Origin of the sequence: Rhodovulum sp. DZ06 (assembly GCF_050586345.1) — a bacterium.
In the GTDB taxonomy this organism is placed as follows: domain Bacteria; phylum Pseudomonadota; class Alphaproteobacteria; order Rhodobacterales; family Rhodobacteraceae; genus JBOCEF01.
On sequence record NZ_JBOCEF010000001.1, the window covers coordinates 169,543 to 253,935 of the forward strand.

At 71.2% G+C, this 84,393-nt stretch carries 80 protein-coding genes and 3 tRNA genes (1 of these 83 only partly in view); 51 read left to right on the top strand and 32 right to left on the bottom strand.

Annotated features, from left to right (window positions below; all coding sequences use genetic code 11):
• From ACQ5SO_RS00740 to ACQ5SO_RS00760, 5 genes are all read right to left on the bottom strand, one after another.
• Positions 1-328: the 5' portion of a hypothetical protein gene (locus ACQ5SO_RS00740; protein WP_430939642.1), read on the bottom strand. The gene continues 206 nt to the left of window position 1, outside the view; the window shows 328 of its 534 coding nt (coding positions 1-328); it begins with the start codon at positions 326-328; its stop codon lies off the left edge, out of view.
• A 148-nt stretch (positions 329-476) separates the two neighbouring features.
• Positions 477-947 carry a 23S rRNA (pseudouridine(1915)-N(3))-methyltransferase RlmH gene (gene rlmH, locus ACQ5SO_RS00745; protein ID WP_430939727.1) on the bottom strand — a complete coding sequence of 157 codons (471 nt, stop codon included), beginning with the start codon at positions 945-947 and terminating at the stop codon, positions 477-479.
• 23 nt (positions 948-970) lie between these two features.
• The gene (rsfS, locus tag ACQ5SO_RS00750) at positions 971-1,306 is read right to left on the bottom strand and encodes a ribosome silencing factor (RefSeq protein ID WP_430939643.1); all 336 of its coding nucleotides are present in this window, start codon (positions 1,304-1,306) and stop codon (positions 971-973) included.
• Positions 1,307-1,597: 291 nt separating this feature from the next.
• Positions 1,598-2,422, bottom strand: a complete 825-nt coding sequence (locus ACQ5SO_RS00755; RefSeq protein WP_430939644.1) for a DUF3108 domain-containing protein — start codon at positions 2,420-2,422, stop codon at positions 1,598-1,600.
• A 102-nt stretch (positions 2,423-2,524) separates the two neighbouring features.
• Entirely contained in the window at positions 2,525-3,436 is a 912-nt protein-coding gene (locus ACQ5SO_RS00760; protein ID WP_430939645.1) for a branched-chain amino acid aminotransferase, read from the bottom strand.
• A gap of 315 nt (positions 3,437-3,751) precedes the next feature.
• Here ACQ5SO_RS00760 and ACQ5SO_RS00765 point away from each other — a divergent pair, with 315 nt between their 5' ends.
• The 8 genes from ACQ5SO_RS00765 (at position 3,752) to ACQ5SO_RS00800 (ending at position 8,918) form a co-directional block, all read left to right on the top strand.
• Positions 3,752-4,183 carry a hypothetical protein gene (locus tag ACQ5SO_RS00765; RefSeq protein WP_430939646.1) on the top strand — a complete coding sequence of 144 codons (432 nt, stop codon included), beginning with the start codon at positions 3,752-3,754 and terminating at the stop codon, positions 4,181-4,183.
• Positions 4,183-4,755: a MarR family winged helix-turn-helix transcriptional regulator gene (locus ACQ5SO_RS00770; protein WP_430939647.1), complete on the top strand. Its 573-nt coding sequence runs from the start codon at positions 4,183-4,185 to the stop codon at positions 4,753-4,755. The genes ACQ5SO_RS00765 and ACQ5SO_RS00770 overlap by 1 nt, the downstream gene beginning before the upstream one ends.
• Positions 4,752-5,492 carry a response regulator gene (locus ACQ5SO_RS00775; protein ID WP_430939648.1) on the top strand — a complete coding sequence of 247 codons (741 nt, stop codon included), beginning with the start codon at positions 4,752-4,754 and terminating at the stop codon, positions 5,490-5,492. Before ACQ5SO_RS00770 ends, ACQ5SO_RS00775 begins: the two co-directional genes overlap by 4 nt.
• A gap of 5 nt (positions 5,493-5,497) precedes the next feature.
• Positions 5,498-5,932 (top strand): hypothetical protein, encoded by a 435-nt coding sequence (locus ACQ5SO_RS00780; protein ID WP_430939649.1) that lies wholly within the window; start codon positions 5,498-5,500, stop codon positions 5,930-5,932.
• Positions 5,933-6,143: 211 nt separating this feature from the next.
• The gene (locus tag ACQ5SO_RS00785; RefSeq protein ID WP_430939650.1) at positions 6,144-6,647 is read left to right on the top strand and encodes a YbjN domain-containing protein; all 504 of its coding nucleotides are present in this window, start codon (positions 6,144-6,146) and stop codon (positions 6,645-6,647) included.
• Positions 6,648-6,796: 149 nt separating this feature from the next.
• A complete protein-coding gene (gene proC, locus ACQ5SO_RS00790) occupies positions 6,797-7,624 on the top strand; it encodes a pyrroline-5-carboxylate reductase (protein WP_430939651.1) in 828 nt (275 codons plus the stop codon).
• 211 nt (positions 7,625-7,835) lie between these two features.
• The gene (locus tag ACQ5SO_RS00795; RefSeq protein WP_430939652.1) at positions 7,836-8,297 is read left to right on the top strand and encodes a phasin family protein; all 462 of its coding nucleotides are present in this window, start codon (positions 7,836-7,838) and stop codon (positions 8,295-8,297) included.
• A 264-nt stretch (positions 8,298-8,561) separates the two neighbouring features.
• Positions 8,562-8,918, top strand: coding sequence for a tRNA-binding protein (locus ACQ5SO_RS00800; protein WP_430939653.1), 357 nt, complete (start codon positions 8,562-8,564; stop codon positions 8,916-8,918).
• A gap of 4 nt (positions 8,919-8,922) precedes the next feature.
• Here the strand turns inward: ACQ5SO_RS00800 and ACQ5SO_RS00805 are convergent, their stop codons facing one another.
• Positions 8,923-9,399: a hypothetical protein gene (locus ACQ5SO_RS00805; protein ID WP_430939654.1), complete on the bottom strand. Its 477-nt coding sequence runs from the start codon at positions 9,397-9,399 to the stop codon at positions 8,923-8,925.
• 322 nt (positions 9,400-9,721) lie between these two features.
• Positions 9,722-9,805 (bottom strand) — tRNA-Tyr (locus tag ACQ5SO_RS00810).
• A 374-nt stretch (positions 9,806-10,179) separates the two neighbouring features.
• Here ACQ5SO_RS00810 and ACQ5SO_RS00815 point away from each other — a divergent pair.
• From ACQ5SO_RS00815 to ACQ5SO_RS00870, 12 genes are all read left to right on the top strand, one after another.
• Positions 10,180-11,037, top strand: coding sequence for a TrmH family RNA methyltransferase (locus tag ACQ5SO_RS00815; RefSeq protein WP_430939655.1), 858 nt, complete (start codon positions 10,180-10,182; stop codon positions 11,035-11,037).
• A gap of 154 nt (positions 11,038-11,191) precedes the next feature.
• Complete coding sequence (locus tag ACQ5SO_RS00820; protein ID WP_430939656.1) at positions 11,192-11,713, top strand: YHS domain-containing (seleno)protein; 522 nt, start codon at positions 11,192-11,194, stop codon at positions 11,711-11,713.
• A 317-nt stretch (positions 11,714-12,030) separates the two neighbouring features.
• Complete coding sequence (locus ACQ5SO_RS00825; protein ID WP_430939657.1) at positions 12,031-12,525, top strand: CoA-binding protein; 495 nt, start codon at positions 12,031-12,033, stop codon at positions 12,523-12,525.
• A 107-nt stretch (positions 12,526-12,632) separates the two neighbouring features.
• Positions 12,633-13,343 (top strand): HAD-IA family hydrolase, encoded by a 711-nt coding sequence (locus ACQ5SO_RS00830; RefSeq protein WP_430939658.1) that lies wholly within the window; start codon positions 12,633-12,635, stop codon positions 13,341-13,343.
• Complete coding sequence (locus ACQ5SO_RS00835) at positions 13,340-14,068, top strand: ATP12 family chaperone protein (RefSeq protein ID WP_430939659.1); 729 nt, start codon at positions 13,340-13,342, stop codon at positions 14,066-14,068. Before ACQ5SO_RS00830 ends, ACQ5SO_RS00835 begins: the two co-directional genes overlap by 4 nt.
• 15 nt (positions 14,069-14,083) lie before the next feature.
• Positions 14,084-14,563, top strand: coding sequence for a PaaI family thioesterase (locus ACQ5SO_RS00840; RefSeq protein ID WP_430939660.1), 480 nt, complete (start codon positions 14,084-14,086; stop codon positions 14,561-14,563).
• Between the two features lie 136 nt (positions 14,564-14,699).
• Complete coding sequence (locus ACQ5SO_RS00845; RefSeq protein WP_430939661.1) at positions 14,700-15,398, top strand: DUF1045 domain-containing protein; 699 nt, start codon at positions 14,700-14,702, stop codon at positions 15,396-15,398.
• Positions 15,399-15,460: 62 nt separating this feature from the next.
• Positions 15,461-15,739 (top strand): acylphosphatase, encoded by a 279-nt coding sequence (locus tag ACQ5SO_RS00850; protein ID WP_430939662.1) that lies wholly within the window; start codon positions 15,461-15,463, stop codon positions 15,737-15,739.
• Between the two features lie 375 nt (positions 15,740-16,114).
• Positions 16,115-17,131 (top strand): amino acid ABC transporter substrate-binding protein, encoded by a 1,017-nt coding sequence (locus ACQ5SO_RS00855; RefSeq protein WP_430939663.1) that lies wholly within the window; start codon positions 16,115-16,117, stop codon positions 17,129-17,131.
• 170 nt (positions 17,132-17,301) lie between these two features.
• Positions 17,302-19,041, top strand: coding sequence for an amino acid ABC transporter permease (locus ACQ5SO_RS00860; protein WP_430939664.1), 1,740 nt, complete (start codon positions 17,302-17,304; stop codon positions 19,039-19,041).
• Positions 19,042-19,044: 3 nt separating this feature from the next.
• A complete protein-coding gene (locus ACQ5SO_RS00865) occupies positions 19,045-20,343 on the top strand; it encodes an amino acid ABC transporter permease (protein WP_430939665.1) in 1,299 nt (432 codons plus the stop codon).
• Positions 20,344-20,355: 12 nt separating this feature from the next.
• Positions 20,356-21,144, top strand: a complete 789-nt coding sequence (locus tag ACQ5SO_RS00870; protein WP_430939666.1) for an amino acid ABC transporter ATP-binding protein — start codon at positions 20,356-20,358, stop codon at positions 21,142-21,144.
• A 189-nt stretch (positions 21,145-21,333) separates the two neighbouring features.
• Here ACQ5SO_RS00870 and ACQ5SO_RS00875 read toward each other — a convergent pair whose 3' ends face one another.
• Positions 21,334-21,921, bottom strand: a complete 588-nt coding sequence (locus tag ACQ5SO_RS00875; protein WP_430939667.1) for an alkylphosphonate utilization protein — start codon at positions 21,919-21,921, stop codon at positions 21,334-21,336.
• 278 nt (positions 21,922-22,199) lie between these two features.
• Between ACQ5SO_RS00875 and ACQ5SO_RS00880 the strand changes: the two genes are divergently transcribed.
• The 4 genes from ACQ5SO_RS00880 (at position 22,200) to opgC (ending at position 27,623) form a co-directional block, all read left to right on the top strand.
• Positions 22,200-23,447, top strand: coding sequence for an aspartate kinase (locus ACQ5SO_RS00880; protein WP_430939668.1), 1,248 nt, complete (start codon positions 22,200-22,202; stop codon positions 23,445-23,447).
• A gap of 190 nt (positions 23,448-23,637) precedes the next feature.
• Entirely contained in the window at positions 23,638-25,908 is a 2,271-nt protein-coding gene (gene ptsP, locus ACQ5SO_RS00885; RefSeq protein ID WP_430939669.1) for a phosphoenolpyruvate--protein phosphotransferase, read from the top strand.
• A gap of 103 nt (positions 25,909-26,011) precedes the next feature.
• Complete coding sequence (locus ACQ5SO_RS00890) at positions 26,012-26,365, top strand: DUF6614 family protein (RefSeq protein WP_430939670.1); 354 nt, start codon at positions 26,012-26,014, stop codon at positions 26,363-26,365.
• A 127-nt stretch (positions 26,366-26,492) separates the two neighbouring features.
• Positions 26,493-27,623, top strand: coding sequence for an OpgC domain-containing protein (gene opgC, locus ACQ5SO_RS00895; protein WP_430939671.1), 1,131 nt, complete (start codon positions 26,493-26,495; stop codon positions 27,621-27,623).
• Between the two features lie 24 nt (positions 27,624-27,647).
• On the opposite strand, the gene ACQ5SO_RS00900 is transcribed toward opgC, so the two are convergent.
• Positions 27,648-28,355: a DUF599 domain-containing protein gene (locus tag ACQ5SO_RS00900; RefSeq protein WP_430939672.1), complete on the bottom strand. Its 708-nt coding sequence runs from the start codon at positions 28,353-28,355 to the stop codon at positions 27,648-27,650.
• Between the two features lie 122 nt (positions 28,356-28,477).
• Between ACQ5SO_RS00900 and ACQ5SO_RS00905 the strand changes: the two genes are divergently transcribed.
• The 6 genes from ACQ5SO_RS00905 (at position 28,478) to ACQ5SO_RS00930 (ending at position 35,214) form a co-directional block, all read left to right on the top strand.
• Positions 28,478-29,932, top strand: a complete 1,455-nt coding sequence (locus ACQ5SO_RS00905) for an FAD-linked oxidase C-terminal domain-containing protein (RefSeq protein ID WP_430939673.1) — start codon at positions 28,478-28,480, stop codon at positions 29,930-29,932.
• Between the two features lie 78 nt (positions 29,933-30,010).
• The gene (locus tag ACQ5SO_RS00910; RefSeq protein ID WP_430939674.1) at positions 30,011-31,162 is read left to right on the top strand and encodes an FAD-binding protein; all 1,152 of its coding nucleotides are present in this window, start codon (positions 30,011-30,013) and stop codon (positions 31,160-31,162) included.
• Positions 31,162-32,460, top strand: coding sequence for a glycolate oxidase subunit GlcF (glcF, locus tag ACQ5SO_RS00915; protein WP_430939675.1), 1,299 nt, complete (start codon positions 31,162-31,164; stop codon positions 32,458-32,460). The genes ACQ5SO_RS00910 and glcF overlap by 1 nt, the downstream gene beginning before the upstream one ends.
• Before the next feature lie 168 nt (positions 32,461-32,628).
• Positions 32,629-33,588 (top strand): trypsin-like serine peptidase, encoded by a 960-nt coding sequence (locus ACQ5SO_RS00920; protein WP_430939676.1) that lies wholly within the window; start codon positions 32,629-32,631, stop codon positions 33,586-33,588.
• Positions 33,585-34,463 (top strand): trypsin-like serine peptidase, encoded by an 879-nt coding sequence (locus tag ACQ5SO_RS00925; RefSeq protein ID WP_430939677.1) that lies wholly within the window; start codon positions 33,585-33,587, stop codon positions 34,461-34,463. The genes ACQ5SO_RS00920 and ACQ5SO_RS00925 overlap by 4 nt, the downstream gene beginning before the upstream one ends.
• A 268-nt stretch (positions 34,464-34,731) precedes the next feature.
• The gene (locus ACQ5SO_RS00930; protein WP_430939678.1) at positions 34,732-35,214 is read left to right on the top strand and encodes an Hsp20 family protein; all 483 of its coding nucleotides are present in this window, start codon (positions 34,732-34,734) and stop codon (positions 35,212-35,214) included.
• Positions 35,215-35,298: 84 nt separating this feature from the next.
• Here ACQ5SO_RS00930 and ACQ5SO_RS00935 read toward each other — a convergent pair whose 3' ends face one another.
• The 3 genes from ACQ5SO_RS00935 to ACQ5SO_RS00945 are packed head-to-tail and all read right to left on the bottom strand — an operon-like array spanning position 35,299 to position 38,659.
• Positions 35,299-35,835 (bottom strand): helix-turn-helix domain-containing protein, encoded by a 537-nt coding sequence (locus ACQ5SO_RS00935; RefSeq protein ID WP_430939679.1) that lies wholly within the window; start codon positions 35,833-35,835, stop codon positions 35,299-35,301.
• Positions 35,836-35,843: 8 nt separating this feature from the next.
• On the bottom strand, positions 35,844-36,569 hold the full coding sequence (locus tag ACQ5SO_RS00940; protein ID WP_430939680.1) for a response regulator transcription factor: 726 nt from the start codon (positions 36,567-36,569) through the stop codon (positions 35,844-35,846).
• A complete protein-coding gene (locus ACQ5SO_RS00945) occupies positions 36,566-38,659 on the bottom strand; it encodes a PAS-domain containing protein (RefSeq protein ID WP_430939681.1) in 2,094 nt (697 codons plus the stop codon). Before ACQ5SO_RS00945 ends, ACQ5SO_RS00940 begins: the two co-directional genes overlap by 4 nt.
• 270 nt (positions 38,660-38,929) lie before the next feature.
• Between ACQ5SO_RS00945 and ACQ5SO_RS00950 the strand changes: the two genes are divergently transcribed.
• The 11 genes from ACQ5SO_RS00950 (at position 38,930) to ACQ5SO_RS01000 (ending at position 52,875) form a co-directional block, all read left to right on the top strand.
• The gene (locus tag ACQ5SO_RS00950) at positions 38,930-40,897 is read left to right on the top strand and encodes an AMP-binding protein (protein WP_430939682.1); all 1,968 of its coding nucleotides are present in this window, start codon (positions 38,930-38,932) and stop codon (positions 40,895-40,897) included.
• Between the two features lie 107 nt (positions 40,898-41,004).
• Positions 41,005-41,766 (top strand): ABC transporter ATP-binding protein, encoded by a 762-nt coding sequence (locus ACQ5SO_RS00955; RefSeq protein ID WP_430939728.1) that lies wholly within the window; start codon positions 41,005-41,007, stop codon positions 41,764-41,766.
• A 36-nt stretch (positions 41,767-41,802) separates the two neighbouring features.
• Positions 41,803-42,804 carry a branched-chain amino acid ABC transporter permease gene (locus ACQ5SO_RS00960; RefSeq protein WP_430939683.1) on the top strand — a complete coding sequence of 334 codons (1,002 nt, stop codon included), beginning with the start codon at positions 41,803-41,805 and terminating at the stop codon, positions 42,802-42,804.
• A gap of 16 nt (positions 42,805-42,820) precedes the next feature.
• On the top strand, positions 42,821-43,156 hold the full coding sequence (locus tag ACQ5SO_RS00965; protein ID WP_430939684.1) for a hypothetical protein: 336 nt from the start codon (positions 42,821-42,823) through the stop codon (positions 43,154-43,156).
• Positions 43,157-43,276: 120 nt separating this feature from the next.
• Positions 43,277-44,353 (top strand): branched-chain amino acid ABC transporter permease, encoded by a 1,077-nt coding sequence (locus tag ACQ5SO_RS00970; protein ID WP_430939685.1) that lies wholly within the window; start codon positions 43,277-43,279, stop codon positions 44,351-44,353.
• An 89-nt stretch (positions 44,354-44,442) separates the two neighbouring features.
• Positions 44,443-45,732: an ABC transporter substrate-binding protein gene (locus ACQ5SO_RS00975; protein ID WP_430939686.1), complete on the top strand. Its 1,290-nt coding sequence runs from the start codon at positions 44,443-44,445 to the stop codon at positions 45,730-45,732.
• 179 nt (positions 45,733-45,911) lie between these two features.
• Positions 45,912-46,757, top strand: coding sequence for an ABC transporter ATP-binding protein (locus ACQ5SO_RS00980; protein ID WP_430939687.1), 846 nt, complete (start codon positions 45,912-45,914; stop codon positions 46,755-46,757).
• Between the two features lie 55 nt (positions 46,758-46,812).
• The gene (locus ACQ5SO_RS00985; RefSeq protein WP_430939688.1) at positions 46,813-48,108 is read left to right on the top strand and encodes an ABC transporter substrate-binding protein; all 1,296 of its coding nucleotides are present in this window, start codon (positions 46,813-46,815) and stop codon (positions 48,106-48,108) included.
• 325 nt (positions 48,109-48,433) lie between these two features.
• Complete coding sequence (locus ACQ5SO_RS00990) at positions 48,434-49,678, top strand: phenylacetate--CoA ligase family protein (RefSeq protein WP_430939689.1); 1,245 nt, start codon at positions 48,434-48,436, stop codon at positions 49,676-49,678.
• Between the two features lie 234 nt (positions 49,679-49,912).
• Positions 49,913-51,211, top strand: a complete 1,299-nt coding sequence (locus ACQ5SO_RS00995; protein ID WP_430939690.1) for an ABC transporter substrate-binding protein — start codon at positions 49,913-49,915, stop codon at positions 51,209-51,211.
• A gap of 371 nt (positions 51,212-51,582) precedes the next feature.
• On the top strand, positions 51,583-52,875 hold the full coding sequence (locus tag ACQ5SO_RS01000) for an ABC transporter substrate-binding protein (protein ID WP_430939691.1): 1,293 nt from the start codon (positions 51,583-51,585) through the stop codon (positions 52,873-52,875).
• Positions 52,876-53,052: 177 nt separating this feature from the next.
• Here ACQ5SO_RS01000 and ykgO read toward each other — a convergent pair whose 3' ends face one another.
• From ykgO to ACQ5SO_RS01015, 3 genes are all read right to left on the bottom strand, one after another.
• Positions 53,053-53,178, bottom strand: a complete 126-nt coding sequence (gene ykgO, locus ACQ5SO_RS01005; RefSeq protein WP_430939692.1) for a type B 50S ribosomal protein L36 — start codon at positions 53,176-53,178, stop codon at positions 53,053-53,055.
• Positions 53,179-53,587: 409 nt separating this feature from the next.
• On the bottom strand, positions 53,588-54,937 hold the full coding sequence (locus ACQ5SO_RS01010; protein WP_430939693.1) for an ammonium transporter: 1,350 nt from the start codon (positions 54,935-54,937) through the stop codon (positions 53,588-53,590).
• A 31-nt stretch (positions 54,938-54,968) separates the two neighbouring features.
• Complete coding sequence (locus ACQ5SO_RS01015) at positions 54,969-55,307, bottom strand: P-II family nitrogen regulator (RefSeq protein WP_430939694.1); 339 nt, start codon at positions 55,305-55,307, stop codon at positions 54,969-54,971.
• A gap of 471 nt (positions 55,308-55,778) precedes the next feature.
• Here ACQ5SO_RS01015 and ACQ5SO_RS01020 point away from each other — a divergent pair, with 471 nt between their 5' ends.
• Positions 55,779-58,013: a transglycosylase domain-containing protein gene (locus ACQ5SO_RS01020; RefSeq protein ID WP_430939695.1), complete on the top strand. Its 2,235-nt coding sequence runs from the start codon at positions 55,779-55,781 to the stop codon at positions 58,011-58,013.
• A gap of 227 nt (positions 58,014-58,240) precedes the next feature.
• The gene (locus ACQ5SO_RS01025) at positions 58,241-58,675 is read left to right on the top strand and encodes a hypothetical protein (RefSeq protein WP_430939696.1); all 435 of its coding nucleotides are present in this window, start codon (positions 58,241-58,243) and stop codon (positions 58,673-58,675) included.
• Between the two features lie 72 nt (positions 58,676-58,747).
• On the opposite strand, the gene ACQ5SO_RS01030 is transcribed toward ACQ5SO_RS01025, so the two are convergent.
• Entirely contained in the window at positions 58,748-59,497 is a 750-nt protein-coding gene (locus ACQ5SO_RS01030; protein ID WP_430939697.1) for a M48 family metallopeptidase, read from the bottom strand.
• Positions 59,498-59,858: 361 nt separating this feature from the next.
• Positions 59,859-61,187, bottom strand: coding sequence for a polyhydroxyalkanoate depolymerase (locus ACQ5SO_RS01035; RefSeq protein WP_430939698.1), 1,329 nt, complete (start codon positions 61,185-61,187; stop codon positions 59,859-59,861).
• Positions 61,188-61,452: 265 nt separating this feature from the next.
• On the opposite strand from ACQ5SO_RS01035, the gene ACQ5SO_RS01040 reads away from it, so the two are divergent.
• The 4 genes from ACQ5SO_RS01040 (at position 61,453) to ACQ5SO_RS01055 (ending at position 63,638) form a co-directional block, all read left to right on the top strand.
• The gene (locus ACQ5SO_RS01040; protein WP_430939699.1) at positions 61,453-61,797 is read left to right on the top strand and encodes a TIGR02300 family protein; all 345 of its coding nucleotides are present in this window, start codon (positions 61,453-61,455) and stop codon (positions 61,795-61,797) included.
• A 173-nt stretch (positions 61,798-61,970) separates the two neighbouring features.
• Positions 61,971-62,046 (top strand) — tRNA-Ala (locus ACQ5SO_RS01045).
• 191 nt (positions 62,047-62,237) lie between these two features.
• Positions 62,238-62,313, top strand: a tRNA-Ala gene (locus tag ACQ5SO_RS01050).
• 203 nt (positions 62,314-62,516) lie between these two features.
• A complete protein-coding gene (locus ACQ5SO_RS01055) occupies positions 62,517-63,638 on the top strand; it encodes an alpha-hydroxy acid oxidase (protein ID WP_430939700.1) in 1,122 nt (373 codons plus the stop codon).
• 150 nt (positions 63,639-63,788) lie between these two features.
• On the opposite strand, the gene ACQ5SO_RS01060 is transcribed toward ACQ5SO_RS01055, so the two are convergent.
• From ACQ5SO_RS01060 to ACQ5SO_RS01090, 7 genes are all read right to left on the bottom strand, one after another.
• Positions 63,789-64,619, bottom strand: coding sequence for an energy transducer TonB (locus ACQ5SO_RS01060; protein ID WP_430939701.1), 831 nt, complete (start codon positions 64,617-64,619; stop codon positions 63,789-63,791).
• On the bottom strand, positions 64,616-65,041 hold the full coding sequence (gene exbD / locus ACQ5SO_RS01065; protein WP_430939702.1) for a TonB system transport protein ExbD: 426 nt from the start codon (positions 65,039-65,041) through the stop codon (positions 64,616-64,618). Before exbD ends, ACQ5SO_RS01060 begins: the two co-directional genes overlap by 4 nt.
• 1 nt (position 65,042) lies before the next feature.
• On the bottom strand, positions 65,043-66,371 hold the full coding sequence (gene exbB, locus ACQ5SO_RS01070; RefSeq protein ID WP_430939703.1) for a tonB-system energizer ExbB: 1,329 nt from the start codon (positions 66,369-66,371) through the stop codon (positions 65,043-65,045).
• 3 nt (positions 66,372-66,374) lie between these two features.
• On the bottom strand, positions 66,375-67,058 hold the full coding sequence (locus tag ACQ5SO_RS01075) for a Fe2+-dependent dioxygenase (protein ID WP_430939704.1): 684 nt from the start codon (positions 67,056-67,058) through the stop codon (positions 66,375-66,377).
• Positions 67,059-67,195: 137 nt separating this feature from the next.
• Positions 67,196-69,694 carry a TonB-dependent receptor gene (locus ACQ5SO_RS01080; RefSeq protein WP_430939705.1) on the bottom strand — a complete coding sequence of 833 codons (2,499 nt, stop codon included), beginning with the start codon at positions 69,692-69,694 and terminating at the stop codon, positions 67,196-67,198.
• Between the two features lie 392 nt (positions 69,695-70,086).
• The gene (locus ACQ5SO_RS01085; RefSeq protein ID WP_430939706.1) at positions 70,087-71,349 is read right to left on the bottom strand and encodes an MFS transporter; all 1,263 of its coding nucleotides are present in this window, start codon (positions 71,347-71,349) and stop codon (positions 70,087-70,089) included.
• 9 nt (positions 71,350-71,358) lie between these two features.
• Positions 71,359-71,907, bottom strand: coding sequence for a hypothetical protein (locus tag ACQ5SO_RS01090; protein ID WP_430939707.1), 549 nt, complete (start codon positions 71,905-71,907; stop codon positions 71,359-71,361).
• 163 nt (positions 71,908-72,070) lie between these two features.
• On the opposite strand from ACQ5SO_RS01090, the gene zapE reads away from it, so the two are divergent.
• From zapE to ACQ5SO_RS01105, 3 genes are all read left to right on the top strand, one after another.
• Positions 72,071-73,189, top strand: a complete 1,119-nt coding sequence (gene zapE, locus ACQ5SO_RS01095) for a cell division protein ZapE (protein ID WP_430939708.1) — start codon at positions 72,071-72,073, stop codon at positions 73,187-73,189.
• Positions 73,190-73,795: 606 nt separating this feature from the next.
• The gene (locus tag ACQ5SO_RS01100) at positions 73,796-74,092 is read left to right on the top strand and encodes a DUF6804 family protein (protein WP_430939709.1); all 297 of its coding nucleotides are present in this window, start codon (positions 73,796-73,798) and stop codon (positions 74,090-74,092) included.
• Positions 74,093-74,213: 121 nt separating this feature from the next.
• Complete coding sequence (locus tag ACQ5SO_RS01105; RefSeq protein ID WP_430939710.1) at positions 74,214-75,548, top strand: DUF2254 family protein; 1,335 nt, start codon at positions 74,214-74,216, stop codon at positions 75,546-75,548.
• Between the two features lie 225 nt (positions 75,549-75,773).
• On the opposite strand, the gene ACQ5SO_RS01110 is transcribed toward ACQ5SO_RS01105, so the two are convergent.
• The gene (locus tag ACQ5SO_RS01110) at positions 75,774-76,949 is read right to left on the bottom strand and encodes a dipeptidase (protein ID WP_430939711.1); all 1,176 of its coding nucleotides are present in this window, start codon (positions 76,947-76,949) and stop codon (positions 75,774-75,776) included.
• A 473-nt stretch (positions 76,950-77,422) separates the two neighbouring features.
• On the opposite strand from ACQ5SO_RS01110, the gene ACQ5SO_RS01115 reads away from it, so the two are divergent.
• Complete coding sequence (locus tag ACQ5SO_RS01115) at positions 77,423-78,019, top strand: histidine phosphatase family protein (RefSeq protein ID WP_430939712.1); 597 nt, start codon at positions 77,423-77,425, stop codon at positions 78,017-78,019.
• Between the two features lie 7 nt (positions 78,020-78,026).
• Here the strand turns inward: ACQ5SO_RS01115 and ACQ5SO_RS01120 are convergent, their stop codons facing one another.
• The 7 genes from ACQ5SO_RS01120 to ACQ5SO_RS01150 form a co-directional block, all read right to left on the bottom strand.
• A complete protein-coding gene (locus ACQ5SO_RS01120; RefSeq protein WP_430939713.1) occupies positions 78,027-78,353 on the bottom strand; it encodes a YnfA family protein in 327 nt (108 codons plus the stop codon).
• Between the two features lie 47 nt (positions 78,354-78,400).
• Positions 78,401-78,880, bottom strand: coding sequence for a hypothetical protein (locus tag ACQ5SO_RS01125; protein ID WP_430939714.1), 480 nt, complete (start codon positions 78,878-78,880; stop codon positions 78,401-78,403).
• 95 nt (positions 78,881-78,975) lie between these two features.
• Entirely contained in the window at positions 78,976-79,755 is a 780-nt protein-coding gene (locus ACQ5SO_RS01130; RefSeq protein ID WP_430939715.1) for a succinate dehydrogenase iron-sulfur subunit, read from the bottom strand.
• 92 nt (positions 79,756-79,847) lie between these two features.
• Positions 79,848-81,653: a succinate dehydrogenase flavoprotein subunit gene (gene sdhA, locus ACQ5SO_RS01135; RefSeq protein ID WP_430939716.1), complete on the bottom strand. Its 1,806-nt coding sequence runs from the start codon at positions 81,651-81,653 to the stop codon at positions 79,848-79,850.
• Between the two features lie 93 nt (positions 81,654-81,746).
• Positions 81,747-82,127 (bottom strand): succinate dehydrogenase, hydrophobic membrane anchor protein, encoded by a 381-nt coding sequence (sdhD, locus tag ACQ5SO_RS01140; RefSeq protein ID WP_430939717.1) that lies wholly within the window; start codon positions 82,125-82,127, stop codon positions 81,747-81,749.
• 14 nt (positions 82,128-82,141) lie between these two features.
• Entirely contained in the window at positions 82,142-82,528 is a 387-nt protein-coding gene (gene sdhC / locus ACQ5SO_RS01145) for a succinate dehydrogenase, cytochrome b556 subunit (RefSeq protein ID WP_430939718.1), read from the bottom strand.
• Between the two features lie 493 nt (positions 82,529-83,021).
• Positions 83,022-84,074, bottom strand: coding sequence for a MaoC family dehydratase (locus ACQ5SO_RS01150; RefSeq protein ID WP_430939719.1), 1,053 nt, complete (start codon positions 84,072-84,074; stop codon positions 83,022-83,024).
• Between the last annotated feature and the right edge of the window lie 319 nt (positions 84,075-84,393).

Sequence of the window (84,393 nt, forward strand, 5' to 3'; positions counted from 1 at the left end):
CCAGCTCCTGCAGCTCGGCGGCCTTGCGCTCGATCACCCGCTCGCGCCGCTCGAGGTCGGCATAGTCCTTGCGGATCGTCTCGTCGAGGTCGCCGCAGGGCCGCGGGTCGGACTTGGCCACCGCCACCGCCGCCGCGCCGCCCGCGCCCGCGCCGGAACTGCGGCCCAGCAGGCGGGCGAAGAAGCGCAGCGCCATGGCCAGCACGCCGGTCTTCTCGGCGGCCTCGCCCTCTTCTTCGGCGAGCAGCGGGCTCGCGGTCAGGATGGCCGCGCCCGCCCCAAGGCAGAAGGCGCGCCGGTTCATCGGCCTGTGCAGGAGATCGGACATGTGAGCCACGCGAGGGGGGGGGAGGGGAAGCTGCCCGAATACATACCGAATCCGGGCGGCGAAACCAAGGCGCCCGCACGCGATGGGCGCCCGTTGACTTGTCCCGGCCCCGCGAAGCCGCGGCCGCGCCGGGCGGATGCAAAGAAATTCAGACCCGGTGATAGGGCGTTCCGGCCAGGATCGAGGCGGCGCGGAACATCTGTTCGGCGATCATCGCCCGCGCCAGCATGTGCGGCCAGACCATCGGCCCGAAGGAGAGCTTGAGGTCGGCCCGCGCCAGCAGCGCCTTGCCATGCCCGTCCGCGCCGCCGATGGCGAAGCAGCAGGCGCGGCGGCCGTCATCGCGATACCGCGCCAGCGTGTCGGCCAGCTGGGGGGAGGAGAGGGTCTTGCCCCGTTCGTCCAGTGCGATCAGCGCCGCGTCTTTCGGCAGGGCGCCCAGCAGCAGCTCCGCCTCGGCGTCGCGGCCGCGGTTCTTCTTGTCCTCGACCTCGATCACCGCGCACGGCCCGATGGCATGGGCGCGCCCGGTCTTGCCGGCGCGGTCGAGGTAGTCGGAGATGAGCTCGGCCTCGGGGCCGCCGCGCAGGCGGCCCACGGCGAGGATGTGCAGGTCCACGTCGGAAAGGGTCGGCGGGCTGATCAGCCCGCCGAGGACGCGGCGCTGCGGGCGGCGTAGTCGGGCGCCGGCAGCCACATTTTCTCGAGCTGGTAGAACTCGCGCACTTCGGGGCGGAAGATGTGGACGATCACGTCGCCCGCGTCGATCAGCACCCAGTCGCCGGATTCCTTGCCCTCGGCCTTGGCGTAGATGCCCATCTGGGTCTTCACCCGGTCGAGCATCTTCTCGGCGATCGACTGCACCTGGCGCGACGAGCGGCCCGAGGCGATGACCATCGCGTCGGCCACGTCGGACTTGCCGCGAAGATCGATCTTCACGACGTCCTCGGCCTTGTCGTCATCGAGGGAAGAGAGCACGAGCGTGAGAAGCTGCGCGCTGGCGTCCGCGTTCTTCGGGCCCCGCCCGGCTTCGGTCGCCGCGGGCTCCGCCTGCGGGGAGCGGTCCCCGCCTTCAGCACGTTCCGTCAGAACGGTGTCCTCCTGTCAGCGCGCCGCACCCATCTCGCCCCGGCGCCGAACGTGGAAAAAGGCTACCGCGAATCGCGGTTTCTCACAAGGGAAGCGGCGGATTCGCAGGGTGAACCGGCCATTTGGGGCAACAGGGAGGGGGATGCAAGGGGCGATGCGAAGGGCGGGGGGCGCCGGGCCTCAGCGCAGGTCGATCCGCCCGACGGCGTATCCCAGCGGCCACTCGACCAGCATCCGCACCGGCGCGATCCCGCCGCCGAGCGCCTCGGGCAGGGGGCCGAACCAGATGTCCCGGGTCACGTCCTCTTCGTCCTGGTCCCAGCCGTCATCCTCGATCTTGAAGCCGCCGATGCGCTGGATCGCCATGCGGCAGCGGCGGGCGAGGCCGGACCAGGTCCAGGAGCGGTCGGCCTCCAGCGCCTCCTCGCCCATGTCCGAGAGGGTGACGTGGAAGGCGGTGCGGCCGGTGAAGACGGGGTGCGAGACGGCGCAGCCCTCGCCCCGTTCGACCTGGCGCATGGCGCGGAGGATCGGGAAGGTCGGGTCGACGGCGTCGTCGAGCGCGCCGGGGGGGATGGGCGTGCGCGGCTCGTCCTCGTCCTCGGGGGCGACCAGCGTCTCGGCCTGCGGGGGGCCGTCGCCGAAGCGCACCCGGCGGGCGCTGCGCTTGTCGTCCCATGTGGCGCGGGTGGTGAATTCCTCGGGGCCCGCGGGGCCGTGCAGGGCGGTCTGCTCGGCCTCGAAATCGGCGAAGAGCGACAGGAGCCCGGTGCTGCGGGCCTCGGCGGCCAGGGTGGTGCGCCCGGCGCGTTCGGTGATGCGGAACTCGATCTCGGCCAGCGCGGCGGGGCCCCAGTCGACGGCGTAGCGCAGGGCGCGGCTGCGGGTCTCGGCGTCTTCAGCCCCGGCGGCGGCCCCGGCGGCGGGGCGGGGCGCCGGGACGGCCGTCTGGGCCGCCGCGGGGGCGGGGACGGCGAGGAGGAGGGAGAGGGCAAGCGCGCGCATGGCCAAGTAGATCGCCCATTCGCGCCAAAAGGAAAGGGCGCGCCGCCCGGCGCGCCCTTCGATTTTACGTGATCGGCGCGACGAGGCGCGATCCGGAGGGGCTCAGGCCACCGCCTCTTCCATCGGCGTCGGCGTCTCTTCCAGGCGGCCGCGGACCAGTTTCTCATAGTCCGAGGCGATGGCGAGGGTCAGCGCGCCCACGGTGAAGGTATGCGGGCCGATCTGCCCCACCGGGGTGATCTCGGCCGCGCTGCCGGTCAGCCAGCACTGCTCGAACCCGTCCAGCTCCTCGGGCATGATGTGCCGCTCATGCACCTTGATGCCGCGGCGGGCCAGCAGCTCCAGCGTGGTGCGGCGGGTCAGGCCGCTCAGGAAGCAGTCGGCCAGCGGGGTGTGCACCTCGCCGTCCTTCACGAAGAAGATGTTGGCGCCGGTCGCCTCGGCGACATAGCCGCGGTAATCCATCATCAGCGCGTCCGAGCAGCCCTTCGCCTCGGCGGCGTGCTTGGACATGGTGCAGATCATGTAGAGGCCCGAGGCCTTCGCCTTGGACGGGATCGTCGCCGGGTCGGGGCGCTTCCACTTCGAGATGTCGAGCTTGGCGCCCTTGGTCTTGGCGTCGCCGTAATAGGCGCCCCATTCCCACACGGCGATCGCCAGGTGGACGGGGTTCTTCGACGACGCGACGCCCATGTCCTCGCCCGAGCCGCGCCACATGAAGGCGCGGACATAGGCGTCCTTGAAGCCCGAGGCGGCGAGGGTCGCCTCCTTGGCGGCCTCGATCTCGTCCACCGTCCAGCGCGACGGGATGTCGAGCAGCCGGGCGGAGTTCAGCAGGCGTTCGGAATGGTCGCGGGACAGGAAGATCTTGCCCTCGTAGGCGCGCTCGCCCTCGAAGACGCAGGACGCGTAGTGCAGCGCGTGGGTCAGTACGTGCACCTTGGCCTCGCGCCAGGGGATCATCTCGCCATCCATCCAGATGACGCCGTCGCGATCGTCGTAGGAGCCGGCCATGGCTTGGTCCTTCCCAATTCGCGCCCGCCTCTCGTCCGGGCGGGCTGTCTCGGTGTCTGATTTTCGGGAAATGTCCCGAATTGCTGCGCTGCGGAAAGAATCTTTCTTCCGCCGCGGGACCCGGGATACGCTCGGCGGGATATAATGTCAACAAGGCTGACGTAATCGCCGGCGCCGCTTGGTGGAAAGCCCGCCTGCGCCCTGCGCGCGGGGCTGCGGCCGCGGAAGGCTTGGAACGTCAGCGTTCCTTCCCTACACTGCGCGCGCGGGATCCGGCGAGGGGGTCGTCCGCGAAAACACGGAAGGAACAGGGGCTTGGCCGGACCGGAAGACATGCCGCTCGACGATGCGCTGGAGGCGCTCTCGGGGGCCGGGCTGCTTGCGCTGCGCTATGACGCGATGGGCGCGGCGCTGGAGATCGACCTCTTGCCTGACGCAGCGGCAAGCGGCAATGCGCAGGGCGCATGGCGGCTGCGGCTGACCGGCGTCACGGCGCTGCACGTGTCGGGAGAGAATCGGGGCGGCGCGCGGCCGGTGATCTACGGCGCGGCGGTGTTCGAGAAGGGCGGCAAGCCGAAGGGCTGGCGGGCCGAGGCGCTGGAGGACGCGATGGACCTGCTGGGCTGCGACGCGCCCGGGGCGGCCTTCGCGGGGGGCGCGCGGCTCTTCGTGCTCGACCCCGAGGACGGCGCGCCGCTGGTGGCGGTGCAGTTCGCCGGGCTGTCGCTGACGGCGGAGGGGGCCTGATGGGCGGCGCGGGCGAGGGCAAGGACGGCGCGGCCCGGCGCCTGCACGCGGCGCTGCTGAACCGCGGCGAGGACCGGCTGTTCCTGACCGACGACCAGCTGCGCCAGGGCGTGGAGCTGATGTTCTTCGCCTACAAGGAGATGGTCGGCGACGCGGACCGGATCCTGGACGAGCGCGCCTATGGCCGCGCCCACCACCGCTGCCTGCACTTCATCTCCCGCCGCCAGGGCCTGTCGGTGGCGGAATTGCTGGAGATCCTCGGCGTCACCAAGCAGTCGCTGAACCGCGTGCTGCGCCAGCTGGTCGAGGACGGGCTGGTGTCCTCCTCGGTCGGCGCAGTGGACCGCCGCCAGCGCCTGCTGCGCCTGACGGCCGAGGGCGAGGCGCTTGTCCGGCGCCTCTCGGACGCGCAGAATGCCCGCATGAGACGGGTTTACCTCGAATCCGGCCCCGAGGCGGTGCGCGGCTTCCGCACCGTGCTGGCCGGGATGATCGATGAAGAGCGGCGCGAGGCCGTGCTCGACCTGGTGCTGTCGGGCGCGGCGCCCGAGGCCGGGCGGGGCGAGGGATGAGCGTGGTGGAGGAGGCCGGTTCGGGCGCGCCCGAGCTGCTGGCGGCCGAGGAGGCGGCTTGCCACCTTCTCGTCGTGGACGACGATGACGGCATCCGCAAGCTGCTGGCGCGGTATCTCGCGCGCGAGGGGTTCCTGGTGACCTCGGCCCGCGACGCGGCCCATGCGCGGCGGCTGCTGGAGGGGCTGTCCTTCGACCTGTTGATCGTCGACGTGATGATGCCGGGCGAGGACGGGCTGAGCCTGGTATCCTCGCTGCGGCCCACGCTGGAGTCTCCGGTGCTGCTGCTGACGGCGCGGGGCGAGGCCGAGGACCGGATCGCGGGGCTCGAGGCCGGGGCGGATGATTACCTCGCCAAGCCCTTCGAGCCGCGCGAGCTCTTGCTGCGGATCAACGCCATCCTGCGCCGCGCCCGGCCCGCGCCCGCGCCCGAGGCCGCGCCGCCGCGCACGCTGATGCTGGGCGAGGTGCGCTATGACGTGAACCGCGGCGAGCTGTGGCGGGGGGATGAGCCGATCCGGCTGACCACCACCGAGGCGGCGCTGATGAAGGTCTTCGCCGCGCGCCCGCATGAGCCCGTCGACCGGGGCACCCTGCTGGGCGAGATGGACGACGCGCAGGAGCGCGCCGTGGACGTGCAGGTCACCCGCCTGCGCCGCAAGATCGAGGCGGACCCGAAGAACCCGCGCTACCTGCAGACGGTGCGCGGGGCGGGCTACATGCTGACGCCGGACTGAGGCCCATGTGTTTTGAGCGAGACATCTATGCGTTCTTCGTGAAGTTCGCCAAATTTGAGAGCGCGTTGAAATCTCAGGGATATTGCCGTGAATTGCCCCGTGGAAACGCCGCTCCTCACTGGAGAAGGTTCAAAACCCAGATCTCCGAAGTAGATTTTCCCAGGGGGTCGGCTTCGTTTGAGCTGCTGGCAGCGAAGCCGAAGCAGCAGATGTTTGTTGACGCGAAAGTTCCGCCCGTATTTGAGGAGTTCGACCCGGACGGTACGACCGCGGACAAGGTGGTCGATACTGTGAAGTTGGTCAGGAACAACCTTTTCCACGGTGGCAAGCATGACGGCGGTGAGTGGGATGACCCGGACCGTGTTCTCCTTTTGGCTAGGCTTGGAGCCGCCGTTCTCGATGAGTTGGCTCAAGCCGGAGGCCTTCAGCTCGAGGGCTGATCTTCTCGGACGCACTGCGCTACGGGCACCGCCACAGCCCTCGCTCCCTTCCGCGGCGCAGCAAAATTAATTAAAAAAAGCTTGGCAGGCGCCGGATTCGCCCCCACCATATTTAGTGAGGGAGCGGCAAGACTCCCCCGAACATAGGCATCCTCTCCGCCCGTTGCGGGGCCCGCTCCGCCGGGCCCGAGCATATGAGGAGCGTTGAGGCATGGCGGCTCTCGAAACCCATCTCTCCACGACCGACTTCCATCCCATCGACCTGGTCCAGCACCTGGCCGACTCCCGCGACTGGGAGTTCGACCGGATCGGCGACGACCGCATCGCGCTGGCGGTGGACGGGGCGTGGCGGACCTATGCGCTGTCCCTGTCCTGGTCGGGCGCGGACGACACGCTGCGGCTGCTGTGCTCGTTCGACATGGACCCGCCCGAGGCGGCGCGGGACGCGCTGCGCCACGTCATGGACCTGGCGAACGAGCGGGTCTGGACCGGCGCCTTCTGCCTCTGGCCCGAGGAAAAGCTGATGGTCTGGCGCTATGGTCTGACCCTGGCGGGCGGCGGCGCGGCCTGCGCCGGGCAGATCGACGCGATGATGCATGACGCGGTCACGGCCTGCGAGCGGTTCTACCCCGCCTTCCAGCTGACCGCCTTCGACGCGGCCGAGCCGGAAGCGGCGATGGAACTGGCGATCCTCGACGCGTTCGGGCGCGCCTGAGCGGCTTCGCGCGCGGCCGGGCGCGTCCCGGCTGCGCCCCGCGCCCGGGATCGTGCGTTTCCGCGCGCCCGCGCATCCCCGCGCGCCTTTCCATCCCCGACCCGCTCGCGTAGCTTCCCCCCGTAAAACAGGGCAAGGGAGCCGAGGCGATGCAGGACATCATGGCGAAACTGGCCGAGGGCGGCGTGGCGCTGCTCGGCTGCGGGAAGATGGGCGGCGCGATGCTCGACGGCTGGATCGAGGCCGGGCTGCCGCCCGCCTCGGTCACCGTGTTCGACACCCATCCCTCGCCGCGCGTGCAGGAGCTGGCGGCGCAGGGCCTGACCCTCAACCCCGAAGCCGCGCCGAGCCCGGCGGTCTGCATCCTCTCGGTCAAGCCGCAGTTCATGACCGAGGCGCTGGCGCAGGTCGCGCCCATGGCGGCCTCGGGCACGCTGTTCGTGTCCGTCGCCGCGGGGCTGACGCTGGACTACTTCGCCGCGCAGCTCGGGGCCGAGGCGAAGGTCATCCGCACCATGCCCAACACTCCCGCCGCCGTGGGCAAGGGAGTCACCGCCATCTACGCGCCCGCGGGCGTGGGCGAGGCGGGCGCAGAGATCGCCGAGGCGCTGCTGTCGGCCGTGGGCCAGACCGTGCGGCTGGAATCCGAGGACCAGATCGACGCGGTCACCGGCGTCTCCGGCTCCGGTCCCGCCTATGTGTTCCACATGATCGAGGCGCTGGCCGCGGCGGGCGAGGCCGAGGGGCTGGCCCCGGAGTTGGCCATGACCCTCGCGCGGGCGACCGTGATCGGCGCCGGCGCCCTGGCCGCCGGGTCGGACGAGAGCGCGGCGCAGCTGCGGATCAACGTGACCTCGCCCGGCGGGACCACCCAGGCCGGGTTGGCGCAGCTGATGGACCCCGAGTCGGGCCTGCCGCCGCTGATGAAGCGCACCGTGGCGGCCGCCGCGGGCCGCTCGCGCGAGCTTGCGGGCTGATCCATCCCTTCGGAATCTTCGTTATGAAACAGGGCGTTGGGCATCCGGCGCCCTGTTTTTTGTGCGGCGCACAATGAAATCCGTTGACATCCGTGTTGCGCTGCACAATATTGGACGCATCAGAGGACGCGGCCAGCGCGTCCGCCGGAGCGCCGCCCACGCGGCGATGACGCCCGGCCCCACGACGCGACGACCCGAAAGGATCAATCAGATGACCGAAGCCAACTTCTTCGCCTTCGACCCCGCCAAGTTCTCCGAGCTGTTCAAGTCCGCCGACATGACCAAGTTCTTCGAGGGCGCCAAGGTGCCGGGCTTCGACATGGAAGCCCTGTTCGCCGCCCAGCAGAAGAACATGGAAGCCCTGGTCGAGGCCAACAAGACCGCCGCCGCCGGCTACCAGGACCTGTTCAAGAAGCAGATGTCCATGATCGACGAGACCGTCGCCGCGGCCCAGGCGCAGATGTCCGAGCTGAAGATGGACAGCCTGACCGCCGACTCGGCCGCCAAGCAGGGCGAGCTGATGAAGGACGCCTATGAGAAGGCCGTCGCCAATCTGACCGAGCTGGCCGAGACCGCCAAGAAGGTCAACGAGGAGGCGCTCGAAATCATCCAGGCCCGCGTGCAGGCCGCCATGGCCGAGCTCAAAGAGCTGGGCGTGAAGGGCGCCGCCTGATCCAGACGCCCCCGTCCTTGCCGGGAAGCGCCCCCCCTCCTCCCTGGGGCGCGACCGGCGCGGCGGGCGGCCATGGGCGATCCTCCCACGCCCCGACGCCGCCCCTGACGGGGAGAGGGCCGTCCGCTGCGAAGCGGGCGGCCCTCGCCGTTTGCGCCCCCCGCCGCTTCCCCCCCGCGGCGCGCGGCGCCCCTTGCCAGCGCGGCGCGCGCCTGCTTGGCTCCTCCTTCCCCGCGATCCCCCGCAGGACAGGAGCCCCCGCGCATGACGACAGACGCCGCCGCCCCGCTGGCGACCATCGACGATTTCCTGAAGCTCGACATCCGGGTCGGCCGCGTCACCCGCGCCGAGCCCTATCCCGAGGCGCGCAAGCCCGCGATCAAGCTCTGGGTCGATTACGGCGGCGAGATCGGGGTGAAGCGCAGCTCGGCGCAGATCACCGAGCATTATTCCCCGGACGAGCTGGTCGGCCGCCAGGTGCTGGGCGTCGTCAACTTCCCGCCCCGCCAGATCGGCAAGTTCATGTCCGAGGCGCTGGTGCTCGGCGTCCCGGACGAGGACGGCGCGGTGGTGCTGATCCGCCCCGACCTCGGCGTTCCCGTCGGCGGGCGGCTGTTCTGAGGGCCTATTTCCCGCGCCCCGTCGCGGGTTTGAAGGCGAATCCCATGTCGAGGCGCTGAAGCTCCTCCACCACTTCGGGCAGCAGCTCATCCGCGCTGCGGCCCGAGAGGAGGACCGTGCGCATCAGCGTCTCCACCGCCGCCTGGCGCTTCTTGTAGTGGCTGTAGACGGCGAAGCAGAGGGCGGCGAGCGCGGTGACGCTGGTCTGCACCACGGTGGATTCGAGCAGCGTGACCCCCTCGGACCCCGCCGAGGCGGCGACCACGCTGAAGGCGGGCCAGGCCAGCACGCAGATTCCGGCGAGCAGCGAGAGCCAGAAGAACACCTTGTTGATGAGCGAGAAGCTGCGCGCCTTGATGTAGAGGTCGAACATCAGGATGCAGCGGTCATCGGCGGCGCCGCCCTCGGGGGCGGCGAATTTCTCGCGCGCGGCGCTCATCAGGAAAGCGGCGGAGATCTGGGCGGGGTGGTCGAAATCCATCTTGCGCCTCCGGGATGCGGGCGGGGCGTTCATGGTCCGCCGCGGCGGGGCGGCGCGCAAGGGGCAGGCGCAAGGCATGCGGCGGGCGGCGCGGCCGGGCTTGGGGAGGCGCAAGGTCCCCCGCGCGCACGCCCCGGCGACAAGGCCCCCCGCGCGCGCCCCGGCGGTCGGCGTCGCGGGGCGGCGGCGGACGGGACGGGCGCGCGGGCGCCGGGCCTCGGGGCCGGGCTGTCGGGGGGCGGTCGGAGGGCGCTGGAAAAGAGAAAGGACGCGGGGCGTTTCAGCGCCGCGTCCATCTCTGCCGATCCTCGGAAGAGGTCGGTGGTGGGCGGGGTGGGAATCGAACCCACTGTGCGTCTCCGCGACGGATTTACAGTCCGCTGCCCTACCTTAGAGCATCCCGCCCGCCGCGCTTCCTATAGATCGACCCCGGGGGCGTCAACCGCGGAATGCAGATTTTCTCGCCCCCGGTCGGAAGCTTTTTTCGAAGGCCCCCGACACGTCCCGGGAGGCTCCTTTTCGCGGGCCGCCGCGGGCCGCCGGACGGGGGAGGGGGGGGCGCGTGGGCGGGGGGGGCGGCCTACGGGATCGGCACGGTGGCTAGGCCCCGTGCATCGGCGGTGGAGATCGAGCGGGAGGATCGGCCCCCGCCCCCCTCGGGCCGCCGCCGCGGCGGGTGATGCGCGGCGCCCGCAGACCAGCGCCCATGGCGCCCTTGCCGTTGCATCCCGCCCCGCGGCATGCTTCACCCCGCCGGACACTCGCGCCAGGAGCCTTCCCATGTCAGACGACCGCCGCCCCGCCCGGCCCTCCAACCGCCGCCCCGGCGGTCCCGGCGGCCGTCCCGGCCAGCGCCACGCCCCCCGCGGCTTCCGCGGCGGCGAACGCTTCGGGCCGGAGACCGTCTGGCTGTTCGGCCTCCATGCCGTGCGCGACGCGCTCCTGAACCCCGAGCGGGACCGGCGCCGCCTGATCCTGACCCGCAACGCCGCCATGCGCCTCGGCGACGAGGCGATCCTGGCCGGGGGGATCGAGCCGGAGATCGTCGATCCGCGCAAGTTCACCGCGCCCATCGACCCGCAGTCGGTGCACCAGGGCGCCGCGCTCGAGGCCGCGCCGCTGGACTGGGGCCGGATCGAGGATCTCTGCGCCCCCGATCCCGATGCCGAGACCCGCGACATCGTCGTGCTGATGGACCGGGTGACCGACCCGCACAACGTGGGCGCCGTGCTGCGGTCCTCCGAGGTGTTCGGCGCCCGCGCGGTGATCGCCCCCGCCCGCCACGCGGCGCCCGAGACCGGCGCGCTGGCCAAGACCGCCTCTGGCGCGCTGGAGCGCCAGCCCTATTGCCGGGTCAAGAATCTCGGGACCGCGATGGAGACGCTGCGGGACATGGGCTACGCGATCCTCGGCCTCGACGGCGAGGGCGAGATGACCATCGCCGAGGCGCTGGCCGAGGTCCCCGGCGGCCGCGCGCGCCCCGTCGCGCTGGCGCTGGGCGCGGAAGGCCCGGGCCTGCGCGACAAGACCCGCGGGCTGTGCGACGCGCTGGTGCGGATCGACTCGGCGGCGGATTTCGCGTCGCTCAACGTCTCCAACGCCGCCGCGGTGGCGCTTTACGCGACCCGCAACGGCTGAGGGGCCGGCGGCGGGACAGGGCGGGGGCGGCGCTTCACGCGCCCCTTGCAGCCCATCACATGACGCGGAGGGGGGGCGCCGCGCGCGTCCCTTCGAAGGCATCTTTCGGCGCGAGGCCCGCATCGGGGCCGCCACCCCTGCCGAGGAGCCGCCCATGACCCGCCTTGCCGACGCCGCTAGCCGCCCCGCCCTTCGCACCGCCGCCGTGGCCGCCTTCGCCCCGTCCCGCCGCGCCGCGCTGGCGCTGATCGCCGGGGCGGGGGCCGCCGCCCTCTCGGCCCGGCCCGCCGCGGCGGGCGAGGACCCGGTCTACTCCGACTGGCGCGGCCGCGCGATCAAGGGCTACGACCCCGTCGCCTACTTCACCGAAGGGCGCCCCGTGGCGGGCGATTCGGACATCACCTACAGCTGGAACGGCGCCGAGTGGCGATTCGCCTCCGAAGCCAACCGCGCCCTCTTCATCGCCGACCCCGCGGCCTACGCCCCCCAGTATGGCGGCTACTGCGCCTGGGCCGTCAGCCATGGCCAGACCGCCTCGATCGACCCCGAGGCCTGGGACATCGTCGACGGCAAACTGTACCTGAACTACTCCAAAAGCGTCCAAAAACAGTGGAAGGAGGATCGTCCGGCCGCGATTTCGCGCGCCGACGCCAACTGGCCCGCGCTCCTGGACTGAGCCTCCGCGCCCCCGGAGGCGCCCCGGCGGGGCCTGTCGCAGCCCCGCGGACGGGCCTGCCTTGAAGCTGATTTCATGATGAAATTTCCGGTAATAAATCCGTGTAGATCTGGAATTCCGCGGCGGGCGAGCGCATATTGGTCAGTGAGCAGAGCGGCCTTGGATGGTCGTTCCACTCACTGTCCCTCGTTCCGAACTTCAGCGCCCGCCTCCGTGCGGGCGCCTTTTTTTCGTGCGCGGCCTTTCCCGCCTGGCGGGGGGCGCACGCCCGCGCATGGCGCTGGCGAGGGCCCGCGGGCGGCGATATGGTCCGGCCCATGACCGAACAGCTCCACTACTCCGACAAGGCCCTCAAGGGCATCCTGCGCCGCGCGAAATCCGTGGCCGTGGTCGGCGTGTCGCCGAACGAGACGCGGCCCTCCTACTTCGTGGCGCGATACCTCAAGCTGAAGGGATACCGGGTGATCCCGGTGAACCCCGGCCACGCGGGCAAGACGCTGCTGGGGATGACGGTGCGCGCCTCGCTCGCCGACATTCCGCCCGAGGACGGCGAGGTCCACATGGTCGACATCTTCCGCCGTTCGGACCAGGTCGAACCCATCGTGGACGAGGCGCTGGAGCATCTCTCGGGGCGCGGGCTGCAGACGGTCTGGATGCAGATCGGGGTGCAGAACGACGCGGCGGCGGCCAAGGCCGAGGCGGCGGGGCTGAAGGTGGTGATGAACCGCTGTCCGAAGATCGAGTACCAGCGCCTGTTCGGGGAACTGCGCTGGGGCGGGTTCAACACCGGGGTGATTTCCTCGAAGCTCTGAGCCGCGGGGCAGGGGGCCAGGGGCGCGCGGCGACGCGGCGCCCCCTCGACGCCGGGCGCGCAAGGCGCCACATGGCGGGGCGAGAGCCGACAACACGGGAACGCAACATGACCCAAGCCGACGCCGCCGGGGACGCGCCGCTGCGCCTCGCCGTGTTCGACATGGACGGCACGCTGATCGACAGCCAGCAGTTCATCAAGGCCGCCATGGCCCGCGGGTTCGAGATGACGGGCCTGACCCCGCCCTCCGAGGCCGACATCCTGTCCATCGTCGGGCTGTCGCTGCCCGAGGCGATGGCGGTGCTGGCCCCCGGATCGGACGCCGCGCGCATCGACGCGCTGACCGCCGCCTACAAGACCGCCTTCGTCGCCATCCGCGCCGAGACGGGGGGCGAGGCGAAGGCCCCGCTCTATCCCGGCGCCGAGGATGCGCTGGCCCGCCTCTCGGCCCGCCCGGAACTCCTGCTCGGCGTCGCCACCGGCAAGGCGAAGCGCGGGCTGGACCACACCTTCGCCAGCTTCGGCTGGGGCAAGCTGTTCCACACCGCCCATTGCGCCGACGGGCACCCGTCGAAGCCGCACCCGTCGATGCTGCATGCCTGCATGTCCGACACCGGGGTCGAGGCGCGGCACGCGGCGATGATCGGCGACACCAGTTTCGACATGCAGATGGCCAAGTCCGCCGGCATGGCCGCCATCGGCGTCGCCTGGGGCTATCACCCGGTCGCGGCGCTGCTGGAGGCCGGGGCGGACGTGATCATCGAGGACTTCCGGGCGCTCGACGACGCGCTCGACGCGATCTGGAGCGTACAGGCATGAAACTCTCGAAACGGTTCTGGAAATCCGCCGCCGTGGCCGAGACGGACGAGAAGATCGGGGACCTCGGCATCCCCGGCTTCGCGGTCGAACTGGACGGCCGCCGGGTGAAGACCCCCGTCGGGCGGACCTTCCTCGCCCCCACCCGCGCCATGGCCGAGGCCGCGGCGGCGGAGTGGGAGGCGCAGGAGGAGAACGTGAACCCCCTCTCCATGCCCGTCACCCGCGCCGTCAACGTCGCGCTCGACCGGGTGATCCCCGAGCGCGCGGCGGTGCAGGAGATCGTGGCGGCGTATGGCGAGACCGACCTTCTGTGCTATCGCGCCGAGTGGCCGGAGGAGCTTGCGGGCCGCCAGGCCGCCGGCTGGGACCCGCTGCTATCCTGGGCCGAGACGCGCCACGGCGCGCCGCTGGTGCGCGCGGCGGGGATCATGCATGCCGCGCAGCCCGGGGCCTCGGTCGCCGCGCTCACCGCCGCCGTCGCCGCGCTGGATCCGTTCGAGCTGACGGCGCTGCATGAATTCGTGGTGCTCTCCGGCTCGCTGGTCATCGGCCTCGCGATCCTCGACGGCGCCGTCGAGGCCGAGACCGCCTGGGGCCTGAGCCGCATCGACGAGGATTTCCAGGCCGAGCAATGGGGCGTCGACGAAGAGGCCGAGGCCCTCGCCGCCCGCAAGCGCAAGGATTTCCTGCAGGCCGAGCGCTTCCTGGCGCTGGTCCGCGGATAAAGGGGAGGAACAGCCATGAAATACGCGAACGGACCCGAGGACCTGCCGACGCCCGAGCAGATGTCGCAGATGTCGGGGCTGGAGTTCATGGAGGCGATCCGGCGCGGGGACTTCCCCGGCGCCCCCATCGCCCAGACCCTCGGCTTCGACATCCACGAGGTCTCGGACGGGCGCGTGGTGTTCCGCGGTACGCCCAGCTTCAAGGTCTACAACCCCATCGGCACCGTGCATGGCGGCTGGTTCGGCACGATCCTCGACAGCTGCATGGCCTGCGCGATCCAGACCACGCTGCCGAAGGGCAAGGCCTACACGACGCTGGAATACAAGGTCAGCATCATCCGGCCGCTGTTCGAACGCTCCGGCCCCGTGCTGGCGATCGGCGACGTGACCCATTCGGGCCGGCGCACCGGCCTCGCCACCGGGCAGATCGTGGGCGAGACCGACGGCAAGCTCTACGCCACCGGCTCCACCACCTGCATCGTGATGGATTTCTGACCCCTCCGCGCCCCGGCCCGTTCCGGGGTGCAACGGTTTCACGGGCCTGCGGCGCCGCATCCGTTGCGCGCGCCCGGGCGCCCGGCCGATCCTTGCGCCGCATCGCACCATGCCCGCGGCACGAGAGGACACGGCCATGCTCGACGGATACCAGCGCTACGCGGTCTACTGGGCGCCGGAGGCGGGCTCGGAGCTCGCCCGGTTCGGCGCCGCCTGGCTCGGGTGGGACGCGGAGGCGGGCGCCCCCGTGCCGCAGCCGGACCTGCCGGACCTGCCGCTCGACCTCGCCGCCGCCACCGAGGCGCCGCGGCGCTACGGGTTCCACGCCACGATCAAGCCGCCCATGGCGCTTGCGCCCGGGCGCACGGCCGCCGGGCTGCTGGAGGCGCTGACGGCCTTCGGCGCGAAGGAAAGCGCGTTCCGCGCGCCGCCGCTGGCGCTCTCGACCAGGCACGGCTTCCTGTCGCTGCGCCTGTCGTCGCCCGACGCCGCGATGGCGCGGCTCGCCGCCGACGCGGTGGCGGCGCTGGACGCCTTCCGCGCCCCGCACTCCGAGGCCGAGCTGATCCGCCGCCGCGCCGCGCCGCTGCCGCCCGAGGCCGAGGCGAACCTGGCCCGCTGGGGCTATCCCTGGGTCATGGGCCTGTTCGATTTCCACCTCACCCTCTCGGGCGCGCTGCCGCATGACCACCTCGCGGCCCTGGCGGCGGCGGCCGAGGCGCGGACCGGGGCGCTGCGCGTCGCCCCGCTCGAGGTGCGCGAGCTGTGCCTGTTCGGCGATCCCGGCGGCGGCGCGCCCTTCCGCCTGCTGGCCCGGGTTCCGCTGGCGGGCTGAGCCGCTTGATCGCCCGCCCGCCCCGGGCGAAGCTGGGGACAGGACGGCAGGGGAGAGATGCGATGACCGAGATCTGTCTGCGGGCCCAGGTGCTCGGCCGCGTGCAGGGCGTGGGCTTCCGCGCCTTCGTGGTCGACAACGCCGAGTTCCTCGGCCTCGAGGGCTGGGTGCGCAACATGCGGGACGGTGCGGTGGAAATGCTGCTGGCCGGCCCGGAGGAGCGGGTCTTCGCGCTGCTCGAACACTGCAAGGAAGGTCCGCCCCTGGCCGAGGTCACCGGCGTCGAGGCGGCGCCCGAACAGCGCCCCGCCGACCTGCACGGATTCCGCCGGGCGGTCTGAACTCCGTTTCAGCGGCATTGATTCTCACCACCTGCGCGCGAACGGGACGCTCTGTCGCATTCGTGAACGGAACGTGAGGGCGCGCCGGGCCCGGCGCGGCCGGTTTCGGCATGGGCCGAACGGGGGTCAAAACCGGCGTTTCAGCCCTCAATTCCGGCGAAACGTTTGATTTACGCTGCGTCCCGCAAGGGCTTTGGGGCGATTTTGCGGCGCAACCGGGACCGCCCTTGACCTCCCTTGATGGGCTTGTTCATTCTCCTTGATGGGTTCCATGGCGAACCCCAGAAAAAACGCGGGTCGGGACGGGCCCGCCCACAAACGCCCCGGACGCGTCCCAGCGCTCCGGGCGCCACCAGGCAGAGGTGTGACGAAAGTATGAAACTCAAAGCTCTCATGGGCGCGGCCGCCGCCCTTGCGCTGACCGCGGGCGGCGCCGCCGCCGGGACCCTGGACGACGTGAAGGCCAAGGGCTTCGTCGGCTGCGGCGTGTCCACCGGCGTGCCCGGCTTCGAATACACCAACGATGACGGCGAGTGGGAAGGCTTCGACGTCGCGGTCTGCCGCGCGGTCGCGGCGGCCGTGCTCGGCGATCCGATGGCGGTGAAATTCACCCCGACCACCGGCAAGACCCGCTTCACCACGCTGGCCTCGGGCGACATCGACATGCTGTCGCGCGTGACCACCTGGACCTACAGCCGCGACGTCGACCTGAAGTTCGAATTCGCGGGCGTCAACTACTATGACGGCCAGGGCTTCATGATCCGCAAGGACATGGGCGTGACCTCGGCGAAAGAGCTCGACGGCGCCACCGTCTGCATCCAGACCGGCACCACCACCGAGCTGAACCTGGCCGACTTCTTCCGCATCAACGGCATGACCTACGACCCGGTTCCGGTCGAGACCAACGCCGAGGCGCTGCAGAAGTACCAGGCCAACGCCTGCGACGTGTTCACCACCGACGCCTCGGCGCTCGCCGCCTCGCGCTCGACCTTCGAGACCCCGGCCGATCACATGATCCTGCCGGAGATCATCTCCAAGGAGCCGCTCGGGCCGCTCGTGCGCCATGGCGACAACGAGTGGGGCGACATCGTCCGCTGGTCGCTCAACGCGCTGATCATCGCCGAGGAGCTGGGCGTGACGTCCGAGAACGTCGACGAGATGGCCAAGGGCACCAACAACCCTGAGATCAACCGCCTGCTGGGCGCCGAGGGCGAGTACGGCGCGATGATGGGCCTCGAGGCCGACTGGGCCGTGAAGGTGATCAAGGCCGGCGGCAACTACGGCGAGCTGTTCGACAAGTATATCGGCGAAGAGACCCCGATCGGCCTGGCGCGCGGCCTGAACGCGCTCTGGACCCAGGGCGGCATCCTCTACGCTCCGCCGTTCCGTTGATCTGAACCGACGACCCGGGGGCGGGCGCGCAAGCGCCCGCCCTCTCGCCTTCCACGGGCGGAAAACAGGCATAACGCGCCGCGCTGCGCACGCCGGGCCAACCGGCGGCGCGTCTCCTCGGGGAAGGACCGCGCGGACGCATCCAACGACAGGCTGAGGGGTATTCGCGGATGACGACCAACGTCACCAATCCGCCGGCCCAGTCATTCCATCTCGGGATGCTCTGGACCGACACGCGCTACCGATCCATCACGATCCAGTTCATCGCGCTGTGCATCGTGTTCGCCGCTGGCTACTACGTCGTCGGCAACGTGATCGACAATCTCGCGGCATTGGGCAAGGAGTTCGGCTTCAACTTCATGACCCAGCCGGCGAGCTATGACATCAACCAGCAGCTCATCGAGTATGACAGCCGCGAAAGCCACGCGCGCGCGGCGGTGCTCGGGATGCTCAACACGCTGCTCGTCGCCGTCACCGGCTGCTTCCTGGCCACGGTGATCGGCGTGCTGGCGGGCGTCGGGCGGCTCTCGAAGAACTGGCTCGTCGCCAAGCTGATGACCGTCTACATCGAGACGATCCGCAACATCCCGGTGCTGATCCAGATCCTGCTGATCTCGGCCGTGATCAACGAGACGCTGCCGCAGCCGCGCGACTTCCGCGGCGCCGACGCCGAGGCGTCGATGTTCCTCGACGCCTTCGCCTTCACCGGCCGCGGCTTCTACGCCCCGGCGCCGGTCTGGAACGAGGGCTCCTACCTCGTGGTCTGGGCGCTGGTCGCGGGCGTGATCGCCGCCATCGTCTATGGCCGCTGGGCGGTGAAACGCCAGCAGGAGACGGGGCAGGAGCTGCCGATCTTCCCGGTCAAGGCCGGCCTGATCCTGGGCTTTCCGTTCATCATGTTCTTCATCGCGGGCATGCCCATCGGGCTGGAATACCCCGAGCTGAAGGGCTTCAATTTCCGCGGCGGCATCTTCGCGCGCGACAGCTACGTGGCGCTGACGCTGGCGCTGGCGATCTACACCGGCGCCTTCATCGCCGAGAACGTGCGCGCCGGCATCCAGGCGGTCAGCAAGGGCCAGTCCGAGGCCGCGGGCGCGCTGGGCCTGCGCCAGGGCAAGACCATGTCGCTGGTGATCCTGCCGCAGGCGCTGCGCATCATCATCCCGCCGATGATCTCGCAGTACCTCAACCTCACCAAGAACTCCTCGCTGGCGCTGCTGGTGGGCTACATGGACGTCACCGGCACGCTGGGGGGCATCTCGCTCAACCAGACGGGGCGCGAGTTCGAGTGCCTGTTCCTGCTGATGGCCTTCTACCTGGCGGTGTCGCTGTCGATCTCGGCGATCATGAACCTCTACAACCAGAACGCCCAGCTGGTGGAGCGGACCTCGGCCACCGGCCTCGGGATCTCGCTGCGCAGCTTCGTCGACGGCGCGGTGGGCAAGTGGGACAACCTCAAGAAGGGCGACGCCAAGATGCAGCCGGGCTACGGCATCCGGCTGGAGATGAACCTGATCTGGCTGTTCTACGGCTTCGCGCTGGTGGCGATGCTCAACTACATCTTCATCATGCACGCCTCCGAGGCGCGGCCGCCCTATTATGACTGGCCGACCTCGATGCAGGTCGGGGGGCTGCTGCTGACCCTGACCAGCTTCGGCGCGCTGATCACCTGCCTCTTCAAGAACGCGCGGTTCGTGGACCTCGCGGGGCTCGACCTGGTGGCCTTCCTCTTCGCCTTCGCGGTCGGCTTCGACCTCGACGGCGCGGCGGCGGCGCTGCTGGGCGACATGGCCCCGGCGGGCGTGACGCTGCTGGTCGGCGGCCTCGTCGCCCGGGTGGCCATCGTGCTCTACACCCTGTTCGGGGCGCGCCCGAACCTGACCTTCTTCCACCGCGTGCGGAGGGCCTGAGCCATGACGGACAACAACGTCGCCTGGGTGGCCGAGGGCTCGATCCCGCCCTCGCCGCCCCCCGCCGGGGAAACCGGCCCGATCCGCTGGGCGCGGGAGAACCTGTTCCTCGGGCCCGTCAACAGCGTCATCACCATCGTCGCGTCGATCTTCATCACCTGGGGGGTGCTCGCGCTCCTGCAGTGGGCGGTGTTCGACGCGGTGGTCAACGCCTCGTCCCTGGCCGAGTGCCGGGAGGTGAACCCGCACGGCGCCTGCTGGGCGGTGATCGTGGAGCGGTTCGACCAGTTCCTGTTCGGGTTCTACCCTGAAGAACTGCGCTGGCGGCCGAGCCTGGCGTTCGCGCTGCTGCTCGTGGCCCTCTACTTCGCGCTGACGGACAATGCGCCGTTCCGCGCGCAGGGGCTGATCTTCGCCGGGGTCTACCCGCTGATCGCCTTCTTCCTGATCTGGGGCGGGCCGATCCTGTCGGTTCTGGCCTTCGCGGCGGGCATCACCATCCTGTTCGCCGCGGTGATCTATGGCGGGCGCTTCATCCCCACGGCCTTCGCGCTGCCGATCGGCGCGGTGGCGGCGGTCGCGTGGCTGCTGTTCATCCCCGGCCTCTTCGCCTCTTCGCCGGGCGTCGACTTCGTCGGCCCGGGTCTCGAGGAAGTGGAATCCCGCCAGCTGGGCGGCTTCCTTCTGGCGCTGATCATCGGCGTCGCGGGCATCGTGCTGTCGCTGCCCATCGGCGTGCTGCTGGCGCTGGGCCGCCGCTCGGGGCTGTTCTTCATCCAGACGCTCTGCGTGGTGTTCATCGAGTTCATCCGCGGCGTGCCGCTGATCACGCTGCTGTTCGTGGCGAACTCGGTCCTGGCCTATTTCTTCCCGCCGGGCTCCTCGCTCGACCTGATCCTGCGCGTCGTGATCATGGTGACCATGTTCGCGTCGGCCTACATGGCCGAGGTGATCCGCGGCGGCCTCGCGGCGCTGCCCTCGGGCCAGCAGGAGGCGGCGGATTCGCTGGGCCTCGACTACTGGAAGTCGATCCGGCTGATCATCATGCCCCAGGCGCTGAAGATCTCGATCCCCAACATCGTGTCCACGTTCATCGGCCTCTTCAAGGACACCACGCTGGTGGTGGTCATCGGCCTTCTGGACCCGATCGGCCTCATCTCCGCCATCCGCGGCGACAGCAACTGGAACGGCATCGTGTGGGAGTTCTACGTCTTCGTCGGCGCGTTCTTCTTCGTGGTCTGTTTCGCCATGTCCCGCTACTCGCAATATCTCGAGCGCAAGCTCGCCACCGACCATCGCTGAGGAGAATTGATCATGACCATGGCGGAAGAACGCACCATCGACCGCGCCCGTATGGCCGTCTCCGACGAGGTGGCGATCCAGATCACCGGGATGAACAAGTGGTACGGGGAATTCCACGTGCTGCGGGACATCAACCTGACGGTGAACCGGGGCGAGCGGATCGTGATCTGCGGGCCCTCGGGGTCCGGCAAGTCCACGCTGATCCGCTGCATCAACCGGCTGGAGGAGCACCAGGCGGGCAGCATCGTGGTGGACGGGACCGAGCTGACCTCGGATCTGAAGAACATCGACACGATCCGGCGCGAGGTGGGGATGTGCTTCCAGCACTTCAACCTGTTCCCGCACCTGACCATCCTCGAGAACTGCACCCTCGCCCCGATCCACGTGCGCAAGATCCCCAAGCGCCAGGCCGAGGCGACGGCGATGGAGTATCTCGAGAAGGTCAAGATCCCCGACCAGGCCCACAAGTACCCGGGCCAGCTGTCGGGCGGCCAGCAGCAGCGCGTGGCGATCGCCCGTTCGCTGTGCATGAAGCCGCGGATCATGCTGTTCGACGAGCCGACCTCGGCGCTTGATCCGGAGATGATCAAGGAGGTGCTCGACACCATGATCGAGCTGGCCGAGGAGGGGATGACCATGCTGTGCGTGACGCACGAGATGGGCTTCGCCCGGCAGGTCGCGAACCGGGTGATCTTCATGGATGCAGGCCAGGTGGTGGAGCAGAACGAGCCGGAGGCCTTCTTCAACAACCCGCAGTCGGACCGCACCAAGCTGTTCCTGTCCCAGATCCTGGGCCACTGAGCGGCGCGCCCTTCAGCGGGGGGACGCCCCCCCGCACCCCCCGAATCCAAAACGCCCCGCGGCAGGCAAACCGCGGGGCGTTTTCCATTCTGCGCCCCCCGACCAAGGGGAGGTGGGGGAGCGCGAGGGGGAGGAGGGGGCTGGCCCCCTCCTCCCCCTCGCATCGCCGCGCCAGCGGCGAAGGAGCCGTCAGCCCGATTTCTTGACGTAAGCGCAGACGATATAGATCTGCTGCCCGTTCACCCGCCCCGAGAAATGGGTGGGGTCGTCGGGCACCAGCGAGATCCCGCGCACCGCCGTGCCGCGCTTGGCGGTGAAGCCGCCGCCCTTCACGGGCAGGTCCTTGATCAGGGTGACCGTATCCCCGTTCGACAGCAGCGCGCCGTTGGCGTCGCGATGCTCCACCCCCGCCTCGGGGGCCGCGATGCGCCCCGCCTCGGCCCAGGCCAGCGTCTCGTCATCGAGGTAGAGCATGTCGAGCGCCTCGGCCGCCCAGGCCTCGGCCTTCAGCCGGTCGAGCACCCGCCAGGCCGTGCCCTGCACCGCGGGGACCGGGGTCCACATCGCGTCGGTGACCGGCTTCCAGTGATCGGCCTCGAACGGGGCCTCGCCCGCCAGCTGCGCCGCGCAGGTCCCGCAGGCCGCCAGGGCGCCCTCGGCCCCCGCAGGGGCGCCGGCCACGTCGATCACCGAGAGGGGCGCCGCCTGCGTCTCGGGCGCCCCGCACAGCTCGCACGCGCCGTTCGCGCGGGCGCGCACATCATCTTCCATCGCCATGCCGTGTCTCCCTGGCCGCGTCTCCGCCCGGCGCCGGGCCGGGATCGGGGCGGGGTGTAGCAGCAAGCCGCCCGCCCGGCCACGCGCCCCGGACGCGCAGGGGGCGGAGCAGGCGATGCGCAGGGGCCGGGGCAGGGGGCGGGGCGCAAGCCGCTTGCGCCGCATTTCGGACGCCTTGCGCGTTTCCGCCCCCTCGTCTAAGAGCGGGGCGGTTTGAATCGGGGCCCCGCGCGCGCGGTGACGCGGCGTCGGCCCCGCCCGGAAGAAGGCGTCGCGCCATGCCCAGACTGGTGATGAAATTCGGCGGCACCTCGGTCGCCGACCTGGACAAGATCCGGAACGCGGCCGCCAAGGTGAAACGCGAGGTCGACGCGGGCTACGAAGTGGCCGTGATCGTCTCGGCCATGTCCGGCAAGACCAACGAGCTGGTCGGCTGGGTCAAGGACGCGTCCAACCCGCCCGGCGCCAACTCTCCCGGCTTCTACGACGCGCGCGAATACGACGCCGTGGTGGCGTCGGGCGAGCAGGTGACCTCCGGCCTCATGGCGCTGGTGCTGCAGGAAATGGGCGTCCCGGCCCGGTCCTGGCAGGGCTGGCAGGTGCCGCTGCGCACCACCGCCGCCCACGGCGCCGCGCGGATCGAGACGATCGAGACCGAGCTTCTGGACCAGAAATTCGAAGAGGGGCTGCACGCCGTGATCGCCGGCTTCCAGGGCATCGGTCCGGACGGGCGCATCACCACCCTCGGGCGCGGCGGCTCGGACACCACCGCGGTGGCCTTCGCGGCCGCCCTCGGGGCCGCGCGCTGCGACATCTACACCGACGTGGACGGGGTCTACACCACCGATCCGCGGATCGAGAAACGCGCCCGCAAGCTCGACCGCATCTCGTATGAAGAGATGCTGGAGCTCGCCAGCCTCGGCGCGAAAGTCCTGCAGACCCGCTCGGTGGAGCTGGCGCTGCGCTACAAGGTGCCGCTGATGGTGCGGTCGAGCTTCAACGACGAGCCCGGCACGCTGGTCTGCGACGAGGAGGACATCATGGAATCGAAAGTTGTCAGCGGCGTCGCCTACCAGCGCGACGAGGCGAAGATCACCCTGATGGAGGTGGAGGACCGCCCCGGCGTCGCCGCCGCCATCTTCGGCCCGCTGGCCGAGGCGGGGATCAACGTGGACATGATCGTCCAGAACATCTCCGAAGAAGGTCGCACCGACATGACCTTCTCCTGCCCCGAGGACCAGGTCGCCCTGGCCAAGAAGGCGCTGGACGGCGCCGCCGGGCGCGGCGAGATCGCCTGGCGCGACATGGTCACCGAGGACGACGTGGCCAAGGTGTCGGTCGTCGGCATCGGCATGCGCTCCCACGCCGGCGTCGCGCAGAAGATGTTCAAGGCGCTGGCCGCCGAGAACATCAACATCAAGGTCATCACCACCTCCGAGATCAAGGTCTCGGTGCTGGTCGAGCGCAAGTACATGGAGCTGGCCGTGCAGGCCCTCCACGACGCGTTCGAGCTCGAGAAAGCCTGAGCGCGCCCCGGGGGCCCCGCCCCCGGGCGGTCGCCCCCGCCGCCGGGCCGCCTTGCGCGGCCGTGAAGGCGGGGGCCGAGATTTTCCGCGCAGCGGACCCGTCGCCCATGCTATCCCTTGCCCGGAGAACCGCGGCCGGGGGGCCGGACGGACCCGGGACGCACCCCGGGAAGGATACGGAAACGACGACATGGCGGATGGAGAGACCACTCCGCCCGAGGGCGGGTCGCGGCGGCTGCTGAAGCGGCTGTCCGGCGTGATGGCGGAGCCTGGCGACGGCCAGACCCGGCTTGACCGCATCGTGCAGCTCATCTCCGACTCGCTGGGGGTCGAGGTGTGCTCGATCTACCTGCGCCGGGGCGAACGCACGCTCGAGCTGTGCGCCACCGAGGGCCTGAAGGCCGAGGCGGTGCACATGGCCCGCCTGCAGGTGGGCCAGGGCCTTGTCGGCCGCATCGCCGAGCGCGAGGAGCCCGTCGTCACCGCCGACGCGCAGAACGAGCGCGGCTTCCGCTACCTGCCCGAGACCGGCGAGGAGATCTACCACGCCTTCGCCGGCGTGCCGATCCAGCGCCTCGGCGCCGTGCTCGGCGTCCTCGTGATCCAGAACCGCGACAGCCGCGTCTATACCGAGGACGAGGTCCACGCGCTCGAAGTCATCGCCATGGTTCTGGCCGAGATGACCGAGCTCGGCGCCTTCCTCGGCGAGGGCGACGTGGACGTGGCGGGGGCGCACAAGCGCCCGTTCTACGCCGCGGGCGTGACGGGGCAGGAGGGGGCCGCCATGGGCGTCGCCTATCTCCACCAGCCGCGCGTCAACGTGCAGAACCCGGTGGCCGAGGATCCGGCGGTCGAGGCCGCGCGCCTCGAGGCGGCGATGGACGCGCTGCGCGGCGAAGTCGACGACATGCTCTCCAACGACCTCTTGGGCCATGCCGGGGAGCACCGCGCCGTGCTCGAGGCCTGGCGCCTCTTCGCCCATGACAAGGGCTGGCGGCGGCGGATGATGTCGTCCATCGAATCCGGCCTCGCCGCCGAGGTGGCGGTGGAGCGCGAGCAGACCTCGATCCGCGCGCGGATGGAGCGGATCCCCGACCCCTACCTGCGCGAGCGGATGCACGACCTGGACGACCTGTCCAACCGCCTGCTGCGCAAGCTGGCCGGGGACGACCCGGCGCGCGAGGTCCCCGAGGGCGCGGTCCTGGTGGCCCGCAACATCGGCCCGGGGGAGCTGCTGGACTATGGCAAGAACCTGGCCGGCGTGGTGCTCGAGGAAGGCTCCATCGGCTCCCACGCCGCCATCGTGGCGCGGGCGCTGGCGCTGCCGATGGTGATCCAGGCCGCGCGCATCACCACCGAGGCGCGCTCGGGCGACCGGATCCTGGTCGACGGCGACGCGGGGGCGGTGCACCTGCGCCCGGACGACCACGTGCTGAGCGCGTTCAAGGAGAAGATCTCCATGCGCGCCCAGGCGCAGGAGGTCTACGAGGGGCTGCGCGAGTTGCCCGCGATCTCGCTCGACCAGCAGCGGGTCGATTTGCTGATGAACGCGGGGCTGCTGACCGACCTGCCGTCGCTGGCGCCCTCGGGCGCCGACGGGGTGGGCCTCTACCGGACCGAGCTGCAGTTCCTGATCCGCGCCAAGGTCCCCAAGCGCAAGCAGCAGGCGGACCTTTACGCGCGGGTGCTGAACTCGGCCGGGGACAAGCCGGTGACGTTCCGCACGCTCGACATCGGCTCGGACAAGGTGCTGCCTTACATGAAGCGCGACGAGGAGCCGAACCCGGCCCTCGGCTGGCGCGCGGTGCGGGTGAGCCTGGATCGGCCCAACCTTCTGAAGATGCAGGTGCAGTCGCTGCTGCGCGGGGCGGATGGGCGCGGCTTCAACCTGATGTTCCCGATGATCGCCCAGGCCTCGGAGTTCGAGGAGGCGAAGGCCATCGTGCGCGGCGAGATCGAGCGCCACCGCGCCGCGGGCCGCCGGGCCCCGGCCTGGCTGAACATCGGCGCGATGCTGGAGACGCCGAGCCTCGCCTTCGCGCCGGACAACTTCTTCGAGTCGGCCGATTTCATCTCCATCGGCGGGAACGACCTGAAGCAGTTCTTCTTCGCCGCGGACCGCGAGAACGAGCGGGTGCGGCGGCGCTACGACACGCTCAACGCCTCGTACCTGAGCTTCATCAGCCTGATCGTGGAGCGCTGCGCGGCGGTGGGCACGCGCCTGTCCTATTGCGGCGAGGATGCGGGGCGGCCGCTGGAGGCCGCCGCGCTCTGCGCCATGGGGCTGCGCACGCTGTCGATGCGCCCCGCCTCGATCGGCCCGATCAAGCGCCTGGTGCGCGAGATCCGCTTCGACGAGCTGCGCGCCGAGATCGAGGCTGGCATCGAGGCGGGCGAGGTGAACCTGCGCGCGCGCCTCGTGGACTGGGCGAAGCGGACCGGGGCGCCGATCTCCTCCTGACCCCGCCGCGCGGCCCCGCCCCGGGGCGCGGTTAACCGCCTGTCAGCCATTTTTCGGCAGCCTTCCCTGCGGCGCTTCCCGCGGCGCCGCACGGGAGAGACGCATGAACATCTACCACTGCCTGATCGACCTGAAGGAGGAGGGGAAGGCCCTCGCCTTCGCCCAGGCCATGGAGGCCTGGATGACCCACCTGCACGAGGAGGGGACGATCCTGTCCTGGCGGCTGATGCGCCGGAAGCTGAACCTCGCCTCGGACCGGTTCACGGATTTCCTGCTGGTGGTGGAGTTCCAGGATTTCGCCCAGTTCGACCGCGCCTTCCGGCTGGTGGGCAGCACGAAGGACGAGCATGTCGGCAAGCTGCACCGCATGGTGCACGAGATGATCGCCCACAAGTATTGCGGCCTCTACCGCACCTTCCCGGACCCGGAACGGGTGGAGCGCCTCGGGTTGATCTGAGCCGCCCGCCGGGGCGCCTTCCGCGACGTTTTTCAGAAAAACCTCTCCGTCGTCTTGATGTTGCGGCGCAGCGAGAGCAGTATGGCTTCCGTAACGCGGCCAGAGGCGCCGCGTGGACGGGGGAATCATGCGGTATACGCTGGTCGACGGGATGCGTGGGCATCTTCTTCTTGGCATGATGTACGCTCACATGTCGTTCTCGACCGCCGTGCCCTTCGCATCGTACTTCCATCATGCCAAGTGGATTGGCCTGTATGATGCTGAATTCTTCATCCCGATCTCGGGCTTCTTGATCGGTTTGTTGTGTTTCGGGACGGATCGGCCCCGCTCTTTCGGTCGTTTTGCAGTCACCCGGCTGAGGGTGATCTATGGGTACATGCTCATTTGCCACGTCCCCTTCCTGCTCGACGGGCTGACCGGGGTGGACTGGGCGGAGTCGCCGGGCGCGGGGACGCGGCTGCTCGTCGAGTCCCTGCTGCTTCAGAAGGGCGGCTATTACGCCGACATCCTGATCATCTACATCTGCTGCTTCCTGGTCTGCGGCGGGCTGAGCGCGCTGTTCGGCGCGGACCTGCGCAAGTGGTGCGCGGGCTCGGCGCTGATCTACGCCGCATCCCAGGTCGAGGGCTCGGCCGGGCTGTTCGGCCTGGTCGGCGGGTTCCAGCCCTTCGACATCGCCGCCTGGCAGTTCCTGTTCGTGATCTTCGTCGCCCTCGGGGGCTGGTCGCCCGCGCTGCGCCGCCGGGCGCTGGCGGCGCCGGCCTGGGCCGCGCCGGTTCTCGCCATCGGCGGCCTGTGGCTGACGGCGAGCGCGGCGCACGGCCTGCCGCCCTTCAACCTGCATCCCGCGCTGAACGGCTTCGACGGCCGGATGGAGCTGACGCCCTTCTACCTGGTCCGGGTGCTGGCCGGGTGCCTCGCCATCACCGCGATCCTGGTCGGGCGCGACGCGCTGACGGCCCCGGCGCGGGCGGCGCTGCGCTGGTATTTCTCGCTCGGGCCGCTGCGGCGGGTGGGGCGCTGGTCGATCCAGGCCTTCACCCTGCACGTGCTGCTGATGGCGGCCGCGATCCAGGTCGACTGGACGGCCCTGTCCACGCCCCTGCGCGCCGCGGCGCTGGTCGGGGCGGTGGCGCTGTTCTTCGGGCTGATGCAGCTTTACGCCCTGTGGCGCGAGGCGCCGTCGGACGCCGCGTCCGGGGCCCCGTCCGGCGCCGAGGCGGCGTCGGGCGCGCGCAGTGCGGGCGGGCGCGGCTGATCCCGCGCATCCGCCCCGGCCCCCTCAGTCGTCGTCCAGCAGCGCCTTGCGGCTGTCCGAGCGGAATTCGCGCCGGTGCAGCACCGCCGCGGTGGCCAGGGTCGCGCAGCCGAACGCCTCGGGCCCCAGGAACCAGGCCAGCGCGGCGAGGCAGAAATAGAGCTGCCGCAGCCCGCGGTTGAAGCTCTTGCCCGCCGAGATGTTCAGAAGCCCCGCCTTGCGCGCGATGCGCTGGTTCTCCGCCTCGTCCGCGTCGCGCCCCACCGCGCCCATCAGGATCGCGCAATAGCCGAACAGCCGGTGCGCCCAGACGAAGCGCAGGAAGGCGCTGACCAGCAGCACCACCAGGAACAGGATCTTCGCCTCGGAGGTGGTGCGCGAAATCTCCAGCTGGTCCGCCGACAGGTCCTGCGCCAGGCTGACCACCTGCTCCGCCTGGCCCAGCAGCGCCGCGGCCCCGCCGATGGCGATCATGCAGCCCGAGGCGAAGAAGGCGGTCCCCGAGCGCAGCTGCGCCAGCAGCGCGCCGTCGAGGATCCGCGGCTCGCGCAGCAGCATCTGCTCCATCCACCGCATCCGGTAGCGGCCCATCACCTGCGCGGTCGAGGGGCGGCGCGCGGGCGCCCGCTCGATGGCCCAGGTCATGCCGAACCACAGCAGCAGGAACAGCCCCAGGGCGGCGGCGTCCCGCCAGCTGAAAAAGGCGGCGTCGATGAGCGAAAGCGGCGTCATGCCCCTGCTTCCCCCGTCCCGCGGCGCTTGGCAAGCCTCCGAATTGGTAAGATAATCGGACCAATTTCGCAGCGCGGGTCCGGGCCGCCGCCCGGCCGCGCCACGCAAGGGAGGGGACCGCCATGCAGATGCCCGAGCCGAACGCCGCCGTGATGGCCCGCAAATCCGCGGTGGTGGAGGCGCTGCGCGCCGCGCTGCCCGCCGACGCGGTGATCGACGACGACACCGAGACGCGGGCCTATGACTGCGACGCGCTGACGGCCTATGCCTGCCGCCCCCTCGCCGTCACCCTGCCGCGCACCACCGAGGAAGTCGCCGCGGTCCTGCGCATCTGCCACGCGGAAGGCGTTCCGGTGATCCCCCGCGGCTCGGGCACCGGGCTGGCGGGCGGCGCGCTGCCGACCGCCGATTCCGTGGTGCTCGGCGTCGCGCGGATGAACCAGGTGCTGGAGACGGACTATGCCGACCGGGTGATCCGGGTGCAGACCGGCCGCACCAACCTGTCCGTCACCGGCGCGGTGGAGGCGGACGGGTTCTTCTACGCCCCCGACCCGTCGAGCCAGCTCGCCTGCGCCATCGCGGGCAACATCGCGATGAACTCGGGCGGGGCGCATTGCCTGAAATACGGGGTGACCACCAACAACCTGCTCGGCGTCACCATCGTCACCATGGCGGGCGAGATCCTGGAGATCGGCGGGCCTTACGCCGACGCCGCGGGGCTGGACCTGCTCGGCGTCATCTGCGGCTCCGAGGGGCAGCTGGGGGTGGTGACGGAAGCCACGCTGCGGATCCTGCCCAAGCCCGAGGGCGCGCGGCCGATCCTGCTGGCCTTCGATTCCGCCGAAGTCGCCGGGGATTGCGTCTTCGACATCATCAAGTCGGGCGTCCTGCCGGTGGCGATCGAGTTCATGGACAAGCCGATCATCCACCTGACCGAGAATTTCGTCGGCGCGGGCTATCCGCTCGACGCCGAGGCGCTGCTGATCGTGGAGGTCGAGGGCTCGGACGCCGAGATCGACGAGGCGCTGGGCCGGGTCAAGGCGGTCGCCGCGCGCCACAACCCCATGGAGATGCGCGAAAGCACCGGCCCCGAGCAGTCGGCGGCGATCTGGAAGGGCCGCAAGGCCGCTTTCGGCGCCACGGGGCAGGTGGCCGACTACCTGTGCATGGACGGCACGGTGCCGATCTCGGCCCTGCCGAAGGTGCTGGTGGGCACGGCGGAGCTGGCGAAGGCGGCCGGTCTCGGCGTCGCCAACGTGTTCCATGCCGGCGACGGCAACATGCACCCGCTGATCCTGTTCAACGCCAACGACCCGGCGGAACTCGCCAAGGCCGAGAAGCTGGGGGCCGACATCCTGCTGCTCTGCGTCGAGGCGGGCGGCTGCCTGACCGGCGAGCACGGCGTGGGCGTCGAGAAGCGCGACCTGATGGACCGGCAATATGCGCCCGAGGATCTCGATGCGCAAATGTCGGTCAAGGACGTGTTCGACCCCGACTGGCTGCTGAACCCGGCCAAGGTGTTCCCGATCTACGCCAGCGCCTCCCGGCGCGAGGGACGGCGCGACGCGGCGGCCTGAGCCGCGCGGGGCAAGGACGAAGGCGGGGCGCAGACCCCCGGAACGAGTGGAGGCCCGGAACGAGTGGAGGTAGCTCACGTGAGACCGACGGACGAGGCTGAACTGGCCGAGGCGATCGCCTCGGCGACCGGGCCGCTGGAGATCATCGGCGGCGGATCGCGCGCGGGTTTCGGCCGCCCGGTCGAGGGCGTGCCGCTCGAGACGGGCGCGCTCTCGGGCGTGTCGGTCTATGAGCCGGGCGCGCTGTCGCTGGTCGCGGGCGCGGGCACGCCGCTGGCGGAGGTCGAGGCGCTGATCGCCGCCGAGAACCAGCGCTTCGCGTTCGAGCCGATGGACATGCGGCCCCTCCTCGGGACCTCCGGCGCGCCCACGGTGGGCGGGATGGCCGCCGCGGGGCTGGCCGGGCCGCGCCGGGTGCAGGCGGGCGCGGTGCGCGACGCCATGCTCGGCGTGCGCTTCGTCGACGGCGCCGGGCGCGTCATCAAGAATGGCGGGCGGGTGATGAAGAACGTCACCGGCTATGACCTGGTGAAGCTGCTCGCCGGGTCCCACGGCACGCTCGGGGTTCTGACCGAGATCAGCTTCAAGCTCTCCCCGATGCCCGAGGCCATGGCGACGCTGCGCATCGACGGGCTGGACGATTCCGGCGCCGTGGCGGCGATGTCGGCGGCGCTCGGCTCGCCCTATGACGTGACCGGCGCGGCGCACCTGCCGGGGCAGGGGACGTTTGTGCGGATCGAGGGGCTGGACGGCTCGGTCGCCTATCGCCGCGACCGGCTGCGCGAATTGCTGTGCGTGCACGGCGCGGTGGACGACGTGGACGGGGACGGCCCCTGGGCCGACATCCGCGACGTGTCCGCCTTCGCGGGGCGCGAGGGCGCGGTCTGGCGGCTGTCGATGCGGCCGTCCTCGGCCCCTGGCGTGGTCGCCCGCATCGCCGCCCGCCGCAGCGCCGAGGTGCAGTATGACTGGGGCGGGGGCCTCGTGTGGCTGTTGACGCCCGGGGCCGGCGACGCCGGCGCCGCCGTGATCCGCGAAGAGCTGGGCGCCGCGGGCCACGCCACGCTGGTCCGCGCCCCCGAGCCCGTGCGCGCCGCGACCCCGGTGTTCCAGCCCGAGCCCGCGCCGCTCGCCGCCCTCTCCGCCGGGCTGCGCGCGAAGTTCGACCCGCGCGGGATCCTCAACCCCGGGCGCATGACGCCCGCCGAACTCCATGCCGGGGCCGCCTGATGCAGACCAATTTCACCCCCGAACAGCTGCAGGACCCCGGGATCGCCCGGTCCAACAAGATCCTGCGCTCCTGCGTGCATTGCGGGTTCTGCACCGCCACCTGCCCGACCTACCAGGTGCTGGGCGACGAGCTGGATTCCCCCCGCGGCCGCATCTACCTGATCAAGGAGATGCTGGAGACGGGCCGCCCCGCCGACGCGAAGACGGTCAAGCACGTGGACCGCTGCCTCGGGTGCCTCGCCTGCATGTCGACCTGCCCGTCGGGGGTCGATTACATGCACCTTCTCGACCATGCCCGCGCGCATATCGAGAAGACCTGGAAGCGCCCGCTCTATGACCGCGTGCTGCGCGGGGTGCTGGCGGCGATCCTGCCCTATCCGACCCGCTTCCGCGTCGCCATCCTCGGGGCCTGGGCCGCGCGCCCGTTCCGCAAGGCGATGCCGAGGGAGCTGCGCGCGATGGTCGAGATGGCCCCGCGCGACCTGCCGCCCCCGAGCCTCTTCGACCAGCCGCAGGTGATCCCGGCGCAGGGAGAGCGCAAGCGCCGCGTGGCCCTGATGACCGGCTGCGCGCAAAAGGCCCTCGATACCGAGATCAACGAGGCGACGATCCGCCTGCTGACCCGCCATGGCTGCGAGGTGGTGATCGCCGAGGGCGCCGGCTGCTGCGGGGCGCTGACGCATCACATGGGCAAGGCGGACAGTTCCCACGCCTTCGCCAAGGCCAACATCAAGGCCTGGACGCGGGAGATCGACGGCGAGGGCCTCGACGCCGTGGTCATCAACGCCTCGGGCTGCGGCACCACGGTGAAGGATTACGGGGTGATGTTCGAAGACACCCCGTATGAACGCAAGGCGCAGAAGATCGCCGCCATGACGCGCGACATCACCGAGTTCATGGAGGAGATCGGCCTCGGCCCGGTCGCCGAAGACGCCGGGGCGAAGGGCCTGCGCGTCGGCTATCACGCGGCCTGCTCGCTCCAGCACGGGCAGAAGGTGACGGCGGCGCCCAAGCGGCTGCTGAAACAGGCGGGGTTCGAGGTGGCCGAGCCCGCCGATCCGCACCTGTGCTGCGGCTCGGCCGGGACCTACAACCTGCTCCAGCCCGAGATCGCGGGCCAGCTGCAGGACCGCAAGGTCGCGACGCTCGAGGCGGTGAACCCGGACGTGATCTCGGCGGGCAATATCGGCTGCATGGTGCAGATCGGCGCCAAGGCGGGCGCCCCGGTGGTGCACACCGCGCAGCTGCTCGACTGGGCCACCGGCGGGCCGGTCCCCCCGGCGCTGGCGGGGGGCTGAGCGGCGCGGCGCCGCCCCGGGACGGCCCGGCGCGCGGGTGAACATCGCCTTCAGGCTCTGTTGCGGTTCTTGCGTTCTACTTGCGGTAGCGCGCTTGTCCCGACGCTTCCTGTGCGCCATGTTCAGGGAAGGGGTGGGCCTGCGGATCTTGATGCAGGGGATGGCTGCATGAGCCAAGGCTTTTACATGCGCATGTTTGCGCGCGAACCGGACCGGGCGGCGCAGCGCATGCGCCGGGACGCGGTCATCCGCCCCATGCGCGCCGCCGCCGGCGCGCTTGTCGCCGCGCTGCTGGCCGCCGCCGCCGCCGCGCCGCCCGCCGCCGCCGACGACGCCGCGCCGGCCCGGCCGGGGGCCGAGACCGGGCCGCGCGCCCCCCTCGCCGCCGCCGTCTCGCGCCTTGGCGACGCCCCGCGCCGCTGGGCGCCCGAGACCGAGCGCCGCCTCGCCTCCCATGCCGAGCAGAAGCAGTGGGAGGCCGTGGGCCGCGTCAACGCGGGCGGCTCGGGCTTCTGCACCGGCACCCTCGTCTCGGACCGCCACGTCGTCACCGCCGCGCATTGCGTGATCAACGCGCGCACCGGGCGGGCCTGGCGGCCCGGCTCGATCCATTTCGTCGCCGGGTATCGCAAGGGGGGCTACGCCGCCCACCGCACCGCGCTGCGCATCGCGCTGGTCGATCCCGACCACCCGATGTCGCCCAAGGCGCGGGCCGAACTGGCCGACATCTCCCGCGATCTCGCGGTGCTCGAACTCTCGCGCCCGATCACGGCCGAGGAGGTCCGGCCGATCCCCCTCGCCCTTCCCGGCGTCACCCCGCACCATGTCGACGTCTATTCCTATGGCCGCGACCGGGCCGAGGCGCTGTCGGTGGAGCGCGGCTGCGCGGTGCTGGCCCGGCGCGGCGAGGTCCTGTTCACCCGCTGCGAGGCGACGCCCGGCGTTTCGGGCGCGCCGCTGGTCGCCGTCGGCCCCGAGGGCGGGCGCGCGGGCGCGCGGGTGCTCGGCGTGGTCTCGGTCATGGGCCGCTCCACCGCCGATTCGCGCGGCGCCCCCCGCGGCGCCGGCCCCGCGCTCGGCGTCGCCGCCGACCGCCTTGGCAAGGATCTGATCGAGTCGCTTCAATGATGCACACAGCTTTGCGCCGCGCGGCCGCGTATCTCGCCCTTTCGGCGACGGCCGCCTTCCTCGTCCCCTCCGCCGCCCCGGCGCAGGAGACCGCCGCCCGCCGGATGCTGCCCGATTACGAACAGCGCGAATGGCGCGGCGTGGGGCGGCTGAACATCACCGGCGGGGGCTATTGCACCGCCACGCTGCTGTCCGAGACGCTGGCCGTGACCGCGGCGCACTGCCTCTATGACGACCTGCGGCGGCGCTATGACACCGAGGTCTATTTCGCCGCCGGCTATCGCGACGGGACCTGGGAGGCGATCCGACAGGCCAGGCGCACCGCGGTGCATCCCGATTACGTGCCCACCCGCGGGCGCCGGATGAAGATCGACAACGTCTATTCCGACATCGCGCTGGTGGAGCTGGACGCGCCGGTGCTCGGCTCGCGCATCCCGCACTACCCGCCCGACGCGCTGCCGGCCAAGGACGGGGCGGTGGCGCTGCTCAGCTATGGCCGGGGCCGCAGCTTCGCGCTGTCCTTGCAGGAGCCGTGCCGGGTCCGCGGCCGCGACGGCGACATCGCCCGGCTGACCTGCGAGGTCGCGCCCGGATCCTCGGGCGCGCCGGTGTTCCGCCGGGCGGCGGACGGCGCCCCGCAGATGGTGGCGATCATCTCGGGCCATGACCGCAGCCAGACCTACGCGGCCGTGCTCGACGCCGCGCTGCCGACCCTCAAGGCGCGGCTGAAGACCCACGAGGTCGCGCGCAAGAGCGTCGCGGCCCCCGGCGCGGGCGCCGCGGCGGGCGGCGGCGGCGCGTTCAAGTCGGTGCGCCCGGGGGGCGGGCTGTCGGGCGGTTCGGCCTGGCAGGGGCGCAGGCCCCCGGGCGGCTGAGGGGGGCGGCCGAAGGGGCGGCCGCGGCGGGGGGCCGAGGGCCCCCGATCCCGACCGCAGGACCGGCGGCGCCGTCCCGAAAAGGGCGGCGCCGCCTGCATTTGCGGGGGCGCGGGCCGGGGTCTTGACGCCCCGCGGAACGCTTCCCATCTGGGTGTCATGCGCCGGTCGCCGCTCCAGGGGCCGGCGCGCGAATGACCAACCGCGGGGCCGGTCCGATGCCGGAGGGCCCCTGACACATGTCGCTCAGACCAGAGGATATGCAGCCATGCGCACGTTCGACTTCAGCCCGCTCTACCGCTCCACCGTCGGCTTCGACCGCCTCGCCTCGATGCTCGACAACGTGATGACCGCCGAGCAGAGCGGCGCCCCGGGCTATCCCCCCTACAACATCGAGAAGACGGGCGAGACCAGCTATCGCATCACCGTCGCCGCCGCCGGCTTCGCCGAGGACGAGCTGTCCGTGGAAAGCCGCGACGGCCAGCTGGTGATCTCGGGCCGCAAGCCCGAGGGCGAAGAGGGCGAGGCCCCCGTCTATCTCCACCGCGGCATCGCCGCCCGCGCCTTCGAGAAGCGCTTCCAGCTTGCCGACCACGTCCGCCCGGTCGCGGCGAAGACCGAGAACGGCCTTCTGCATGTCGACCTGGTGCGCGAGGTGCCCGAGGCCCTGCGTCCCCGCCGGATCGAGATCCAGTCCGCGAACGGGACCCGCAAGGCGATCGAGGGCGAGGCCGAGAAGACCGTCAACTGATCGCGCGCCCCGTCTCCGGGGCCTGAATGCAAGACGCCCCGCCCGGGACCTCCGGGCGGGGCGTTTTCGTGCGCGCCGGACGGCTCAGCGAGCGCCGCTTTTCAGGATGTGAAGCGCAGACGTGGGAAACCGTCCGTACAACAGCTCATGCATGTAGGGATCGTAGTGGGCGAGGCAGAGCTTGCCGAAATCTTCCGGATCCATCTGCAGGGCGCGGGCGTAGTCCTTGAGCTTGTCGGGCGGGATCCGTGTGCGCCCCAGTTCGATCTGGGAGATCATGGTGTAATAAGTGAACCCGACCTCCTGGGCCAGTTCGTGCTGGGTCATCCCGAGGTCCTTGCGGCGGTCCTGCAGGGTTTCGCCAAGCGTCTTGCGCAGTTCTGCAACCTGTTCCGGGTTAAAGCCGTGTTGAGGGTGAGTCAGAGTCATCGTTCGTTTAGAGGGTCTAGTCTTCGCGCGGCGTGCCGCGCATTGGTGTCGCAAGAGAGGAGCGGCTACGACGAAACCCAACGGCAAGGTTGAGCCCACCGTGCCGGACGCCGCGCTGGGCGGCGCCGCTTCCGGCTGGGACGTCAGCCCCTCACAAGAAGCGCCCCACAGATAGGGCGCTTCTTTAAGCATGCCAATATTCACGCCAGCCAGTTCACGTCGCCGACGAAGATGTAGCCCGCGCCATAGATCGTGCGGATCAGCGTCGGGTTCTTCGGATCGTCCCGCAGCTTGGTGCGCAGGCGGCTGACGCGCACGTCGATGGCCCGGTCGAAGCCATCGCCCGCCGCGCCGCCGATCCCGTCCTGGATCTGGGCGCGCGACAGCAGCCGGTTCGGGGTCTCGAGGAACAGGCGCAGCATCTCGCCCTCGGCCCGCGACAGGCGGATCGCCTCGCCGTCGGGGGCGCTCAGCTGGAAGGTGTCGAAATCCGCCTCCCACCCCGCGAAGCCCGCGCGGCGGCGGCGGCCGGCGGCGGCGCTGCGTTCCGAGCGGCGCAGCAGCACCCGGATCCGGGCCACCACCTCGGCCGGGTCGAACGGCTTGACGATGTAGTCGTCGGCCCCGAGCTCCAGCCCGGCGATCTTGTCCTGCACCCCGCCGCGCCCCGAGACGATCATGACGGCCGCCCCCTGCTCCTGCGCGACCTTGTAGACCAGCGCCAGCCCGTCGGTGTCGGGCAGCCCGAGGTCGATCAGGCAGACCGCGGGGGCGATGCGCTGGGCGGCGGTCTCGAACGCGCGGGCGGTGGCGAAGCCCTGGACGCGGAAGCCCACGGCCTCGAGCGCGGCGCGCAGCACCGCGATCACGTCCGGCTCGTCGTCGACGATGGCGATCAGGGGCGCGGCCTCGGCTTGCTGGGTCATGGCGCGGGCTCCGCATCGGCCGGGGCGGCGGCGGGGGCGCGCAGCTCGGCGAGGCGCGCCTCCAGCTCCTCGGCGGTGAAGGGTTTGGGGAGCACGGCGCGCCCTTCCTCGGCGGCCTGGCGGCGCTCGGGCGTGTCGGCGGGCAGGCCGGTGGTCAGCAGCACCCGCAGCTCGGGCCGCGCCGCGGCCAGCTTGCCGGCGACGTCGAGCCCGGTCAGCCCGGCGCCCATGTCGATGTCCGAGACCACGAGGCGGATGTCCTCGATCCGGGCGGCGAGGTCCAGCGCCTCCTCGCCGCTGGCCGCTTCCAGCACCGGCCAGCCCATGTCGGTCAGCGCCCCGCGCAGCACCGCGCGCAGGTCCGGCGAATCGTCGGCCACGAGGGCGATTCCCTCGGGCGCGGGGCCCTGGGCGGGGCGGGAGAGGTCGGGGCCGGGATCGGCCGCCCCCGCATCCTCGGGGCGGCCCACCGGCAGGCGCAGCGTCACGCAGGCGCCGCGCCCGGGCGCCGCGCCGATTTCCAGCGATCCGCCCGCCGCGGTGGCGAAGCCGTAGACCATCGACAGCCCCAGCCCCGAGCCGCCATGGCCCTTGGTGGAGAAGAACGGCTCCACCGCCCGCTCGCGCGCCTCGGCCTCGAAGCCCGGGCCGTCATCCGTGACGGCGACCACCAGCATCGGGTCGCCATCGGCCCCCGCCTCGGTCCGGGCCGAGAGGGTGATCTCGCCGTCCGTCCCCGCCATCTGCACCGCGTCGCGGGCGTTGAGCAGCAGGTTCAGCGCCGCGTCCTGGAGCTGGCCCGCGTCGATCCAGGCGGGGGGCAGCCCGGCCTGGATCTCGGTCACCAGCCGCACGCCGGGGGGCAGGGAGGGCGCCGTCAGCTCGGCCAGCCCGCGCAGCAGGCCGCCCGCGTCGGCGCGCGCCCGGGTCAGTTCGCGCCGGTCCGACACGTGCGAGAGCCGTTCGATCAGCGCGGCGCCGCGGCGGGCGGCGGCGCGGGTGGCCTCGGCCGCCTCGCGCGCGGCCGGGGGCAGGGCGGGATCGTCGAGGATCCGCCCCTGCATCCCGAGGATCACGGTCAGCAGGTTCGAGAAATCATGCGCCAGGCCGCGGGTCAGCTGCGCGGCGGCCTGCATCTTCTTGGTCTGCAGCACGGCCTCGGCGGCGCGGCGTTCCTCGGTGACGTCGAGCGAGAGCAGGTAGAAGCCGCGCACCCGCGGGGGGATCCCCTCGGGGCGGGGGCTGTCGTCGAAGATCGGGGTGAAGGCGACGCGGGTCGCGGCCTCGGCGCCGTCGCGGCGGCGGTGGCGGAACTCGCAGCGCGCGGGGCGGCCGGCCAGCGCGTCCTCGATGCTCGGGCCGATCTTGTCGAAGATCTCGGCCCCCAGCACCTCGTCCATGCGCCGCCCGATCACCTCCGAATCGCCGCTGCCCGTCACCTCGCCAAGGCGGCGGTTGGAGTAGCGGTAGACCAGGTCCCGGTCGACATAGGCGATATGGGCGGGGGTCGCCTCGGTCGCCAGCCGCGCCCGCGCCTCGGAGCGCACGAGGGCGCGCTGCGTCTCGGTCAGCGCGGCGTTGGCGGCGGCGAGCTCGCGGTTGGCGCGCGCGAGTTCGGCGGAGTGCTGGAGGAGCTGTTCCGACAGGTCGGCCGAGCGGGCGCGCAGCAAACGTTCCTGGCGCCTGTGCGCGGTGATGTCGGTATAGACCGCCACCCAGCCGCCCTGCGCCAGCGGGTGCCCCTCGATGCTGATGGTGGTCCCGTCGGGGCGGTCGCGCTCGATGTAATGGGCCTCGAAGGCGCGGGCGCGGTCCACCCGCTCGGCGATCATGCTCTCCGCCTCGCCGTCGCGCACCGGGCCGTATTCGCCCCGTTCCACCAGGAAGCGAATGATGTCCTCGAACCGGGCGCCTCGATAAACGAGCGTGCGGGGCAGGGCGAACATCTCGGTGAAGCGGGCGTTCCAGCCGACCAGCTGCAGGTCCGCGTCGAAGATCGTGAGCGCCTGCTGGATCAGGTTGAACCCGGCCTGGATCAGCGTTGGATCCACCGTTTCATAGCTTTCGGACCTGACGGGCGCGCGTGTCATGGGCAAAGCGATAGCCCCGGCCCGGCGCCCGGGCAAGCGCAGGATCCGGCCTGTTGCAATTCGTTAGGATTTCGAAAAATTGCCGAAACGCTGCGCTGTTTGAAAGGTGATGAAGGCCCGGGGGGGCTTTCGGTCTTGACCCTGCGGTTGCAGCGCCGATGATGCGAAGCGCCCGGGGACGCCGGTCCGGCGAAAGATCGGAAGGCCGCCACGGGCATCAAGGCGCGGCGCGCGTGGGAGTGCGCGCCGCCCGCATGGGAGGACATCGACGTGACGCAAGCCGCCGCGCCCTCGGGCGCGCTCGACACGTTTCCGAAGCTTCTCGAGGCGAATGCGAGCCGGTTCAAGGGCCGTCCCGCAAGCCGCGTGAAGGAATTCGGCATCTGGCAGAGCTGGACCTGGGACGAGGTGCGCGACGAGACGCGCGCCATCGCCATGGGCCTGATGGATCTCGGGCTTCAGCCCGCGGAGAAAGTCTGCATCGTGGGGTCGAACCGGCCCCGCCTTTACTGGTCCATGTGCGCCATCGGCTACTGCGCCGCGGTGCCGGTGCCGGTCTACCAGGACATGAACGCCGAGGAGATGGCCTATGTCCTCGACCACGCGGGCGCCGTCATGGTGATCTGCGAGGACCAGGAGCAGGTCGACAAGGTGCTGTCGATCAAGGACCGCCTGCCGGAGCTTCGGCACGTGGTCTATGACGACCGCCGCGGCCTGCGCAAATACGATCACACCACGCTGCACTGGCTCGACGACGTCGAGAAGGCCGGCGAGGCCCGCGCCGGAGAGCTGGGGCCGAAGATCGACGCGCTGATCGCGACCCAGACCCCCGACGACACCTGCGTGATGCTCTACACCTCGGGCACCACCGGCAAGTCCAAGGGCGTGGTCCTGTCGAACCGCAACATCATCGAGACCGCGAAGGGCTCGGTGGAATTCGACAAGCTGACCGCGACCGACAGCGTGCTCGCCTACCTGCCCATGGCCTGGGTCGGCGACTTCATCTTCTCGATGGGCCAGGCCTATGTCGCGGGCTTCTGCGTCTGCTGCCCCGAAAGCCCCGAGACGATGATGGCCGACCTCAAGGAAATCGGTCCGACCTATTTCTTCGCGCCGCCCCGGATCTTCGAGACGCTGCTGACCAACGTGTCCATCCGCATGGAGGACGCCTCGCCGCTGAAGCAGCGCATGTACAAGAAGTACATGGAGATCGCCCGCCGCGTCGGCCCCGCGCTGCTCGACGGCAAGGCGGTCTCGGCCAAGGACAAGCGCGACTACAAGATCGGCGAATGGCTGGTCTACGGGCCGCTCAAGAACGCCCTCGGGCTGTCGAACGTGCGCGTCGGCTACACCGCCGGCGAGGCGATCGGGCCGGAGATCTTCGAGTTCTACCGCTCGCTCGGCATCAACCTCAAGCAGCTCTACGGCCAGACGGAAGCCTCGGTGTTCATCACCGTGCAGCCCGACGGCGAGGTGCGCGCCGACACCGTGGGCGTCCCCGCCCCGGGCGTGGAGATCCGCATCGCCGACAACGGCGAGATCTTCTACCGCTCCCCCGGCACCTTCGTGGAATACTACAAGAACGAAGAGGCGACGCGGGACACCAAGGACCCCGAGGGCTGGGTCGCCACCGGCGACGCGGGCTTCTTCGAGGAAGGCTCGGGCCACCTGCGGATCATCGACCGCGCCAAGGATGTCGGCAAGATGGCCGACGGGTCGATGTTCGCGCCCAAGTATGTCGAGAACAAGCTGAAGTTCTACCCGGCCGTGCTCGAGGCCGTGGTGCTCGGCGGCGGGCGCGAGATGTGCACCGCGATGATCAACATCGACATGACCGCGGTCGGCAACTGGGCCGAGCGCAACAACATCGCCTACGCCTCCTACCAGGAGCTCGCGGCCCATCCCAAGGTCTACGCGATGGTCCAGGAAGCGGTCGAGGAGGTGAACCGCTCGGTCGCCGAGGACCCGATGCTGTCCGGCTGCCAGGTGCACCGCTTCGCGATCCTGCACAAGGAGCTGGACGCGGATGACGGCGAGATGACCCGCACCCGCAAGGTGCGCCGGAACATCGTGTCCGAGCGCTACGCGGCGCTGATCGACGCGTTCTACTCGGGCGCGCCCTCGGCCTTCGTCGACGCCCAGGTGACCTATGAGGACGGCCGCAAGGGCAGCCTCGCCGCGACGCTGGAGATCCGCGACGCCGCCGTGGTCGACGCGAAAAGGAAGCAGGTGGCATGAGCAGCAACGCCATTCACAACGCCGCCTCCGCGGCCGAGACCGACGCCGAGTATGCCCACCAGGAGATCGACCACGGCATCGCGCCGCGCGCGATCGGCGAGGTGGTGATGGAGGTGAAGAACATCACCCTGCGCTTCGGCGGCGTGGTCGCGATCAAGGACATCAGCTTCGACATCCGCGAGGGCGAGATCCGCGCGATCATCGGCCCGAACGGCGCCGGCAAGTCCTCGATGCTCAACGTCATCAACGGCTTCTATCACCCGCAGGAAGGCGAGCTGTGGTTCCACGGCAAGCAGCGCCAGGCGATGAAGCCCTACCAGATCGCCAAGCAGGGCATCGCCCGCACCTTCCAGAACATCGCGCTGTTCAAGGGCATGACCACGCTCGACAACATCATGACCGGGCGCATGACCCTGCAAAGCACCAACATGCTGCAGAACGCGATGTGGTGGTTCGGCGGGGCCGAGAAGGAAGACAACGCGCATCGCGAGAAGGTCGAGAAGATCATCGATTTCCTCGAGATCCAGGCGATCCGCAAGACGCCGGTCGGCCGGCTGCCCTACGGCCTGCAGAAGCGGGTCGAGCTCGGGCGCGCGCTGGCGGCCGAGCCGAAGCTGCTGCTGCTGGACGAGCCGATGGCGGGCATGAACGTCGAGGAGAAGGAGGACATGTGCCGCTTCATCCTCGACGTGAACGACGAGTTCGGGACCACCATCGTGCTGATCGAGCACGACATGGGCGTGGTCATGGACATCGCCGACCGGGTCGTGGTCCTCGATTACGGCAAGAAGATCGGCGACGGCACCCCCGACGAGGTGCGCAACAACCAGGCGGTCATCGACGCCTACCTGGGGGTGTCCCATGACTGATCCGCGCCTGACGACCCTGCTTTCCGGGAGCCTGTGATGCCCACCGAACTTCTCTATGCGCTGGAAACGACGCTGAACGGCCTGATGGCCGGCGTCATGTACGCGCTGGTCGCCCTCGGCTTCGTGCTGATCTTCAAGGCGTCCGGCATCTTCAACTACGCCCAGGGCGTGATGGCGCTGTTCGCGGCGCTGACGCTGGTGGGCATCCAGAACGGCCAGGTGCCGTTCGCCGAGCTGATCAACGCGATCTTCGGCACCGAGATCCACGGCTTCGGCTGGACCGTCCCGTCCATCCTGGCGATCATCCTGACGCTGTGCGTGATGCTGGTCTTCGCGATCCTGGTGGAACGCATCATCCTGCGCCGGCTGGTGAACCAGGAGCCGATCATCCTGTTCATGGCCACCATCGGCCTCGCCTACTTCATGGAAGGCGTGGGCGACATGATGTGGGGCTCGGACATCAAGACGCTCGACGTCGGCCTGCCCTCCGGCGGCTCCTTCTGGTTCGAGGACCTGACCGCGTCCTGGGGCTCGCGCGAGGACGGCTGGTACGGGATGTATATCGACGTGCTCGACGTCTGGGCCGCCGTGGTCGCGGTGATCCTGGTGACCACGCTGACCCTGTTCTCGCAGTACACCAAGACCGGCCGGGCGCTGCGCGCGGTGGCGGACGACCACCAGGCCGCCCTCTCGGTCGGCATCTCGCTGCGCTACATCTGGGTCGTCACCTGGGCGATCGCGGGCTTCGTGGCCCTCGTCGCGGGGATCATGTGGGGCTCCAAGTCCGGCGTCCAGTTCTCGCTCTCGCTCATCGCCCTCAAGGCGCTGCCGGTGCTGATGCTGGGCGGGTTCACCTCGATCCCCGGCGCCATCGTCGGCGGGCTGATCATCGGCGTGGGCGAGAAGCTGTTCGAACAGTTCGCCGGCCCGCTGCTGGGCGGCGCGACCGAGAACTGGTTCGCCTACGTGCTGGCGCTGGTCTTCCTCGTGTTCCGGCCGCAGGGCCTGTTCGGCGACAAGATCATCGAGAGGGTCTGACCCGATGGAGGCGATCATGGCTTTCGACGACGCCGCGCCGCGCGCGCCCTGGCAGCCCCGCGAGGGCGAGCCGACCCAGACCGGGGGCGCGCGCTCGCGCAAGCTGGTCGCCACGCTCTGCGTGCTCGGCTGGTCCGCCTTCTGGGTGTTCGGCTTCCTCGCGCTCAGCGGGGACATGGGGACGGGCGCGGTGTGGCTCGAGGGCCTGGCCGCCGCCGCGGGCTTCGGCCTCGGGATGTGGGCCTACCTGGACCTGTGCCGGGACACCCCGACCCGGGCCCGGGCCGCGGCGCCCGAGCATGACCCGCGCACGGCGCTGGACGAGGCGCGCGACGAGGAACACGGGGCCTGATCGGCGCGCCGCCCCCTGAGGAGGGGGGGCGGCGGCGACGACGGCCCGGGCGGCGCGCGGCCCCTTCCGCGATCGGAAGGCGGCGCGCCCGCGCAACAGACGACAGACGGGACCACAGACATGTTCTACCGTGAGGCAGGCGACTTCAAAACGTCCTACTCGGACGACGCCCAGACCTTCCCGATCAAGTTCGACCGCTACCGGTACTACTTCGTGCTGATCGTGGCGTTCGGGCTGATCCCCCTGCTGATCAACGACTACTGGGAAAAATCGGTGCTGGTGCCGTTCCTGGTGTTCTCGATCGCGGCGCTGGGGCTCAACATCCTGACCGGCTATTGCGGGCAGGTCTCGCTCGGCACCGGCGGCTTCATGGCGGTGGGGGCCTATGCCTGCTACAAGCTGATGACCGCCTTCCCGGACCTGAACATCTTCTTCGTCGTGCTGCTCTCGGGCGGGGTGACGGCGCTGGTGGGCGCGGCCTTCGGCCTGCCGTCGCTCAGGATCAAGGGGTTCTACCTCGCGGTCGCGACGCTGGCGGCGCAGTTCTTCCTGGTGTGGCTGTTCAACAAGGTGCCGTGGTTCTTCAACTACTCGGCCACCGGCCAGATCTCGGCGCCCGAGCGGACCGTGTTCGGCTTTGCGGTGACCGGCCCGAACGCGGCGCCCTGGGCGACCTACCTGTTCTGCCTGTCCTTCGTGTTCCTGCTGGCCTGGCTGGCGCGCAACCTGACGCGCGGGCGGACCGGGCGGCAGTGGATGGCGATTCGCGACATGGACATCGCGGCCGAGATCATCGGCGTGAACCCGCTGGTAGCCAAGCTGACCGCCTTCGCGACCTCGTCCTTCTACGTGGGCGTGGCCGGGGCGCTGTTCTTCTCGGTCTATCTCGGCGCGGTGGAGCCGACCGAGGCCTTCGGCATCAACCAGTCGTTCCTGGTGCTGTTCATGATCATCATCGGCGGGCTCGGCTCGGTCTTCGGGTCGTTCATCGGCGCCGGCTTCATGATCCTGCTGCCGGTGCTGCTCAAGAACCTCATGGTCGGCGGCATGGGCTGGTCCACCACCATCGCCACGCATACCGAATTCGTGGTCGTCGGCGGGCTGATCATCTTCTTCCTGATCGTGGAGCCGCACGGCCTCGCGCAGCTCTGGCGCCTGGGCAAGGAAAAGCTCCGGCTCTGGCCCTTCCCGCACTGAACCGCGTCGTCCCCGACCGGCCGGGAGGACGCCGGGCGGGGGCGCCGCACGCCTTCAAGAGACATGACGAAACCAGGGAGGTAAAAGTCATGAAAGCCATCAAACTCGCCGCCGTCGCGGCCGCGGCCATCGCCGCCGCGACCCCGGCCATGGCCGAGCTGGTGATCCCGGCCCTGAACTACCGCACCGGGCCCTACGCGCCCTCCGGCATTCCCTATGCCGACGGCTTCTCGGATTACATGACCCTGCTGAACGAGCGCGACGGCGGCGTCGGCGGCGAGCCGATCCGGGTGCTGGAGTGCGAGACCGGCTACAACACGCAGAAGGGCGTGGAGTGCTACGAGTCCACCAAGGGCGAGGGCGCGCTGGTCTACATCCCGCAGTCCACGGGCATCACCTACCAGCTGATCCCCAAGGCCTCGGCCGACGGCATCCCGGTCCACTCCATGGCCTATGGCCGCACCTCGGCGGTCAACGGCAAGGTGTTCAAGTGGGTGTTCAACCCCCCGGGCACCTACTGGGACGCCGCCTCGATCATGGTCAAGTACGCGATGGAGCAGGAGGGCGGCAGCCTCGAGGGCAAGAAGATCGCCCTGCTGTACCACAACTCCGCCTATGGCAAGGAGCCGATCCGCACGCTCGAGGTTCTGGCCGAGAAGCACGGCTATAACCTGACCCTGCTGCCGGTCGATCACCCGGGCCAGGAGCAGAAGTCGCAGTGGCTTCAGATCCGCCGCGAGCGCCCGGACTACGTGTTCATGTGGGGCTGGGGCGTGATGAACTCGGTCGCCATCCAGGAAGCCACCAACATCCGCTATGACATGAACAAGTTCATCGGCGTGTGGTGGTCCGGCTCCGAGGCGGACGTGGAGCCCGCGGGCGCCGGCGCCGACGGCTACAAGTCGATCACCTGGCACGCGCCGGGCGCCGACTTCCCGGCCTTCAAGCAGATCCAGGAGATGGTGATCGACGCCGGCAAGGGCGCCGGCGACGGCACCACCATCGGCGAGGTCGGCTACAACCGCGGCGTCTACGCCGCCGTGCTGGTGGCCGAGGCGATCGCCACGGCGCAGAAGCTGACCGGCAAGGCCAACATCACCGCCGCCGACATGCGCGACGGCTACGAGGCGCTGGGCATCTCCGAGGAACGCTGGGCCGAACTGGGCCTCGGCGGCTTCGCCCAGCCCTTCCAGGTGACCTGCGAGGACCACGGCGCGCCGCACCAGGGCGTCATCCAGCAGTGGGACGTCGAGTCGGCCTCCTGGAGCCTCGTGTCGGACTTCATGTCGCCCGACATGGACGTCGTGATGCCGCTGATCATGGAAGACTCCATGGCCTACGCCGCCGAGAACAACATCACCCCGCGCACCTGCGAGTGATGTCGTCCTGACGCGACGGGTCCCGGGCGCCGCGCGCGCCCGGGGCCGCCCCCCGCCCCCGTTTCGACGGGGGAGGGGACCCGCCGACGCCCCCTGGCATGCGCCGATGCGCGCCGGGGCGCGGTTTGCAACCAGATCACGCAGCGCGCGCGCCGACGCGCGCTTTAAGGAACGCAGACATGACCGACGCCGCCACGCTCGACGCCCCGGCCCAGTCCGCCCCGGCCGGGGAGACCATCCTCGAGGTCAACAACATCGAGGTGATCTACAACCACGTCATCCTCGTGCTGAAGGGCGTCAGCCTGTCCGTCCCCAAGGGCGGCATCACCGCCCTGCTCGGCGGCAACGGCGCCGGCAAGACCACCACGCTCAAGGCCATCTCCAACCTGCTGCACTCCGAGCGCGGCGAGGTGACCAAGGGCTCGATCACCTATCGCGGCGAACCGATCGCCGACCTGAACCCGGCCGAACTGGTGCGCCGCGGCGTGATCCAGGTGATGGAGGGGCGGCACTGCTTCGAGCACCTGACGGTGGAGGAGAACCTGCTGACCGGCGCCTACACCCGCTCGGGCGGCGGCGTGAAGGAGAGCCTGGAGCGCGTCTACCATTACTTCCCGCGTCTCAAGGAACGCCGGACCTCGCAGGCCGGCTATACCTCGGGCGGCGAGCAGCAGATGTGCGCCATCGGCCGCGCGATGATGGCGAACCCCGAGACGATTCTCCTCGATGAGCCGAGCATGGGTCTTGCGCCCCAGCTGGTGGAGCAGATTTTCGAGATCGTCAAAGAAGTTAACGAAAAAGAGGGCGTCTCGTTTCTCCTGGCGGAACAGAATACCAACGTTGCATTGCGATATGCGCATTATGGATACATACTCGAATCCGGCCGCGTGGTGATGGACGGCGCCGCAAAGGACCTGCGGGAAAACCAGGACGTCAAGGAGTTCTACCTCGGCATGTCCGAGCAGGGCCGCAAGTCGTTCCGGGACGTCCGGTCCTACCGTCGTCGCAAGCGCTGGCTGAGCTGATTGCGGGGTCGACGCGCCGGGGGGGTGCGTTCCTGCAGCGTTTGAGGAGGGACCCATGTCCAAGCGTCGCATGCTTGCCATCGCCGCCGCCTTCGCGGCTGCGCTGGCCCCGGCTGCACAAGCCGATCTGAACTTCTACACCCTGAACTATCGAACGGGGCCCTATGCCAATAACGGGATCCCGTCCGCGGACGGGTTCGCCGATTACATGACCTTGCTGAACGAGCGGGACGGCGGCATCGGCGGCGAGAAGGTCCATGTCGAGGCCTGCGAGTTCGGCTACAGCACCGAGAAGGGCCTCGCCTGTTACGAGAAGAACGCGGACAAGGGCACGCTGGCCTGGTTCCCGAACTCGACCGCGCTGGCCTACAAGATCATCGAGCTGGCCCGCGAAAGCGGCACGCCGGTGGTCACCCAGGGCTACGGCTTCGCCGCCGCCGCCAACGGGGAATACTTCCCCCACGTGTTCAACTTCCCCGCCAACTACTGGCACGGGGCCGCGGCGCAGGTCCGCTACATCAAGGAGAACACGCCGGGCGGCAACCTGAACGGGATGAAGATCGGGCTGGTCTATCACAACTCGCCCTATGGCAAGGAGCCGATCAACACCCTCAAGGCCCTCGCGGCCCGCGAGGGGTTCGAGGTGCTCTATTACCCGGTCGACCACCCGGGCAAGGAGCAGCGCGCGACCTGGGACCAGATCAAGACGGACAAGCCCGACTGGACCCTGCTCTGGGGCTGGGGCGAGATGAACCCGGTCGCGCTGCGCCAGGCCAAGCGGATCAAGTACCCGATGGAGCGCCTGTTCGGCGTCTGGTGGTCGGCGAACGAGACCGACGTGAAGAAGATCGGGCGGGCCGCGGATGGCTACAAGTCGATCAACTTCCACGCCGTGGGGACCGAGTTCAGCGCCTATAACGACCTGAACGAATACGTCTATTTCGCCGGCAAGGCGGCGGGCCAGGCCAACAACCTCGGCACCAGCCTCTACAATCGCGGGCTGCTCGCCGCCGCCACGGCGGCCGAGGCGATCCGCATCGCGCAGCGCATTCACGGGGTGTCGAAGATCGACCACCACATGATGCGCGACGGCTACGAGGCGCTGGTGGTGGACGACGCGATGCTGACGCGCATCGGGCTCGAGGGCTTCATCCCGCCGATGAAGCTGTCGTGCAAGAACCACCTCGGCGCCGGGATGGTGGCGATCAACGAATGGGACTCGCGCCTGCGCGGGTGGAAGCAGGTCACGGATTACTACGCGCCCGAGACCGCGCTGATCGACCCGCTGATCGAGGCGTATTCCGCCGGCTACGCCCAGAAGTTCGGCGTCGCCAGGCGGGACTGCAAATAACGCCGCGATGACCCCGGGGGGCGGCGCCCCCCGGACATCGTGGGCGCATCAGACAGGGGGCCGGAGAGGGCGACCTCTCCGGCCCTTTCGCGCCCCCGCCGCCCCCGAACCGGGGCAGGGGCCGCGTCCGATCCGGCCGGACGCGAAGCGCCCCGCGGCGCGCGCGAGCGAGCGAGAGACGAGACCCGGGGGCAGGGCCCGCAGCGCGCCCCGCGCGCGGCCCCGCCGCCAGACCATTTTCCGGCCCGCGCGCCCCTCGCGCGGGACCGGACCCCCACGTGCGGGAGGCGCGCGGGGAATGCAGACCGAAGCCGGAGCCTGATCCATGACCGACCATTACGACGCGCTTGAAACCCGCTCGGCCGACCAGCGCGCCGCCGACCTCGCCGCCGCGCTGCCCCGCCAGGTCGCCCGCGCGCAGGAGGCGCCCGCGATGGCCGCCCTGCTGGCGGGCGTCGACCCCGCCGCCGTCACCAGCCGCGAGGCGCTCGCCGCCCTGCCGGTGACCCGCAAGTCGGCGCTGGTCGAGGCGCAGGCCGCGCAGCCCCCGTTCGGCGGCTTCGTGCCCGGCGGCGCCGCCGCGACCGACCACGTGTTCCAGTCCCCCGGCCCGATCTACGAGCCGGGCGGGCGCGGCCAGGACTGGTGGCGCATGGGCCGCGCGCTTCATGCCGCGGGGATCGGCAAGGGCGACGTGGTGCAGAACTGCTTCTCCTACCACCTCACCCCCGCGGGGATGATCTTCGAGAACGGCGCCGCGGCCGTGGGCGCCACCGTGCTGCCCGCCGGCGTCGGGCAGACCGAGCTCCAGGTCCGCGCCGCCGCCGACGTGGGGACCACCGCCTATGCCGGGACGCCCGACTTCCTGAAGGTGATCCTCGACAAGGCCGACGAGATGGGCGTGGCGCTGCCGAAGCTGAAGAAGGCCATCGTCGGCGGCGGCGCGCTGTTCCCCTCGCTGCGCCAGGAATATGCCGACCGGGGCATCGCCTGCCTGCAGGGCTACGCCACCGCCGATGTCGGCTCGATCGGCTACGAGACGGTCGGCCCCGACGGGCTGGTCGAGGGGATGATGGTCGACGAGGGCGTGATCGTGGAGATCGTGCGCCCCGGCACCGGCGACCCCGTCGCCGATGGCGAGGTCGGCGAGGTGCTGGTGACCACCTTCAACCACGACTACCCGCTGATCCGCTTCGCCACCGGGGACATGTCCGCGGTGCTGACCGGCGCCTCGCCCTGCGGCCGGACCGGGATGCGCATCAAGGGCTGGATGGGCCGCGCCGACCAGACCGCCAAGATCAAGGGCATGTTCGTGCGCCCCGAGCAGGTGGCCGAGCTCGTCGCCCGCCACCCGGAGATCGCGAAGGCCCGCGTCACCGTCACCCGCGCGGACGAAAAGGACGTGATGGCGGTGCAGGTGGAAAGCGCCGAGACCTCGGACGGGTTCGTCGCCGCGGTGGCGGAGTCGGTGCAGGCCGCGCTCAAGCTGCGCGGCGCGGTCGAGGTGGTCGCCCCCGGCTCGCTGCCCAATGACGGCAAGGTCATTGAAGATGCGCGCAACTACGACTGAAGCTTCTTCAGGAAACCCTCCGGGGTGACCGAGCGGAAACGCATCCGGGCGGCGAGCATCTCGCCGCCCGGTCGCGTTTCGGGGGCATGATATGCGCATCCCGGAATGCTGCATTGCGGTAACGACGGCGGATTTTCAGGCGCCGCGCACGTAAACTGTATCCGGCCCGGCGACGGTGCGAGGGGCGCCGCCCGGGCCGCGTTCCAGACGCGCATGCACCGAGGGGAGCCCGCCATGATCCGTGCCGCCGCAGCTTTCGCACTCGGCCTGGCCGCCGCCGCCGTTCCGGCCGCCGCCGCCGCCGCCGCCGACCTGACCATCGTCGCCCATTCCTACCGCTCGGGGCCCTACGCCGCCTCCGGCATCCCGGCGGCGGACGGGTTCGGCGACTATTTCACCCTGCTCAACACGCGCGACGGGGGCATCGGCGGGCGCAAGGTGGTGATCGAGGAGTGCGAGTTCGGCTATTCGGACGAACTCGGGATGAAATGCTATGCGCAGAACCAGGGCCGGTCGCTGGTGTGGATCCCGCTCTCGACCTCGGTCGCCTACCGGCTGACCGAGGCGACCCGCGCGACGGGCGAGCCGCTGATCACCACCGGCTACGGGCGCACCGAGACGGCGGACGGGTCGGCCTTTCCGCAGGTGTTCAACTTCCCCGCCCATTACTGGGACGGCGCCGCGGCGCAGGTCCGCTACATCAAGGAGCATACGCCGGGCGGGGACCTGAACGGCATGAAGATCGCCCTCGTCCACCATGACAGCCCCTATGGGAAGGAGCCGATCAAGACCCTGCAGGCCCTCGCGCAGCGCGAGGGGTTCGCGCTGAAGCTGCTGCCCGTCGCCCATCCCGGCCTCGACCAGGACGCGGTCTGGGCCGAGGCCAAGGCCTGGGGCGCGGAGTGGTCGCTGCTCTGGGGCTGGGGCGAGATGAACCTCGCCGCGCTCAAGGCCGCGAAGGAAGCGGGCGTGCCGCTCGACCGCGTGTTCGGCGTGTGGTGGTCGGCGATGAACTCCGACCTCAAGCGGATGCGCAAGGCGGGGCAGGGCTACAAGGCGCTGAACTTCCACGCGGTGGGCACGGAATACAGCGTCTACAACCAGCTCAACGAACACGTCTACATCCCCGGCCGCGCCGCGGGGCTGGCGAACAACCTCGGCTCCACCATGTACAACCGGGGCCTGATGACGGCGGCCGTGGTGGCCGAGGGCATCCGCAACGCGCAGAAGCTGCACGGCACGCCCGACATCACCCCGCAGCAGATGCGCGACGGGCTGGAGCTGGTGGACCTGTCGGAGGCGCGGCTGGCGGAGCTGGGCTTCGAGGGCTTCATGCACCCCTTCGCCAATTCCTGCGCCGAGCATGGCGGCTCGGGCCGCGTGGCGGTGAATGAATGGGACGCGCGGCTGCGCGGCTGGCGCCAGGTGAGCGAATTCTACGAGTCCCCGCGCGTGCTGATCGACCAGCTGGTGCGCGCGCATGCCGACGGCTACCTGCAGGCGACGGGCCGCGCCCGGCGCGCCTGCGACTGAGGGGCGGCGGGGCCGAATCACCCTCTCCTCGAACCCCTTGATTTACCTTGCGTGAACGGCGGTGCAGAACATCCTGCATCGCCGTTTGCGACTCCTGGGGGTCAGAAATTCCGAAACGCCGGTTCGGTCTGCGAATTTCACGACCCGCCGAAACGACTTTCAGGCGTCAGGGGGCGCTCGGGGTAACCTTAAAGTAGCATTGCCCGATTTTTGAGGGGCCCAAATCTGCACACGGGACCCGAAATCGGACTATGCTCGGATGGTCGGCGCCGGCGCGCCGGCGGGCCGGCACGGGAGGGTGCGGGGCGGAGTGCGCGTCCTGCGCCAGGCCGGCGTGTAACAAACAGAATGCGTTCCTGGGGGGACCTCACATGTTTCGATCCATCGCGCTTGCGGGCGCGCTCATGGCCGGTCTCGCCTCGCAGGCGGCGGCCGATCTTCTCGTCATCGCGCAGGTCTACCGGACCGGCCCCTACGCCAATAACGGCATCCCCACCGCCGATGCGTTCAGCGACTACTTCACCCTTCTGAACGAACGCGACGGGGGCATCGGCGGCGAGAAGATCATCGTCGAGGAATGCGAGTTCGGCTACGATTCCGACCGCGGCCTGGCCTGCTACATGGACAACCGCGACCGCGGCGCGCTGGCCTGGTCGCCGCTGTCGACCGGCACCACCTACAAGATGATCCCGCCGACGATGGAAGACGGCGTGCCCATGGTCACCATGGGCTATGGCCGCGCCTCGGCCGTGGACGGGGAGGTGTTCGGCAACATCTTCAACCCGCCCGCGAACTACTGGCACGGGGCCAACGCGCAGATCAACTACATCAAGGACGTGACCCCCGACCGGGACATGTCCGGGCTGACCATCGGCCTCGTCTACCACAACTCCGCCTATGGCCGTGAGCCGATCCCCACCCTCAAGAAGCTGGCCGAGCGCGAGGGCTTCACCCTCAAGCTCTATGCCGTCGATCACCCGGGCAAGGAGCAGCAGGCCCAGTGGGAGGCGGTGAAGGCCGACGGCGTCGACTGGGCGCTGCTCTGGGGCTGGGGGGTGATGAACCCCACCGCGCTGCGCACGGCGCTGAAGGTCGACTTCCCGATGGAGCGGGTGTTCGGCGTGTGGTGGTCGGCGAACGAGACCGACGTGATGCGCGTCGGGCGCAGGGCCAAGGGCTACAAGGCGATCAACTTCCACGCCGTGGGGACCGAGTTCAGCGCCTATAACGACCTGAACGAGCATGTCTATTTCGCGGGCAGGGCGGCGGGGCTGGCCAACAACCTCGGCACCGCCATCTACAACCGCGGCCTGCTGACCGCGGCGATCATGGCCGAGGGGATCCGCAACGCGCAGAAGATGCACGGGACCGCGCAGATCACGCCGCAGCAGATGCGCGACGGGCTCGAGGCGCTGGACATCACCGAGGAACGCCTCGCCGAGCTGGGCTTCGAGGGCTTCATCCCGCCCTTCAAGATGTCCTGCGCCAACCATGGCGGCCAGGGCCTGGTGGCGGTGACCGAGTTCGACGTGCGCCTGCGCGGCTGGCGGCAGATCACCGATTACTACGCCCCGGACCGGGAGCTGATCGACCCGCTGATCCGCGCCGACGCCGACAGCTTCGCGGCCGAGATGGGAATCGAGCGGCGCGCCTGCGCGGACTGACGCCGCTTCGGGTGGAAACGGGAAGGGGAGGGCCGCGGCCCTCCCCTTTTTCATGCCCGGCGGCGGGCGCGCCCCGGCGCAAAGGACCCGGCGCAAAGGAAAAGGGCCGCCGCTCCGGCAGGAGCGGCGGCCCTTTGCGATCCGACCCGGGGCGCGGGCCCCGGTCGGCGTCGATCCTCAGCCCTGGCGGGCTTTGAAGCGGCGCTGGGTTTTGTTGATCACGTAGACCCGGCCCTTGCGGCGCACGACCCGGCAATCGGCGTGACGCGACTTCAGGGACCGGAGCGAGTTCTTGATTTTCATCGGTCTCTCTCCTGGGCGTCGGCGCGGCCGTCGGGGACAAGTCCCGTCCTGAGCAGCGCGTCAATCCTGCTTGGTTACATCCTTCGGCCGCGGCGCGGACGCCATGGCGCAAAGATCGGGCGACGTGCCCGTGCGCGAGGTGTGTAGCGGACGAATCGGGTGGGTGCAAGGGGCGCCGGAGCGCCTTTTCGCACAAGGTTTCAGGGCGGTGCGGGGCCCGTGGCCAGCCGGCGCCGGCGCGGCGATCCATGGCCCGATTTGCCCGCCCGGACAAGGGCCTCGGCCCCGCCGGGCGCATAAAAAAGGCCCGGGCGTGATGCCCGGGCCCAGGTTGGAGCGGCCTGAACGAAGCCGCCCCGGGGAGCGTGGACGGCCGGAGCAGGGAGGAGCTCCGGCCGCCCGGCAGGGATCACATGATCTGCGAGCCCTTGCCGAACTCGGGGTACGCCTCGAGGCCCAGCTCGGCCTGGTCGAGACCCATGATCTCCTCTTCCTCGGAGACGCGGATGCCCATCACGGCCTTCAGGATCAGCCACAGGACGCCCGAGACGACGAAGACGAACACGCCGACGATGACGATCGAGATGACCTGGCCCATCAGGGTGGCGTCCGGGTTGGTCAGCAGCACCGCCATGGTGCCCCAGATGCCGCAGATCAGGTGGACCGGGATGGCGCCCACGACGTCATCGATCTTCAGCTTGTCGAGGAACGGAACCGCGAAGACGATGATCACGCCGCCGATCGCGCCGATGATGGTCGCCATGCCCAGCGAGGGGGTCAGCGGCTCGGCGGTGATCGACACGAGGCCCGCGAGGGCGCCGTTCAGCACCATGGTCAGGTCGACCTTGCCGTACAGGATCTGCGTCAGGATCATCGCGGCGACGGCGCCGCCGGCGGCCGCGGTGTTGGTGTTGGAGAAGATGCGCGAGACGTCAGCCGCGTCGCCGACCGAGCCCAGGGCCAGCTGCGAGCCGCCGTTGAACCCGAACCAGCCGAGCCACAGGATGAACGTGCCGAGGGTGGCCAGCGGCAGGTTGTTGCCGGGCATCGGGATGGTGCGGCCATCCTTGTACTTGCCGATGCGCGGGCCGAGGATCAGCGCGCCGGCGAGGGCCGCCCAGCCGCCGACCGAGTGCACGACGGTCGAGCCGGCGAAGTCGAGGAAGCCGTACTGCGAGTCGAGGAAGCCGCCGCCCCATTTCCAGGAGGCCTGGATCGGGTAGATGAAGGCGGTCAGGATCACGGTGAAGATCAGGAAGGGCCACAGCTTGATGCGCTCGGCCAGGGTGCCCGACACGATCGACGCGGTGGTGGCGCAGAACATCAGCTGGAAGAAGAAGTCCGAGCCGGTGGAGGCGTAGGACAGGTCGTCCGCGCCCTCGGGGGTCACGCCCACGGCCTCGAGCACCGCGACGCCGAACGCGCCGAGATAGCCGCCGGTCTCATCGGTGCCGATCGACCAGTTCCCCAGCGGGTACATCAGGTTGTAGCCGACGATGTAGTAGGCGATCGCGGCGATGGAGAAGAGCGCGACGTTCTTGGTCAGCTGCATGGTGACGTTCTTGGACCGCACCAGGCCGGCCTCGAGCATGGCGAAGCCCGCGGCCATCCACATCACGAGGAAGCCGCCGATCAGGAACAGCAGCGTGTTGAAGACGAAGACGGACTGCTCGGGCACGGCGCCCGACGCGTCCTGGGCGAAGGCCGGGAGGGCGGCGAGCGCCGCGCCGGCCGACAGAAGCGAAATGCGTTTGATCATGGTCAGTTCCCTTGTTCCCTGTCAGGGCGGCTCAGAGGGCTTCGTCGCCGGTTTCGCCGGTCCGCACGCGCATGGCCTGCTCGACGTCGATCACGAAGATCTTGCCGTCGCCGATCTTGCCGGTCTTGGCGGTCTCGGAGATCACCTCGATGGTCTTCTCGACGGCGGAGTCGGGGCAGACGATCTCGAGCTTGATCTTCGGGACGAAGTTCACGACGTACTCGGCGCCGCGGTAGATTTCGGTGTGGCCGGACTGGCGCCCGTAGCCTTTCACTTCGGACACCATGAGCCCCTGGACGCCGGCCGAGGTCAGCGCCTCGCGGACCTCCTCCAGCTTGAAGGGCTTGATGACGGCGATGATGAGCTTCATCGGTGCTGTTCCCCGTTTGATTGCTTATGCACGTTTGCGCCCAAGGGGTGATGCAGGCCGCGTGCCAAGTCGGGAAAATGGGCGCCATCCCCTTGAAAACGTTAAGGCAGGGTGACGGGGGCGGCGCCGGGCGGCGCCGCGGCTGCGAAAGCGGCGCTGAAATCCGGTGCAAACCTGTCCATGAATCCGCCTGATGCCTGAAAAATGTGCACAAATATGCGGCGCCGCGGAATCGGCGTTGTTCATCCGCGCCATGAAGCCGGGTTCCGACCCGCGGGGCGCCGGAATTCGCCCCGGTCTCTCCACAAAGCCGACAGGCTCGCCTATTCTAAGGGCAGTGCAGGCGCGCTGATCCCCCCGGGCGCGCCGATCCATGCCCCCGACGGGCGCGCCTCCGGCCCCGGTCCGTCCGGCGGAGCGCGGCCCCGGCCGACCCGGGGAACGTCCCGGCCCGAGGAGAGCAGGCGCGGAATGACCCGCAATTCCAAGGACACGCGGCACGAGCCGCCGCTTTCGCGTGGCGACGCCGAGGCCGAGGCCCTGGCGGCGGCGCTGCGCGGCGACGGCGCCGAGGGGCCGGCCCATCCCGGCGCCGGCCAGCGCCCGAAGCTGCGCAGCCGCATGAAGATCGCGCGCGAGCGGCGGGCGCGGAAGCGGCGCGAGGCCCGCGCGGCGCGCAACCGCGGCGGCGGCGGGCCGCTGGACCGGCTTGTGCGCGGGATCTTCGGCCTCGTCGCGCTGGTGGTCTGGCGCTTCGGACGGCGCGTGGCGCAGGGCGTGCTGCTGCTGCTGGTCGCGGCCGTCGGCTGGCATTACCTCGCGCTGCCGGACGTGTCCGAGCTTCTGGACGGGCGCGACCGCGGCTCGGTCACCATGCTCGACCGCGACGGGCGCGTCTTCGCCTGGCGCGGCGACCAGTATGGCGGCGCCCTGCGCGCGACCGAGGCGTCGCCCTTCCTGGTCGACGCCGTGATCGCGACCGAGGACCGCCGCTTTTTTGATCACTTCGGCGTCGACCCGATCGGCCTCGCCCGCGCGATGTACAACAACTTCCGCGCCGGCCGCGTGGTGCAGGGCGGCTCCACCCTCACCCAGCAGGCCGCCAAGAACGTGTTCCTGACCCATGACCGGTCGATCGAGCGCAAGCTCAAGGAGATCCCGGTCGCCCTGGCGATGGAGATGAAATACTCGAAGGAGGAGATCCTCTCGATCTACCTCAACCGCGTCTATCTCGGGGCCGGGGCCTACGGGTTCGAAGCCGCCGCCCAGCGCTATTTCGGCAAGAGCGCGCGCGAGGTCGGCCCGGCCGAGGCGGCGATGCTGGCGGGGCTGCTGAAGGCGCCGACGCGCTACGCGCCGACCTCGAACCTCGCCGCCGCGCAGGGACGGGCCGAGGTCATCGTCGGGCTGATGGAGGCGCAGGGCTACCTGACCGCGAAACAGGCGGCCGAGGCGCGGGCGCGCCCCGCGGTGCTGTCGGCCGAGGCCGAGCAGCGCGCCGGCGGCGCCTTCGCCGACTGGGTGATGGAGGCGGCGCCCGAATGGCTGACCGCCGAGGGGTCCGAGGACGTGGTGATCGAGACCACCTTCGACCCCGAGGCCCAGCGCGCGGCGGAAGAGGCGATGGGCTTCGTGTTCGAGACCATGGTCAAGGAAGGCTCCAAGGCCCAGGCCGCCATCGTGGTGATGGACCATGACGGCGCCGTGCGCGCCGTGGTCGGCGGGCGCGAGAAGGGCCCGGGCCGGTTCAACCGCGCCACCCAGGCCCGCCGCCAGCCCGGCTCGGCCTTCAAGCCCATCGTCTACGCCGCCGCCATGGCCGGGGGGCTGCACCCGCTCGACCGCGTGCAGGACCGGCCGGTGGATTTCGACGGCTACGCCCCCTCCAACTACGGCGGCCGGTACCTGGGCGAGATCACGGCGAGCCGGGCGCTCGCCGCCTCCTCCAACGTCGTGGCGGTGCGCCTGGCGCAGGAGGCGGGGATGCGCCGGGTGACCGAGACGGCGCGGCGCATGGGCCTTGATTCCACCATCGAGCCGAACCTCGCCTCGGCGCTGGGCGCGTCCGAGACCACGCTGCTGGACCTGACCGGCGTCTACGCGACCATCGCCAATGGCGGCGCGCTGGCGCAGCCCTGGGCGGCGCGGCGGATCGCGCTGCGGCGCGACGGCTCGTCGCAGGGGCTGTTCCCGGATGTCGGGCGCAAGTCGGGGCAGGCCATTCCTGAACGGACCGCGCGGATGCTGACGGGGATGCTGGCGGAGGTGGTCCGCTCGGGCACCGGGTCGCGCGCGGCGCTGCCGGGCGGGCGCGCGGCGGCGGGCAAGACCGGCACGACGCAGGAGGCGCGCGACGCCTGGTTCGTCGGCTTCACCGCCGATTACGTGGCCGGGGTCTGGATGGGCTATGACGACAACACACCCCTGACCGGGGTCACCGGCGGCGGGCTTCCGGCCGTGATCTGGCGCGAGACGATGGCCCGCCTGCACCGCGGGCTGCCGAACCGGCCGCTCGACGGGCGCGCCCCGCGGCGGGGCGCGGACGAGGTCCCGGTGGCCGGGGGCGCGGCCGAGAGCGTGGTGCGCGAAGTGCTGTCCGGCGTGCTCGGTTTCCTGTCCCGCCAGGTGGCCGAGGAGGAGCGCCGCCCGCCGTCCAGCCGCCGCTCGGACGCCGAGACGCACGGGCGCGGCGACTGGGAGAGATGAACGACGCTTTTCGCATATGTTCATCAATGCGCCATTTTTGCGGTGCAGCAAAACTCATCGACCGCTCATCTCGGATCGGGCATTCTGCCCCGCGCCGGACCTCCCCAGGGTCCGGCGACCCGCGCCTGTCCGGCCGGGACGCGCGCTGAAACTCCGCGCGGGTCCGGTCCGTTCTTTCCTTCGCAGGCGGGGAATCCGCCCGGTTAACGAGGGGGAGGGAACGACAGATGGTTTCGACCGACGGCAATTTCGAACGTGATTTCGCGATCCGGCGCCATGCGCCCGGGGCAGCCCGGGCGACGTCCGGCGAATTCGAGGCGCCGCGGCGGCGGCGCTCGCGCGGGCTCGGCCTGCGCTCGGCGCCCGCGGCGCTGCTGCTGCTCTGCCTCGGCTTCCTGGGCTTCTTCGCCTGGGCTGCGGTCGACGCGCTGCCCGCGGCGCAGGGGGGAATCGGCGGCGTGGCCGGGGGCGACGCCTTCGCCCCCTCGCCGATGGCGCAGGCGGCGGCGCTGCTCTACATGCTGGGCACGCCGGCGGTGCTGTTCTTCGTGCGCCGCCGCTACTGGCGCAAGATGCGCACCTGGCTGCGCCGGGCGACCTCGGGGGTCGCGCTGCTCTGGGCGCTGGCCGCGGCGGCCTCGCTGGTCGGCGGCTCGATCTGACGCCGCCTTTCGGGCGCATGAAAAAGGCCCCTCCCGGTCGGGAGGGGCTTTTTTCATGCGCGGCGGACCGGGTCAGTCCTCGGCGGCGTCCGCGTCGAATTTCCAGCGGTGGAGCTCGGCCCCGTGGTCGCGCAGCCAGTTCCGGCTGTCCTGCCAGCCGGGCAGGATCCGCTCCACCACCGCCCAGAAGGCGGGCGAGTGGTTCATCTCCACCAGGTGCGCGGCCTCGTGCGCGGCGACGTAGTCGAGCACCTCGGGCGGCGCCATGGCGAGGCGCCAGGAAAAGTTCAGCGCCCCGGCCGAGGTGCAGGAGCCCCAGCGCGAGCGGGTGTCGCGCAGGGTGACGCGGGTCACCTTGCGCCCGAGCTGCGCGGCATAGGCGTGGGCGGCGGGGACCAGCGCCTCGCGCGCGTGGTGGCGCAGCCAGGCCTTGGCGCGGGCGGGGGCTTCCTCGGGGCCGCCGGGCAGCCAGAGCTTGCCGTCCTCGATCCGCGCGCGGGCGCGGGGGGCGCCGAGGGAGGCGATCTCGAGCATCCTGCCCGCCACGGGCAGCATGGCGCCGGCGCGCGGCTCCAGCGGCTTGGGGCGGCGGGCGAGGGCGCCGGCGAGCCAGTCGGAGTGCCGCTCGGCGAAGGCCTGCGCCTCGGCCAGCGAGGCGGCGCTGGGCATGGTGATGCGCAGGGCGCCGTCGACCCGCCCGACCGAGAGGGTGAGGCGACGCGCGCCGCGGGTGCGGCGGACCTCCACCTCGACCGGGGGGTGCGAGAGGCGGATGCGTTCCGGCATGCGGGCGCGGGCGGGGCTGGCGGCGGCGTTGGGCATGGCAGGGGATATGCCGGGGCGCGGGCCGGGATGCAACGGGGGGGCGGGCGCGGGGCGGCGGAAGTGGGCGGGCGCGCGGGGGGCGCGTCGCCCTCGGGGGCGTCGAGCCCCCTCGGCCGAGCGGCGCGGGGCGCCGCGGGCGTCGCCCCGGAGGGGCGCAATGAAAAGGGGCCCCGGAGGGGCGCAAGGAAAGGGTCCCCGGAGGGGCGCAGGGAAAAGAGCCCCGGAGGGGTGCGGGGAAAAGGCCGCCGGAGGGCGGGCAAGGAAAAGGGCGTCCGGGGTGCAAGGAAAAGGGGCGGCCCCTTGCGGCGCCGCCCCCTTGCGTCCGGTCCGTCTTGCGTCGGGTCCGTCCCGCGGGCCCTCAGGCCAGCGGCGCGGGGGCGGATTTCGACGGGATCAGCGGGCGGTCATGCGCCGTCGCCCTGGGCGCCGCGCCGCGCACGGTGGCGCGGTGGGCGCGGATGAACTCGCGCACCTTGGGCTGGATGAACTGGCGCCAGCGCGAGCCGTTGAAGACGCCGTAATGGCCGACCTTCTCCTGCACCCAGTGCATGCGCTTCTCGTCCGGCAGGTTCGACGCGAGGTCATGCGCCGCCTCGGTCTGGCCGAGCCCGGTGATGTCGTCCTTCTCGCCTTCCACCGTCATCAGCGCGATGTCGGTGATGGCCGAGGGCTTCACCAGCCGCTTCTCGCGGTAGATGAACTGGTTCTCGGCCAGCAGGCGCTTCTGGAACACCCGCTCGATCGTCTGCAGATAGAACTCCGCCGTCAGGTCCATCACCGCGAGGTACTCGTCATAGAAGGTGCGGTGCGCCGCCGCCGAATCGCCGTCGCCGCGGATCAGGTTGCGGAACTGGTTGACGTGCGCGTCGACATGGCGGTCGAGGTTCATCGACATGAAGCCCGACAGCTGCAGGAAGCCCGGGTAGACGCGCCGCAGGAAGCCGGGGTTGGGCCAGGGCACGGTGACGATGACGTTGTTCTCGAACCAGCTGAGCGGGCGGGTGGTGGCCAGCTCGTTCGGCTGCTTGGGGTTGCGCGCGGTGTCGATGGGCGAGCCCATGAGCGTGACCGAGGCGGGGCGCGCGGGGTCCTTGTCCTCGGCCATCATCGCCGCGGCGGCCAGCACCGGCACGCCCGGCTGGCACACGGCCAGCACCGAGACCCGCTCGCCGTCCTGGCTCAGCACCCGGCAGAACTCGGCCACGTAGTCGATGTAGTCGTCGAGATCGAATCGCCCCTCGGAGAGCGGCACGTTGCGCGCGTCGATCCAGTCGGTGATGTAGACGTCATGCTCGGGCAGCATCTGTTCGACCGTGCCGCGCAGCAGGGTGGCGAAATGGCCCGACATCGGGGCGACGATCAGCACCTTGGGGTCGTTGCGCGCCGCGGCGATGGTCGAATCGCGCTTGAAGTGCAGCAGGTCGCAGAAGGGCAGCTTGTGCACCACCTCCTCGACGATCGGCACGCTTTCGCCCGAGACCTCGGTGTCGTGCAGGTCGAATTCCGGCTTGCCGTAGCGGCGGGTGGCGTTGACGAACATCTCGCAGGCCGCGGCCGAGGCGCGGGCGGGGAAGGTCATCGACAGCGGGTTGAGCGGGTTGGTCAGCGCCTGGCGTCCCATCTGGGCGGCGGCGCGCCACGGGGTGATGGCGGCATGAGTCAGCTCGTACGCGTGATAAAGCGGCATGGCGCGGTCCCCGTGCAGTTTTCGAATCCATTCAGGTCGCGGACCATAAACCCTGCACACTGCGTCAACAAGGCGGCCGCCCGCCGCCTGATGCCGCAGTGCAGCATGGGATTCGGGCTGGCGGGGCGGCGTTGCAGCCGGGTTGCATCCCGCTTTCGACGCGTTGCAGCGACGGCCCGCGGGGGAGGATATCTTTGACAACCACGCATTCCTGTGGCACGCGGCCTGCTCACCATTTTCATGCGACCGATCATGTGGGGTTCCCATGGCCGAACCGGAATGGGGTCTGAAGCGCATCTGCCCGAGCTGCGGCGTGCGTTTCTACGATCTCACCAACAACCCGACGACCTGTCCCTCCTGCGCCGAGAGCTTCCCGCTCGAGGCCCTGTCGGAGCGCAAGTCGACCGCTTCCTCGCGCCGCAGCGCGAAGGCCGAGCCCGTCAAGGCCGCCGCCGTCGCGGAGGTCGATGACGACGACGTGCTCGACGATGACGACGAGGATGATGATGACGACGTGTCGTCGGACGTCCTGCTCGACGATGACGACGACGATGACGGCGATCTCGGCGACATCGCGCCCGAGCGCAAGGGCGACGACGACGACTCGTGACCCCTCGGGCCGGTCCCGCGCAAGGCGCGTCGGGGCCGGCCCGCAGGCGGTGTGAAGGCGGCCGGCGGGCCGGTGCAATTTTCCTCTTGCAACCTGCCCCCGCCGCCAATAAACACCGCCTCACCGCAGCGCAGGGCCTTCCGGCCCGACACCCAAAAGCGGCGGAACGGTCTGGGGCCATAGCTCAGTTGGGAGAGCGCTTGAATGGCATTCAAGAGGTCAGGGGTTCGACTCCCCTTGGCTCCACCAGATTTCAAACCCGGCTTCGGCGCCTGCCGAGGCCGGGTTTTTTCTTGTGCGGCGGGGCCTGGCGGGGGGGCGCGCATCTTCTTGCAGAACCTGCGAAAGCGCCGCTTGCAACCCGCCGCGGACCGGACTAAACACCGCTCCACCGCAGCGACGGACCCCCGGGTCCGACACCCAAGGCGGCGGGACAATCTGGGGCCATAGCTCAGTTGGGAGAGCGCTTGAATGGCATTCAAGAGGTCAGGGGTTCGACTCCCCTTGGCTCCACCAGGTTTCAAGACCCCGGCTTCGGCATCCGCTGAAGCCGGGGTTTTTCGTTTCGGGGCAGGGGGCTGGCGGCGGTTCCGGGCGCCGGCGCCGGCATGGCCCGGGACGCGGCCGGGGCCCGCGCGGCGCCTCGCCGGGGCGCTTTGGGACACCGGCGGCCGCGGGGGCTTGCCGGGGCGCCGGGGGCGGGCCAGTCTCGGCCCGACATGAGCACCCACGACGCCTCCCCGACCGGATCGCCCGGCCCCGACCTGCCCCCGCCGCTGACCCTCGCCGGTTACGAATCGCGCGCCGTGCAGGCGCTGCCCGACGCCATCCGGGCCTATGTTTTCGGCGGCGCGGGCGCGGGGCGGGGGATCGACGCGAATCTGTCGGCCTGGCAGGGCCATCGCCTCCTTCCGCGGGCGCTGCGGGGACGGACGGCGGGGGGCTCGACCGCCGTCGCGCTGCCGGGCGCGGATCTCGCGCATCCCTTCCTCGTCGCGCCGATGGCGCTGCACCGGCTCTGCGCCCCGGACGGAGAGGTCGCCACCGCCATGGCCGCCGCGGCGCAGGGCGGCGTGATGACCGTCTCCACCGAATCGTCCGTGGAGGTCGAGCGCATCGCCGCCGCCGCCCCCGGGCCGCTGTGGTTCCAGCTTTATCCCCGCCATGACCCGGCCCAGTCCGTCGCGTTGATGCGCCGGGCCGAGGACGCGGGCTGCACCGCCCTCGTGATCACCGTCGACGCCCCCTTCACCCCGCCCCGCCCGGCCGAGATCGCGGCGGGGTTCCGCCTGCCCGACGGGGTGCGGCCGGTGCATCTCTCCGCCCTTCCCGGCCCCGCTTTCGCGCCGCTGGCGGAGGGGGAGAGCGCGGTGTTCGACCGCCTGCTGCCCGCCGCGCCCGACTGGGGGGACGTGGAGCGGCTGATCAAGGCGGCCGCCGCGCCCGTCTACCTCAAGGGCGTCCTGTCCCCCGCCGATGCGCGCCGGGCGGTCGAGGCCGGGGCGGCGGGGATCATCGTGTCGAATCACGGCGGGCGGCTGCTCGAATCGCTGCCGACGGCGCTGGAGATGCTGCCGCGCGTGGTCGAGGCGACGCGGGGGGCCGTGCCGTTGATCGTCGATGGCGGCGTGCGGCGAGGCGAGGACGCGCTGATCGCCCGCGCCCTCGGGGCCGACGCGGTGATGGTGGGCCGCCCGGTGCTGGCCGGCCTCGCCGTCGGCGGCGCGCAGGGGGCGAGCCACGTGCTGCGGATCCTGCGCGACGAGCTGGAGGTGGCGATGGGCCTGCTCGGCCTGCGCGCGCTGGAGGAGGCGGGGCCGGAGCTGCTCCTGCGCCCCTGACCCCGCCGCACGGGCCGGATCGGCGCGCCCCCCCGCCGAAGGGCTTGCGCGCCGCAAGGAGCGCGAGGCCGGAGGCCCCCGGCTCCCCAACCGCGCCCGGCATGAAAAAAGGGGGGACCTGCGTCCCCCCCTCCCCCGGGTCAGGGGGCCTCAGAGCACCCTGTAGGTGATCGGCGCGGCGATCTCGAACCGCTCGCCCGTCATGTGCGCGGGCGGCGCGGGCAGGCGGCCGGCCCGATCCGCGATGGCCAGGGCGGCGGCGTCCAGCGCCGGGTGCCCGGCGCTTTCCATCAGCCGCGCGCCCAGCACCCGCCCGTGGCGGTCGAGCGTCAGGGCCAGCACCGCCCGCCCCTGCGCCCGGTCGGGCAGGGCGGCGGCGGGATAGGTCTTCAGCCCGTCCAGCGCCACCGCCAGCTTGCGCTTCCAGGCGCTGACCTGGGCGCGCTTCTCCTGCTCCAGCCCCTCCTGCTTCGCGCGGGCCTGCGCCCGGGCCTTGCGCGCCCCCGCGGCGGGGGGCGGCAGGGCGGATCGGCTCGGGGCCTGCGGGGCGGCCTGCGCCTCCTGCGCCTCGGTCGGGACCTCGTCCGGGGTGCGGTCGACATTGGTCTCCATGTCCGGGTTGGCGATGTCGAAGGCCAGCGACGGGTCCTTCACCCGGTAGGGCGTGGTCTGCATCGGCGGGGTGTCGACCGACCGGGCCAGGGTCTGTTCCGACTCCGGGGCCTGGGGGGCGGCCATCACCTCGGGCGCGGCCGCCCCGCGCGGGGCGTCATGGGCCGGGGCGGCGGCGGCGGCTTCCTCCTCGGGCGCATCGAGCGTCACCAGCAGCGCGCCCTCCACCCCCTCGGGCAGGGTCTCGGGCGGCTCGGGCGGCGTCGACAGCACCCCCGCCCAGCCCCCCGCGTGCAGCGCGAGCGAGAGCGCGAGCCCCAGCCCCGCCGCCGCCCAGCCGCGGCCGGGCGCGGGATCGGCGAGGCTCATGCGCCGCCCTCCGCGACCTCGAGGCCGACCAGCCCGACCTTGAGGTAGCCGCCGACGCGCAGCTTGTTGAGCACGCCCATCAGCTCGCCATAGGGCACCGCCCGGTCGGCACGCAGGTAGAGGCGCGCGTCACGGTCGAGCTTGGTGACGATCTCCACCTCCTGCACCAGGGCGGCGAGGGGCACGTCGCGGTCCCCGACGCTGACCTGCCCGTCCTCGCGCAGGGTCAGGAACACGGGGTCCGAGGGGCGGGCGGCGGCCTCGGCGTTCGACACCGGCAGCTCCACCGGCACGTCGACGGTCGAGAGCGGCGCCGCCACCATGAAGATGATCAGCAGCACCAGCATCACGTCGATGAAGGGCGTGATGTTGATCTCTGCGCTCTCCAGCGCCTCGTCGGAATCGCGGATCGGTCCGGCCATGTCACGCGGCCTCCGGCAGGGGGCGCGCCGGGACGGGCGCGGGCGTGGGCGCCGGGCGGTCGAGATCGCGCGACAGGGTGCGTTCCGTCAGCTCCGCCGCATCGCCGAGCATCAGCCGGTAGGCCCCGGCCCCGCGCGCCAGCTGGGTGTGGAACAGGGTGGCGGGGATCGCGGCCACGAGGCCGAGCGCCGTGGCCAGCAGCGCCTCGGCGATGCCCGGCGCGACGACGGCGAGGTTGGTGGTCCCGCTTCCGGCGATGCCGATGAAGCTGTTCATGATGCCCCAGACGGTGCCGAAGAGGCCGATGAACGGCCCGGCCGAGGCGATGGCGGCGAGGATCCCGGTCCCCCCCTGCATCCGCCGCGCCGCCGCGGCCTCGATCCGCGACAGGTGGGCGGCGGCGCGGGATTTCACCCCCTCGGCCGGGAAGCCGGGCGCATCGCAGCGGGTGACCTCGGCGGCCGCGGCGCGGATCATCCGCGACAGCGGGTCGGCGCGGCGGCGCGCGTCGGGCAGCGCCTCGGACAGCGTGCGCGCGTCCGCGAGGCGCCGGTAGGCCCGCCGCAGCCGCCGCTTGCCGAGGGTGAGCGCGGTGAGCCGCGCCATCCACACCCCCCAGCCGAGCACCGAGAGGACCGCGAGGATCACCATCACGGCCTTCACCACGATGTCGGCGGCCATGAACATGCCGATGGGCGAGAGGGCGCCGTGGCCGCCTTCGGCCCCCGCGCCATGCCCGGCGCCCGCGGCCCGGTCCAGCGCCGCGCGGGCGCTTGCGATCAGCGCGTCGGCCCGGGCGCCGAGCCCGGCGAGGCCGGTCGGGGCCGGGGCCGCGGGTGCGGCTCCCGCTTCGGGTGCGGCTGCGGGCGCGGCGCCGGATTCGGCCTCTCGCGCCTCGGGGGCCTCGGTCCGCAGCTCTCCGCGGCGCTCGAGTTCGGCGGCGCTCAGCCCCATCAGCCGGGGGACGCCGGCGCCCGCCGCGGCGGGTGCGGCCGGGGCGACCGCCGCGGGATCCGCCGCGGCGAGGCGCTGCGCGGCAGGGGCCGCCGCAGGCCCGGCGGCGGCAGGCCCGGCGACGGCAGGGGCGGCGACGGCAGGGGCGGCGCCGGACTCTGCCCCGGGCGCGGCGGCCGCCGCGTCGCCCGCGGCTTCGGCCGGGGGCGTCATCGCCATCGGGGCGATGGCGCCGGGCAGGGCGACGGCGGGCGGCAGGGCGGCGTCCGCCGCCCCCTCCTGCGCGGTCGCGGCGGCGGCGATGCAGGCCAGCACGGCGCCCGAAAGCAGCGCGCGGGCGAAGACGGGACGGGCGGGGAGGGGGGCGCGCGTCATCTCTCAGACCTCGGCGAAGTTGCGGATCAGGTTGTGGTAGAGGCCGGTCAGCTTCAGGCAGACCGGGTCGTTGGCCCCGCGCTCCGCCGACAGGGTCTGCACCGCGCCGTCGAGATCGAACAGCATCGAGCGCCGCGCGTCCTCGCGCACCAGGCTCTGGATCCAGAAGAACGAGGCCAGCCGCGCCCCGCGCGTCACCGGCGTCACGTAATGCAGGCTGTCCGAGGGGTAGAGCACGGCGGAGCCCGCGGCGCCCTTCACGGTCTTGTCGCCGTAATGGTCGCGCACCACCAGCTCGCCCCCGTCATAGGCGGCGGGGTCTTCGAGGAACACGGTGCAGGACAGGTCGGCGCGCATCGTCTCGTTCGCGCCGGGGATGACGCGGATGGCGTTGTCGACATGGGCGCCGAATTCCCCGCCGCCGCGATAGCGGTTGAACATCGGCGGCAGGATGCGCCGGGGCAGGGCGGCGGACATGAAGGTGGCCGAGCGCGCCAGCGCGCCCGACAGCACCGCCTGCGCCTCGGCCTCGGCCGGGCTGCCGACGGGCAGCTGCTCGTTGCGCTTCACCTCGGCGGACTGGGCGCCGGCGGTGTCGCGCCCGTCGGTCCAGGGGGCGTCCGAGAGGATGCGGCGCAGCGCGGCCAGCTCCTCGGCGGTCAGGATGTCGGGAATTTCGATCAGCATGGGGGCTCTCCTTGCCGGGGGGAGGATCGGCTGGGGGGCGAAGAACGGTGGGCGCCCCGCGGGCGCCGGGGCGTCCGCGGGGCTGGGAGAAAAGGGGAGGGCGCGGGCGGCGGCGGGGGGCGCCGCCCGCCCCGGGATCAGAAGTCGAGCTTCAGCGTCGCCATCGCCGAGCGGCCCGGCGCGACATAGGTGAAGGGCGCGCCCGAGCGGTAGAACGCGTCGTAATAGGTCTCGTCCGTCAGGTTGGTGACCGACACGGCGATCGAGGCGTTCTCGGTCACCCGGTACTCGGCCATCGCGTCGAAGCGCACGAAGCCCTGCAGGGTGTTGCCGTTGGTGGCGGCGAGCGATCCGCCCTGGATCTCGCCGCGCCAGGTGGCCTGGCCGCCGATGGCGAAATCGTCGGTCGCCTGCCAGCGCACCAGCAGGTTGGCCTGGTGATGGGCGATGTTGGCGAGCTGTTCGCCCACATTCGCGGCGCTGGCGGACTTGGTGACCTCGGACTGCATCAGGCTGGCGCCGCCGAAGACCGAGATGCCCTCCCAGACCTCGCCCGACAGGCCGAACTCGACGCCCTGCACGTAGTACTCGCCCGACGCGGTGGTCACGGCGGAGGCGCCGCGGCCCTGGGTCTCGCGCGCGTTGCGCTTCTCGGTGCGGAACACCGAGGCGGTGGCCAGCAGGTCGTCGCCGAAGAAGGACCACTTCACGCCCAGCTCGTAGGCGGTGTTCTTCTCGGGGGCCAGCAGCTGCCCGGCCGCGTCGAGCCCGCCATAGAAGCCGCCGCCCGCGTCGAGCTCCTGCCCCATCGGGTTGGTGGAGGTGGCGATGGCGGCGTAGAGCGTGCCCTCGGGGACCGGCTTCCAGGTCAGGCCGGCGTTCCAGTTGAACATCACGTCGTCGCGGGCATAGGCGTAGGCGCCCGAGCCGCCGACCCCGCTCTTGGAGATGTCATAGCTGTCGATCCGCGCGCCGAGGGTCAGCGACAGGCCGGGCAGAAGCTCCACCGTGTCGCCCAGGAACGCCGAGAGCGTCTCGACATTCACCTTGGTCGGGTCCGCCGACAGGGTCAGCGCCGTGCCCGGAACCCAGCAGCCCTCGGCGATCGGGTCGGGGTCGAACAGGTCCACGAGGCAGCCGCGGCCGCCGGTCGGGTTCTGGTAATCCTCGGAGGTCAGGCCGGTATAGGAGCGGGAGACGATCTTCTCGCGGCTCGCCTCGACGCCGAAGATGGCGGCGTGCTTCATGCCCCCGAGGGTGCCGTCCCAGGTCAGCTCGGCCACGTTGCCGAACACGGTGTTGCTCTGCTTGTTCGACTTGAAGCTGAGCGAGGCGGTCCAGTCCGCCGGGTCGGCGGCGGAGGCGTCCATGTTCGACGGCGCGGTCAGCACGTAGTCATTGGTGCTGCGCGACAGGCGGGTGCGGTTCGACAGGGCGAACCCGTCCCCGAGGTCCCAGTCCACGCGGAAGGTGCCCACGTCCTGGCCCGCCTCCTGGAAGTCGCGGCCGACGACGCCGAAATAGGTGTCGCGCGAGACGCCGAGGCTCTCGGTCGCGGGTTCGCCTGCGGTCGAATCCCAGGGCACGCCCCAGTCGGGGGTCTGCGAGATGTCGATATGGTGGAATTCGAGGCCCACCGTCACGTCGTCGGCGATGTCGCCTTCAACGCTGAAGGCGGCGCCCCAGCGGTCGTCCTTGACGTGGTCGCGGCCGGGGGTGTCGGATTTCTGCGCCATCAGGTTGACGCGGCCGCGGATGTTCTCGTTCAGCTCTCCGTTCGCGTCGAGGGTCCCGCGCCAGAGGTTCGAGGTCCCGGCCGAGAGGGCGCCCGAGATGAAGTCGTCCTTCTGCGCCTTCTTGGTCACCAGGTTGACAGCGCCGCCGGTGACGCCGCGCCCGCCCACGGTGCCCGAGGGGCCCTTCAGGATCTCGACCTGCTCGGTCATGAAGTTCTCGCGGATCGTCACGCCGCTTTCGCGCACGCCGTCGACGAAGGCGTCGTTGGTGGCCTTGAAGCCGCGGATGAACAGCACGTCGCCGTAAGCGTTGCCGCCCTCGCCGGTGCCGAGGGTGATGCCCGGGGTGGTGCGGGCCAGCTCGCGCACCGAGGTGGCGCCCTTCTGCTCAAGCACCTCCTTGGGGATGGCGTTGATGGTGCGCGGGGTGTCCTTGAGCGGCGTGCGGATGCGCGAGTTGGCCGAGGCGTCGACCTTCCAGGGCGCGTTCGGGTCGGCGAAGGGGTTGGCCCCGCCCACGGCCCCGGCGCCCGTCAGGGCGGGGGCCTGTCCGCCCGCGGCGGCGGCCTGCTGCGCGGCGTCGCCCGCGCCCCCGGCGGCGGCCCCCGCGGCTGCGGCGCCCGCGGCGCCGGCCCCGGCCGCGCCCTGGCCGTCGGCCTCGGCCGGGGCGGCGGCCTCGACCTCCAGCTCCGGGAGCATGATCGGCGCGGCCTGCTGGGCGAAGGCCGGGGCGGCGAGGCCGAGCGAGGCGGCGAGGCCGAGGCCGAGCGCGGCGCGCTGGGCGGGGCGGGCCTGGGCGGGGGCCTGGGCGGGGGCCGCGGCGGGCGCCCCGAGGGCGGCGGCGGCGAGGCCCGCGGGCAGGCGGGCGGCGTGGCGGGGGTCGGTCGTGTGTCGGGTCACGAGAAGCGCATCTCCGGGGCCGCCCGGCCCGGCGCGCGCGAAAAAGGCGCGACGGAGCGGCGGCGGTCAAACGTTGATCGGGAAGATGGCTGGGCGCGGTCGCGGCCTGGCTGTCCGAAGATCGTCGGGGCGGGACCGGTCGGATGGCGCGCCTGCGGGGACCTTCGGGGGTCGCGCGGGGGGGCTGTCGGGCCCGCCTGCGCGTCTCGTCGTGCCTTATCCTTATCCGACTGAAACAGTCAACCATCCGCGCGCGCCGCCCTGCCATGGCCGCGCGCCGCTGTTGCGCGGCTGCAACCCGGCCCCCGGGGCGCCGCGCCCCCCGACAGGCGAAGGGCGGCGCCTTTCGGCGCCGCCCTCGGCAAGGATCGCAGGATCGCCGCGCGCGCGGCTCAGGCGGCCAGGACCGCCCGGCTGCGCTCGTTCACCGGCAGGTGGACGACGGCCGAGAACAGCCCGATCCCGACGCCGATCCACCACACCGCGTCATAGGTGCCGTAGACGTCATAGAGCGCGCCGCCGAGCCACACGCCCGCGAAGCTGCCCAGCTGGTGCGACAGGAACACGATGCCGTAGAGCGTGCCCATGTAGCGCATCCCCCAGATATGCCCCACCAGCCCCGCGGTCAGCGGCACCGTCGCCAGCCACAGCGCGCCCATGGCGACCGAGAACAGCAGCACCGTGGTCGGCGTCATCGGCGCCCAGATGAACAGCGCCGAGGCCGCCGCGCGCCCGACATAGATGGCCGAGAGCAGGTACTTGCGGCTCAGCCGCGATCCCAGCGCCCCGGCGACCAGGGTGCCGACGATGTTGGCCAGCCCGATCAGCGCGATGGCCCAGGCGCCGAGCTGCACGGTGCTGCTCAGCCCCAGCCCGGCCAGCAGCCCCGCCGGGTCGATCGGCCCGCAGACCTCGGCCACGAAGGCGGGGAAATGCGCGGTGATGAAGCCCAGCTGATAGCCGCAGGAGAAGAAGCCGAGGAAGATCAGCGTGTAGGACGGATCGCGCAGCGCCCCGCCCATGACCTGCGCGAAGGACGCCTCGGCCCCCGTTCCCGCCGGGGCCTGGGGCGCGCGCAGCAGCGGCAGCAGCAGCAGAACCGTCAGCGCGATCCCCGCCAGCGCCAGGAAGGTGAAGTCGATGCCGCCCGAGGCGAGCAGCCGCTCCACCACCGGCGGCCCGACCACCTGGCCCGCCGACCCCGCCGCCGTGGCGATGCCGAGCGCCATGGAGCGGTGCGATTCCGGCGTCGCGCGCCCGACCATCGCCAGGATCACGCCGAAGCCGGTCCCCGCGATGCCGAAGCCGATCAGCACGTTGAGCAGCTGGTGCCCCTCGGGCGTCACCGCCTGCGAGGAGAGCGCAAGGCCCACCGCGTAGGTCACCGCGCCCAGCGCCAGCGCCCGCCGCTCGCCCCACCGCTCGGCGATCATGGCGAAGAGCGGCTGCCCGAACCCCCAGGCGAGGTTCTGGATCGCGATGGCGAGCGAGAATTCCGCCCGCAGCCAGCCGAAGCTTTCCGCCATCGGGATCTGGAACAGCCCGAAGGCGGCGCGGATGGCGAAGGAAATCAGGATGATGGCGCAGCCCGCCAGCAGCACGGGCGAGAGCAGCGCGGAGCGCGGGGCGGGAGCGGGAGAGATGGCGGTGGTCATGGCGGGTCCTCAGCGGGTCCAGACGGTGAGCGTGACGCCGTCCTCGGGGTCGATGTCCTGCACCTCGCCGGGGGTCATCCCGGCCAGGGACAGCGCGGCTTCGGGCGTCGGCGCCGCGGTGGGGAACAGCTGCGTGCCGCCCGACAGGCGGATCCCGGCCTTGCGCGACAGGTGGAACCCGTCGAAGCGGGGCAGGAACAGCCCGAACGGGGCCGATCCGCCCGGGATCGCGACGCGCCCGCCCTCGGGGAGCAGCCGCATCAGCATCGCGTCGATGGGCACGATTTCAGGGTTCCAAAAAAGAACCAACTCCTCCGCCTGGTCAAGCCCCGCGGCGGCGCGGGTCATCACCACCCGGCGGCGGCGCTTCAGGTTGGGCGTCGCCTCGTGGCTGGTGCGCCCGAGGATGGTGATGTCGGCGCGGTCGAGCTCGGCCTGGAAATAGGCCCAGTCGGCGTCGTTCATCAGCGCCCTGGGAAGCGCGCCCGAGGCGTCGGCGATGCAGCCGTCCTCGCACACGATGGCGTAGCCGTGGATCTGCCACTTGGGGTCTTGCATCGGGGGCCTCGGGTCGGGATGTGTTGCGCCGCGGCGGAAAGGGTGCAAATTCGCGCCGCGTGCGCGGCTTGTCAAAACAAGATAAGTCGGCGGAACTATCATCATGCCTTATGAATGGGCCGTCGCCCCGCCCCCGCGGCGCGCCCGGACGCAGGAGATCCCGATGACCCAGACGCCCATGGCCCGCTACCGCGCCCTTGTGAAAGACGGCGCGCTGAACCCGGACCCGGCGCAGAATCTCGGGATGGAGAAGCTCCAGATGCTGCATGAGCGGCTGAAGGGGTATGAGCCGAAGACGCCCAAGAAGCACTCGCGCGGCTGGTTCGGCTGGGGGCGGGAGCCCAGGCACGACGTGGCCGAGATCGGCGGGCTTTATATCTATGGCGGGGTGGGGCGCGGGAAATCCATGCTGATGGACCTCTTCGCCGAGACCTCGCCGGTCAGCCCCACGCGGCGGGTGCATTTCCACGCCTTCATGCAGGAGATCCACGCCCTGATCGGCGATGCGCGCAAGCGCAACGTGGAGGACCCGATCGCCGAGGCGGCGGAGAAGACGGCGGCCTCGGCCACGCTGCTGTGTTTCGACGAGATGCAGATCACCGACATCGCCGACGCGATGATCGTGGGGCGGCTGTTCGAGGCGCTGTTCCGGCGGGGGGTGGTGGTGGTGACCACCTCGAACCGGCATCCCGATGATCTCTACAAGAACGGGCTGAGCCGGGAGCTGTTCCTGCCCTTCATCGCGCTGATGAAGGAGAAGCTGGACCTGCACCATCTCGACGGCGCCGCGGATCACCGGCAGGACCGGCTGCGCGGGGAGCCGCGATATCTCGCGCCGCTGGGGCCGCAGACGGATGCGGCGATGGACCGGATCTGGGAGGAATGCGCCGCCGGGCCGGACCAGCCGCTGGAGCTGTCGGTTAAGGGGCGCAAGGTCGATTTCGCGCGGGCGCGGCTGCAGGGCCGGGCGGTGCGCGCGACGTTCGACGAGCTTTGCCGCCGTCCGCTGGGCGCCGCCGATTACCTCGAGCTGGCCGAGGTGGCGCACACGCTGCTGATCGAGGGCGTGCCGCGGCTCTCGCGCGCCAACAACAACGAGGCGACGCGCTTCGTGCACCTGGTGGACGCGCTCTACGAGGCGAAGCGGCTGGTTTACGTGTCGGCCGAGGCCTCGCCGGAGACGCTGTACACCGAGGGCGCGGGCAGCTTCGAATTCGAGCGCACGGCGAGCCGGCTCGAGGAAATGCAGGGCCAGGACTGGCCGCCGCAGGACGAGGGCTGAGCGGGGCAGGGGGCGCCGCAGGCGGCCCTCCGGCGGCGAATGGGGGGCATGGCCCCCTGAGGCGGCGGATCTTGCGCAAGGTGGGGGCGGGCGTCCTCGGGGGGCATGAAGCCCCCGCTCGGCCGCCCGCGCCGCGCGGGGCGCGGCGGCGCCCGGGATGGCGGGCCGGGCGTATCGGGGCGGATGTCGGGACCCTGCTGAGAAGCGCCTGAGGGAGGGGACTTCCCTCAGGTCGCAATCCCGAGGGTTGGTCGGCCCCGGACCGCGTCAAGGACAAGCCCGCTGCGCGGGTCGCCCGCGCCTGCGGCTTGGCGATCCTTGACCCGGTCCGGGCCCTCCCGCGCCTGGCGGGCGGGGGTGCGGCGGGGAGAGGCGCGCGCGGTCTGCACGCAGGGCGCGAGTCGATGGCGCTTCCCGCGCCCGCCATCCCTGCGCCATGATGGCGGCGGAGGCTGGCCCGCAGGGTCCGACCCGGGGGTCCGGCCCCACCGGAGCGGACGACTCTGGAGCGGACGGGGCCGAAGCGGACAGGGCCCGAGCGGACAGGGCCGGAGCGGACAGGGCCGGAGCGGACAGGGCCGGCGCCCGAACAGGAAAGGGACCGCCATGAGGATCGCGCCCAACCGGCGCTGGGTGATCGTGCCCGCGGCGATGATGCTCATCCCGCTGCTGCCGCTCAAGCTGCCCTTCGCCTACTACGCGCTGCTGCGCCTCGCGGTGTGCGGGGCGGCCGGGTTCCTCGCTTTCGACCGCTGGCGGCGGGAGCGGAACCTCGCCTGGGCGCTCGCCGGCCTCGCCGTGATCTACAACCCGGTGATCCCGCTCCATCTCGGGCGGCAGGCGCTGTGGGACCCGATCAACATCATCGGCGCGCTGCTGCTTCTGTTCGCCGCGACGCGCTGAGCCGCGGCGGCGCGGCGGCCTGGCCGCGGCGTGACCCCGGCCCGGCCCGGGCTAGCTGACCGGGGGCGGGCCCGCGGCGGCGCGCATCTCCGCCTTTCCTCCGACGACGGGAGCCCCCGCCATGATCCAACGCATCCGTTCCTGGCGCGACGCCGTGCTGGAGAGCTTCTGGTTCGTGCCGCTGGCCATGGTCGCCGTGGGGCAGGCCGGGGTGGTGGGCATCCTGGTCTACGGCGCCGATCTCGGGGCCGCGCTGGCCGCGCTCGGCTGGTCCGAGCCGTCCGAGGCGGTCAACGGCCTGGCGCGCGACATCGACCCGGACCGCGCCGCCGACGTGCTGACCACCGTGGCGGGGGGGATGATCACCCTCGTCTCCATCGTCTTCTCGCTGGCCTTCGTGGCGCTGACGCTGACCTCGCAGCAGCTGGGGCCGCGGGTGATCGACTACTGGCTCAGGGCAAACGCCACGCAGGGGCTGTTGGGGCTGTCGCTCTCGGCCTTCTTCGCCTCGGTCACCGGGCTGATCGCCATGGGGCTGGTGGAGCGCCCGGGGCGCGAGGCGCTGGCGGGGGCGGGGCTGGCGAGCCTGCTGGGCGCGCTGGCGCTGATCGCCACGGCGGTGTTCGCGACGCGGATGTCGGATGCGATCCGGGCCGACGTGACGGTGGCGCGGCTGGGCGCGGCCTTCGTGGCGGCGGTGAAGACCAGCTGCGCCGATTGCGCCCCGGCGGGCGAGGCGCAGGCCGCGCAGGCGCTGGCGCGGCTGGCCGAGCAGGAGGGGCGGGTCCTGTCGGCCCGCCGCGCGGGCTATGTCGGGGCGGTGGCGCTGGACTGGCTGGCCGGAGAGGCGAAGGCGAAGGGCCTGCGGATCTCGGTCACGGTGCGCGAGAACGACTTCGTGTTGCCCGGCGCCCCGGTGGCGCTGGTCCTCGGGCTGGCGGACGGGGACGAGCGGGGGCTGCGCGCGGCCGGGGACCTGGCCGACCGGGCGCTGACCCTGACCGAGCGGCGGCGGCGCACGGGGATGCCGGATTTCGAGGGCGACGCGCTGACCGAGGTGGCGCTGCGGGCGCTCTCGCCGTCGATGAACGATCCCTACACCGCGGTGTCCTGCATCGACCGGATCGGCGAGGGTTGCTGCGCGATGGTGCGCAAGGGCGCGCCGCGGCGGGCGGTGATGGAAGGCGAGATGGCCCGGGCGGCGAGCCCGGGCTGCGGGGCGGACTGGCTGGCGCCGCGGCTGTTCGGCCCGGTGCTTCATGCCGCCGAGGGCCAGCCGCTGGCGCTGGAGCGGCTGGCGGACCGGGTCGCGGACCTGGAGCGGGTGGCGCGGGAGAAGGGCGACTGGGCGGCGCTGGACGCGGCAGAGGCGCTGGCGAAGCGCGCCGCGCGGGCCGCGGCGCGGATGGAGGACCGGATGGATGCGGGCGCGGCGCGGCCCGGGGGCTATGCCTGACCGCGGTTCGGCGGGGACCGTCGGTTTGATCCGGGCGCCCGGCGGCGCAGCCGCCTGCGGGCGCGAACGGGGGGCTTGTCCCCCCTGGGCGCCCGCATCCCCCCGTGGGGCGACGGTTGGCCGGGGGCGGGCGACCTCGGGGGGCATGACGCCCCCGCTCGGCCGCCCGCGCCGCGCGGGGCGCGGCGGGCGCCGACCCGGAAGGGCGCGCTTGCTGCGGCGGGCTTACTGCGGCAGCGCCTCGCGCAGCACGCGGATCTGGTTGCCGCCCATCACCTTGGCGATGCGCTCTTCGCTCCAGCCCAGGGCCAGCATCTCGTGCGTCAGGGCGGCGAGCTCGGAGGTGTCGAACGCCACCTCCACCGCGCCGTCATAATCCGAGCCGAGCGAGACGTGGTCCTCGCCCATCAGCGCGATGGCGGCGTCCATCGCCGCCACGATCTCGGCCGGGGAGGCGCCGCAGGCCGCTTCCTCCCAGTAGCCCATGCCGATCACGCCGCCGGTCTCGGCGATCATCACCATCAGCGCGTCGTCGATGTTGCGCTTGCGCGGGCAATGCACGTGGACGCCCCCGTGGGACAGGATCACCGGCGCCACGCCCATCTCCAGCACGTCGCGGACCATGCGCGGGCTGGCATGGGCGACGTCGATGATCCCGCCCTTGGCCAGCACCGCCTGCACCACCTGGCGGCCGAAATCGCTCAGCCCGCCATTCGCCTCGCCATGCAGGGACCCGCCGAGCTTGTTGTCGAAGAAATGCGTCAGCCCGAAGGTGCGGTAGCCCGCGTCCCACAGCCCGTCGAGATTGGCGAGATCGCCGTCGAGCGCGTGCATCCCCTCGATCCCGAGGATCCCGGCGGTGACCTCCTCCCCGGCTTCGCGGCGGGCGAGGACGGCCTCGAGCCCGGCGCGGTCGCGCACGATGGCGAGGGCGGCGGGGTCGGCGGCCTCGAACCCGTGCAGCCGCTCGGCCTGGTGGATGGCGCGGGCGTAGAGGCTGGTCCAGGTCGCCGAGGGCCAGCGCTGGACCAGCGCCAGCGAGGTGATGTTGTCCCAGGTCTCGGCGGAGTTCTGGTCGTAGTTGAGCCCCGCGGGCGACTTGGTGACGGCGGTGAAGACCTGCACCGCCACGTTGCCCTCGGTCAGCCGCGGCAGGTCGACATGGCCGCGCGAGGACCGCTTGGTCAGGTCGCGATGCCAGAGCAGGGAATCGGCGTGCCAGTCGGCGATGTCGAGGCGGGCGTGCAGGGCCTTCGCTTCGGGCGAGACGGGCCAGGGGTCGTGGGCGATCATCCGGTTCTGGCCGTCCTCGACGATCCCCGGCGCGACGGTGAAGACTCCGATGGCGGCGACGCCGAGCACGAGGACGGCGCCGAGGCCGATCTTCTTCCACGAGGGCATGGGGCGAAATCCTTCCGCATCGCTGGCGCCGCTGGCGCCGGGGCGGGGATGGTCGCCCAAGGCGAGGGCGCGATCAATCCTGACGCGAGGTCGGGTGTGGGGCGGCGGGGTTGGTCGCGGCGGGGGCTGGCCGCGACGGGGGCGGTGCGGTGGGGTGGGGAGAGGAGCCCTGCCGGGAAGCGCCTGAGGGAGGGGGGCTCCCCCAGGTTGCATGTCCGAGGGTTGGTCGGCCCCGGTCCGCGTCAAGGACAGGCCCGCTGCACGGCGTGCAGGCACGCCTACGCGATCCTTGACCCGGCCCCGGACCCGGACCCGGCCCTCCCGCACGCGGCGGGCGGCGGGCGGCGGCGCGTTTGGGCGCGGGGGGAGGGCGGCGGCGAGGGAGGCGCTCGGATGCGGACCGGCGCGGCGGCGCGTTGGGCGAGGGGGGCGTGGACGGCGGGCGCCGGTCTCCTATCTCCCTTCGCATGAGCATGTTCCGACAGACCGCCTTCGCCCTGGCGCGGGTCGCCGCGCTGCTTCTGTTGCTCGCCGGGCTCTCGCTGCTGGCGCCGGGCCGCGGCGCGGCCGAGCCGGCGCGCGACGCGCTCTCCGGCCCCGGGCCGCTGGTGGTGATGCTGCGCCACGCGCTGGCCCCCGGAACCGGGGACCCGGCGGGGTTCACGCTCGGCGATTGCAGCACCCAGCGGAACCTCGACGACCGCGGGCGGGCGCAGGCGGCCCGGATCGGCGCGGCGCTGCGGGAGGCGGGCTTCGCGCCGGACGCGGTGCTCACCTCGGGCTGGTGCCGCTGCCGCGAGACGGCCGAGCTGATCGGCCTCGGGGCGCCCGAGCGGTTCCAGCCGCTCGACAGCTTCTTCGGGAACCGCGCCGAGGGCCCGGCGCAGACCGCGGCGCTGAAGGCGCGGCTGGCGGCGATGGGAGACGGCGAAAAGCTCCTCCTCGTCACCCACCAGGTGAACATCACCGCGCTGACCGGCATCTTCCCGTCCTCGGGCGAGGCGGTGGTGTTCCGGCCCGCCGCGGACGGCGCGCCCGAGGTGATCGGGACGGTCGAAACCGGCTGGTGAGCCCGCCTCAGCCCCCGCGCGGCGCCCAGAGGATGACGGCGGCGCCGAGGAGGCACAGCGCCGCTCCGGCGAGGTCCCAGGGATCGGGGCGGCGGCCCTCGGCCAGCCACAGCCAGGCCAGCGAGGCGGCGATGTAGACCCCGCCATAGGCCGCATAGGCCCGGCCTGCGTGATCGCTCGGCGCCATCGTCAGCAGCCAGGCGAAACCGGCGAGCGAGGCCATGCCGGGGAGCAGCCAGAGCGGCGAGGCCCCCATCCGCAGCCAGGCCCAGACGGCGAAGCAGCCCGCGATCTCGGCCGCGGCGGCGAGGGGGTAGAGAAGGGCGGTGGGCAAGGCGGGCCTCGGGTCAGGGAAGGGAAAGGGGGGGCGGCGGAGCCGGGTCAGGGGCGCTTGCGCGCCCGGGCCTTGCGGACGGCGCGGACTGCATAGCCGAGCAGCGTGAGGGTCACCCCCGCGGAGACCAGTGAGATCACGGTCCAGCGCAGCGCCAGCCAGGCCTGCGCCCGCAGGGCCGAGACGGGGCGCCAGGCTCCATCGGGGTCGCCCGGGACCCGGAATCGCGCGATCCAGCCCTCGCCCTCCTGCGCGACCTCGAGGATGCGGCCGTCGCCGTTCACCAGCAGACCGCCGATCAGCACAACGGCGAGGATCCAGGGCATGGCGCGGGCCTGCCGGTCGGCGAAGCGCACGGCCGCCGAGCGCCGCGGCGGGGGCGCGGGCGGCGGCGGCGGCGGGCCCATGGCGCGGGCGGAGCGGCGCGCCTCGCCCGCCTCCGCCTCTTGCCGGAAGATCGCCGGGCCGCGGCGGAGCGCGGCGATCCCGCGCTTCAGGGCGGCGTATGTGCGGGCGATCCGGGTCATGACGCGATGATGCCCGCCCGGGCCGGGGCGGTGCAAACGAAAGCGGCGCGCGATCCCTCGCGCGGCGCTTCCGGTCTTCGTGCGCAAGGCGTGGATCAGACCACGCGCTCGACCATCATCTTCTTGATCTCGGCGATCGCCTTGGCGGGGTTCAGACCCTTCGGGCAGGTCTTCGCGCAGTTCATGATGGTGTGGCAGCGATACAGGCGGAACGGATCCTCGAGGAAGTCCAGACGCTCCTGGGTCGCCTCGTCGCGGCTGTCGATCAGCCAGCGATAGGCGTGCAGCAGCGCGGCCGGGCCGAGGTAGCGGTCGCCGTTCCACCAGTAGGACGGGCAGGAGGTGGAGCAGGAGGCGCACATCACGCACTCATACAGGCCGTCGAGTTTCTTGCGATCCTCGATGGACTGGCGCCACTCCTTCTCCGGGGCCTGGGTCTGCGTCTCCAGCCAGGGCATGATCGCGGCATGCTGGGCGTAGAAATGCGTCAGGTCGGGGATGAGGTCCTTGACCACCGGCATGTGCGGCAGCGGGTAGATGGCGACGTCGCCGTCGATCTCGTCCAGGCCGTAGATGCAGGCGAGGGTGTTGATCCCGTCGATGTTCATCGCGCAGGACCCGCAGATCCCCTCGCGGCACGACCGGCGGAAGGTCAGCGTCGGGTCGATCTCGTTCTTGATCTTGATCAGCGCGTCCAGAACCATCGGGCCGCACTTGTCCATATCAAGGTAGTAGGTGTCGACGCGCGGGTTCTGGCCGCTGTCGGGATCGTAGCGGTAGATCTTGAAGGCGCGCACGTTGGAGGCGCCCTGCGGCTTCGGCCAGGTCTTGCCGACCGTCATGCGGGAGTTCTTGGGAAGCTTGAACTCGGCCATGTCTCGTTTCCTTGTCGGGGCCGCCTGGCCCATCCGGGCGGCGGCGCGTTGCGGTCAGAGGCGGGGGCGGCGCGGGGCCGCCCCTCGGCCGATCAGAAGGTGCGGGCCTTGGGCGCGATCTTCTTGAGGGCGATGCCGCCCTCGTCCTCGGTGGTCAGCGGGGCCTCGATCACCGGGCGGTAGGTCAGCTCGACGGCATTCCCTTCCACGCGGGCGACCGTGTGGACGCGCCAGTTCTCGTCGTCGCGCTCGGCGAAGTCCTCGTGCGCATGGGCGCCGCGGGATTCCTTGCGCGCCTCGGCGCCGACGATGGTGGCCAGCGCGTTGGGCATCAGGTTGCCCAGCTCGAGGCTTTCCATCAGGTCCGAGTTCCAGATCAGCGAGCGGTCGGTGACCTTGATGTCGGGCAGCTTGCCGGCGATCTCGGTCATCTTGGTCACGCCCTCGGCCAGCGAGTCCGAGGCGCGGAAGACGGCCGCGTCACTTTGCATGGTCTTCTGCATCTCGAGGCGCAGCTCGGCGGTCGGGATCGCGCCGTCGGCGTAGCGGACCTTGTCGAAGCGGCCCATGGCCTTGTCGACCTCGGACTGCGGCGCGGTCGGGATGGCGCTGTCGCGGTCCACCACCTTGCCGGCGCGGATCGCGGCGGCGCGGCCGAAGACCACGAGGTCGATCAGCGAGTTGGAGCCGAGGCGGTTGGCGCCGTGCACCGAGGCGCAGCCGGCCTCGCCCACGGCCATCAGGCCGGGGACCACGGCGGTCGGGTCGTCCTCGGTCGGGTTCAGGACCTCGCCCCAGTAGTTGGTGGGGATGCCGCCCATGTTGTAGTGGACGGTCGGCAGAACCGGGATCGGCTCTTTCGTGACGTCCACGCCCGCGAAGATCTTCGCGGACTCGGAGATGCCGGGCAGGCGCAGGGCCAGCTGCTCGGGCGGCAGGTGGTTGAGGTGCAGGTGGATGTGATCCCCGCCCTCGCCCACGCCGCGGCCCTCGCGGATCTCCATGGTCATGGAGCGGGAGACGTAGTCGCGCGGCGCGAGGTCCTTGTAGGTGGGCGCGTAGCGCTCCATGAACCGCTCGCCCTCGGAGTTGGTCAGGTACCCGCCCTCGCCGCGCGCGCCCTCGGTGATCAGGCAGCCCGAGCCGTAGATGCCGGTCGGGTGGAACTGCACGAACTCCATGTCCTGGAGCGGCAGGCCCGCGCGGGCGACCATGCCGCCGCCGTCGCCGGTGCAGGTATGGGCCGAGGTGGCCGAGAAATACGCGCGCCCGTAGCCGCCGGTGGCGAGCACGACCATCTTGGCGTGGAACACGTGGATGGTGCCGTCGTCGAGCTTCCAGCACACCACGCCCTGGCAGACGCCGTCATCGGACATCAGCAGGTCGATGGCGAAATACTCGATGTAGAACTCGGCGTTGTTCTTCAGCGACTGGCCATAGAGCGTGTGCAGGATGGCGTGGCCGGTGCGGTCGGCCGCGGCGCAGGTGCGCTGCACGGGCGGGCCCTCGCCGAACTCGGTGGTGTGGCCGCCGAAGGGGCGCTGGTAGATCTTGCCTTCCTCGGTGCGCGAGAACGGCACGCCGTAGTGCTCGAGCTCATAGACCGCGGCGGGGGCGGACCGCGCGAGGTATTCCATCGCGTCGGTGTCGCCCAGCCAGTCCGACCCCTTCACGGTGTCGTACATGTGCCACTGCCAGTTGTCGGGGCCCATGTTGGACAGCGACGCCGCGATGCCGCCCTGCGCCGCCACGGTGTGGGAGCGGGTGGGGAACACCTTGGTGATGCAGGCGGTGCGCAGGCCCTGTTCGGCCATGCCGAGCGTGGCGCGCAGCCCGGCGCCGCCGGCGCCGACGACGACCACGTCGTACTTGTGATCGGTGATATCGTAAGAGGCCATGTCCGGCTCCTTCTCTCGGTCAGACCGCGGGGGCGCTGCGCCGTTTACGCGCGCGCCGCGCCCGCGGATGCATGGGGGACGGCTTCGGCGGGATCAGCCGCCGAAGAAGACCTTGGCCACGCCCAGCACGCCGGTGACGGCGAAGAGGGTGCAGAGCAGGGTGTTGGCGAGCAGGGACGCCGTGCGGATCGCCGGGGCGTGCACGTAATCCTCGATCACCACCTGCAGGCCCAGGGCCATGTGGCGGAAGGCGACGGCGATGAACAGCACCGCGATGATCGCGTGGAACGGGTTCTGGTAGGTCGCCAGCGCCTCTTCATACGAGCCGCCGAGCGACTGGCCGAAGGGGAACACGAACAGCACGGTCAGCGGCACGAGCGCCACGGCGGTGACGCGCTGCGCCCACCAGTGATGCACGCCTTCCTTGGCGGAGCCGAGGCCGGTGACGGTGGCGCGGGGGGTCTTGAAGCTCATGATGTCTCTCCCGCTCAGGCGACGATGATCCAGGTCATCAGCGTCAGGGCGCCCGAGGCGACCAGCGTGATCTGACCGGAGAAGGTGACCTGGTCCATCTTGAAGCCGAGGCCCATGTCCCACCACAGGTGACGGATGCCGTTGCACAGGTGGTAGGCCAGCGCCCAGGTCGAGCCCATCATGATGATGTGGCCGATGAACGAGGTCATGACCCCGTCGGCGACCGCGAAATACTCGGGGCCCGAGGCGAGCGCGAGCATCCACCACGCGGTCAGCATCGCGCCGAGGGCGAGGCCGACGCCGGTGGCGCGGTGCAGGATCGACAGGACCGAGGTGATCTGCGGGCGATACACCTGCAGGTGCGGTGAGAGGGGGCGATCGCCCCGGTTGACGTCTGCCATGGTCTTCCCCTGACGGTCGGCGCGGGGGGCGTCCCCAGGGCCGGGGGCGTCCGCGCGGTCAAATCTTTCGTGTCGCGGCGCGGCGGGTGGGCCGTCGCGCCTGCGGGGCGCCGGATCTCCCTGTCCGGCGACGCGTCCCGGGACATGCCGGGTCAGCGGCCCGGGGCGTCTGCGCCCGCGGACCGCGCGCCCGTTCAATAGCATCGCGGGCGGGGGCGCCCCAAGCGCCGGGGGCGTGAAAGCGGCGACAGGCCGCGGAAAAGCGAACCGCGGCGCGGAGCGCGGGGCGCTGCGCCGGGTGTTTTGTGATCACGCCCCGACCCGTGTGATCACACTCTGCGGGCCGTGATCACATCGCGCGGTGAAGCGGCGCTTCACCAACAGAATCACTCGGGATTAGCCGGGGGGCGGGACGCGGGCGGGCGCATGAAAAAGGGGCGGCGGCCACGCGGCCCCCGCCCCTTCCGGCGCCTCGACCCCGAGGGGGCCGGCGTCACTTCGGCATCAGCGCCCAGAAGTCGAGGTCGAGCAGCACGCCCGGGGTGTACTTGCCGTCCTCGCCGCGCAGCGGCTTCGGGGTCGGGTCGTCCTTCACGGCGACGAGGCGCAGGCGGATGGCGCCGACGCCGGGGGCGGGCGTGTCGGCCTTCTCCAGCACCTCGGACCAGGCGTAGATCGTGTCGCCCGAGAGGCACGGGGCGACGTGGCTGCCGGCGTTGATCGCCACCATCATCTGCGCGTTGGCGAGGCCGTTGAACGAGAGCGCCCGGGCCATGGAGATGACGTGGCCGCCATAGATCAGGCGGGTGCCGTCGCCGCGGACCTGGGCGTTGAAATGGACCTTGGCGGTGTTCTGCCACAGGCGGGTGGCGAGCATGTGCTCGGCCTCTTCCACCGTCACGCCGTCGACATGGTCGATGCGCTCGCCGACCTCGTAATCGCCCCAGCGATGCGGCTCGCCGGCGGCGGCGAAGTCGTAGTTCTCGAAGGTCAGGCCCTCGGGGATGACCAGATCCTCGACCGGGACGACCTTGGCGAGCTCGGGGAGGACGGTCTCGGGCGCCGGGGCGTCGACGTTCCGCTTCTTGACCATCACCCAGCGGACCCAGGACAGGACCGGGGTCCCGGACTGGTTCACGGCGGTGGAGCGGACATAGACGACGCCGGTCTTGCCGTTGGAGTTCTGCTTGAGGCCGATCACCTCGGAGGAGGTGGAGATCGTGTCGCCCGGGTAGACGGGGGCGAGCCATTTCAGCTCGGCATAGCCGAGGTTCGCGACGGCGTTGAGGGACACGTCGGGGACGGTCTTGCCGAAGGCGATGTGGAAGGCGACGAGGTCTTCCATGGGCGAGCGCGGCAGGCCGGAGGCGCGGGCGAATTCATCCGACGACCACAGCGCGAAGCGCGCGGGATAGAGCGCGGTGTACATCGCCCGCTCGCCTTCCGTGACGGTGCGGGGGGTGGCGTGGGTCAGGACCTGGCCGATGGCGAAGTCCTCGAAGAAATTGCCGGGGTTGGTTTTCGCGGCTTTGGAATCTTGCGTCATCTGCGGGCCCTCTGGCGAAACGATCTTGCGGCGCACCATAGCCGCGGCTGCGGCGGGTGCAAGGGGGCCGGATGTACCAGGGGGCCGCGCGTCGGGCGTGGCGCGCGCGGCGGGCCGGGCGCCCGCGCGGCGCGGCGGCCGTTCGGCGCGTGGCGGGCGCAGCGGTGGGCAAGCGTCGGTCTGGTAGCGCCGCGCCCCGAATGCGGATGGAGGGGGGTGTGGGGGGGGGGGGGGGGGGGGGGACCCCCCCCCCCCCCCCCCCCCCCCCCCCGGCCCCCCCCCCCCCCCCCCAACAAAACCCCCCCCCCCCCCCCCCCCC

What these genes read in the sequence shown, in the direction of transcription:
- ACQ5SO_RS00755 (WP_430939644.1), bottom strand. Translation starts at nt 2,422, where the DNA reads ATGCGCGCGCTTGCCCTCTCCCTCCTCCTCGCCGTCCCCGCCCCCGCG.
- ACQ5SO_RS00760 (WP_430939645.1), bottom strand. Translation starts at nt 3,436, where the DNA reads ATGGCCGGCTCCTACGACGATCGCGACGGCGTCATCTGGATGGATGGC.
- ACQ5SO_RS00770 (WP_430939647.1), top strand. Translation starts at nt 4,183, where the DNA reads ATGGGCGGCGCGGGCGAGGGCAAGGACGGCGCGGCCCGGCGCCTGCAC.
- ACQ5SO_RS00775 (WP_430939648.1), top strand. Translation starts at nt 4,752, where the DNA reads ATGAGCGTGGTGGAGGAGGCCGGTTCGGGCGCGCCCGAGCTGCTGGCG.
- ACQ5SO_RS00780 (WP_430939649.1), top strand. Translation starts at nt 5,498, where the DNA reads ATGTGTTTTGAGCGAGACATCTATGCGTTCTTCGTGAAGTTCGCCAAA.
- ACQ5SO_RS00785 (WP_430939650.1), top strand. Translation starts at nt 6,144, where the DNA reads ATGGCGGCTCTCGAAACCCATCTCTCCACGACCGACTTCCATCCCATC.
- proC (WP_430939651.1), top strand. Translation starts at nt 6,797, where the DNA reads ATGCAGGACATCATGGCGAAACTGGCCGAGGGCGGCGTGGCGCTGCTC.
- ACQ5SO_RS00795 (WP_430939652.1), top strand. Translation starts at nt 7,836, where the DNA reads ATGACCGAAGCCAACTTCTTCGCCTTCGACCCCGCCAAGTTCTCCGAG.
- ACQ5SO_RS00800 (WP_430939653.1), top strand. Translation starts at nt 8,562, where the DNA reads ATGACGACAGACGCCGCCGCCCCGCTGGCGACCATCGACGATTTCCTG.
- ACQ5SO_RS00805 (WP_430939654.1), bottom strand. Translation starts at nt 9,399, where the DNA reads ATGGATTTCGACCACCCCGCCCAGATCTCCGCCGCTTTCCTGATGAGC.
- ACQ5SO_RS00815 (WP_430939655.1), top strand. Translation starts at nt 10,180, where the DNA reads ATGTCAGACGACCGCCGCCCCGCCCGGCCCTCCAACCGCCGCCCCGGC.
- ACQ5SO_RS00820 (WP_430939656.1), top strand. Translation starts at nt 11,192, where the DNA reads ATGACCCGCCTTGCCGACGCCGCTAGCCGCCCCGCCCTTCGCACCGCC.
- ACQ5SO_RS00825 (WP_430939657.1), top strand. Translation starts at nt 12,031, where the DNA reads ATGACCGAACAGCTCCACTACTCCGACAAGGCCCTCAAGGGCATCCTG.
- ACQ5SO_RS00830 (WP_430939658.1), top strand. Translation starts at nt 12,633, where the DNA reads ATGACCCAAGCCGACGCCGCCGGGGACGCGCCGCTGCGCCTCGCCGTG.
- ACQ5SO_RS00835 (WP_430939659.1), top strand. Translation starts at nt 13,340, where the DNA reads ATGAAACTCTCGAAACGGTTCTGGAAATCCGCCGCCGTGGCCGAGACG.
- ACQ5SO_RS00840 (WP_430939660.1), top strand. Translation starts at nt 14,084, where the DNA reads ATGAAATACGCGAACGGACCCGAGGACCTGCCGACGCCCGAGCAGATG.
- ACQ5SO_RS00845 (WP_430939661.1), top strand. Translation starts at nt 14,700, where the DNA reads ATGCTCGACGGATACCAGCGCTACGCGGTCTACTGGGCGCCGGAGGCG.
- ACQ5SO_RS00850 (WP_430939662.1), top strand. Translation starts at nt 15,461, where the DNA reads ATGACCGAGATCTGTCTGCGGGCCCAGGTGCTCGGCCGCGTGCAGGGC.
- ACQ5SO_RS00855 (WP_430939663.1), top strand. Translation starts at nt 16,115, where the DNA reads ATGAAACTCAAAGCTCTCATGGGCGCGGCCGCCGCCCTTGCGCTGACC.
- ACQ5SO_RS00860 (WP_430939664.1), top strand. Translation starts at nt 17,302, where the DNA reads ATGACGACCAACGTCACCAATCCGCCGGCCCAGTCATTCCATCTCGGG.
- ACQ5SO_RS00865 (WP_430939665.1), top strand. Translation starts at nt 19,045, where the DNA reads ATGACGGACAACAACGTCGCCTGGGTGGCCGAGGGCTCGATCCCGCCC.
- ACQ5SO_RS00870 (WP_430939666.1), top strand. Translation starts at nt 20,356, where the DNA reads ATGACCATGGCGGAAGAACGCACCATCGACCGCGCCCGTATGGCCGTC.
- ACQ5SO_RS00875 (WP_430939667.1), bottom strand. Translation starts at nt 21,921, where the DNA reads ATGGCGATGGAAGATGATGTGCGCGCCCGCGCGAACGGCGCGTGCGAG.
- ACQ5SO_RS00880 (WP_430939668.1), top strand. Translation starts at nt 22,200, where the DNA reads ATGCCCAGACTGGTGATGAAATTCGGCGGCACCTCGGTCGCCGACCTG.
- ptsP (WP_430939669.1), top strand. Translation starts at nt 23,638, where the DNA reads ATGGCGGATGGAGAGACCACTCCGCCCGAGGGCGGGTCGCGGCGGCTG.
- ACQ5SO_RS00890 (WP_430939670.1), top strand. Translation starts at nt 26,012, where the DNA reads ATGAACATCTACCACTGCCTGATCGACCTGAAGGAGGAGGGGAAGGCC.
- opgC (WP_430939671.1), top strand. Translation starts at nt 26,493, where the DNA reads ATGCGGTATACGCTGGTCGACGGGATGCGTGGGCATCTTCTTCTTGGC.
- ACQ5SO_RS00900 (WP_430939672.1), bottom strand. Translation starts at nt 28,355, where the DNA reads ATGACGCCGCTTTCGCTCATCGACGCCGCCTTTTTCAGCTGGCGGGAC.
- ACQ5SO_RS00905 (WP_430939673.1), top strand. Translation starts at nt 28,478, where the DNA reads ATGCAGATGCCCGAGCCGAACGCCGCCGTGATGGCCCGCAAATCCGCG.
- glcF (WP_430939675.1), top strand. Translation starts at nt 31,162, where the DNA reads ATGCAGACCAATTTCACCCCCGAACAGCTGCAGGACCCCGGGATCGCC.
- ACQ5SO_RS00920 (WP_430939676.1), top strand. Translation starts at nt 32,629, where the DNA reads ATGAGCCAAGGCTTTTACATGCGCATGTTTGCGCGCGAACCGGACCGG.
- ACQ5SO_RS00925 (WP_430939677.1), top strand. Translation starts at nt 33,585, where the DNA reads ATGATGCACACAGCTTTGCGCCGCGCGGCCGCGTATCTCGCCCTTTCG.
- ACQ5SO_RS00930 (WP_430939678.1), top strand. Translation starts at nt 34,732, where the DNA reads ATGCGCACGTTCGACTTCAGCCCGCTCTACCGCTCCACCGTCGGCTTC.
- ACQ5SO_RS00935 (WP_430939679.1), bottom strand. Translation starts at nt 35,835, where the DNA reads ATGCTTAAAGAAGCGCCCTATCTGTGGGGCGCTTCTTGTGAGGGGCTG.
- ACQ5SO_RS00940 (WP_430939680.1), bottom strand. Translation starts at nt 36,569, where the DNA reads ATGACCCAGCAAGCCGAGGCCGCGCCCCTGATCGCCATCGTCGACGAC.
- ACQ5SO_RS00945 (WP_430939681.1), bottom strand. Translation starts at nt 38,659, where the DNA reads ATGACACGCGCGCCCGTCAGGTCCGAAAGCTATGAAACGGTGGATCCA.
- ACQ5SO_RS00955 (WP_430939728.1), top strand. Translation starts at nt 41,005, where the DNA reads ATGGAGGTGAAGAACATCACCCTGCGCTTCGGCGGCGTGGTCGCGATC.
- ACQ5SO_RS00960 (WP_430939683.1), top strand. Translation starts at nt 41,803, where the DNA reads ATGCCCACCGAACTTCTCTATGCGCTGGAAACGACGCTGAACGGCCTG.
- ACQ5SO_RS00965 (WP_430939684.1), top strand. Translation starts at nt 42,821, where the DNA reads ATGGCTTTCGACGACGCCGCGCCGCGCGCGCCCTGGCAGCCCCGCGAG.
- ACQ5SO_RS00970 (WP_430939685.1), top strand. Translation starts at nt 43,277, where the DNA reads ATGTTCTACCGTGAGGCAGGCGACTTCAAAACGTCCTACTCGGACGAC.
- ACQ5SO_RS00975 (WP_430939686.1), top strand. Translation starts at nt 44,443, where the DNA reads ATGAAAGCCATCAAACTCGCCGCCGTCGCGGCCGCGGCCATCGCCGCC.
- ACQ5SO_RS00980 (WP_430939687.1), top strand. Translation starts at nt 45,912, where the DNA reads ATGACCGACGCCGCCACGCTCGACGCCCCGGCCCAGTCCGCCCCGGCC.
- ACQ5SO_RS00985 (WP_430939688.1), top strand. Translation starts at nt 46,813, where the DNA reads ATGTCCAAGCGTCGCATGCTTGCCATCGCCGCCGCCTTCGCGGCTGCG.
- ACQ5SO_RS00990 (WP_430939689.1), top strand. Translation starts at nt 48,434, where the DNA reads ATGACCGACCATTACGACGCGCTTGAAACCCGCTCGGCCGACCAGCGC.
- ACQ5SO_RS00995 (WP_430939690.1), top strand. Translation starts at nt 49,913, where the DNA reads ATGATCCGTGCCGCCGCAGCTTTCGCACTCGGCCTGGCCGCCGCCGCC.
- ACQ5SO_RS01000 (WP_430939691.1), top strand. Translation starts at nt 51,583, where the DNA reads ATGTTTCGATCCATCGCGCTTGCGGGCGCGCTCATGGCCGGTCTCGCC.
- ykgO (WP_430939692.1), bottom strand. Translation starts at nt 53,178, where the DNA reads ATGAAAATCAAGAACTCGCTCCGGTCCCTGAAGTCGCGTCACGCCGAT.
- ACQ5SO_RS01010 (WP_430939693.1), bottom strand. Translation starts at nt 54,937, where the DNA reads ATGATCAAACGCATTTCGCTTCTGTCGGCCGGCGCGGCGCTCGCCGCC.
- ACQ5SO_RS01015 (WP_430939694.1), bottom strand. Translation starts at nt 55,307, where the DNA reads ATGAAGCTCATCATCGCCGTCATCAAGCCCTTCAAGCTGGAGGAGGTC.
- ACQ5SO_RS01020 (WP_430939695.1), top strand. Translation starts at nt 55,779, where the DNA reads ATGACCCGCAATTCCAAGGACACGCGGCACGAGCCGCCGCTTTCGCGT.
- ACQ5SO_RS01025 (WP_430939696.1), top strand. Translation starts at nt 58,241, where the DNA reads ATGGTTTCGACCGACGGCAATTTCGAACGTGATTTCGCGATCCGGCGC.
- ACQ5SO_RS01030 (WP_430939697.1), bottom strand. Translation starts at nt 59,497, where the DNA reads ATGCCCAACGCCGCCGCCAGCCCCGCCCGCGCCCGCATGCCGGAACGC.
- ACQ5SO_RS01035 (WP_430939698.1), bottom strand. Translation starts at nt 61,187, where the DNA reads ATGCCGCTTTATCACGCGTACGAGCTGACTCATGCCGCCATCACCCCG.
- ACQ5SO_RS01040 (WP_430939699.1), top strand. Translation starts at nt 61,453, where the DNA reads ATGGCCGAACCGGAATGGGGTCTGAAGCGCATCTGCCCGAGCTGCGGC.
- ACQ5SO_RS01055 (WP_430939700.1), top strand. Translation starts at nt 62,517, where the DNA reads ATGAGCACCCACGACGCCTCCCCGACCGGATCGCCCGGCCCCGACCTG.
- ACQ5SO_RS01060 (WP_430939701.1), bottom strand. Translation starts at nt 64,619, where the DNA reads ATGAGCCTCGCCGATCCCGCGCCCGGCCGCGGCTGGGCGGCGGCGGGG.
- exbD (WP_430939702.1), bottom strand. Translation starts at nt 65,041, where the DNA reads ATGGCCGGACCGATCCGCGATTCCGACGAGGCGCTGGAGAGCGCAGAG.
- exbB (WP_430939703.1), bottom strand. Translation starts at nt 66,371, where the DNA reads ATGACGCGCGCCCCCCTCCCCGCCCGTCCCGTCTTCGCCCGCGCGCTG.
- ACQ5SO_RS01075 (WP_430939704.1), bottom strand. Translation starts at nt 67,058, where the DNA reads ATGCTGATCGAAATTCCCGACATCCTGACCGCCGAGGAGCTGGCCGCG.
- ACQ5SO_RS01085 (WP_430939706.1), bottom strand. Translation starts at nt 71,349, where the DNA reads ATGACCACCGCCATCTCTCCCGCTCCCGCCCCGCGCTCCGCGCTGCTC.
- ACQ5SO_RS01090 (WP_430939707.1), bottom strand. Translation starts at nt 71,907, where the DNA reads ATGCAAGACCCCAAGTGGCAGATCCACGGCTACGCCATCGTGTGCGAG.
- zapE (WP_430939708.1), top strand. Translation starts at nt 72,071, where the DNA reads ATGACCCAGACGCCCATGGCCCGCTACCGCGCCCTTGTGAAAGACGGC.
- ACQ5SO_RS01100 (WP_430939709.1), top strand. Translation starts at nt 73,796, where the DNA reads ATGAGGATCGCGCCCAACCGGCGCTGGGTGATCGTGCCCGCGGCGATG.
- ACQ5SO_RS01105 (WP_430939710.1), top strand. Translation starts at nt 74,214, where the DNA reads ATGATCCAACGCATCCGTTCCTGGCGCGACGCCGTGCTGGAGAGCTTC.
- ACQ5SO_RS01110 (WP_430939711.1), bottom strand. Translation starts at nt 76,949, where the DNA reads ATGCCCTCGTGGAAGAAGATCGGCCTCGGCGCCGTCCTCGTGCTCGGC.
- ACQ5SO_RS01115 (WP_430939712.1), top strand. Translation starts at nt 77,423, where the DNA reads ATGTTCCGACAGACCGCCTTCGCCCTGGCGCGGGTCGCCGCGCTGCTT.
- ACQ5SO_RS01125 (WP_430939714.1), bottom strand. Translation starts at nt 78,880, where the DNA reads ATGACCCGGATCGCCCGCACATACGCCGCCCTGAAGCGCGGGATCGCC.
- ACQ5SO_RS01130 (WP_430939715.1), bottom strand. Translation starts at nt 79,755, where the DNA reads ATGGCCGAGTTCAAGCTTCCCAAGAACTCCCGCATGACGGTCGGCAAG.
- sdhA (WP_430939716.1), bottom strand. Translation starts at nt 81,653, where the DNA reads ATGGCCTCTTACGATATCACCGATCACAAGTACGACGTGGTCGTCGTC.
- sdhD (WP_430939717.1), bottom strand. Translation starts at nt 82,127, where the DNA reads ATGAGCTTCAAGACCCCCCGCGCCACCGTCACCGGCCTCGGCTCCGCC.
- sdhC (WP_430939718.1), bottom strand. Translation starts at nt 82,528, where the DNA reads ATGGCAGACGTCAACCGGGGCGATCGCCCCCTCTCACCGCACCTGCAG.
- ACQ5SO_RS01150 (WP_430939719.1), bottom strand. Translation starts at nt 84,074, where the DNA reads ATGACGCAAGATTCCAAAGCCGCGAAAACCAACCCCGGCAATTTCTTC.